The sequence below is a fragment of the Rufibacter sp. XAAS-G3-1 genome, from assembly GCF_013623775.1.
GTDB lineage: Bacteria > Bacteroidota > Bacteroidia > Cytophagales > Hymenobacteraceae > Nibribacter.
On record NZ_JABFAM010000018.1, the window covers coordinates 1 to 104,949 of the forward strand.

Below are 104,949 nucleotides of genomic sequence, written 5' to 3' on the forward strand. Positions count from 1 at the left end.
CCACTCTCCGTCTACATACTTCTGCATAAATTCCAGGGCTTCCCCATCAGGCATCGGGCCATTGCTCATAACTAGGGCAAAGCCATGATTTGCGATGTTTTCACGCTCCGCTCTCTTTGCCAGCTCTTCAAGGCTCAATCCTACTGGGGCAGGCTTGAAAAAGGTGCCCCCGGGCTTCCAATTGCTATTTTCCATGCTTTGTTTTTCACTCAATCAACTATACAATATACGCAAAAATGGCCAAAAAAGCCAGTGCAAACACGGGATAAAAGCCTGCTACTCCTCTCCAGGGGCCAGCGTGTTAGGATACATTTCTACTGTTTCCTTTACCTCGTCGCGCACTTTTTGGTAATTTGCCTGGACTATTATTCGTTGCGCTTCCTGTGAGTCGGTTTCACCTTCGTCTGCAAAGAGCGCGAATGGCTCCAGTTCATGTGGTTCCGTTTGTGCATCGCTGCGGTCTATCCGCCCTTGGAAAAAGGTAGATTCTGTTTCAACCGTCTGACCTATAAATTCGCCCTGTTCCAACCCTACGGCATCCTGGATACGGACCAAATTTCGTTCCTGAAGGCTTATGCTTTGGTTCTGGCTCCGGTTCCGGTGGCCAGAACCGCCGGTGCTGCTGCCACTGCTCGTTGATACCATTGACTTATCTTCCCGACCGACGATTTTAGAAATGAGCTCCGCCGTCTCCATGTTGTTCACTTTCCCGATAAACCAATTATTGAGGTTACTGATCATCACCTGCATTTTGTCCCGCCCATAGGAGTCAACCATCTGACTCAAATCCTGGCTCATGTAAATGGTAGCTATTTTATTACTTCTGGCCGTCGCGGGGATTACCTCCAGTCCAGGCACGTAGATAGTAGCTGCCTCATCCAAAAAAACATAGCTTGGGTGCTTCCGCTGCTGGTTCATCAGTTTGAGCGCTACGGTTATGATACAGCTGATAACCGGTGAAAAAGTGTCTTTCAGGGTGGGGTCATTGCCGATACACAACAACTTAGGATTGTTCGGGTCATTCAGGTTTAAAGAGAATCCCTCTCCCCTACTTTCATCCGGGGTAAGCACCCAGACAATTTCCGGGCTGTTGATGCGGCTCAGGATAATTTGCAAGGTGGCCACGACCCCGGCAATTTGTTTCTCGGCCTTCTGTTCTACTGCGGTGATGAGGCTTCGGACCATGTCTCCGCACTCTATGTCTGTATCCAGCATAGATAAAACGTGCCTAAAATCCTTATACAGGGCCGTGGCCACTACATGGGGGATGGTGCAGTAATCGGGGAAGTTCTTGCGGTAAAACCAAATGATGCCCGTTAAAAAAGCAATCGCGGACGTACTGAAGAACTCCCCTGAATTCTTAATCGTATTTGTATTCAGGTTATTGATGATCGCCCGGCTGTATTCTTCGGCGAAGGCAACTACGGGCATTTCCTCTGGCCTTAAGGGGTTAAGTCGCTCCGTGCGTGACAAATCCCGGAAATTGATGATATGAAGTTGTACGCTGGGCACAGATTGGCCTTTAGCTTCAGCTTGTTCGGCAGCAAGGGTTAAGGCACGCTGCGCTACTTCTGTTAGTACAGGGAATTTAAAATCGTAAATCAAACCGGCCCAGTTTTTACTGGCAAATTGCTCAATCACCGGTTCCCCAATACTGTATGACTTCCCGGCTCCTGCACCTCCTAACACCAGATTCCCCCGAAAAGCGTTTGGAACGTTTATAAAACCTCCGTCTTGGGTTGGCAAGCTGAAGCCGTTTTCTGAAGTAAGCTTTTTACGTTCAGTGGTTAATCCGAATTCTGGCCGTTTGCTGCGGGCGATAACCAAACCGGCGACGAAGGTGCTGAGAATTGCAAATAGGCTGGCCATGGGGTAGCCATACAATATAAATTCCGAGGAAAACTTTGCAATTGTTAAAAGTACATAGCCACTTATCAGGAAAAATCCACCGCAAAGCAGGAAAATAACCGTCCTGCTTTTTCCAGGTATCGGTTTAAGCTTGGGCTGCCCTATTCTCCTATCCGGGGCTTTCTGGATGAAAAGAAATGCAAGCGAAGCAGCCAATAGGGAAATTCGGAAGTAAACACCAGCCTTCTTATATATACTGTCAGCTTTCAAGAGAGATTTTTGCTTAATGCCATCTCCGGTACTCCCCAATCTACCATCTGCCCCCTCTACGGCACTAATGCTGTCCCTACCTGCCACCCCTTTGACTGATTCAGGGTTCTTACTCACCCCCGTGCTCATACGGTCTGCTTGCCGCCGCCTCAGCTCAATCTGTCGGGCAATTCTCTTTTGTTGTGGCGTAAGTTCGGGGTTTGCTTTCACCCAAGCATGTGCCTGGCGTATCTCTGCTTGATGGAGCAATACATAATAATCCCCAAACGCTATTGCTAAAACTACTAATCCAGTAACTAAGGCTAGGTTTTGATTCTTACCCGGTGTAGGTACCTGCATAATTATCTCTTCTTAAAATAAAATATGGTTCCACTCCCCTTCCCTAGGAAGCCCGGCACAGAGCTGCGTCTGCTCCGGACATGTTGCATTTTATAATAATCTCATAATTTACCTGGCATCCCTTATTTTTCACGATTTAGACTTGGGGTTACAATGTCTTAACAATTGTAAAATCAACAGACATAGCGACCCTAATCTATTTCCATTTCTCCATTCCTACGGATTTTCCGCTCACCTATTTCTTCTGTTTTATTATTATTACCTGTACCTGAGTTCACCGCATGCTGGAAAGCGTGGAGCAAATTTCTAACCGGTGCCTTACTCGGTATGGGATGCTCCCTTCCTGTCTGCAATAGATAGTAGGCATTATCAATCGGCTTTCCCTGTTGCGCCTTCGTTTCAATCCGTTTTAAGGAGCGGTAAAAAGTCTTGTCAAAATTTCTGCTAACGGCGATTTCCTTTACGCGTTCGCCATCAAGCCTTTGGCTTTTGGGCACATTTCTATTAATATCTTCTACTCGCTCCCCTATGCGTATGGACCTGGTGACATCCCGGCTAGCATCCCGTTGTTTGATCTTTATTTTTTCTTTCTCTTTAGCCGTGTACCTGAATTGCTGCTCAAACTGCTGCCCAGACTTCCGCTGCCATTCTATCAAGTCAAACCTGCTTTTGCGCCCTTTGGGATTCAAGGTTATCATTTGGTTTTTGTCCCGTGCACTGACAATTATATGCACATGCGTCTGTAAGCCTGGTCGCTTATCACCTACCTTTACTTCCCCGGACAATACCTCCTTGTCCGTTCCCCGGTAGTTCCGGTCGTGATGGATAGTAGCAGCCCATACCAGGTCTTTGGACGCTAGTCGCTCGCCCCCTTTCAGGTTAAAATTTTGGGCATACAGCTCCATGACCTGCCGAGTATAGGCTTTCAATAGTTGCTCGTCATTTTTGATGTGCGTGAGCTCATCTGCACTGGGACTTATGATAAGGGAATAGAATTTGGAAGCATTTGCAGTAAGTCCTTTTACATTAGAGTCAATATCCTGTTGTACCCGTTCAGGCTTTAAACCATCGCTGTCCTGATTAAAGAAAATTCCTAAATCTTCTTTCTCTCTCTTTGCCTCATGAACCAAATAATTAAGCGTTTGCAGACTGCTACCATTATTGTCATATGCTGCTAGACCGTGTGATTTGGGGTTTATCAGTTTTATATACATGCCCTTCTCCGCTTAGGTATCTGTATTCGGTTGTTTCAGTTTCTTCTTTTTACCAGGCGCAATCTCCTTAGCTGAATCAAAAATTAACTTAAGTTGATTCGTGATAGCACCCTCGTTCTGTTCTTTCAAGGTTCTGAGTTTACTTCTTCCGTTTCTCAACTCCTCGTCATTATACGTGCTCAACGCAATCTCTTCCATGCGTAACACACGGTCAATCGTCACCCTTGAACGTATCAACTCTTCCAACATCACGGATAATAATCCTCGTTCTTGTTCTTGCATATAACCAAATATCCGGTCGCCTAAACGTTTTATATCCTGCATGATCAAAGCACCTTCCCTTGCCTCAATTTCAACTGGATTCAATCCCCTTGTACCGAAGTAGTTCACGGCTGCATCTAGGTAATCAATCGCGGACAAGCCTAGGCGCTTAGCTTCTTTGGCTAATAAGTGATGTGTCACCGCATGAAGGCGTGCACTGGTAGTACTTGTTTTTTCGAGTTTGCTCATACCATTGAAAATCCAAATATCTTTACTATATATCTACAAAATATTACTGACTACTAAGCACTTATGTTTCATTCTCTACATTTTTAAGCTATGCTTAAAAACAAGTATTTATAAATCAGTGCCTTAGCATTGCATTTTAAATGCTCTTCTTGCTAAAAGAAGATACTAAAACGCATTGGACTTAGGTTCTTAAGATTGGTTGTTTAGTGAGGTAAACTTTCAAGTGATGATACCAATGATTATGCATTGCAAGTCTTACCACTTCTTAATGAAATCTGTTATATTGTTATAATATTATAAGTTTATATGGTTATATATAATTCAAACTTAATGATATCAGCAGCCAATAGCTGGTTATAAAAATATAAACTTATATTGTTATAACCAGCTCATCAAAGTTTGATTGCTTATTACTACTTTTATAATATTATCGTTTTATTATTTTATAAAACGATAATATTATAAAAGTATAATTGAATAAAGGTGCTATATTATTATGTTATACTATTATAACAATATAATTGCGCACTATTATACAATTATAAGAATACATTTGTGTCTTTTTATAATTGTATAAAAATATAGTAAAGGAAGAATATATTTTTATAATAATCTATGATTATTGCTTTATAATATTATAGGAAATTAAACCAATAATATTATAAAGTTATTTAAGTATAAAATTGCGCTATGATAAAGTTATAAAGCTATATTGTTATAACTTTGTAAAAAGAAGCTAAGTGATTTAGAAAAAAGTTAGTTATGAAAATTATAAGTTTTGCGACCCAAAAAGGAGGGTCAGGAAAATCCACGTTGACGCTTGTCCTGGCAGCAGCGTTGGCAGTAGACTATAAACTTAAAGTAGCGGTTCTGGATTGTGACTACCAGCAAAGCATCGTGAAAACCCGTGTCCAGATAGATGAGGAAAGTTTGCAATTGCTAAAAGAGTCGAACCCGGATGCTACCTATCCCTTCGATATTTTCTCTATTGACTTAAATGGAATTTTTGATTTTGTGGATAACCCGGAAAATGATTACGATTTAGTATTCATTGATGTACCGGGCCGGGCCGATGGCGATGATGTTTTTAATGCGCTTACTGCCTGTGATGCGGTCATAGTTCCATTAGTTGCTGATTATTTGGATAGGGCAAGCACGGCTGAATTTATGCATATTCTGCAAACGATTAAAACAGAGGCGGATAAGGCGGAAATACCCTTTGAGTATTTCGGTATTTCCACGAAGCGCTCTAACAATAAGGAGGAACAGGAAATGGATGATTATGTGGATGCCCTGGGACTAGCACGTTTTAAATCCTCCCTTAGCTACCGGGCAGCTTACAAGCGCGCATCTACTCTGTACAGCCTGACAACACCCGCATATCTGCGCTATGTAGGTGGAGATAAAAATGTCTCCGAAGAAATACATGCGGTCTGCAATGAATTAATTGAACGCATGGAATTACCCGTAAAATCTGTAACAGAATAGGAAAATGGCAGAACAAGAAAATAACGGCAATAGCCAAAGCGAGAAAAAAGAGGTTAAAAAGCAAGGTGCGCCAAAATTCGGGAAAGCACGCATCGTGGTTCCCCAAGCTTCACGCGAAGCAGCCCGTTCAAACATGGCCGGGGAAGCGATGGTAAAAAGCATGAAGACGGAAACGGCTCCAGTTGCTGAACCGGAAACACCGACACCGGAAATTACCCCGTTAGTTGACATAGACTTTAAGGGTGAGAGTAGAGGAGAAGAGCGGACTGAAAATAATTCAGCTACTGAGCCGGTGGATGCCGAGAAGTCTGCCGCTCCAGAAGGAAAGAAAGCTCGCGCCGCTGCAAGGAAAGCAGCCCCAAGTGCTGAAAATCAGCCAGAGGAAACCAAGAATGTCAGGCTGCTGAGTTCTCTATGGTTGGACGCAAAATTCAACCTGGTGCAGTTGAATGGAAGTGGTGGCCCATCCAATCTGACAGATTATGCTGAAGAGGCATTCAGATTGTATGAAAAACACCTTCTTAAAACAGGTAAGATCAACAGATCTCGAACAGATAAATAATCTGCGGTTATAAGTAGTTACCAAACCTGCACTTTTATCCAATTAATGCCCTTATTCTATAACTTAATTAAGTTAAAGCTAGGTTTCATCAGCCAAAAGCTAGGTTCTATCAGTAAAACCGGGCTTTTCCCTTCCTAATGCTAATTGTTTTAGCATCTAGTATAATAGAAGGTCTCTCTACTGATGAAACCTAGCTTTTAATGTTATTATTTATATTTTTTATGCTTAAAGTACAATCTGCGCGCCCAAACCTCCTACTTTATTAGATTTTTTTGTTGCTTTCTTTCCCACTTTTTTTACATCTGCTCCAAACCAAACCTCTAAAAGCCTATTTTTTTTAACTACAAGTTTGTAGTATTTATGTTATTTGTTTAGTATTTGCAGGAGCCATAAGAGATTGGTTCCCTGCTCATTAAGCGTACTTAAAGCTAGGTTTTATCCGTTTAAAGCAAGGTTTCATCAGTCAAAAGCTAGGTTTGATAGGTGAGAAGCAAGGTTTGATAAGCGGAAAAGCAAGGTTTCATCAGTCAAAAGCTAGTAGAGTTTTAGAAACTTGCTTTTCCTTATAAATTTTCTATATTTGACCGAAAGTTGTGCAATTACTAGTTGGTGGACAATGGCAAAAGGGGTAACAGAGGCAAAAGAACCGCATAAATTGGAAATTAGGCAACATAACGCTATTACAACGGCGCGTTATGAGATGTCAGCTATAGAGATGGATATTTCGTTTTTCCTTCTTTCCAAACTGCGTGCCGATGACAAACCTGGTACAAAATACCAAATTTCTGTGAGGGAATTGCAGGAAGTCACTGGAAGACAATGGCACCATGGCCAATTTCTGGAGGCGACATCTGCACTTAGGAGCCGGGAATATGTCTTTGAGGATAATAAAACCGTTTTACAGGTGGGGTTATTGGCTTCTGCCTTGCATAGAAAAGGGGAGGGGTTGATTGAACTTGAAATCTCTGAGAACATAAGGCCGTACCTGATAGACTTAAAGAACAACTTTACCAGCTTTCAGCTCCAGGCGGCCTTTATGCTACCCAGCAAGTGGGCTAAACGCATCTATCAGATTGCAAGTCAATGGAAGGACATCGGAGAAACCAAGATATACTCCATAGATGATTTAAAGGTAATCTTGCACCTAAAAGACCCCAAAAACAAGGAAAAGGAGCAATATTCATCCATCTCCTTGTTTAAAAAGAACGTTCTCGATATTGCTGTGGAGCAAATCAATAAATTCACCGACCTGAGAATAAGCTATGTGTTGACGAAAAGAGGCCGGGTTTTCACGCATATCCGGTTCTACGTGAACAAACAGACGATTCAGCAATTACCGTTAGCTTTCGATTTGCCAACCGAAGATGTAAGGAGACAGAATGCCCGGACTATCCTGGACGATTTAAATATTATCGAAGAGAAACTGGTTAATAGAATCTTGCAGGACGAGAATTTACTGAACAAGCTTTTCCAGTTCAACTATAAATTGAAAACTGACAAAATTAAAGCCACATCCAATCCCGGGGGATTATTCCTAAAAATTGCTGGTTTGGTCTAAAAGCTAGGTTTCATCAGTCAAAAAATATGCGCATTGGTAAATTAGCAACGGCCAGGGTACAGAATTAACAAAGTACAGGAATTATAAATTTTGACCGTCCCGCCCTCCGGGCGGTCAATGGCAGCTGCTTTTTGCAATTGCAGACTGCCAAGGCCAAAAAATGAGAAATTGTTTCTCACAAAATAAACATAGGTTTTACTGGATGTAAAAGAAGGCCAAAAAAGGGGGTATTTTTTGTTATTTTATGTATCTATTAATATACATTAACGTATAATATAATATACATAGAATAGCAATTGCAAATCATCATTCACCTTTAAACCTAGGAAACCATGTCAACTCAAAGCACAAACCTCGATAAAGCTACTTCATGGGACAACATCTGTTTTCCGGTAAAAGAAGAAAAATTGCAAAGCCTTTTGCCTGACAACTACAATCTGCTGCCGTCGGACAGGCAACGGGCTATCGTCGGTACTATGCCGGACGGTACACAGCATATATTTGCCCTGCAAAGCGATGAATATACGCTGATTCCTAATCAGCTTCTGCGCTCGGTGGTGGACAGCGTGGCAAAAGATTACACGGTTGATGCCCGATATTCAACCCGTGGGGATTTCAGCATTAATGTTATCCTTCCTGACAGCCTGAAGGTGGGCAATGAGCGGATATATAAGAACTTAATTATAAACAATTCATATACTGGCAAAAGCCCTTTCAATATCCAAGGTTCGTCCATTGAATCAACGAACGAAGAAAAAGTAAAGGTTTCCTATTATCGGCAAATATGTTCCAATGGCCTGATGGGCTGGGCAGATGAATTTATGTCCTTTGAAGAATATTTTAGCTGGCTGGCCAATGGTCAACCTAAGAAATACCTGGATGCTTTAAAGGAAAAAGTAGAACACGTGAACATTGAGAGGATTAGAAAAGAAGAAAGAATCCTAGCGGAAACATTCCATCACAAAGGGCTGAACCTGGAAATATTCAGGGAACATTTAACTAAAATTCTGCGGAACTTCATAGCGCAGAAAGATTCAGTTACCGGCACGGTATACAATAAACTGGTAGGGGTGGCCATGCCTACCGATGCCGACATTCAAAAAGTTATTACCGAAGCCGGTTTACCAAAGAAGCTGGCCGCCCTGGCCGTGGAGCGGTTAAGGTTTGAGGAAAAGGAATTGGAAACCGAAGCGAATCTATGGTTGGTTTACAATGCTGCGAACTTTGCCCTTTTTAACGGAAAATCTGCCTTAACCATAAACGAACGCTTCAAAGCTGACCAGAAGGCTTTTAATAATATTGCGGCAATGGCTTTATAACTAAAAAGAAATTCACAGAAATAGGTGGGGCCAAGAAATCCTCACCTATTTTTTTGCCTAATTGGGAAGGGCGCTTTTGCAATCGCAAGATTTTTCAAACCATTTTTTCCCTACCGCCCAACTCTTTGCAAATGGTGGGTTCGCTTTATCTGCGAACCCACCATTTGCTTTCTTCTTCCTTTCTGGAAGTGGGGGAGGGACGCTGTATGCAGCGGGATGCGGGTCCATGGAGTAAAACGGAATGGTTCCGCATCCCGCTGCATACAGCGTACCCGGCTTCTTCAATAACCCCCTTCCGGCCTTAGCCGGTGTTCCATCCGTATGGTGGGTTCGCCTTTTCTGCGAACCGGCCATACTCCATTTACAAGGCTCCTGGGTATAGGGTAGGGGAGTACGGTGTAAGTTAGGGCTGCTGGCTCCGTTAACCTTCACCAGCAGCCCTAACTTACACGGTGCTCCCCGGTTTTCCGGAAGAACCCGCGTTAGGGATACCGGCCACTTGTCCGCATAAAACTGGATTTTTCAGCCAGTTTTATAGGTGGCCGCCGTAGGGGAGTAGCCCGGCCGCCAGGCAACGCCCAAGATATTGATTAATCCTTAAAATACTCAAACTGCCACGACAGGCATTTTTTTTAAAGGGCGGTAGGGAAAAGTAATTTTGGATACTCTCTACTATCTCGATGAACCTAAATTAAAAAGCCTCTCTAGATTTAGAGAAGGCTTTTAGAATGACATGGTTTTCGTTATTTGATACGGCTTAATAAATCTAACCAGGTTTACTACCTCGTTATTTCTTGCTGGGAGAGCCTATGGTTCTCAACTTTTCCCGCTATCTCCCGTCTTTCGGCACGGTCTGAATGATGCTCAACCACATCATTCCCTTTTTGGTTACCTATTGCGTCCAAAGTCTTGGATATCCTGCCTATTTCCGGGTCATCCGTCCGGTAGGCAACTTTCATTTCTGAGTGCCTCAGGCCATTAGTGGACGTACTCTGAATATCGCCCACCTTTGCCCCACTCCGTTCCACCGTATCTTTCACAGCCTCTGCCTGGCCTTTCACACCCGTCCCCTTATCTTTTTCCTCCACTTTAATGATTAACTCCTTTTCAGAACCAGGCCCAGCCAATTGTTCCTTAGCCGGTAACAGCTGACCAGCATCCGTTTTGGCCGGAACCACACTTGATGTTTCAAGAGTTGTTTTACCCTTTTGGCCTTCTTTAGGCTGCTGCCGTCTCTCCAGGGTGTCGTTGGGCTGCTGCACTTGCAGGAGGTGCTGGGCTTGTTCCAGGCGTTGGGATTCCGCTCGAAGCTGTTCTTTCTGTAGCCGCTGCGCCTCACGCTCCCGCTCATCTTGCGCGGCCTGTGCCTGGATCTCTGAAGTGGTTAATCCCTGAGTAGCTAGTTCCAAATCACGGTTGTAATCTTTTGCGATTGGATATTCTACCCGGATGAAATTTACCGGGTGCCGTTCCTGCTCCGGGCGAAGCTGCTCGCGTTGCCGGTAGAGCTCCTGGCTGATTACTTCCAATTGGGCCGTATCGGCCTTAGCTACGCTAAGCTTTATGACCGTGTCCTTTTCGGTGGAGCGTTGCACCTTCATTTCAATACTCGGCTCTTCCTGTACCGAATTGATACGGTCCACCTGGCGGGTTAGATAGTTGACGCGTTCGGCCCCTTCCTGGCTGTTTTCATGATGGTACTCCACCCGCAAATTAGCGTGGTACCTCCCAGCGGTAGCGTGCCATTGCACCGGGCGGCTGGCCTCACGGTAAGCCTCCTGGTTGGCCAATTCCTTGAATGGTCGGGCAGGCTGCAGATCATTCAGGTAATTGATATTGAACCTTCTTCCCCCCACATCCCTATCATCGGCCAGTATTACCTCCTGGGGGTTTTGCTTATCGATGACTCGTTGGATCAAAGCCGTCTGTCTTTCGGTTACAGTTCCGGCAGTGGCAATGTACATGGTATTCTTACCGTCATTTTTCAGTTGGTGGTAACTCATGGAATCGATGGCGCTTTCATTCAAAACCAGCCTTTCAATAGGAGTTCCTTTGCCCTGGGTAGGGTGGGAAACCCAAATGCCATCCTTAGGTAGCTCCAGCAGGTTTTTATAGCCGGTGTTCTTCTGTTCCACACTGGCCAGCCCATGCTCATTGTAAAGGGGAAAAGCGGTATTCCGGAACCCGTGTTCGTTTTTCTCGGTCGTGAATACCCGTCCTTGAAAGGCTGGGCTGTCCAGGGTTTCGTCTGTGAGGGAGCGGCTATAGAGGTAAGTCCGATCAGTTAACTCTCTTTTCACGCCTAATACCTCTGAAATCAGTCTGGTTCTTTTTTCTTCCTCTATTTCCGCTTCAGTGGCTGTTTCCCCCTGCTCCTTTGGCTTTCCCTCCAGCCGGGCTGGAACAAGAGCTGTAGCATAGGCTTTTTGTGGCTCTGGGTATTCATTCAGGTATTCGCGCAGGTGTTGCCGTACTTCCCCCAGGTTTTTATGCTGCCTGGTTTTCACGAAATCGATGATGGTACCTTTATCGCGGTCATCACCTGGGTTGAAATACACCTGCTTATCGTCTTTCCTGCTAACGATAATATGCTCCCCCCCATTTTCCAGGTGCTGCCAATCGTCGCGCTTTCCCTGCGCTTTGATTTGATAACCTTGCCTCAGGGCATATTCCACTAAGTCTATCCGTTCCTTAAACCGCTCCAGTTCCTGCGGATCATTCTCCAAAACTTGTCGTTCCATGCTTGTATGAGCTTTTGATAATCCATAAAATACAAATAGCGGGTAAACCCGCTATACTCTCCAATATGAATACCCTTCCCAGGCTTTAGTGGGGCGGGGCCTTAGCCAAGCTATCAATATAGGCAAGCTGCTCTTTAAACTTACCTAGTTCCTCCTTACCCGGGAAAAGGAATAGATAACGGTCTTCTTCACCGTTGGATAAAGGGTTTCGGGAAGCAGTAGTTTCAAATGAAAGTGCTGCCAAAATCCTTTGCAAGAGAAGGTGTTCCTTTCTCTTCAGGGTACTGTTCTTAAGATTCACGACGGTGGTATAGGGAAATAAATATTGCTTACAGAAAGCCTTTACCTGCCCATGCCCTAAGAGCTTTAACCGGTATTGAATATAGCGTAGTACATCTGCATATAATACAAACAGGCTAGGGTCCGGAAACCCTAAAGGTTGAACGGATTCGGTTGTAGGAACCATTAAGAACTATTTCAATTGTTAACCTAAGAGCGCTTCTCTGCTATGGGGGGGTTAGCAATTGCATCCTTATTATAGATACCTACAATATATATTATATTTTTTTACAAACTAAATAATTCCCTCAAAATCACATCACTATAACTATTGAATCACTATGTGTCAATTAACGGATAATGTTTCCTAGAGTTTGCCGCCCTCTATATTAACAAAAAAATAACTTCTTACTAACTTTTGAATATGTTTTGTATAACTATCTATTTTTTTTCCCGTTCAAGGGAGAAATATGCCGCAGGAGACCTTCATTATTGGTTTAGTGCTAATTCCAATGTTATTGTTGGTGGCCTTGCTCTGGTGGCGGTTTTATGGAAATGGTAAAGAGACACGGAAAACGATAAGGAAATCAAGAACCGGTAATTACAGGCCACTCAGAACGTATCGATATGAAGTCCGGGATTTTGTAACAACGGTGGGCGAATATCAGGAAACTGACCCCGGAACTTCGGGCACGTTACTGGATGAATTATTAAGTGAGGAAGAATACCTAGATGATATAAGCATGGCGGAAACGCCTGTTAGTTGCGATGATAGCCGTGATACCCCATATACCGATTCCGGAATCAGTCCGAGCACTGCCACGGAACATACTGACTCTGTTGCGGCTGGCGGTAAGAAGGAAAGCTTAATGCCTGATGGGAGAAAGACCTTTACCCATGATGTATTTCCGGAGATTGGGCAAAGCGATAGCCCTGCCCAATCTCTTTATTACAACCCCCTTACGGCACCAGCCCCGACTGACAACGATAAAAAGAACAGGGAAGCCGAAATCGCCTTGAAAAGGCGGAGGAGAGCGGAATTGAAAAATAACGCTTCGGCTGCCCAATCCGGTTTCAGCGCATTGTTTTCACCGGAATCACCGGTTAAAAATGCAGCAGCCGGCTCAACTGCTGACAGTGAAAAATTTGACAACTAAAGTCTTTTAGCAATGGCCTTAGAACTCACACGTCCAATTACCTGCTCGAAAAACATCCCTTCAACCCGCTTGGGTATTTCAAGGGTTATACAAATGGCTTCCTCAGGGATTAAGCAACCCTTTTATATATCAAATTAACTAAAGCTAAATACAAAAAATGTTTACTGAGACCTACAAAAGGAGTGCTGGCCTGGTGGCGCAAATCTCTAGTTCGATTCATTCGCTTGTGCTTTCTGGCCGCCAATATGAGGCCTCTCCCTGGGAGAAAAGGATGATGGCTACTGCTATGGGCTTAACCCTGACGAACGCGGCAATGGCCCAAGGGGGCACCGCTGCTGCTTTAGAGGGGGTCCAAGAAACCATCATCACCATCGTCCAGGTTGTTTTCTCCATTATTCTGGTGATTGGATTGATCCGGGTCGTGATGAAATTCGTCAACGGGGCACCGGATGCCCTTTCCTCCTTAGGATGGCTGGTCGGCGGGGTAATCCTCTGGTTCGGTTTCCAATTCTTCAAAGACGACTTGGTAGGAACCGTAGGCGGAGAAGGAGGAGTACGTTAACCACCTCTATATGCGCTCTTACAAAAGTATTGAAAAGCCGGCTCAGGTCCTTGGGATGAACATCATGGACTTGGGCTTGGTGGTCGGTCTGTTCATCGGCTCGGTGCTGTTGCTGGGTTTTCTGAACATGATGGTGCCTATCCCGCGCCTGGTTTATTTGGCGGTTTTCCTATTGGAGGTAGGGTTGATTCTGGCAATGCGGTTTTTAACGAAAACCCATCCTCCTGGCTTCCTGATAGGCTGGCTTTCTTTCCAATTCGTGCAGCCCCGGCGCATCGCCGTAGGCCTTGTCCCCCCAGTGAAGAGAAAAGATGAAAAAGCAAAAATCGGTTCCATTCAGTAAAGTAATGCCGGTCCATTCCTTCGAGGATAACAAAGTTATCTTCAAAGATGGGCGTGTAGCGGTCGGGTTCGTAGTTGAGCCGGCGGAGATGGAGGCCTGGACCCAACAGGATTTTATCTCTTTCAACAATGCTTTGCTGGGGGCATTACGGCCATTGCCAATCAACACGATTGTCCAGAAAACGGATATTTACTATGACCGCCCTTATCGGGAAGACAGGAAAGAACAGACCTATTTCGAAGGGAGAATGAACAAGCATTTCTTTGAACGGCTGGTTCTTTTCCAAAAATCCTACCTGTTCCTGAGCTTTGCCCCGGCGGAGGTGAAACCGATTAAAACCAATGCCCTCAACGCCTTGGTTTCCCGCATGGGGGAAACCCTGATGAAAAACCCCTTTGAGAACCTGCTCCACACTTTGGAAATCGCCGAGGCCGTAGCCCAGGAGTTCTCCACGGCAATATCTGGAACGGGGGAGGTGGAGATTATGCGCATGGGCTCGGAGGAAATCAGCGACCTCTACCATCAATATTTCAACCTCAATTTTGACATGGTGCCCCGGCGGCAGGAGCGTGAAATCCTGAACGAGGCAGGTACGCTGGCAGTGGGAGAGAACAAAGTGAACGTCATCTCCATGGTAGGGCAAGGCAGTGAGCAACACCCTGCCGTCCGTAACAGCTATGGGGTAACCGCCCCGATGCTTTACCCGCTTACCAACGCCCTGCAGTTCCCGCATATCCTAACCCAGGCCTTTGCCGTGCAGGATACCAGAGCCGCACTTTCCAGCCTGGACACAGATCGGAAACTGAACAATTCGCTTTCGAGGCTGGCCACGCAGGACAACCAGCTGCGGGCTGTCGAAATAGAGGAATTTACCGCCGAGGTAAGGGCAGGGAACAAGCAGATTGTCGGCTTGCACCTGTCTGTGCTGCTGTGGGAAACAAATGACAGCGTCCGGAAGGAGAACATTGAGAAAACGATGGCCGCCTTCCGGTCTATTTTCGGAACGGAGAGCGTGGTGGAATCGCATCTGTCCCTGCCTCTATACTTCGGCCTGGTACCGGGAAATACTTGGCAGGTACCGGATAGGTGGCTGACCACTACGTCCGACCGCGGGGTATGCTATATGCAGTGGACGGCAACCTATAAAAATGACAACGTAGGGGAATATTTCTGCGACCGCAACCGTAACCTGCTGCAGGTTAACTTATTCAACACCGACCTGGACAATCAGAATGCCATTGTCATTGGCCCCTCCGGTTCCGGTAAAAGTTATACGTTCGGCTACATTGTCGTGCAGCGCCATGAGCGCAAGGCGCGGCAAATCCTGATTGATATCGGCGGTACGTACCGTAACGTGATCCAGTCGCTGAACGGGATAGACTTCGAGAATACGTACTTCGAGTATGACCCGGAGAACCCGATAGAATTCAACCCTTTCCTGGTACCCCGCTCCCCCGACGGGAGGAAATGGGTCTATAATGACGAGAAGATCAATTTCCATTTGGCCCTACTAGCGGTTCTGTGGAAAGGCGGGGCGGACAGTGCGCCGCTGAACAAGTCTGAAAGGGCGATCCTGAGCCGCTTTCTGATTCAATACTACACGTACTTGAATGAGGAGGGAAATGCTGGCCAAACCGACGAGGAAATACCCGGAATGGCCAGCTTTGTGCGCTTCGTGCGAAGATTTGACAGGGATATGCAGGCTACTCCTGCCACCGCGGACGGTAGGGAGGAAATGCGCAGCCAGTACAAAAAGGACATGAGTTACTTCGATATTCACCAATTCTTTTTAGTGTTGGCGCAATTCACTGAGGGTGGCCGTTACGAGAAAGTTCTGAATGCCCGGCAGGACGTAGAGCTATCTGAGCACCGGCTCATTTGCTTTGACCTGGCAAAGGTGAAGGCGGACCCTGACCTATACCCAGTGGTAGCCATGCTCATCACCGAGCTCTCGCTGGACCTGTTCCGCAAATTCCCGGACGATATCAAATACATTGCCCTGGACGAAGCCTGGGCCATGCTTTCCGGCGGTGTGATGGAGGACTTCATTGTTTCCATGTACCGCACCATCCGGAAAACCAACGGTTCGATTACCATTATCACGCAGGGGATTCAGGAAATCGTGGAAAGCAGAATAGGCTATGCGCTGATTAATAACAGCTCCACCAAGATTATCCTGCGGCACTCGAATCCGGACTCCCTAGTCAAGCTGCAGACCCCGCTGGGCTTTACGAACCACGAAATGGATTTAATCAAATCCGTCCGTTCTACGGCTGATTTCCGGGAGTTCTTTATCAAACAGGGTACCAAGGGGAAAGTGTACATTCTGGAGACTGCCCCGGAACTGGGTGCCATCCTGAGTTCCAAACCCATTGAGCGCAATCACCTGAACCGCTTGGTGAAGCGGTACCAGCAACAGCACAGGCGGTTTGCCATGGATAAAAACGGCAAGGTGAAAATGGAAAATGGCTACCCTGTGTTTGAGACGTTCACTGAACAGCGATTGGATTATGCGGTGGAGCAATTCACGGAAGATAAAAGAGCGGGCCTATTAGGCAAATGATATGGAGGCAGTATTACTCTTCGTAGCCCACGGAATTGATGACAGTTTCCTAAGAGCCTGCGACCGTTCCCTTGAGACTGTTCTGGCGGTGTGCCGGTTCATTACGCCTACGTTTATGAGCATTGCCCTGATCATCTCCATTGGGCGGGGGTATTTGTCAGGGCATGGCTTGCAGATTGACTTTTCGCCCATTATCAAGGCATTGGCCTTATTCCTGGTGCTCTTCTTTTATCAGGACCTGATGAATGTCCTGGGGGCTGGCATTAAAGGAGTGACGCAGCTATTCGATGGTTCGGGCAACGTAGGCGAAGCCCTGCAGAAGCTGACAACGCCACCAGGCATTGCCGCAGCGGCTCAATCCGATCATGTGGCGCAGACAGACGTGGTAGAGCAGGGTGGGGCCTGGTATTCTAAAATCTATAACAGCATCGCCAATTTTTCCCTGATGAACCTGATCACCCAGTTCTTTACCACGACTACGGTGATGCTGGTAAGGCAAATAGTGCTGTTTATCCGGCAATTCGTGCTAGGGTTCCTGTACGTAATCGGCCCCATCGCCATCTGCCTTTCCGTAATCCCCGCTTTTTCCGGGCTGGCCGGGAAATGGATGCAAAACTTTATCGCGGTACAGTTCTGGGCCCTGACCATGAATTTACTTGATTTGATCTATTCCAATTTTGCCGACCAGAATACTGCCGTAGGAGGTGTGTTTGGCGGTATGCTCACCCCAGGGCAAGGTTTCAATGACGTGCAATTCCTGCTGATGTCGGTCGCTTTCATTATTCTTTACTGCATGGTGCCTACCCTAACGGGCTATTTTATCGGCTCCACCGCGGTACAGGGCTTCCTGGGCGCAGCGGTAGGCGTTGCTGCCGGAGCGGCCAGCACGGCAGCGGGAGTGGTTGCCCCCCCTGCCGCAGGTGGCGGGGTCTCCGGCGTGCTTGGCAGGGCAATGGGATTCAGCAATTCTGGCGGCGGTGGTGCAGGCAGTGGGAGTTTGGGGGGAGAAACCGGGTCTGGTTCTGTTTTCTCAGGTGCGGCCCCGGCCATGCCCACGAGTGGTGGTGCTGGCACATCCGTTCGCTATAACGGCAGCATGGCTACTGCTGCTCCAGCCATGGCTTCCGGCGGATACGCTGGTGGGGCTAGCAGAGACACTACCTATGATTCCGGCTTTGGCACCGATAGCACAGCGCCTTATGACGCTCCTGATGATGGTGCTTCTGCCCTCCCTTCCATGGGTTCCTCGGGATTTATGCGCAACTCAGTAAGGAGAAGGAGGGAAAACCGAAAACCTCCAGCGTGGGATGAGGATGATTTAGATGACATATTCATTGATTGAAAATTGATTCAGGAATTTAAAGCTGGGATATATGAGTAACATAAAAGATTTGAACACCTCCTTTAAAACCATGAGAACCATTTCACTAGCCTGTATTATTGGGTTCGTGGTATTAGCGGTAAGCGCAGGATATGGGTTCTACAAGGTCACCCAGGATGCGGGGCGACGGGTGTACGTGGTAACTAATTCGGGTTCGGCAGCGGCTTTGGCCGTTGAGGAGGATACCCATACGCCGTTTGAAGCCCGGAACATGGTGAAAGGATTTATGAAAACGATGTTTGGCCACGACCAATACACGTTCAAGCAGAACCTGGATGCCGCATTGCCTTTAATTGAAGGTGCAGGCGGCCGCAGGATCTTCGAGAACTTCAACCGGGGGCAAGTGTTGCAGAATTACCAGAGATACTCGGCACGCTCAGTACTGGACGTGGACAGCATCTATTTGGACATGAAAACCCGGCCCTTTTCGGGCAGAGTCTACACCAAACAGCGCATTTTTATCGGCGACCAGCAACGGCAGAGCCTGCCGATGGCGGCCAAGTTCAACCTCGTGGAGACAGACCGCTCCGATGAGAATCCTTATGGGCTGTTGATCACCGACTTTGACTACATCGCCTATAACCCACCGGTTTCGCGGGAAGAAAAAGAATTCCTGCAGCAACAGGAAGCTGAACGGCAAAGAAGACTCCGGGATGCCGCCGCAGGGGCAGGTGTAGCGCCACCTCCCGGCTATTCCACACCGGCACCGGCGGATGGTTCACCGGCTGCCCCTGGAGCTGTACCGCCCAATCAGTAAACTTCCAAAATTCCATGTTATGAAAAATACATTCTTTGGGTTTGTTATTTTCCTCTTGTCTCTGGCAGCAGGTTCGGCCAGCGCGCAAAAAGTAACCCCGCTTTCGGATATAGCCGTGTCTGATTCCTCTACCACTTATATGGTCTTCAATGGCCCGGTTTCCTTGGTGGATGTGGGAATGGCCGGGAATTACCTGGTGAAGATCGAGGCAAACGCTGTCTTTGTCCGGGCCAGGAAAAAGAACACCGTGCCTACCCCTATCCTGATCCGTTACGGCTCTGAATACTGGATGGGACGGCTGGTGTACGCCCCTGGCCCTGTGATGCAGCTGTATGATTTCAAAGACGGCACACCCAGCTTGAATAACGGAACGGGTTTTACCTACTCGGGAAGCACCCCGGATAATGAACTGGCAATGGATAAATCAGCGGAAAAGAAAGAAGTGATAGAAAGCAACCTGCTCAAGCTGCGCAAAGCCAAAGAAGAGAACCAATCGGTGGCGGTGGTGGAAAATGACCTGGTGCTGTCGCTGGCCAACATTCGCAACGACAAAGACTTCACGTATCTGCGCTTTAAGGTCATCAATAAGACGAATATCGACTACAACGTGGATTTTATTGATTTCCAGCTGGTGGAGAATTCCAAGAAGAAATTCCTTGGCAGAAAAAAGAATGAAGCCAGACGGCCCCTGGCCCCGTCCGGTGGTGAATCAAACCAGAATATCACCGGGCGTTCCACTGGTTACCTTACCTATGCTATCCCGCTTTACGCGGCCACGGAAAACGGTTACCTGGAAGTGACGCTGCGGGAACTTAACGGGGCACGGGTACTGGTACTCCCTATTCCTTCCAAAGTAATAAACAGGGCTTCTACCATTTAACGATATTGTAAGAATGGATAACCTAAACGAGTATGGCCCTGAAAACGACTTCAGGGACTCCCCAACTACCAGTTATTCCCCGCCGGAGAAAGCGAAACGCACGCCTGTAGAAATACTGAAAGAGCACTGGTTCAAGTTACTGCTCGGCTTGGTGATGGTGATTTTCGCTGGGCTGTTCCTTTGGCTGAAATCGGCGCAGAACGCGGCTGAGCAAAACACGGTACCGGTGGCTGCAGCCTCCGAGAACATTGAGCAAGCTATCCCTGAGGTGGTAACGGATAACCTGGAAAACAAAACGCCTTCCGCTATTTTAGAGGAACAGCGCAAAGCCGAACATGAGGCACAGTATGCGCAGGCTGCTCCGTCGGAAGAAGAGGTAGCCAATGCGTTTGTGGTAGACACAGCCGGGCAGGCGGCACGGAGGCGATATAATTTGCAATTGCAACAGCAGGCAAAGCTGGCCTTCCAGGAGGTCGATACTGTGGAAACCACGGTCCAAGACCAATCCACCGGTCAATACCGCACGCAACAAATCATCGTACCGCGTAATACCAACCGCCGGAGCGGGTCCCGCCCAACCGCCAACAATATGGTGGCACCTGCTTACGATGCGGACGGAACCCCCTTCGAGACGAACCCGGAAGTGCTGCGGATGCTGGCCGCCTCTTCCCCGCAGACCCGCCGGATATATGAGCAGACGACTGGAAAGCGTTACCGGGAACCTGGTGCGGCCAATGCCCCCAGAGAGTCGCAGGCAGCCCTGCCCGGGGCCGACGGCTTCAATACCTATAAAGTGACAAATGCCCGTTTCAACCCAGGAGATTCGAATACCCGACAGGGAACCCTTACCCCTGATGTCTTTTATAAATGCGTGATTTCCGGGGAGCAAAAAATAAGAACCGGTTCTGTGGTAATCATGCGCCTGCTTGAGGATGCCGTGGTATCTGGAGTAACCTTCCCGAAGAACATGGTCTTTGCCGGTATCGCCAAGGTGGAATCCAACCGGGTGACGGTACAGATTGAGCGCTTAGGCCCTACCAGGGTGAAAGCTGACATTTTTGATTTCAATTATATGCCGGGTATCATGATAGACCCGGAAAAGAAAATCGCCAAGGATGCGAACCAGGGAATATACGATGCGCAGCGGCAAGCAAGCCAGGAACTGAGCACGGCCATTGACCGTTCAGCCTCGGCTGCCAACTCGGTGGTAGGGGTTGCTGGTAGGGTTGCGGCCAACGTGGTCTCCAAACCCAGGTCCCGCCAACGGCTGAGGGATGTCCTTCTGCCAGACGGGTACCCAATATTGATTACTTCCGCTGCGGCGGGGCAAATGGCACCCGCTGCCAGTGCCGGGCCAAATTGATTTATTGAGTTTCAACTAAAAAAGGTGTTGTATGAAAAGAGTGGTTATTACGGTATTGGCGGCGGGGCTGCTGGTATTCCGGCCCAGTAATACGGATGCGCAATTCGTGGTAAACGACCCCATCCACATGGGAGTACATATTAGTGATTTTGCCAAACGCCTGGCGCAATGGGCGGAAACGGTGCAAAATTACCAGGTGGTAAAAGATGCCAAAGCCATTGCCGGGGTGACCAAGGATATTACCGGGGAAGTAAAGGATTTAACTTCCGAGGGATTGGCCTTGCAACGGCAGATTCAGGAGGACTTGCGGAAAGTAAACAGCATCGTGGATTTGCGCATTTCCAACCCGGCAGAGTTGTTCGCCCGTGCCTTGGCCATGTCCGGAGGCAATTCCGGCACGCACTACATGCCGCACTTCTCGAAGGCGCAACGTCTGCGGGTAGCCCTGCAGAACAACAATCCGGAGGAAGACATCAAAACCATATTTTCGGTGTTTTCACGGACTTCGGGGGATTCTGACAACAATGAACGCATGAGTTCGGCGGAATATGCGGAGCGCAGGGAAGAATCTGCGGTATCGGCTTATGCCTATGAGGAAATGAACCAGAAAAAGAAAATTCAGACGGCCCTGAATTATTACAAGATTGCCGATGAAATGACCGAGCAAAGCATTGAGATGAACGCCACCCTGAAGAACCCCGGTCGGTATTCCATGACCGAGGGGGAGCGCATGGCCATGATTAACTCCTCTAACGAGAACATGGTTCGGGCCATGCAACTGCGGCAGGAAGCTGACAGGCTGATTGCGGAAAGTTCCCAGAAAGGGCCCGCGCATATTGCCGCTGAAATGGTCTATACCGACCTGATTGCGCAAAAGCAATTGATTGAATTGGAAAGAAGAACTAAAAATTATTAAGCAATGAAAAAGGCGCTGCTCTCCCTGCTGATATTTATCGGCATTGGCTCATTTTCCCCTGTACTGGCACAACGGCACGTCAGACACATTTCTGCCTGGGGTGCACATTATGGCCGTACCGAAAAGGGGAAATTTTACGAGGGCAGCTATATGAATTACTTAAACGATAAACTGAGCGTGCGGGTCAGCGGCTTGCGGGAGTTCGGCGACTTGGTGGTAAGTGGGGAATACTCTGCCTTCAGTGGCCGGGGGTTCTTGGCACCGCAGTTATTCCGGATTGGTGAATTCGCCTATTTCCACCTGCTTCTGGGAGGTGCCGCTTCCTACGAAAGGACGGGGGAAGATTCCGACGGGGAAGGAAGTAATTCGGGCAGACGCGAACGTTTTACCTACGGGCCTCAAGCTGGCGCCGAAGTGGACTTCTTCTTTGGCAATCGGATTTCGTTGGTTGCAACCGGGATAAAGGGGAAGACGTTTAACAAGACTCACTTGGACGAGTGGCCAGGCTTTTTCAGTCTCGGCCTTAGATACCACTTCAGGTAATTTCCTATATTAATAGTAAAAAGTACCCTCCTTTTGGCAGGGTACTTTTTTTAGCCAAACATTTATAATGTATATTATTTAAACTATAAATGTATCATATTATATACAGGCCTCGTATTATATGAATTGAACGCAGTTAAATTTATTACTTGCAAGCGAATAGAGAGCGGAGGAATAACTGCTTTCATATAAAGCATTTATATAATTGCCAGCTATGAAAATCTCGGATGAACCAGTTAAACTATTTTTAGAATTGCAAAAAAAGCTACCCGCAGTATTAGCCTCTTTTGGAATTAAACAGGTCTACGTCTATAAGGGGATTGGAATGCCACGCCCTACCTGGGAGGTGAAGAAGAGAAACCAAACCTTCACCATTTCAGAAATGCAGGACATCTGTGACTTGATTAATACTGGTAAAACCAAACCAAGGGAGCAAAATAAAAGTACAATCGTGGAAGTCAAAAATTGATTTTATAATTTCAAAAATGTACGGTTATGGGTAGTATGTTTTTGCAGGTAGATACCCCTAACATGATGTTCAGGGATTTTTTGGAGCCTATAGCTGGGCCACTGACAATAATAGTAGTGGTGGGGGCAGTTGTCTATTCGTTCATGAGGAGAAGAAGCTATAACAGAAAGCTTTATAACGCCATTACCCGCCCTACGGTGATATACCAGCAAGTTGCGACCCCTGCCCCGGCTGTTCCTGTAGATGGTTCGCCTGCTTTATCTACAGAAGAATTCTGTAGGCTACCCTGGGAGGAAAGAGAAGCCCTTTACAGAAATAGAATCATAGAGCTAAGAGATACGAACCGGAGACTGCGGGCCAGAATGAAAGAGGCAGGATTACCGACAGACTAATTTACAATTGCAAAATGAAACCTTTGGATATTGAGAGGCTGGCAAGGCAGTCTGATTTCGACTACAGTTTCAACGGGGATATACTAACTATCAGGGACCTGGATAAAGGCAATAAATCAGTAACCAATAACATTGATAACATCTTAGCCTATATCAATCAATTCATCCCCGTATCTGATTACCTGGTTATGTACTTGGATTCCTCCGGAATTTGGGATGGTGTGGCCGTTCAGGAAATTTCGGGTAGTTTCTCCTGCCGATTCTTCCCCTTGAATGAAAAGGACTATGATAAAGCAGTAGTTAAAATGAACTTTTTACAATTGTAACGCCATGAACCTGTATCAATTTAATTTTTTAGACCGAAACGGTAGGGCCAATGTAGTTTGGGACTTAGGAAATTTCATTAAAACTATAAATCAAAACGGCGTATGCAAAGCACTCTATGCCATGGGTGATTTCTTTGCAGAAATACACTTTTCACCGGAAGATGGAATTAAGGATGTGCGGGGGTTTAAAAGTAAAACCCGTTTATTACCCTATAAAAATATAGGATTGTCCCTGTTGACTGTTTTAAACTAGTTTAGCCCAAAATCAACCGGCTCTCCTAGAAAAGATAGAAAGTATGTAATCATTAGGGCGGTAGGGGAAAACAAAATCCCTGAAGTTGGTTCTACCACAACCTACCTATCTAAAATACAAAGTATAAACTTAAATCCGGAATCATTTGTATTTATTATTTCGGATTACAGTCCCAAGTCGGAGTAAGCATTCATACTTTAAATTTTAACCGATTTATATAACTTTTATCAAAAATTATATAACATCATAATACAAAATTGTTTATACTTTTGCAAGATTGGAATTAGTATGTCGGCAACTCTCTTTGATTGTTACCGTTTGATACTTAGACAAATAGATAGCATCTTAGATGAAGGCACTGCAAAAATTTATTCACCTTAGCTTAATTGCAGCCATTTTACTGGCTTCTTTTGGCTTCCGCGTGAATATCTCGCATTGCTCAATGAAAGAAGGCCAGTCTATTAGCTTTTTTTCATCCCCCACCTGTTGCTGCGGGAAAACCGCAAAAACCCCAAAGAAGTCCTGTAATGACATGTCTTGTGTCATGCAGAGGGGAGTAGCCACGCAGACAAATTTCAACTCCGCGGCCCAGCAGGTAGCAAAGATTGTGAAAGAACCGGTACTGTCCCCAAACTTTACCGAAACAATCCGTCCTGCCATTCTTGAAGCTGAACCTCACTTTACATTGCCACCTCCTGTCTCCGGCAGGTTCATCGGCATTTTACATCAAACCTTTATTATTTAATACCCCTTCCCTTATTTAGGAGTGACACCTAATTTCCCTTGCTGGTGCTACCTCCTAAACCGTAAATTCCATTCAAGATTACTTATCTGGAAGGCATGGCCACTTTTGCTTGAATATAAGCACTCTTGCTTAACCCTTCTCAGATTCCAAGTTGAGCTGGCAGCGAAACTGGCTTGAATCAATACGGATTTTACGCCCTCAACTATTCATTTAGGCTGTGCTGTTACACAGTCCATCAGCATAACCTTGCCTTGGCAGGAGTATCGGTATGCCTATTGGCTTGGGATAACTCCTCAGAGGAAATAACATTTCCATTCACTTTAAACATTTTCCTTTTATGAAAGCGATTGTATTAAGCATCGGCTTATCCATCATTGGTTTAACCCTGTTCTCTGCCTGTGATAGCGGCGAAACCAAACAGAATACCACAGAGCAGACTGAAACCAAACAGGCCGTTGCAGGAGTGACCTACACCTGCCCCATGCACCCGGAAGTAGTAAGCGATGAGCCAGGCAAATGCCCCAAATGCGGTATGTTCCTGGAAGAGGCGAAAGCCGGTGAACAGAAGGATACGACTGCTGGCCATCAGCACGAAGCAGGCGACCAGCATTAATTTTTAACTTTTCCCTCCCGGCTACCAAAATCGGGAGGGAAATCCATCACAGGCTATGATAGGTAAATTAATATCTTTTTCCCTGCGCAACCGCATGGTCGTGCTGCTGATAGCAGCCGGTTTATTCGGGTGGGGCCTCTATTCAGTCAGCACTAATAAAGTAGATGCGATTCCGGATTTATCGGAAAACCAGGTAATAGTTTTCACGGAGTGGATGGGCCGCAGCCCTCAAATCATCGAAGACCAGGTTACCTATCCCTTAGTGACGAACCTGCAGGGCATGCCTCAGGTAAAATATGTGCGCGGTGTATCCATGTTTGGCATGAGTTTCATCTATGTCATTTTTGAGGACAAAACTGACATTTACTGGGCCCGCGAACGGGTGTTGGAACGCCTAAACTACGCAAACCGCTTACTGCCCGAAGGAGCCGTCCCTACCTTAGGGCCCGATGGTACCGGGGTAGGGCATATCCTATGGTACACGCTGGATGCCCCTGGCATGGATTTAGGAGAGCAACGCGCCATTCAGGATTGGTACGTGAAGTTCGCGCTGCAAAATGTGGAAGGAGTGAGCGAAATCGCCTCCTTCGGGGGATTTCAGAAGCAGTATCAGATAACCGTGGACCCCAACAAGCTTACCTACTACAATCTATCGGTACCGCAGGTAATGGCGGCGGTGAGGGCCAACAACAACGAGAGCGGCGGACGCAAATTCGAGATGAGCGACATCGGTTACATCATCAAAACGACCGGGTATCTCAAATCAACTGAGGAGATAGAGAATATTCCTATTGTCACCCAGAATACTATCCCTATTCGGGTAAGTGACATTGCCACGGTGCAGATGACCGGGGAAAGCCGCCTTGGGATTTTTGACATCAACGGCGAAGGAGAAGCGGTGGGGGGCATTGTGGTGATGCGGTATGGGGAAAACGCCGCCGAGGTTATTTCGAATGTGAAGACCAAAATGGAAGAGGTGTCTGCCGGTCTGCCCAAAGGCGTGAAGTTTAACATTGTCTATGACCGGAGCGGACTGATTAATGAATCAGTGAATTCCGTGAAAACTACGCTGATTGAGGAAATGCTGGTGGCCTCCGCCATCGTTTTCATCTTCCTCTTCCATTGGCGCAGCGCCTTGATAATCATCATCCAATTGCCCTTGTCGATTGCCATTGGGTTCATCCTCTTAAATGCCTTCGATATTTCCTCCAACATCATGTCCCTTACAGGAATTGCCCTGTCTGTCGGGGTGATTGTAGATGATGCCATTGTGATGGTCGAAAATGCTTACAGGCACTTGGCCGAAGCCCAAAACAAAGAAAACCATGGATAAGGAAACGCGTCTTTCAATTATAGAAAAAGCTTCCAAACAAGTTGGTCCCAGCGTGTTTTGGAGTACGATTATCATTATCACCTCTTTTCTCCCGGTTTTCTTGCTTACCGGGCAGGAAGGGAAATTGTTCAGCCCTTTGGCTTGGACGAAAACATTTATACTCATTGTGGATGCCTTCGTGGCCATTACGGTTACCCCGGTGCTGCTTTCGCTTTTCCTCAAAGGCAAGTTCAAGCCAGAGAACAGCAATCCTATTAACCGAGGGCTGGAGCGGGTGTATAGCCCCATTTTGCGCTGGTGCCTCAACTGGCGGAAGACCACCATCGGAATAAACATCCTTGCCCTGATGGTCAGCATCCCCATGTTGCTGAGCCTGGGCTCCGAATTTATGCCGCCTCTGGATGAAAGCTCAATATTGTTCATGCCGGTCACCCTTCCGGATATTTCCAACTCCGAGGCCAAGCGCATTCTGCAGGTGCAGGATAAGATTATAAAATCAATGCCGGAAGTAGACCAGGTATTGGGCAAGGCCGGGAGAGCCAGTACGGCTACTGACAACTCGCCCATTAGCATGATTGAAACTATCATTCAACTGAAGCCCGAATCCGAATGGCGCGATGGTATGACCAAAGCCAAAATCATTGAGGAGCTTGACCAGAAACTCCAGATTCCGGGGGTGATTAACGGTTGGACGCAACCCATCATCAACCGCATCAACATGCTCGCTACCGGTATCCGAACCGATGTGGGGGTAAAGGTGTACGGTCAAAGCCTTGATACCATCGCCACGGTTTCCCAAAGGGTGCGAAACGCCTTGCAGGATATTCCAGGGGTAAAGGATTTATACGTTGAACCGGTAACCGGAGGTAAATACCTGGAAATCCAGACCAGGCGCGGAGAACTGGGCCGCTATGGCCTTTCTGTGGATGACGTTAATGCCATTGTGGAATCTGCTCTCGGCGGGCTACCCATAGGCAATACCGTTGAAGGCCGGCAACGCTTTTCTATTAATCTTCGCCTGGCCCAGGAGTACCGCAACAGTCTCGACCGTATCCGGCGCATTCCCTTGCAGTCCGGGACGGCAGGCACGGTTCCGCTCTCGGCGGTGGCCGATGTGCGTTTCGTGGATGGCCCTCCTATGATTGCCTCGGAAAATGCCCAGCTGCGGGGAGCCGTATTATTTAATGTGCGGGACCGGGATGTTGGCAGTACCGTGCAGGAAGCCATCAAGAAGTTAAACAGTGAATTCACCGATTTGCCCAATGGCTACCGCCTCGAATGGAGCGGCCAGTGGGAAAATCAGATTCGGGCAAACCAGACCTTGAAAATCATTATACCGCTGGTATTGATTATCATCTTCCTGATTCTCTACTTCTCCTTCCAATCCCTTAAAGAAGCGCTTCTGAACCTGGTCACCATCCCATTCGCTCTGATAGGAGGGGTATTCATCGTGTACTTCTATGGCATCAATCTATCGGTGGCAGTAGCGGTGGGTTTTATCGCCTTGTTTGGGTTGGCTGTGGAGACGGCTATGGTGATGGTGGTATACCTGAACGAAGCCATGAACCAGATGGTAGCCGATAAAGGCAACTCAAGCCAAACGATTACAAAGCACGACATCCGGGAGTATGTATTCATGGGAGCCGCCAAGCGCCTGCGCCCGAAAATAATGACGGTTTCTGTTTCGCTCTTCGGTTTGATTCCGGTGCTGTGGGCGACCGGCGTAGGCACAGACGTGATGCTGCCCATCGTCCTGCCCCTGATTGGTGGGGTATTTACCTCCTCCATCCATATTCTGCTGGTGACTCCCGTGGTGTTTGAAATGACGAAGGAGTATGAATTGAAAAAACACGGAAAAATAGAGATTTACGATGTTAAGCATTAGACTATATACCACGGCCGCCCTGCTGCTGATGGGCTTGGTAGCTCACGGGCAGTCACCGGTAATACCATTGGACTCTGTACTGCAGCGCATCTCCCGCAGCAACCCGATGCTGCGGGAGTTTGAAAGCCGGGCAAAGGCACAGAATGCCATGGCGGAGGGTGCCCGTAGCCAGATGGCCCCTATGGTGGGAGCCGGTGTTTTCATGTATCCCTATCCGGGGCAAATGGAGATGGAAGGACAGGACGACGCTATGTTCATGACGGCGGTGGAGCAGGAAATTACAAATCCTGCCAAGTTACGGGCTAGGGAAAAATACCAACTTTCCAAGTCGGCTATTGAAGAGGCTGGGCGCGACAAAGCCTTCAACCAGCTGAGAGCACAGGCAAAGACAGCCTATTACCAATGGGTCGTGCTGGAGAAAAAGAAATCTGTGCTACTCGAAAACCAGCGCATCATGCAATTCATGCTCAAATTGGGCAAAGTTCGCTATCCCTACAACCAAAGTTCATTGGGCAGTATCTACAAAGCCGAGGGCCGGTTAGGGGAAGTGGAGAATATGCTGGTAATGAATGACAGCGAAATCATCAGGATGAACATCCAACTGAACATGCTGATGAACCTGCCCCCGGAAACCCGTTTCCGAATCGATACCACCGCACAGGCACCGAAACCGACAGTTTTACCGGACACCGCCTATTTAAGCGCAGCCCGTAGCGATATCCGGCAATTGGACCGTACCATCGAATCCATGCGCCTCAACCTCCGGTTGGAGAACATGCAACGCAAGCCGGATTTTGGGATACGTTTTGAGAACATGATGCCGCGCGACAGGATGATGCCCCAGTCTTTCACTTTAATGGGTATGGTGTCAATCCCAATTGCCCCTTGGTCCTCGAAGATGTATAAATCAAACATCAAAGCCATGGACTTTGAAATCCAAGGGATGCAAAAAGGCCGGGAGAGCCTGTTGAACGAGGCCCAAGCCATGGTAGCCACCATGGCTCAGGAGTTTCAAACCAAGCAAACCCAGGTGCGGAACTACGAAACCAAAATCATCCCGGCTCTGCGCCGCAATTATGAAACCACCATGCTCAGCTATGAACAGAACACAAGCCAATTGCCGCTGGTAATTGATGCCTGGGAAGCGCTGAACATGGCCCAGATGGAATACCTCAACAACCTGGAGCAATTGTACCTGATTGGAGTAAATTATGAGAAAGAGCTGGAAAAATAAATTACTGTGGCTGCTGGTACTGCTGCTGCCCTTTTCCTTTACAGGCTGTAATGAAGCCGGGGATGGTGCAGAAGCGGCCAATGACATTCAATACACGTGCCCGATGCACCCGCAGATTGTCCGCGATGAGCCTGGTTCCTGCCCTATCTGCGGCATGGACTTGGTAGCGAAGCAAACCGCAGATGCCCCCGCCATCGCCATTTCCTCGGATTTGGAATATTTGCTGCAACCCGCGAACCAGGCGGTGGTTTCCGGCATAGAAACCGCACAACCTGTTCAAAAGCAGGTACAACAGGAAATCACTATGAGCGGCGTGGTGACCTACGATACTCGGCGGCAGTACATCATCCCGGCCCGGTTTGGGGGACGGATTGAAAAACTCTATGTACAGTTTAATTTCCAGCCTATCCGCAAAGGGCAGAAACTCTATGATATCTATAGCCCGGAACTAGTGACGGCTCAGAAAGAATTGCTTTATCTGCTTGAAAACGACCCGAGCAACTCTTCCCTGATTAATGGGGCGAAACAAAAGTTGCGGCTCCTTGGTGCAACCGCTGGCCAAGTAGAGCAATTAATCCGAAGCGGGCGGGAAACCTATACTTTTTCTGTGTATAGCCCCTATTCCGGTTACGTGCTTGACCCTGCCGTAGCAGCCAGCCCTTCTCCCGTAGCAACCGCGACACCCGCTGCCCCGGCAACGGGCGGCGGCGGCATGGGAGGAATGGGAGGCGGTGCCACGGGAACAGGCAGCAGCGCGTCACCCCCCATACCGAGCGGCGGTTTTTCCATCCGGGAGGGCATGTACGTGAGCACAGGGCAGGCCTTATTGAAAGTGATTGATGCTTCTCAGGTATGGGCACAGTTCAATATGCCTAGCAGCCAAGCCGGGCAACTTAAGAAAGGTACCCCAATCTCCATCACCTTCAACCAGCTGCCGGATAAAACGGTGCAGTCTGAGGTAAATCTGGTAGAACCTGTTTACGAAGCAGGGGAGAACTTCGCACAGGTTCGGGCCTCCCTCCCTGCCGGGAATACATCCACCTTGATTGGTCAGCTAATCACCGGGAAAGTGACATACAACACTGGTATGTCGCTATGGGTACCCAAGGAGGCCGTGCTGGACATAGGTACGCAATCAGTGGCTTTCCTCAATAACAATGGGGGTTTTAAACCTATTAGTGTTCGTATTGGCGGTTCGGCGGATGGCATGGTGGAGATATTATCCGGCCTGAGTGCCCAAGATACGATAGCGGTGAATGCGCAATTTCTGGTGGACAGCGAAAGTTTTATTCGGGTAGCAGATAATAATAGATGAAAAAGACACTAAATATAGCAATAGTCTGGCTCGTGGCTCTTTCCTTAGTCGCTTGCACAAACAAAGATGAGAATGCCAGTTCTGGAGCCGCAGGGGCAGAAACCACTTACACCTGTCCCATGCATCCGCAAATTGTGGAAAGCACCCCCGGTTCTTGCCCGATATGCGGAATGGACTTGGTGCCGGTTAAAGCGCAAACTGCCGCTGAAAAGAATGCCGGAAGCATCATGCTGAGCGAAACCCAAATGAAGCTGGGAAACATAACCACCCGGCCTGTTCAGATGGGGCAGGTAGGAGGCAACACTATCCTTACCGGCAGGCTAGCAGTGAACCAAACGCAGGCCGATTTAATCAGTAGCCGTGCCGCCGGTCGTGTGGAAAGGCTGTATGTCAAAGAAACAGGCCGACCTATCCAAAAAGGCCAACCGCTCTATGACTTGTACAGTGAATCCTTGCTGACGCTGGAGCAGGAATACTTATTGGCCTTGGACCAGGTGAAAGCGTTTCCGGAGGGGAAGCAATTTGCCTCTATCCTTGAGGCTGCCAAAAACAAGCTCCTGCTAATGGGCTTATCAAAAGCCCAGGTAAATCAGATAGCCCGCTCCAGGAAATTAGATGCCCGTATCACGTTCCTGGCCCCAACCTCCGGTATCGTCACGGAGATAGCTGCTGCCGAAGGTGCTTATGTGGCTGAAGGCAGCTTGCTTTACCGACTGAACCGCTTTTCTACCATTTGGGTGGAAGCTGAACTCTATGCGCAGGAAGCAGGGCAGTTACAGGTCGGCACCCCCGTAGTGGTCACGGTATCCGGCGCACAGGCTCCCATTCAAACCAAGATTACTTTCATAAACCCGGAATTTCGCCAAAACAGCCAAGTGGTGGTAGCACGGGCAAAACTGCCAAACCCGAATGGGCAACTGATACCTGGTACCCAGGCTACCATTACCCTTCCTGCTCCGGAAAACCGGGCACTGACCCTGCCACTCGATGCCGTCATACGGGACGCCCGCGGGGCGCACGTCTGGGTGAAAACGGGGGAGAATACCTTCAACTCTAAAATGGTTACCCTAGGGGCCGAAAGCGCGAATCAGGTAGCCATCACCAACGGGTTAAATCCGAACGATACAGTAGTGGTAACTGGGGCCTACTTACTCTACAGCGAATATGTATTAAAAAATGGCACGGACCAGATGAGCGGTCATAATCATTAAAATTCAAATTAAAACTCAGGGGACCATGCTTTACAATATGCAAAAACCACTTTTGATAGCCTTTTTACTGTTCGGTTTTTCGGCTTGCAACTTTCATACCGAAGACGACATGGACGGAATGGATGATATGGGCGGTGGGGAAGGAATGAATATTGATTATCCGGCGGCTTATGTAGTGAATGGGGAATCAAACAATATAGAGGTGCTTAATTTACTTGACCTCTCCCAGAAAATGCAGATTTCTTTGAATGGGGCCACTTTCCCGCACCACATCAATTTAAGCCCCGATAAAACGAAGCTGGCCGTAGCCATTACCAGTACCGATTTAAGCGGTGGCCATGACTCAGACGGTATGAGTGGGATGGATGGGTTCAAAGTAATCGTGTTGAATAGTTACACCGGGAAAATCGAAAAAGAGATACTACTACCTAGAATGCCGCACAATGGGATTTTCAATACGAACGGCTCTGAGTTATGGATTGCCCAGGAAGATGAGCAGCTAAGCCAAGTGTTGGTTTTCAACACCGGTAACTGGAGCCTCAAAAGCACCATCAACGTTGGAAGAGGATTATCCGAAGTCACCTTTTCGTCTGACGGCACAAGAGCCTACGCCGCAAATACCCTAGATGCCACTGTCTCCATTATTAACCCGGACACCAAAATGGTTTTAGCCACCGTGGCGGTGGGCAAGGACCCGGTTGGGGCCTGGCCGGGCGCAAATGGCTTCATGTATGTGGACAATGAAACCGACCAAACCGTTACGGAGATAGCCGTAGCCTCAGGTGCGACTACAGAAACCATTCACCTAGGCTTCAAACCGGGCTACGTGGCATACCACCCCTCCAAACAAGAACTTTGGGTTAGCGATGCAACCAATGGCCAAATCGCTTACTACGCACAACAGAACAGCCTGTGGGCTCTACAAGGCCATATCGCCACAGGAGCCGATGCGCACGCCATCGCCTTTTCCCAGGATGGCGCAACAGCTTACGTCACCAACCAAGGAGCGGGAACAGTCTCCGTCATTAGAGTATCCGACCATTCCGTTACCGCCACGGTTCCAGTGGGGAAAAAACCGAACGGACTTGCAATCCGGCAATAATATCTATCTCGAATACTAAACCCAATTTAAAATATGAAACCTTTCAACACCTTTCTTTTCCTGCTGTGCTTTTTATTTATATCCGTTGCTTTAAGCCCCCGAACCGTGATAGCCCACGGCGGGGAAAAGCATAAGGAAAAAGCTAAGGCTCCCCAAGCTGACTCCTCCAGACAAGAACCAGAAGATTCTCGCGACATGGTTGTTCTTAAGGACGTTACTCCGGCAGAACATGCGGGACACGTAGCCAATCCAGGGGAAGTACACGCGTCTTTGGCTGACTTTCCGCACATCCATCCCCTGATTGTCCATTTTCCTATTATGCTGCTGATGATTGCGGCGGTCATGCAATTCGTCAATATCCTTTTCCGGAAAAAGGAACTGAATTGGGCGGTGACTATCATGGTACTGGTGGGCTTTGTGACGGCTTATGCCTCCTCGTACTGGTCGCATCCGCACACTTCGGGGCTCTCCGCCCACGCGGAACTCGTTTTGGAGCAGCACGACAAATACGCTGATTATACAGTTTACCTGGCCGGCATTGGGTTAGTGGCCCAACTTCTAAGCGTGCTGGTATTCAAAGGGAAACGCTGGAGCATCGCCATAGCTGCCGTTATCTTAATTGGTGCCGGGTATGCAGTTAGCATGGCAGGCCATTACGGTGCCCAGCTAGTTCATATTGAGGGCGTAGGTCCGCAGGGAAAATTCCTGGAGCAACACCATTAAAGATATTTATACAAATCACCTAACAAGTTATCATGATACAGAAAGTAACCATCTATTTTGTGCTTACCGTCTTCAGCTTTTCCTTGATGTTCTGTAACCAGAATTCCAACTCCGAACAAGCACAGGGAAGAGATAACCCGACAACTTCACCCGCCGCCCCTCAGTCGAAAGCAGAGGATGCTGTCACCATAGCGGAACAACCTGAACCCGACACACTCAAAGGAAGCGTGAAAGCAGTGGCTACAGGGAAAATAGGTTCTGTAAACCTACGAATAGACTACCATTCACCTGCCGTCCGGAATCGGGTGGTGTGGGGCGGTCTGGTGGCTTACGACCAGGTTTGGGTGACCGGAGCCCATTCCGCTACTAGCTTGCAAACGGATGGCCCTATCGTCATAGGAGGCCAAAAAATACCTGCTGGTCAATATGCCTTGTTTACCATACCTGGTAAACATGAGTGGGCGGTGATATTAAATAAGAAGTGGGAGCAGCATCTGGCAGATGAGTATTCTGAAATGGAAGATGTAGTCAGACTTTCGGTGCAGCCTGAAACCAGTCAGCATCAGGAACGCCTACGCTACGAGATTAGACCCGAAGGAGAGAAAAACGGGAGTATTCTTATGAGGTGGGAGAAATTGACCATCTCGATTCCTATTTCCCTTTAGAGCCATATTAATCTGCTTTTAAAAGTTAAAGTACCTAAAGCTCCTTCTGCTCTAATCCAGAGCTTCACATATTTTTAGCAATAGTGTAATTTATTATTATGGAACTCCAAACCGATGATACCAAAACCACCATATGCATCAAGAACATGGTGTGTCCTCGCTGCATCCGGATTATAAAAGAGCAGTTAACTCTTCTGAATCTTCCGGTAATTGAGGTTCATCTGGGCTATGTAGATTTGAAGCGTCCATTGGAGCCTGCAGAGAAGGAAAAGGTAAAAGAATTCTTAAGTGATTATGGCTTTGAATTGCTGGAAGAAAGGAAAGCAAAGTTGGTAGAGCAGATAAAAACTTTGATTATTGACGCAGTTCACTATAAGGAAGAACAAATCGCGTCTAACTATTCAACTTACCTGGCCCAGACCATCGGGAAAGATTACAGCACCCTAAGCCATGCGTTTTCTTCAATGGAGGGTATCACCATCGAAAAGTACATCATTCTTCAAAAGATAGAGTATATCAAAGCACAATTAGACTATGAGGAATTATCCCTGGGAGAAATTGCCTCTAAACTACATTACAGCAGCCTAAGCCATCTTTCCAAACAATTCAAATCCGTGACCGGCTTTACCCCTTCCGAGTATAAAAAACTTCAGCCTAGAGGCCGCCAAACACTTGACCAATTGTACTAGAAATAGAAAAGAACCATGGTTATAACCTAAACACTTATGAATATTCTGTATCTGCTTTCTGGAACTTCTATTTTCATTATTACTACGGTAGATATAATCAAAACTACTCTATCCACAAAAGGGGGAGGTGTGATTACAAAAAGAATTTCAAGAGCTGTTTGGAAATTATTTTTCTCAATGTCTGGCCAGAACGGAAAATCCACTGCTTTAGAATTCGCGGGCCCTGCTGTCTTAATAATGGTACTTCTGGTCTGGATTATTGGCTTATGGGCAGGTTTTTTTCTTTTGCTTTTATCAGATGGGGACTCCATCATAAACAGCACAACTAGAGAAAACGCTATGGCCTTAGAAAAGCTGTACTATGCCGGGTTTACCCTATCAACCTTGGGGGTGGGTGATTTTGTAGCCTCCTCCAACAGTTGGCGGATACTCACTAGTTCGATGGCATTCACGGGGCTGGTTTTTATAACAACCTCCATTACATATTTTTTGCCGGTTTTATCGGCGGTAAACCTGCAAAGCAACCTAAGCTTGTATATCAGCAGCATGGGAAGGACACCCCAGGAAATGATGATAAAGAGCTGGAACGGGGGAAATTTTTCTTCCTTCTTTGATTGTGTCCCGAACATGTGCCAGATGCTTATAAAGCACACCCTTAACCATCATTCCTATCCCATCATTCACTACTTCCACAACAAAGAACCAAAACAGGCCATCATTGTACAGGTAGTGATGTTAGAAGAAGTTTATTATCTCCTTAGACAGGTGGTTTCTACGGAAGTAGCCTTAGATGAAGTAAAAATGACCATGTTGCGCACCGCCCTGGATACTTATTTTAGCTTAGTGAAGAAAAACTTTATACAAGAAGAAACCAGCCAAAAGTATCCTCCCTCTCCAGAACTCGCCCCCCTGCTGCAGTCAGGGATTCCAGTTAAACAAGAAGCTAGTATAAACCAAGGCAATGGCCAGCAGCAACAGGATAACCGGAATATTCTCACTGCCCTTTTGGGGAGCGATGGTTGGTCCTGGCAGGAAGTTTATCCGACAAAAGATATTGTTGGGTAACAATCCTTTAAACCCCATAGTGGGCAACGTTTAGCAACCTAATTAACCGCAGTTTTATACTTTAAAATAATAACGCGTTTTGAAGGCTGAAAAGGCAAAAAGCCCTTCAATGGGAAACTCTCCTGGTAGTCCTTAGTAAGAATTATATCATTAATGTAAAGTCTGAAATAGTATGGAAATCATAAAATTCAAAACCACCATGGGTAATCAAAGCGATGTAACGAAAGTTGCCCCCTATCTGGAAAAAATCAAGAGTATATCCAATTGGCAAGTAGATACAGAAACAGAAGAAAATGTGCTGAGTGTTTCCGGCAAAGATTTAAATCCTCAGGCCATAGAGAATGCCGTTCAGGAAGCAGGCTTTCAGGCAGAGATACTTAGGGTAGTGGGCCTAAGCGGGGATGAATTGTAAATCTAAATTGAAACACCCATAAATTTATAAAGGAGAACCTCACTTGAAGGTTCTCCTTTATAAAACAATGTATAGGCAATGAAGTAATTCTTGCTATTGCGGATGCTCCTGCAGCCACGCATCCAACTCCTGCTTTTCCTTTTGCTGCTCATCCATGATTTTCTGAGCCATGGCTTTTATTTCCGATGCCTTCGCCTGAGGCAGATAAGCTTTAACCATATCTATTCCACTTTGGTGGTGCATGCTCATAAGGCTTGCAAAATGATGGTCGGTGGTACCAGCCATATTATGGTTCATGCTGGCCATCATGCTTTTCATAGGCTGCATCATCTTCATGGTAGCAGCAGTATCACCCGTAGCAGATTGGTTGTTTTGAACAAAGTCTCTAAGTTTTTCCTGCTCCTCTTTTTGCTTCGGCGGACTCTTTTTAGCCATGTTGACGAGCATTGTATCACTCCCCTTGCTTTCTTCTTCCTGGGCCATCTTAATCGCTCCTTCGTGGTGGGTGGCCATTAAATTGGCAAAGTCTACGTCTGGATTACCGGTGAGTTTCACCTCCTGCATCGCCGTCATGTTCTCGTGCATCAGGTCCATCATCTCATTTGACTCCCCAGCTTCCATGTTGTGGCCGGAATGGTCTTCTGTTTTCTCCATATCGGAGGCCACTTCCGTTTCACCTGAGTTCTGGCTACAGGCGGTAAAGAACAAGGAGGCCCCGCAAAGCATTGCCACCCACTTAGAATTAAACTTGTTGTTTTTCATAGCTTTTGTTTAGAGATTAAAAATAAATCTAATGGGAAAAAGACGACATACTGCCGACAGAAACAGGGGTGATTGTAGTGTATAAGCTCACCTATCGTAGTAACAGTTTTAATTTTATAAAGAACTTATTCTAGCACAGATATTCACTTTCTCATCCTTGGTTCAAGATAACCCTGCTGGAGGTTTGTCTCAGAAAACAGCATCAGAACAAAGTTTGGAATAAATTATTCTTCATCCATTCTTTTTAAAATAGCCTTCATTTCGGCAATTTCCTTCACTTGGGACTTGATGATTTCGTCAGCTAGTTTTTTCAATTCAGGGTCTTTGATATTGGCTTTCTGGCTAACCATGATGGCGGAAGAGTGATGAGGAATCATTGCCTTCATGTATTGCTCGTCAGCGACTAGGACTTGGTTTCTTAAAAAAAGCAAGGCTCCAACAAATACTATAGCGCTTGATGCATAAATTATCATATTTAACTTTTTATCTTCATACATGTTCCGCAGCATCAATAACATTACCACGGCCATAGGCGCTACCATCAATAAGGTAGTATAGACCCTGGTAGCACTTAGATAAATATGTTCAGCTTGGTCCACATTTAAGAACATTACCGCGTACATGATTACAAACGATGCTGTTAGCATGTAAAGGAACTTCTTGTAATGGTTGTTTTTCATTTGGAGTATTTGTTTCTAGCCTAAATCATACAGGTATTTTCCCAATTCATAATTGAATTTTTGGTGTAAAGCTTTTTATAGCCTTGTATATTAGAATACACCTATACTCTATGGATAAGCGTTTTATACGAAGCTCTCGGAGACTAGTTATTTAGAGCAGATAGGCTAAAAAGGCATTAAAATATAGGAATTTTGGTTTTATAGCCTAGCAAAGCCCATAAATGGTGAGATACGAGATAACTACCATATTAATATGCAGTATTATATCAGTCTTTTCTTAAATTATACAAATACTATTTTCCATCATTTAACCCTAGAAACTCCATCAATAGTACTTGGTGTCTCTTTACTTTATATGAGATGCTCTTCCGAATTAATATAATAGGCTTAAGTATCATAAGGCTCTTATGCCCCTGTTGATGATGGTGATAAAATATTAAAAGATGAAGCATCTTTTATCGGTGGTGCCTTGACAGTAAAGGTTCTCGGAAATGACAGTAATACCCAAATTATATAAATCTAATCAAGGATAATTAAAAACATATATCCCCCTAAAGTGTAAAACTATAGAGTTCACATAATTAAACAACATAACTAATTACTACCATGCACAATTCTCAATATCAATCCGTTATACAAGCCCTTAATGCTTGTGCTGCTGCCTGTGACCATTGTTACGATGCCTGTTTACAGGAGCAGGATGTTAAAATGATGGCCCGTTGTATTCGCCTGGACCGAGATTGTTCCGACATCTGTAAGCTTACTGCCAGCGCACTGGCCCGCAATTCAGAAGTAGCTAAAACACTGTTGCAAGCCTGTGCCGACATCTGCCGGGAATGTGGAATCGAATGCGCAAACCATAAACACATGCAGCATTGCTTAGAGTGTGCAGAGGCTTGTAAAGCCTGTGAAGAAGCTTGCCGGAGCGCACTTTAATAAAATCATAGGTACGACAGAAGACGTCTCTCCTTCATTGGCAGAGGCGTTTTTTGTCGTTTATAATAAGTCCTTTATGATAAAATCCCCCCCCTTGGTTGCAGTACTGGTAATATTACTATTTCTGTATGGGAACGAAACAAATGCCCAAACCGATACCGTTACCTATCACATCTCCATTAGCCAGAAAAATGTAAATATTGCTGGTAAAGAGAGTATGGGCTTAACCATAAACGGGTCTATCCCAGGGCCTACGTTGCGGTTTCCCGAAGGAGGCTACGCTGTGATATACGTAAAAAATGAGATGAATGTGGAAACTTCAGTGCATTGGCATGGCTTGCTGCTGCCTAATTTCCAGGACGGTGTACCTTACCTGACCACACCTCCCATTGAACCAGGCAAAACCCTCAAATACGAGTTTGCCTTAAGGCATGCTGGTACCTATTGGTACCACTCCCACACCGGCTTGCAGGAACAGTCTGGCGTATATGGTTCCATTGTTATCGAACCCAAAGAAAAAACATTGGACTACGCCCGAGACTTTGTCGTGGTTCTGTCTGACTGGACATATGAGAAGCCAAAGAATGTCTTGAAGAACCTGAAACGCGGGCTAGAAATCTATGACATACAGAAAGGTACGTCAACCCCGCTGGGCATGGTCATAGCAAGGGGTGCCTTGGGGGCACAGCTTAATTTCTGGCGACAACGGATGGAAGGGGCAGATATAGCCGATATTTACTACCCTGCTTTCCTTACCAACGGTCAACCTGTGCAGGAATACCCGGAATTTACACCGGGAGAGAAAGTAAGGCTACGCATCATAAATGCCGCCGCCTCCAGCCAATTCTGGTTGACCTTCGGCGGAGAAGAACCGCTGTTAGTAGCCGCCGATGGTTTGGATGTAATGCCTGTGCAACGGAACAAAACGTTTATTGCCGTAGCTGAAACCTATGATTTCATTGTCACCATTCCGCAAAACGGTAAAATGGAGGTAAGAGCTACCGTGCAGGATGGCTCCGGCCAAACAAGCGCCTTCTTCGGGCAAGGCAATACCCTTAGCGCGCCAGATGTGCCCCGGCCAGATAAAGTGGCCATGATGCAGCAAATGGCCGGGATGAAGATGAAAATGGGGGCCCCTGCCTCCAAATTTAATCCGGGAAAGGAAGAGCCTGTTGAAATGATGAACAAGTGGGGGATGCAGATGGAAGGAGAGATGGGCATGGGGCAAATGGGCGGAATGAATCACGGCACGGCTGATGCGGGCAAGATGCAGAAAGGGAGAAAAGATGGGATGAGTGTTTCTAAAGATTCTCTGGCCACCTCTAAAACAAGCCATGACAGCATGTCCCACCAGGGAGTAAACCGGCAGGCAAACAAGATGGGAATGGAAAAAGCGGGGGAGAAAATAAAAACGGATTCGGTGTCCGCTGGAGGAATGGACCATGGGATGAATAATGCCCCCATGAGGAACTCGGCCTCAAGCTCTGGAATGCCTATGGCAGGGAAGAGTCAGGAAAACAGCGAGCAAGGCATGTCCGGCATGGGCATGTTCGATGAATATAACTATGATTACTTAAAATCGCCGGAGAAAACAGATTTCCCAACTGATAAACCGGTTAAGGAAATGGTGCTGAACCTAACTGGTAACATGGTGCGCTACATTTGGAGCCTGAACGGAGTGCCATTAAATGAAGCGGATAAAATAAAAATCAACAAAGGCGAAGTAACGCGCATTATCCTTAACAACCTGACCATGATGCACCACCCCATGCACTTGCACGGGCATTTTTTCAGGGTTATCAACGGGAACGGGGAATATTCCCCTCTGAAACATACCGTAAACGTGGCTCCCATGCAAAAGGTAGTCATTGAGTTTGATGCCAATGAGTACGGCGACTGGTTCTTCCACTGCCATGTCCTGTACCACATGGACGCGGGCATGGCACGGGTCTTTAGTTACGGTACCCCCAGGGACGAAAGGCTGGAACGCTATCCTCTATCTATCCTCACAAACAAAAGCAATCATTTTTTTACCTGGGGTGTCGTTGACGCAGCCTCCCACATGACAGAACTCAACCTCGTGTCTTCCAACATAAGGAACCAGTTTGTTTTAAACGCAGAATACGGCTGGAATAAGAACCTGGAAGCAGAGTTTACCTACGGGCGGTTCCTATATGACTACCTAAGTGTTTTCGGAGGTGTCAACGTGGAAAACGAAGAGGAAAATAGCCTTGATGAAATACAACCCACGGCCATAGTAGGCTTCAGGTACCTTACTCCGTACCTTTTTAACCTGGACGTTCGGATTGACAACAAACTCCGGCCCCAGGTAAGCTTAGCCCGAGAGGTACTTGTATTTCCCCGGACTTTCCTGTTCGGGGAGTTCGAATACCAAGCTGACTTTGGTTGGGTAAAAGATGCGCAAGAAGGCAGAGTAAGCAGCGGTGCGGGTTACACGAGGGAAATAGTCTGGAGAGTAGGCTCTGAATATCTTATCTCCAAAACCTTTTCGCTTATGGCAAACTATGATAACAGGTTTGGTGCGGGGGGAGGATTGACCGTAAGGTTCTAAAGGGACAGTCTTTAGCATCTATCAACAGATTTACGGGAGACTATATTGGCTGTACAGAAAGACCACAATAGTTAATCGGCTTTTTCAGATGAACAAAATAGTATAACGCTTTTTTAAAATTATGTCACACATTAACCTAAGTCAATGGGTATTTTTATGAAAGAAAGCTGAGTGCCTACATGAGTACTTATGCCATATGTCTTAGTTGAAAACCAAACAATAATTGAAAGATTATGGAAACTCTGAAATTTAAAACCAATATCAAATGCGGTGGATGTATAGCCACTGTTACCCCCTTCCTAAACAGTGAAAAAAGTGTGGAGAAGTGGCAAGTAGACACTAATAACCCTGATAAAATTTTAACTGTCGAAGGAAGTACCGTAAGTGAGCAGGAAGTAGTAGAGGCGGTTGAGAAAGCTGGCTTCAAAATAGAGCCACTTCAATAGAAGAGCAGAAATAAAGGGGTAATCTACAAAATTACCCCTTTATTTTTATTCCTAATCTTCCTGAATTAAACCCGTAAACTATGGACCACTCCCACCATAACCACCATCCAAACAACGAAAGGAATTCTAAAGGCACCGAGGCAGCGGACCAAATAGCCGAGAAAACGTTGCATGCCCATAACCGGGCAATACCTGACGAGGAACAGCACCCTTCCGGGCACGGAGAGCACGGCCACGACCATCATGCCATGATGATTGATGATTTCCGGAAAAGGTTTTGGGTCTCACTGTTACTATCAGTACCGGTCATCATCATTAGCCCGATGGTACAGGATATTTTGGGGTACCGGCTGGAAATACCCTTTAACATGTACATCGCCTTTGCCTTGTCTTCTGTCATTTTCTTTTACGGGGGATGGCCATTCCTGACTGGCTTCAGGGATGAGGTAAAGAAGGGGTCTCCCGGCATGATGACATTGATTGCAATTGCAATAACGGTAGCTTACCTATACAGTACCGCCATCGTCTTCGGACTGGAGGGAATGGATTTCTTCTGGGAACTGGCCACCCTCATCGTCATCATGCTCTTGGGCCACTGGATAGAAATGAAATCCGTTTTAGGAGCTTCCCGCGCCTTGGAGCTGTTGGTAAGTCTCATGCCCTCCGAAGCGCATGTCATAAGAGGGGGGGAAACGGTAGATGTTAGGATTGATACTCTGCAAAAAGATGACCTGATACTGATAAAGCCAGGCGAAAAGATTCCCGCTGATGGCCTTATAGAGGAAGGGGAAAGCTATGTGAATGAAAGCATGCTCACCGGCGAAAGCAAGCCCGCGCAGAAGGTAAAAGATGACAAGGTAATTGGGGGCTCCATCAATGGGACTGGCTCTCTGAAAGTAAAAGTGCAAGGCACAGGTGAGGAGAGTTACTTGAACAAAGTCATCAGCCTGGTGCAGGAAGCCCAGAAAACTAAATCAGACACGCAGCACCTGGCGGATAAAGCCGCCCGTTGGTTGACGTATATCGCCCTCTTCTCAGGCTTTGCCACCTTTACGGTTTGGCTCTTGGTTGGAGCCGAATTGGCCTTTGCCCTGGAGCGGATGGTGACGGTGATGGTAATCTCCTGCCCGCATGCGCTTGGTTTAGCAGTACCTTTGGTAGTAGCCATATCTACGGCTATATCTGCTAAAAACGGCCTGCTAATCCGGAACCGGACGGCCTTTGAGAATTCCCGCAAGATAACCACTATCATCTTCGATAAAACCGGTACGCTTACCGAAGGCTCCCACCAACTGGCCCGGATTATTTCCTTCCATCCGGCCTACCCGGAAAAAGAGCTGCTGCGGCTTGCGGCTGGGGTGGAGCAAAATTCAGAACATTATATCTCCCAAGGCATCTTGAAGCGGGTAAAGGCGGAAAATATTACCATTCCTACTGCCGAAAGCTTCAATTACCTGCCTGGGAAAGGTTTGGAAGGCACCGTGGAGGGCAGGTCAGTGAAGGTAGTAGGCCCTAATTATATTTCAGAATTCGATATCCAGGTTCCGGAAAGCGATGCGGAGGAAGGGGTAGAAACAGTAGTATATGTGTTGATAGATGGAACGGTAGCTGGCTTTATCAGCCTGAGGGATAAGATTCGTCCGGAATCCGCAGAGGCCATAAGGATCCTCAAAGCCAACGGCATCAAGAACCTTTTGCTGACCGGGGATAATGACCGGGTGGCCAGGAGTGTGAGCGACACCTTGCAGATGGATGGCTTTCTGGCCAACGTATTACCCCATCAGAAACAGGAGAAGATTAAGGAATTGCAAGCCAAAGGTGAATTTGTGGCTATGACTGGGGACGGAATCAATGATGCCCCAGCATTGGCGCAAGCAGATGTGGGTATTGCTGTTGGCTCCGGAACAGATGTTGCTGCTGAAACCGCCGACATTATCCTGGTGAACAGCAACCCGAAGGATATTGCTTCTTTGATTCTTTTCGGCAAAGCTACTTACCGCAAGATGATTCAGAATATCATCTGGGCTACTGCCTATAACGTCATAGCCCTGCCTTTGGCAGCAGGAGTTCTATATAAGCAGGGTATTATGGTATCACCGGCAATTGGAGCCGCTTTGATGAGCATGAGTACGGTTATCGTGGCCATCAACGCCCAGTTGTTACGGAACCAGATTAAAAACCAATAGATTTAAAAGCCTAGGGCCTGCCAGTCTGACAAGCCCTAGACTTTTACAATTGGGAAACGCATTATAAACTTATAGCTGCTGCGCTTTCAAACGCAGGCTGTTGGCAACCACTGAAACCGAACTCAGCGCCATCGCCGCCCCGGCAATCATAGGGTCCAATAAGAATCCATAGAAAGGATAGAGCAAGCCCGCTGCGATTGGAATGCCAACGAGGTTATAGATAAAAGCCCAGAATAAATTCTGCCGAATGGCATTTACGGTTAACTTAGATAACTTCAAGGCCTTCGGTAACAATTGCAAATCAGAGGTAATGAGAGTCATCTTGGCTACGTCAATGGCTATATCCGAACCTTTCCCCATGGCAATGCTTACATCTGCCTGCGCAAGTGCCTGGGAGTCATTAATCCCGTCCCCTACCATCCCTACGACTTTGCCCTGACTTTGGAGAGCCTTTACAAAATCAGCCTTCTCGCTTGGCATTACCTCGGCTTGGAAATGCTGAATCCCCACCTGCCGGGCAACTGAAGCCGCCGTTCGGGCATTATCACCAGTCAGCATATAAACCTCGATTCCCCTTTGCTGCAGTAATTCAATCGCCTTAGCCGATGTCTCTTTCACTTTGTCGGCAATGGCCAAGATAGCCACTGCCTTCCCCTCCTCTGCAAAATAAATCACGGTTTTAGCTGCCTCTGCCAAATTTTCTGCCAAACTGGATAGGTCACTTGAAACCGATATTTCCTCTGCAGCCATGTACTTAGGGCTGCCCACTAAGTAGAAGCGTCCATGCCAGCTTGCCTTCACCCCTTTTCCAGTTACGCTATCGAACCCATCTATCTCCACAGTTGGGACCGCGGCATCCCGCAGGTGGCGGGCTACGGCTTCCGCTAAAGGATGCTCAGATAATTGTTCCAGGGAGAATAGTACGGACTGCAGTTCTTTGCAACGTGGGCGGGCTTCTTCCGACCAGAAAACATCTGTTACTACTGGCTTGCCTTCGGTAATGGTGCCGGTTTTATCTAGAATAACAGCATTCAGGCGGTGTGCCTGTTCCAAGCTCTCGGCATCTTTTATCAGGATACCATGTTCGGCTCCCTTCCCTACCCCTACCATGATAGCCGTGGGGGTGGCTAGACCTAAAGCGCAGGGGCAGGCAATAACCAACACCGTTACGAAAGCCAGTAACCCTTGTGAAAGGCCGTTATCACCGCCTAAAACCAGCCAAGTAACCAAAGTGACAAGAGCAAAAACAAACACAACGGGCACGAAAATCCCGGCTATTTTATCGACTAATTTCTGCACCGGGGCTTTAGAACCCTGGGCATCCTGCACTAATTTGATGATTTGAGCTAAAAGTGTCTCACTGCCCACCTTCTCAGCCGTAAACCGAAAGCTGCCTTTTTGGTTAATTGTTCCGGCAAATACTTTATCTCCCATTCTTTTGGAAACAGGCACCGGTTCCCCGCTTATCATCGATTCGTCAACATAAGAAGAACCAGAGGAAACTTCACCGTCTACCGGTACTTTTTCGCCGGAACGCACGAGAAGAACATTTCCTTTCTGAATAGTTGAAATGGGCACTTCGCGTTCCTGGTCTCCCTCAACAAGCCAAACTGTTTTAGGCTGCAGCCCAATCAGTTTTTTTATCGCTGAAGAGGTACTGGATTTTGCCCGCTCTTCCAGCAGTTTGCCCAGCATGATAAAAACAATGACAACCGCAGCCGCCTCAAAATAAACGTGGGGATGTAAGTTTCGCGCATGCCAAAAACCGGGATTTACTGTATTAAAAACACTAAAAGCAAAGGCAGTGCCGGTACTTAGAGCTACCAGCGTATCCATGTTGGCCTTGCCATGGCGGGCTTGCTTGAAGGCATTAACAAAGAAATTGCGTCCAAATACAAATAGAACCGGGGCACTTAAAGCCATCATTATCCAATTGCCATAAGGCATCTCCATAAAGAACATCCCGATGACCACCACAGGCAGCGTAAGCAGGCCTGCCAAAACAGTCTTACTTTTGAGCCCCCGGTAATGGCTCTGCTGGGTTTGCTCTTGAATCTCCTGGGCATTCTCAGTATCTATTATCAAGTCATACCCGACCGACTGAAGCGCCTTTTGCATATCCGTTACCTGTACCTTTTCCGGATTATAGGTAACCTGTAAAGTCTGGGTCGCAAAGTTGACGTTGGCCTGGGTAACGCCCGGCGTACTGGCAACCATGGATTCCACACTAACCGCACAAGCTGCACAGGTCATGCCGGTAACTGGCATGGAAACCTGTGAAGCCACTCCCTTTGTTGCCAATGTTGGGGCTTGCGGAATTTGTATATCTTTTCCCATTTAGTTGTAACATTATTTCTTTAAAACAAATTTACGGCTGACTTAAGTTGAAGTCCTTATAGAATTTAGGAAAAGAGTAATATGATTTTGCGGCACCAGACAAACAACTTAGTCCGCTAGCCTACCTACCACAACCTACACCTATATATAAAGAGTGGACGATAAATTAGAATAGAAATATTTTAAAGAGAAAAGCACGCTTCATAAATCTTTTTTACATAATTATTAAAATGCGATACTTTTTTCCCTATTTTACAAATCAGGAACGTTCGTTGCTGATTTGTAAAATGGAGGGTAACTTAGCAAAAAAGTAAAAGAAATGGGGCGGCAGGGGAGAAAAGCCATAAGTTTTGCAATTGCAAAACAGTACCTGAAATTTCTGCCGCCACTCCTATATATATATGGAGCATCAAAAGTACATCGCCTACTACCGGGTATCGACCGCCAAGCAGGGCAGGAGCGGCCTGGGTCTGGAGGCACAGCGCGCCGCCGTTATCTCCTTCACCAAAAACCCGGACGGCATCATCCGGGAGTTCACCGAGCACGAGTCGGGCAAGAACGACGACCGACCGCTCCTGGAGCAGGCGATATTGGCGGCCAAGAAACAAAGCGCCACTTTGATCATCGCCAAACTGGACCGATTGAGCAGAGAAGTGGCCTTTCTGTTCCAGCTTAAGAAAAGGGTGGAGAAGAACAACATCAACTGGTTGTGCCTGGACATCCCGGAAATGAACACGCTCAACATCGGTATCTGGGGAACCATGGCCCAGCACGAGCGGGAGCAGATCAGCAAACGTACCAAGGTGGCGCTCCAGGCCCTGAAAGCCCGCGGCCGGGAATTAGGCAACTTGGATAACCTGACCGACACCGGCCGAGAGCTTGGCGTGGCGGCAATTAAAAAAAAAGCTGCCTCCAATGACAACAACAGAAGGGCAGCTGAGCTGATACGCCTCTATCGGAGGCAAAGAATGACTTGGTTAGCCATCGCCGAAAAACTGAACCAGTCCGGTTTCAAGGCAAGCAGAGGAGGGGAATTTCAGGCAGTCCAGGTCCAACGGATTTATTTCCGGTACTGTGCCGAGGATAAAAATGAAGGATCTAATCAGAGCTTATATTAAAGTGTTCACATCTATTACAATTTTTAGATGGGACGGCGGCAGGATTGCTTTGACTGGTCAGAAAAACGACATGCTTCTCGAAGAAAAGGGAGAACCACTTGGCAAGCCTAAAAATTATGTTCAACCATAGAAACAAACACAAAGGCCGACATCATACATTGTGAACCACAACCAAAATTTCATTGAGCGGAGAGTGGTTCCTAAACGGTATTAGAAAGATTTGCCGATGAGCGTTGGGCTCCTCTATACAACCTAAATTTAGGATTCATTCCCAAAATGAATAGTTACTAAAAAAGAGGGAGGATACCCGGCCTCCCTCTTTTTCATTTAAAGCTTTTAGCTTCTACCTAAACACATAGTCCACATTTGGCAACTGAGATAGCACCGGCGACGCAAGGTCAAGGACCTTGGCTCTTCCGTCAACTTTAGGTGAAACAGTGCCATTTTTCTTCAGATATTCTTCCATTACATCATGAACGGTATAATCCAGCAGCTTGGGATTTTTGGCATTTGGCATGCGGCATAATAGATGGTCTGGCTCACCGGTTCTGCGACAGGCAGCCATGGTGTACTCACGCTTCAGGTCAAGCGGTTTCCCGCCCACTGTGATAGACTGTACACGCTCTCCTTTTGGTGCGTTTGCTTTGAAGGTCAGCTCCATGCCAGAGAATCTAATAACCCAACCCCCGAACTGCTCCAGCGGCTTTAGTATACCTGGCATCGGCCATGATCCTGCTACATTAATTGTCAAAGCGCCCTATGCCTGGTCCTTGTCTAGCTCATTGATTCTGTCCTCAACCAGCCCTTTGTATCCCTACCCGTAATGGGCATTTTTTCCAAGAGCTGTTTGTTTGCCCGTCCCGTACCCGGTCCCACCTGTTGTTTGATGTACTCTTACCCTTAGATTTTTAAATGGAATCTATTTTGTAAAGTGGTACTACAATGACTTTGCTGTGCGTTCAAACCTGCAAGTTCGAAAGCCTAGGGCATTGGTTCTGCTGGTGATAGCACCAATAAAAGCGGCTGGTTTTGGTCCTCTTCTGCTTTACTAAACAGGTTCACTGTTTGTAGATGGGCCTTTAAGAAAAGCCAAAGGCAACTTTGATAAATCCGTAATAATACTTAATTTGGGTGCTAAAGTAATAGCAATTTGCTTTGCAAAAACCAATAGATTTTAAAAATGCTAGAATTGCCTTGCTTCAAAGACTAGATGATAGGGAATAGGATGGTAGTTTTAAAGCAATGGATTTACATAGGACTTGTGCCCTTGGTGGTTATTCTAACTTCTTGCCACCGGGAAGTGGAGAGCAGGAGCTATACCATTGGTTTTTCTCAGTGTACAGAAGGTGATGCTTGGCGTAAAGCCATGCACAAAGAAATAGTACGGGAAGTTTCTTTCCACCCTGAACTCAGCCTGCAAATTAAAGATGGCAAGAACAGCAGTGCCAATCAGGTTAAACACATCAGAGAATTCATAGAGCAGAAAGTAGATTTGCTCATTATCTCTCCCAATGAAACCGAACCCATAACCCCAATAGTGGAGGAAGCATTTGAGAAAGGCATTCCTGTAATTTTGGTAGATAGGAAAATCAGTTCCTCCTCCTACAGCGCCTACGTGGGGGCCGATAATTTCCAGATCGGGAAATTGGCAGGGGAGTATGTGGCTAACCTGCTGAATGGAAAGGGCAAGATTATAGAAGTGTGGGGTTTACAGGGCTCCTCGCCGGCAATTGAGCGTCACAAGGGGTTTCTGGAAGCCATAGGCCCATACCAAGAGATACAAGTGGTGGCAGAGGTCAAAGGTGAATGGGAAAAAGTAATAGCCAAAAAACGTTTCCCCGCCGTTTACCAGCAACATTCAGACCCAGATCTGGTTTTTGCCCACAATGATGTGATGGCTTTGGGTGCCTATGAGAGCCTTAAAGGACTGAAAAAGCAGAACAGCCTGAAATTTATTGGGTTTGATGGGCTAGCCGGTCCTAATGGAGGACTGCAATTAGTGGAAGACGGTGTTTTAGACGCCACCTTCCTTTACCCTACTGGCGGAGAGGAAATCATAAAGTTAGCTTACAACATCCTGCACAACCAGCCTTACAAAAAGGAGAATATATTAAACTCTACTGTCATTGATGGGCGCAATGTCCACATCATGAAACAGCAGTCAGACAAAATTCTGAGCCAAGAAGTAAATATCAACCGACAGCAGCAAAGAATCAGCGAACAGGTAAAGATCTACAACAACCAGCGTGCCCTGCTTTATGTCCTGGTCATAAGTCTTTTTATTATTATCATACTGGGAGCCTATGCGGTTTATTCCCTTTGGTTAAGACATGAGTCTAACAGGGCCTTAATGGCCAAAAACCGGGAGATCCTGGAGCAGCGCAATGAAATTGCCGAGATGGCCAAAAAAGCCGAAAAGGCAAATGAAGCCAAGCTCAAGTTCTTCACCAATGTGTCCCATGAATTCCGTACCCCTCTTACCCTCATTTTAGGTCCGGTGGAAGACGCTTTGCAAAGCAACATCTCGGTCGGGCTGAAAAAGGACATGCTTTTAGTGCGCCAGAATGCCCTACGGTTATTAAAACTGGTGAACCAACTAATGGATTTCAGGAAAGTGGAACGCAAGAAGATGCGTCTGCAGGCCACTGAAAGCGATCTGGTGAAGTTTGTGGAAGAGGTGGTTCAGTCTTTTAAGCGGCTGGCTCGCAAAAAGCAAATACACCTTAAGGTAATCTCTCGGGTGAAAGAAATCAACGTCTATTTTGATAAGGACAAGGTAGATAAGATTCTTTTTAACCTGCTGTCTAACTCTTTCAAATTCACCAAGGAAAATGGACACATCACTGTCCTGATCGAGTTGTCTGATGACCGGAACCATGTGCTGGTGACCGTGGAAGACACCGGTAAGGGAATGACACCCAGTCAAGTGGCCAGTGCCTTTGACAGGTTTTACACCGCAGATGATAACGCCAGTTTGGGTACGGGGTTAGGGTTGGCTCTCTCCAAGGAATTTATCAAACTGCACCACGGAGAAATATCTGTGGTAAGCAAAGAGAGGGAGGGAACACGCTTTATCTTCACCCTACCTTTGGGAAAAGAGCATCTGAAACCAGAAGAGATAATTCAGGAAACCACCCAAGAAGAGCAAAGTGCTCCTTTGACGGCAGGTGTTTTGGATGCAGATATGGAACTGTTCACCGGCACTCATGCCCAGGAAACTTCTGATATGGTGAAAGAGCATACCATTCTGGTTATAGAAGACAACAAGGAACTGCGTGAGTTCCTTGTTTCCCGGTTGTCCACAGATTTCAACGTGGTAGACGCCCCGCATGATGCCTTTGGTTTGCAGCAGGCCTTTGATACCATTCCAGACCTCATCATCTGTGATGTTAACCTACCCCAAAAAGACGGTCTGGAGGTTACTTTTCTGCTTAAGAAGGACATGAGGACTTCTCACATTCCGGTGATTCTGCTTACAGCTAAAGACACCCTTGAACAAAAGATAGACGGCATTCAGGCCGGGGCTGATTTGTATGTGACCAAGCCTTTCAGTTTTCTGTATTTACGGGAGCGGGTGAAAGGCCTCTTGAAAAACAGAGATCTTCTCAAAGTCTACTATAACAGTGCCATTTCGGTTGATACAAAGGTGCAAACTGCCCAGCCTAAACAACTTGATAAGAAGTTTATCAATGAAGTGGCGGCTTTAGTAGAGAGTAATTTGCAGAACCCAGACCTGAGTGTCAATGACATTTCTGAAAGCTTAGGGATGTCCAGGGTGCACGTGTATAGAAAAATGAAAGCCCTGCTGGGGTATTCGCTAAATGACTACATCGTAAATACCCGGCTTAAGAAAGCCCGGCACCTGTTACTCAACAGCCAAATGAATATCTCTGAAATTGCTTACGAAGTAGGCTTTTCATCGCCAGCCTATTTCTCAACTGCCTTCAAAAACCATTTCAACATGAGCCCCTCTGATTTTAAATCAACCCGTCCGGGTAAAGAGAAGATCCTCGTTTAAGCCAATCCCTTTTATTGAGTTTCCTTTGCTAGACCTGTTTACGGGAAGAATTGTTAAAATCTGCCATTAAACAGGCCTGCTGCTAGTAGGGTACGGAGGTGGTATCCAAAGTTAACCTCTAGTAGGAGTTTAGTAGAAGCTATCTCCAAAAGGTTTAAGTGGAATCATCATACAAGCCGGGAGTATGAAAGCTTTGAAGTTTTCAGCCTTGTTCTCATGCCTTGTGTCGCGTCTTCTGTAGAACCTGTTTAGGGTTTAGTTTTAACGCTGGCGCAGGCGTGAGATGGGGCGTTACGGCTTCTGTTTTGGAGCTATTTTTGAAAAAGTGGCTCCAAAACGGAGGTACCAGCGCACGCCTGCGCCAGCTGAAACAGGAAACCCCTAAACAGCCTCGTAGTTAAAGCACCTGGCAAAGAACCGTTCTATTTTCCACCTTCTTTTGTAGTGCCTGAGCTTTCTGCCGTGCTGTTTATTTTGCTCTGTTTCCCCTAGGAGGGGCAACCTTTTGGACTGGCTGCGGCTTTAGGGCCTCGTCCAGCGGGCAGTATCATAGGTTTCCTCTGGGCGTTTCAGGCAGGGGGCTCCATAAAGCTCTCCTCTAGGACCTTCACCACCAGTTGTACCTCGTGGGGAGATGCTGGATTCGGCTGAGGGAGACAGTACAAAGCCACCGTGCATCTGAGACTGGCATGGTCTTGTGCCTTCCCTTCACCTAGTCTTGCTAACCGCAGAGCCCCTTTTTTAGCCAAGCAGAAGGAACCGCCAATTAATCATTCGATCAAATCCACATCGGCTCTCGCGTAGGGTCCCTTTCCAATGACTCTACCACCCGCCGCATCACGCCCTCTTGCCGCCATTGTTAAAAAAGGGAGCTAGAGAGTCGGCAGTTGGCTCCAGTGCGTTCCCGCCTGGAGAATCCACAAAATGCCCTCCGGCACTTTCCGTTTTTTTCGCCAGGGCCTTCCTTTTCCGTCTGCTCTTCTGGCTCCACCCAGAATCATAATCTTTAGCTTCTCACTGCTTTTCTGTCAACTTCATAACTTTTGAACAAACCAAAACTTTTTAAGCTCCCTATTTTTGAGATAGCTTGTGGCCATAACACCTAAAAAACTCGCACGTGCCAGGATGATAGGTGTGCCATTTTGCTCAGGTTAAGTTTAAGACAACTGTTATATGAATAAGGCATGTAAAATCAAACGCTGTTTAATCGCTAGTTTTGCCAATAATGAAAAAACAGTTCTGAGATAGATTTGATTTCTGCCTGTTTTTTCAAAAACCAGCCTTTAAATGATGAAATTTAGTTTTGGGGGTTCACTAGGCCTTTAATAAATGTATCAATATTATAACCTAGGTTATAATATTGAAAGGTAAATGAAGTGTTTTGTAATTTAAATTTCTGATTTTCAATTAGTTATTTTAAGTATCAAAATAAATACTTTTTGATCAACCAGTGAATTTGAATGGGAGAGAAGGCAGATACCTTTGAAAAAAACATTCACATTCATGGTAAGCAAAAAAGTATACTTCTGGTCCATTGTGGTAGCGTTGGGCGGATTCTTGTTCGGGTTTGATACCGCAGTCATATCAGGGGCTGAAAAGGCCATCCAGAAACTGTGGAACCTGAACGTATTTGAGCATGGGCTAACCGTAGCCATTGCCTTAATAGGGACAGTACTGGGATCTCTCACCGGCGGGATTCCCTCTGATAAATTTGGGCGCAAGAACACCTTGTTTGGCATTGCGGTACTTTATTTACTGGCCTCTGTGGGTACGGCACTTGCCCCTGACTGGTACACCTTCCTCTTCTTCCGCTTCCTGGGAGGGATTGGAGTAGGGGTTTCCTCTGTTACGGCTCCCCTGTATATCTCAGAAATTGCTCCGGCCAAATCAAGGGGGAAACTGGTGGCCATGTTCCAGTTCAACATCGTGTTCGGGATTCTCATGGCTTATGTCTCCAATTATGCGTTTGCCGGTATCAGTGAGCATGACTGGCGCTGGATGCTTGGGATACAGGCCGTTCCTTCCATTGTCTTCTTAGCCACTATCCTGATGGTGCCGGAAAGCCCGAGGTGGCTGCTACTCAACAGGGCCAATAAGGTGGAAGACGCAAAAAGAACCTTGGAGATCGCTAACCCAGATGCGAACATCAACCAAATGGTAACAGATATTCTGATGTCTGCGCAAGAGCGCGATGATTTCGGAAACAAACCGGTTCTATTTTCCAAAAAGTACTCTCTTCCTATAACCTTGGCGGTACTATTTGCCTTCTTCAACCAAGTGTCGGGCATTAATGCTATTATATATTATGCGCCTCGCATTTTTGAAATGGTAGGCCTTGGTCAAGAGTCTGCTTTGCTTTCCTCCGCTGGAATAGGGTTCGTGAACTTTCTTTTCACGTTGCTGGCGATGAACGTAATTGACCGCTTCGGGCGGCGCACACTTATGTTTATCGGATCTTTGGGGCTAATTGTCACGTTGGGGCTGGTGGCCAAAGCTTTCTATTTGGAGGAGTTCAACAGCATGTCGGTTCCTGTTTACCTGTTTGTGTATATCGCCTTCTTTGCCTTTTCACAGGGAGCTGTAATTTGGGTATTCATCTCAGAGATTTTCCCTAATCAAGTGCGTGCCTCTGGCCAAGCCTTGGGCAGTTTCACTCACTGGATCATGGCCGCTGTTATTGCCTTCAGTTTCCCATACATTGCAGAGACGCTTGGGGGCGGTAATACCTTCATGATCTTCACTGGCATGATGGTGCTCCAGTTGATCTTTGTGTGGCGCATGATGCCAGAAACCAAGGGAACCTCACTGGAGAAAATAGAAAAAAGTGTGGTCTTCCATTAAATCCTACTCTTTATGCAGCAAAAAATAGTTTGTTTCGGCGAAACCCTCTGGGATATTTTGCCTAGTGGAAAACAGCCCGGCGGCGCTCCAATGAACGTTGCCATTCACTTGCGGCGAAACGGGTTTTACCCTGTGGTGGTGAGCCGCGTGGGAAACGATGATTTAGGCAAAGAGTTGGTCTCCTTCTTGGAAGAGCAGCAGGTCAACACTTCCTGTCTACAGACAGGCCAGACCCACTTAACTGGAGTAGTGAAAGCCAACATCTCTGACCGCAATGAGGTTACCTACAAGATTGTGGAACCAGTAGCCTGGGACTATATTCAGTACGAGGAAAGAATAGCTGAACTGATCTCCCAAAGTGATGTCTTCATTTATGGCAGCTTAGTGGCGCGCAGTAGTACCTCGCAGGAAACCCTGCTCCAGTATTTACCCTTGGCAAAGCTCAAAATATTTGATGTTAATCTCCGGCCACCACATTACACGAATGAACGGGTGTTAACTCTGCTTGAATTTGCCAATATAGTAAAGATGAACCACCAAGAGCTGGCTGAAATCTGCGAATGGCTGGGAGTAGAGGGAGACTTAGCGCAGCAAATGCACTCCATCAAGGACCACTTCAGTTTAGAACTGGTTATTGTGACCCGGGGCGAGAATGGAGCTGCCGCCTTGAATGAAACTGCCTTCTTTGAGCATGGAGGCTTTCATGTAGAGGTAGAAGATACAATTGGCAGCGGTGATGCTTTTCTAGCAACGTTCCTGACTAATTATCTCCAGCAAGAGCCTCTGGAACTAGCTCTGGAGAGAGCCTGCCTTGTTGGTGCCTTCCTGGCAACTCAGAGAGGTGCTACTCCCGCCTATAGACCTCATGAGATTACCAGAGAATCGCTTAATTCTTCAAAGGAGAATTCCATTCTTCACTCATAAACATACAAACCAATAAAATATGAAAAGAGTCTTACATCTAATCTTTCTTTTGCTTTGTATGGCCCAAGCCGTGCAAGGTCAAAGTACTGGGGAAATTACCGGAAGAGTGATTTCAGCAGGCAATAACGAGCCATTAATAGGAGTATCAGTGGTGGTGAAAGGCACAACTACCGGCGCTACAACTGATATGAATGGTAGATTCTCCCTCCAAGCTGCTGACAATGCCACCTTGGTGATTACCTACATTGGATTTATTTCTCAAGAGGTGGCCGTAGATGGGAGAAATAATATCCAGGTCACTCTACAGTCTGATACCAAAATACTGGATGAAATAGTGGTGACAGGGTACCAGACAGAGCGCAAAAAAGATTTAACAGGGGCCGTTTCAGTGGTAGATGTGGACGAGATGAAGAAGCAGTCGGTGGCAAACCCCATAAAGGCACTGCAAGGTCAGGTAGCCGGTATGGTGGTAACGGGTAACGGATCACCAAGCGCACCGGCTACGGTAAGAATAAGGGGGATTGGAACTCTCAATAACAATGATCCGCTTTACATTATTGACGGTGTGCCAACCAAGGCCGGCATGCATGAGTTGAACCCCGCCGACATTGAATCCCTACAGGTGCTGAAAGACGCCTCAGCGGCCAGTATCTATGGCTCTCGGGCAGCCAACGGCGTAATTATTATTACTACAAAGCGGGGCAAGGTAGGCCAATCGCAGATAAGCGCAAATGCCTACACTTCCATCTCCCGCTACATTAACCGCACTGAAATGCTGGATACGGAAGGGTACGGAAGAGCCTTGTGGCAAGCCAACATCAACAACGGTTCAGATCCAAATAATAATAGTGTGCAATACCGCTTTGATTGGGGAGTAGACCCCCAAACTGGTAAACCAGCACTTAACAAAGTGATGGTGCCAGAGTTTCTTGATGCCGCCCAAACCATGAGGTCCTCAAACACAGACTGGTTTGATGAAATATCCCGCACTGGCGTCATCCAGAATTATGACTTGTCGCTCTCTAACGGTACAGAGAACGGGAGCTACCTTTTGTCACTGGGCTACTTTGACAATCAGGGCGTCATCAATACTTCTGAATTTAACAGGATTTCAGCCCGTCTTAATTCAGACTATAAATTCTTCAATGGCAGGGTAACCGTTGGGCAGAACCTGAGTTTAACAAAAACCGAGGAAGTAGGGGCTGGCCCCATCAATGAAGCCATGCAGGCGTTGCCGTTGATACCAGTTAGAACCATAGATGGAATTGGCTGGGGGGGGCCAGTAGGAGGGATGAATGACCGCCAGAACCCTGTTCGCTTAATTGAAGACAACAAGCAGAACGGTTATGACTATACCCGCATCTTTGGTAATTTCTTTGCAGATGTCAAGTTAATAGAAGGGCTGACGTTCCGCACCAATGTTGGGGTTGATTATGGTAATTACACGCAAAGAAGATATCGGAAAAGGTACATGTCAGGCTATCTAAACAACCCAGAAAACAGACTGGAGTCAAATCAAAGCCATAGTGTCAAAACCACGTGGAGTAATACCTTGAACTATAATTATGTACAGGGTGACCATAGAGTAGATGCCTTATTAGGGACAGAGTACTATGAAGAGAATTTCAATACCTTTTGGGCTTCCAGAGAAGGATTCTTAGTGGAGGATGATGACTTTATGTACCTGGATGCCGGGGTAGGGGACAAAGACAACGGAGGAAGTGGTGCCAAGAACGTGTTGCTGTCCTATTTCAGTAAAGTCAACTACTCCTATTTAGATAAATATCTGTTCTCTGCAACCCTCCGTCGGGACGGATCTTCCCGCTTCGGTAAAAACAACCGCTTTGGAACCTTCCCAGCTTTCTCTTTGGGATGGCGCTTGAGCGAAGAGGGCTTCGTGAAAAACAATACTACCTTTTTCAATGACCTGAAACTGCGCTTCGGCTGGGGAAAGACTGGTAACCAAGAAATAGCAAACAATGCTATTTATGGTCTCTACTATACTGATTATGCCAATACATCTTATGACATAGGAGGTAACAAGAGCGGCGTGTTGCCATCTGGTTTCAAATTGACCCAAAACGCCAACCCAGACCTTAAATGGGAGGCCAGCACCATGACCAATTTTGGTTTGGACTTTGAAGTGTTGAACCAGAAATTTTACGGTAGCGCCGAGTATTATATTAGGGAAACCTCTGACATCCTTTTACTTCCCCCCTACATAGGTACCTTGGGAGAAGGCGGTAACCAATGGGTGAACGGTGCCTCCATGGAGAACAAAGGTTTTGAATTGACCCTAGGGAATAGAACTAAAATAGGAAATGATCTTTCAATAGATATCAATGCCAACTTTAGCACTTACCGCAATAAGATAACAGAGTTGCCCGCCGAAGTGGTGAATGCTTACGGTGGAGATGGAAGAGGCCAAAATATCTTAGGCCGGCCCATTGGGTCTTTTTTCGGCTATGTGGCAGACGGCTTGTTCCGAACACAGGAGGAAGTTGACGCCCACGCTACCCAAAATGGAAAATCCTTAGGGAGAATCCGGTACAAAGACCTGAATGATGATGGAGTGATTGATGATTATGACCGTACTTGGATCGGTACCCCGCACCCAGATTATACCTATGGGTTGAACTTGTCAGGGACTTATAAGAGATTCGATTTCTCTTTCCTGCTTCAAGGAGTGGCGGGTATTGATGTAGTAAATGACTTCAAGTTCTCCACAGATTTTTGGAGTGTATCTGAAACGGGCTCTAATAAAGGGGCCCGGCTCTTGGGGGCCTGGTCCCCTTCCAACCCTGACTCAGACATTCCAGCCATCGCTTTGACAGATGCAAACTTTGAATCACGCTTCTCTACCTATTTCATAGAGAATGGCTCTTATTTAAAGCTTAGAAATGCTCAGATTGGGTACACCTTTGGTGGGGCATTGCTGAACCGGATAAAAGTAAGCTCTCTGCGGATTTATATAGGTGGCGATAATTTAGGGATACTTCTTAAAAGCGACTCATTTACTGGGGTAGATCCTGAAAACCCTGGCTACGGCTACCCCAATCCGTTGGTATTGACTACAGGTGTTAATGTTAGATTCTAGTTTATCCTGAAAATCTTATGAAAAAGTACATAATTATATTGGTAGGGACTTTGATGATAAGTTCTGCCTGTGAAGATAATCTTGATGTCAATCCGCGGGGAGCATTGCAGGAAGAACAAGTTAATACTCCAGAAGCGGCTGAAGGCTTTGTGATTGCGGCTTATTCCCATCTGGGAAATGATGAGATAAACCGGGCCAATAGTCTCTGGCAGTATGGCAACGTAAGAGCCGATGACGCTTACAAAGGTGGCCGTGACCCGGGAGATGGACAGGGATTCCACTTTATGGAAACGTTTGTCAATACCCGGCCAGACATGTGGGAGCTGGACGGTATGTGGTTTCAGCTGTACATAGGGGTGCGGCGGGCAAACGAAGGCCTGCGGCTCCTGAACAACTTTACAGAACAGCAATTCCCTTTGCTGAACACCAGAAAAGCAGAATTGCGTTTCTTACGGGGGCACTACTATTTCCAGTTGAAAATCTTATTCAACAGAATTCCATATATGGATGAGAATGTGCCGGCAGATGAGTACAAGTTTATCACCAACGTAGAGTTAACCAGTGATGAGCTTTGGGAGAAAATTGCTCAGGATTTTGAGTTCGCCGCTGCTAACCTGCCTGTCACTCAGCCACAAATTGGCAGGGCCAACCAAACGGCAGCGTATGCCTATCTGGCCAAGGTTCGCCTCTACCAGGCATATGAGCAGAATGAGCAACACACGGTCATCAACGTGAACCCGCAACGCCTACAGCAGGTGATTGAGGCAGCAGACAAAGTCATAGCCTCAAAGTATAGTTTGCAACCTGACTTTGCGAACAACTTCTTGACTGGGCCTTATGAAAATGGGGTGGAGTCCATCTTCGCAGTGCAGTTCTCTAAGAGTGACGAAACAGCTAACGGGCGCCTTAACTGGGGAGACATGCTTACTGTACCGCAAGGGTTAGGCTGCTGTGATTTTCAGAAGCCGTCACAGAATTTAGTGAATGCCTTCAGAACCAACGCAGAGGGGGTGCCTTTACTGGATACATACAATACGGTAAATGTTGATTTTTCCCAAAACACAGTGGACCCAAGATTAGACCATACTGTGGCACGTCCCGGCAATCCATGGAAGTATGAGCCCAACCGGGTATTTACAGAAGGGTGGAGCCGCTCTCCGCAGATTTACGGTTTTTACAATTCTATGAAAGAGAATGTGTCGCCTGATGATCCAGGTTTTACCAACGTAGATCCCTTCTATGGCAACACAAAGCCAAGAATTGTGCTTCGCTACGCAGATGTGCTTCTGTTTAAAGCGGAGGCCTTGATAGAATTGGGCCGTCAAGATGAGGCCTTGCCTATCATCAACCAGATCAGAGCCCGGGCTGCGGCAAGTACCACTCGTCTCAAGAATGCTGCCGGGGCCTTTACTGCCAACTATTTTGTTAGGCCCTATGTGCCTGGCACCAACATAAATTGGACGCAGGAAAATGCCCGACAGGCGCTTCGATTTGAACGCAGGCTGGAGATGGCCATGGAAGGAAGTCGCTTCTTTGACCTTGTGCGCTGGGGCATCGCCGATGAGGTCATGAACAGCTATCTGGCGGTAGAGCAAAACCGCAAAGAGTTCTACAAAGGGGCCTTCTTCATTGAGGGCAAGCACGAGTACCTGCCTATTCCCCAGAACCAGATTTTCTGGAGCGAGAACCGCTATGTACAGAACCCAAATTATTAAACCAGTTACCGCTCATTTCTGTTTTTAGCCTATTTTATTCAAAAACAGGCTAAAAACAGAAATGAGCCAAAACTGTCAAACCACAGAAGAGACAGGGTAGATTTCTAGGGAAACACAGCATTTGTAACATCTATTGTAGACACGGCCATTTATGATCCAACAGAAGCATAAAGTACAGGTAGGGTTTGTGTTGTCTCTGCTGCTCTGCAATTTTTTGGCACTGGCACAATACAAGGAGAAATACCGTCCTCAGTTTCATTTCAGCCCCCTTAAAGGGTGGATTGGTGACCCAGACGGCTTGGTTTTCACTGATGGCAAATACCACTTGTTCTGGTGGGGGCATGCCGTTTCTGAAGATCTGGTGCACTGGAAGGAGTTGCCGTATCCCATGAAGGGCGGAGACGGTTCCTTCTCCTATTTTTCAGGCTCGGTGGTTGTCGATAGAGAAAACACCTCTGGGTTTGGGCCTAAAAGCATGGTTGCAATTTATACCAGGCATATGCCCGGCGATTCTTTGCCAGAAACACAAGCCTTGTCTGTAAGCAATGACGGTATCTACTTCCATTATTATCAGGATAATCCGGTCTTGGACATCAATAAGGTGTTTTTCAGAGATCCGCAGGTGTTCTGGTATGAGCCCCAGCAAAAATGGATTATGGTGGTGGTTTTACCGGATGTGCAGAAAATCCAGGTCTATGATTCAAAAGACCTCAAGAACTGGAACTTCCTCAGTGATTTTGGAGGACTAGGTGCCCAGAGTGCTTTTTGGGAATGCCCAGATCTTTTTGAGCTCCCGGTGGAAGGAGATGGTACTGAAAAACGATGGGTTATGCTCATTGGCCGTGGCCCTAACAAGGTACAGTATTTTGTTGGCTCTTTTGACGGCGAAACCTTCAAGGCAGATGAAGAGACGGCCGCGTATCTGAGCTTAGGCAAAGGCCTGCCAGGTGAGATTTTCGCTGACTTTGAGGAGCGGGCTCTCCATGATTGGAACGCCTCTGGAGATGGCTTTAGCCAAACGCCTGCTAACCTTGATTCTGTGGTACATCTAGGAACGGGGTTCGTGTCTTCTTATTCCAGAGACAGCAACACTGGAACACTCACCTCTTCCCCATTTACTATCAGCCAGAATGCCATAAATTTCTTGGTGGCAGGAGGGAATGATGTGAAGGGAACTGCTATTAACTTGGTAGTAGACGGTAAAGTTGTGCGAAGTACCACGGGAGATAACAGTTCAGTCTTTAAGTGGAAAGGATGGGACGTACATGAGCTAAAAGGGAAGAAGGCAACTATCCAGATAATAGACAACATTGCGGGCGGTAAGTGGGGGTATATTGCCATAGACCATATTCTTTTTTCTGACTTGTTGATGAACCAAGGGTTAGAACATGCCATCTGGATAGACTATGGAACTGATTTCTACGCCGCAAGAACTTGGCGAGACATAGAAAAGGTAAGCAACCGCACTGTGATGTTGGGCTGGTTGGGCAATTGGGATTATGCCAGAGTAGTGCCAGGTTCCTGGGGCAAAGGTTTTGAATCTGTCCCCAGAGAAATCAAGTTGGTCAAGCAGCCCGCCGGGATCCGTTTGATGCAGAGACCAATCCCAGAACTACAGAAGCTAAGGGCAGGTAGCTACCAGTTCAAAAACCGCAATATCAAAAGCACGGGCCCAATTAAAGGTTTTCAGCCCAGCCAAAATACCTATGAGTTGGAAGTGACCTTTGATACGAATACAAAAGCAGTCTTTGGGTTAAACTTACTTGTGGGGAATGGCCGAAAGCTGGTAGTGCAATATGATCCCGCCACAGCAAATTTAAGCCTTGACAGAACCCTTTGTACAGATTTTACAGCAAACACAAAATTTAACCAAAAATTCCCGGCAAAAATGAATGTGGCGGTGGCACCCCAAAAGGGTAAACTGCGACTGCACATTCTGGTAGATCAATCCTCAGTGGAGGTTTTTACCAACAAGGGCGAAGTAGTGTTAAGCGCCTTGACATTTCCGGCAGAATCACAGACGGGAATAGAGTTGTTTTCCAGTAATGGGACCACCAATGTGCTTGAATTTAAAGCTTGGGAATTGTCTTCTATATGGACAAATATTCCAAAGGATTAGGCTTCAAACAACAAAAAAATAAGTAAACCTAACAGAAATAAAAAGGAGACTTGAATATGTTAAAAACCTCTATACCTCGCACCAATGGTTTATTAGCCATTTTATTTTTTTCCATGCTTTCCATGCTGTTCTCCTGTGAGGATGACAATGATAATCCAGATTTCATGCTGGACGCGCCTGTTCAGATCAACTCCTTCAAGATAAACGGGGTGAACGGCGAGATAAATCAGAATACCGGCCAGATACTCTTCACGCTGCCCTATAACAGCAACATCACCTCTGTTACCCCAGAGATAGCGCTTCCGGAGGGTGCTTCCATCAGTCCAGATATTTCACTCCCCGCTGATTACTCCCAAGAAGTAACCTACACGGTAGTGAACGGCAACCGGTACAAAGACTACAAGGTGAGGGTGCAGGTAATGCAGCCCATAATAAAGTTTGCCATTAACGGAGTAGACGCAACCATTAACAATGCCGCCAAATCCATCACGATAGTGCTGCCCACAGGCACAGACATAACGGCCTTGGCGCCTGAGATAGAAACCTCCGCAGGTGTCTCCATCAGCCCCGCCTCAGGGGTTGCCAGAGACTTCTCCACCCCCCAAACGTACACCATTACTATAGGAAGTCTATCTGAAGATTACACCGTTACGGTAAGCCAGCAGACTATGGGGCTGAAAGTTGCTTTCTTAGGTGTGGCAGCCAACCGGGGCGCCATCACTAACCCAGATGAAAAGGCTGCTGCTGATTGGCTCTTTGCTAAATTCTCAGGTGTGTCTTACGTCTCTTTTAATGAGGTGAAAGATGGGATAGATTTGAGTGCGTTTGATGTAATCTGGTGGCATTATGATGCCGCCATGGATTTGCCTGGTATAGCCTTTGATGCCAATGTTGTCAATGCCCTTAAAGCTTATCGTGCTGCCGGCGGAAATTTGCTCCTGACCACCTTTGCTGCTCGGTATTTAGAACCTTTGAATATAGTGCCTGCTGGCAAAGGGCCCAACAACGTATTTGGTGATTTTCTGCCAGCAGGATTCGTTGATGCTAATAACTCATGGGGTATTTCCTTCAGAGGCCGTGAAGATCATCCCATCTTTGCAGGATTACAGACCTATGAGCCAGGCAAAGCCTATTTGCTGGAGAAAGGAACTTTTAGGTTAAACCACGTGGCTTGGTGGTTCCTGCCTGAGTGGGGCGGTTATGGAAATGGACAAGGCTGGAGACAGCAAACCGGAGGAAATAACCTTGCAAGCGAACAATGGGATGATCAACTGAACGGCCGTGTGAGCATCGGTGAGTTCTCAGGTAACGGAACCACTGATGGAAATGTGATAGTGATAGGTGCAGGAGCGTATGATTGGTATAATGAGCCCAGCAATGGCACCCCAAGTCAAACAAACGGTTACATCTCCAATATTGAACGTTTGACAGAAAATATAATTACTTATCTGGCAGAATAAATAGTTAAGTCTTTTTTAAAGTACCTTGTTTTGGGGCTGTTTTCCTGTAAAAAGCCCCAAAACAAGAGTATCTTAAGTAACCTGATAAGTAGCACGCAGATACAAGATGTCTGCTCAAAGAACAGTTTATGAAAGTCAACAATTGGATAATAGCATTAGTGGCAGCAGGTTTAACCGCTTGCAATAGTAGTGATGATCCTACTCCTAAACCTGTTAATCCAGGTGCCGGCGGGGAGGGTAAGGACATAAACATTTACCCGGTGCCCCCTACAGGCTGGATGGGTACCACCAGTCCCTATAACACCGCAGGCTGGGTGGGCGATATTATGCCTTTCTATGACAATGGCAAGTTCCATCTCTTTTTTTTGCATGATGCCCAGACCAAACCCGCTGGCCAAGGTTTCCATGACATCCATAAGTTTGAAAGTGCCAACTTGGTAGATTTCGACTATGCCGGACGCATGATTCCATACAGTACCCCCAACCAGCCCGACTTTGCCATTGGCACGGGCTCTGCCGTAAAAGTGGGCAACACCTATTATATGTATTACACCGGGCATAACGGCATTGCTGAATTTGTACAGAACAACCCCAGGGAAAGCGTGCTCTACGCCACCAGCACAGACCTTAAAAACTGGACCAAGAAGCCTTCCTTTAAACTCACGGCGCCGGCAGGGTACTATAACTATGACTTCAGAGACCCGCACGTGTTCTTTAATGTAGAGAAGAATGAGTATTGGATGTTGGTGAGCACGCAGACCAACAGCAGGAGAGCCGTGTTGCTGCTGTTCACCACCACCAACCCCGCCGCCGACAATTGGGTGCCCCGTGGCCCGCTCTACACCACCACAGACGCAGAGAACTACGTGATGCTGGAGTGCGCTGATATTTTCAAGATGGGAAACTACTGGTACCTGTTCTTCTCTGAAGACTGGAGTGCAATGAAAGGAACCCACTACCGCATGGCCACTTCTTCTGAAGGCCCGTGGACCAAGCCCGCACAAGACATGCTGGACGGCCAGCACTTCTACGCCGCCAAAACGGCCTCAGACGGAGACAAACGCTACCTCTTCGGGTGGACTGCAAGACGAAACCCCGAGAATGACTCTGGAAACAAGGAGTGGGGCGGGAACATGGTCACGCATGAACTGACCCAGGCGGCAGACGGGACATTGGGCGTCAAGCCCCCTGATGCCGTAAACCGCCTCTTTACCAAAGAGGTGACCCTTCAGCCCAAACAGACCGTTGGGTCTGCCACCGCCACCGGCAGCACCTTCCAGCTTGATGGAAGTGCCACGGCCGCCTATTCCCTGTTCGGCTCTTTCGCAGGCTCTACTAAAATTTCGGCCAAGGTGAAAATTGACGCAAGTGCCGGGACCGCCGGTTTTGTTTTCAATGCAGATAACCTCACGCAACAGTCCTTTAAGGTAGTGCTGGAGCCAGGCAATGGCAGAATTGCAGCCTACCGGGTTTCAGGGGGTAATGCACAGTTGGTTACACAGGTGGCCGTGGCCCTACAGGCGGGCACTACCTATGACATGAGCGTCATCATAGATGGGTCAGTCTGCGTGCTGTATCTGAACGGAAAGGCAGCATTGAGTAATCGCCTTTATAGCCTGTCAGGAAAATCATGGGGTATCACCGCCACTGGTTCCCAGGCTACTATCTCTGAGTTGAAACTCTACGGGCCAGAATAAGAACCGCCACACGCCACTAATTCCAAAGCACCAGATGTTTTCAGTTTTCGGGCCATTTTCAGAAAAGAGCCCGAAAACTGGAGCAGATAATCATTTTCAGATACCATGAAAAAACATTTGCTTTCCTGCCTCGCGGCGGCCTTGTTTATTGCTGGTTGTGCCACCACCAAAACCACTACCTCCAGTGCTAATCAGGAACAGCACCGTCCGCAACTGCATTTTACGCCACCTGCCAATTGGATGAACGACCCCAACGGCATGGTATTTTATAAAGGAGAGTACCATTTGTTTTACCAGCATAACCCTGGCGGAACAACATGGGGGCCTATGCACTGGGGGCATGCCATCAGTAAGGACATGCTCCATTGGGAGCACCTGCCTATTGCCTTGTACCCAGATGAGCTAGGCACTATCTTTTCTGGAAGTGCCGTGGTAGATGTGAACAACACCTCAGGTCTGGGTACTACTGAGAACCCACCCATGGTGGCTATCTTCACTTATCATAATGAGAAGCTGGAGAAGGCGGGTAGAAATGACTACCAAACCCAAGGCTTGGCATATAGCCTGGACAACGGGCGCACCTGGAAGAAATATGAGCAAAACCCTGTTTTGAAGAACCCCGGTATCAGGGACTATCGCGACCCCAAAGTCTCCTGGAATGATAAGACACAGCAATGGGTCATGACGCTGGCGGTGCTGGATCATATTGAGTTCTACAGTTCCCCAAACTTGAAGGAGTGGAAAAAGCTGAGTGAGTTTGGGAAAAGCTACGGGGGCCACGGTGGTGTGTGGGAGTGCCCAGACTTGTTTCCTTTAACCGTTAATGGTCAGCAAAAATGGGTGCTGCTGGTGAGCATCAACCCAGGCGGCCCCAACGGTGGCTCTGCTACTCAGTATTTCGTCGGTGATTTTAATGGGCAGAGCTTTACAAGTGATAATCCTCCTCAAACCACTTTATGGGTAGACCATGGCAAAGACAACTACGCTGGTGTAACCTGGTCCAATATTCCCGCTTCTGACGGCCGCCGTCTATTCTTAGGTTGGATGAGCAACTGGCAATATGCCAATGAAGTACCAACTGTTGCGTGGCGCAGTGCCATGACCTTGCCAAGGGAGCTCACACTTAGGCAAACAAAAGAAGGGCTAAGGCTGCTGAGCCAGCCGGTAAAAGAATTACAGAAGCTGCGCACCAAGGCCATCTCTCTCAAGGCGCAGGAGGTTCAGGGCACGCTAGACCTGAGCAGCCGCTATAAGCTGAATTTGCCTTTGCTTGAGCTGGACCTGAACCTTGATGTGTCACAGGCGCAGGAAATAACGCTCAAATTCTCTAACACCAAGGGCGAGCAACTGAATCTAGGCTATTCAGTGAAGCAAGAAGAACTGTTTATAGACCGCACCCAAGCCGGAAAAATCGCTTTCAAAGATAATTTCCCCGGCAGGCACGTCGCGCCCATAAAACTGGAGAACGGAAAACTAAGACTGCATCTGATCTTAGATTTTACCTCGGTGGAGGTGTTCGCCAACGGCGGGCAAAAGGTTATGACAGAGATTTTCTTCCCTAATGAAAATTTCACCCAAGTAGAGCTGGTGACAGATGGGGTAACCAAGCTGCAGGACAGCAAGGCCTACATCCTCCAACCGGCCTTCTAAATCCGAGGGGGCGCTGCTTACCGCCTGTTTCGCCGTTTAACGGCAAGTTGCGCCGTTTTAGGGCCGATTCCCAGAAATGAGGCCTAAAACGGGAGCCCTGCCGCTTTTTCTGGGGCATGCCAAGTCGGTACCTCTATTAATAAACCCTTTAAAACCATTGTTTATGAGCCAAAGTTTAAAACCAATTTTCTTATTAAGTCTTCTCACCTGTGTACTTTCCTTGGGCAGTTGTAAAAAACAGGAGGTGACGCCCTCAAAGGAGGTGGATACATCCGCATATGATGTGTTTTTGGTCATTGGGCAGTCAAACACCCACTGGGGCTATGGCGGGGTAGATCCCGTGCTGGACGCCCCCCAAGACAATATTGTTCAATTGGGCTTGCATGGCGAGAACAACCTTAAAGTAATTCCCGCGAAGGAGCCCTTGGATCACCATACAAAGGATGCGAACAAGATAGGATTTGCCCTAACGTTCGCCAAAGCTTATGCGAAGCAGTTCCTGGCTTCTGACCGGAAGGTATTGATAATACCCGGCGGCTTCGGCGGCACCGGCTTTGTAGACAACCGCTGGAACAAAGGAGACGACCTGTATAACTTTGCCGTCTACCGCACCAATTACATTTTGGAGAAATACCCCAATAGTAAAATCAAGGCCATTCTGTGGCACCAAGGTGAAGCAGATGTGCAGTCTCAGGTCTACCAGTCGCGCCTGGACGCTATGATTGTGAACCTGCGCAATGATCTGGGCTCTTCCCCTAATGCCCCCATTCCATTTATTCTAGGGGGCATGGTGCCCTACTGGGTAGACAAATACGCAGTAGGGCACCAGGAGAATATCATCAAGCAGACCGTAAACCGCCTTCCCAAGATTGGGTACGCAGACCCCCGGGTGCCGTTTGTGATCACCAAGCTAGACAACGCCTATGACGAGATCCATTTTAACGCGGAAGGGCAGCGGGAGATGGGAAGGCGCTACTTCGCCGAATACACCCGCGTGGCCAATTAAGGCATTCCGTCTGTAGCGTCCGCCAGAAACGGCTAGGCAGTCTACCGCCAGAATGCTGTGGAACCTTAGCGGTAGGCTTTTTTTGAGACACTCTTATTCTGGCCTGCTTTTAAGAAAACAGGCCAGAATAAGAGCATCTTTCACCATGACTCACCATTTCTACCCATCATGAAAAACCTTACTATCATCTTCGCTTTGCTCCTGCTGCCTCTGGCGCTGTTTTCCCAGAAGAAAAACCCTAAAGCTAAGACGTACACCTATCCTGAGCTGGTAAAACGAGTGTATGACCTGGAATATCTGGCCACTCCCCCACTGGAGGGCGAAAAATCAGGAACCTTCACCAGTTATGACCGAAGCTCCAGGTATGACGCCGCCACCGGCCAGTATGTGAATTGGGAGGCGAACAGTGACGGTGAAGGCTTTATTAGGGAAGAGAACGGTGGCCAGGTAGTGTTTGAGAGCAACGGGCCGGGCGTGATCTGGCGCATCTGGAGCGCACTGGCCAAAGAGGGGAAGATCAAAATTTACCTTGACCACTCAGACACCCCGGTCATAGACCGGCCGTTCAGGGCCCTTTTTGAGAACTTTGATGACGGTGTGCCCCCCATGAACCTGCCCAGTTTCGTGATGACTCTTTCCAGGGGCAGAAACCGATTTTTACCCATTCCTTACAACAAGCACTGTAAAATAGTGCTGGAGAAGAACTGGGGCGCCTACTACCACATCACCTATTCTACCATGCCAGTAGGTACCAAACTGCCCCAGTTCACGGGCGTTTACTCCAAAGAAGATGGTTTTGCGCTAGCAGAGGCAGACCGTTTCCTGTACAACCGTGGGTTTGCCCGAAAAAGGTATGACGGCGAGAAGGAAGAGAAGGTGACCAAGACGGCAAAAGCAAACGCCGCGACGCTGGTTAAGACAATTTCGGGCAACCGGGCCATCAACCATTTCAACATCTCCTTAGACGAGTCATATTCTTCTGACAGCGCCAAGCGGCAAGACCTGCTGAAAAACCTGTGGATGAGGATCACGTGGGATAAAGACGCGCAGCCCTCGGTAATGGTGCCCATTGGGCTGTTCTTTGGGGCGGTGCCAGAGGTGCAGCCTTACCGGTCTTACCCCATAGGAACCCCAGACGGGAAATTGTTTTACTCCAACTGGTACATGCCTTTTTCAGAGAAAGCCACCATTGAGCTGGTGAACCGGGGCGGCAAGACGCACACCGTACAGTGGTCCATTGTGCATTCACCTGTACAGAAGCCGGCCAAGGAGTTGCTCAGGTTCCATGCTAAATGGAACAACGGGAGGGGATTTGAGGCCATTCAGGCGCAGGGAAGAAAGATAGACTGGCCCCTGCTCATCACCAAAGGGGAGGGCCGTTACTGCGGCATGACGCTGCACGTGCTCAACACCTGGCAAGACCCCAAAGAAGAGGCCTCCACCTGGTGGTACGGACAGTGGGACAAGAAAACCATTGACTGGTGGTGGGGCGAGGGCGATGAAAAATTCTTTGTGGACGGCGAGAAGTTCCCGTCATCTTTTGGCACCGGGAGCGAGGACTACATTGGCTACGCCTGGTCGGCAGAGCCCCCTTTCGCCCTGTTTGACAGCCCCTTCTCGGCGCAGCCGCAAACCCCCATCAACGGCAATGGCCACACCATTGTGAGCAGGTTCCAGATTGCGGACAATGTTCCGTTCTTCAACTCCTTTGAAGGAGTGCTGGAGAAGTATAAAGAGAACAGATGGGGTGAGCAAAAGCAGAACATTTGCGAGTATGAATCTGTGAGTTACTGGTATTTGGAACCAGGGCAGGCAGACAGCTACTAAGATTATGTAGTGGTGTAGAGAGTTTGATGGGATAAAAGTTTGCAGCGGAGTGTTTAGGATGATGGAATGTTCGAAGTCCTCATCAATATAAACTGTCCATACTTCCAGAGCAGAAAGATAATGGAATTGCAATGTTTTACTGGAGGCATTTTATCAGGCAGCCATGGTTACGCTAATGTTTGCTCATACTGGCAGGGGGTCAGGTAACCCTGTGCCGAATGCCTCCTTTCCCTGTTGTAGAATATCTTTATATACTCGAATGTTGCCAGCCTAGCCCCTTGCCTAGTGGTGAACTTTCGGTGGTAGATCAGCTCTGTCTTCATTGCCAGAAAAGAAGCTTTCGCCACCGCGTTGTCCCAGCAGTTGCCCTTGGGGCTCATGCTCTGCACTACCGGTATCCCCTCCATTTGCCTGCGGTAGGCACTGCAGGCGTGCTGTACACCCCGGTCAGAGTTGAAGCCTGATTCAGTACCGCCGTCAGGTAAAGCCAGCCCTCCCAGGTTCTGAGGTAGGTTAGGTCTGATACCCACTTCTGAGCCAGTCTTTCCTCAGAGAAATTGCTTGACAGATAGTTCACGGCCACTGTGCATGCATGGTTGGAGTCGGTGGTCTGCACTCGGCATCTTTTCAGTATAATGCTGCTGATTAAGTGCAAGCGCATCAGCCTGGTACGGGGACGCGAGGCCAGAATACCTTGCATCTTGAGTTCGGCAGCTATCCTGTTGGAACCGTAGCAGCACTTGCTCTGCCGGTGAACCAGTTTGATCCGCTCCTCGAACTTCCTTGCTCCAATTGGGTGCTTGCACCAATAGCAAGCCACTGGTGCTCACCTTCAGCACCTGACACATCCTCTCGACGGGGAATAGATACCGGTGCTCTGCTATGAATCGGTATACCGCTCACCTCCCTGGGAGAAGATGCCGGTGGCCTTTTTTAGAATGTCGCGCTCCAGTTGCGCCTCCCTCAGTTCCTTTTGCAGCCGCTTGATCTCCCTCTGGTCCTCTGTCAGCCCCTGGCCGGCTGCGCAGGCAAATCCATGCCGTTGCGCCACTTGCTCAGCCTGCTGGAGTCAATACCCCTACTCTCGGCCACCTCCTTTACCGAGACCCTCGCATAGGACAGCTCCACGGCCATCTGCTTGAAGGATTCATCCAATACACGTTTATTCATATGGTCTAAGTTAACAGTTTATCTAAAACTGCCCTTCTTAAAACCTCCAGTCAAAGGTAGCAACTCCAGTTAACAAGCTTCGCGCCCGGCAGTCGGTTGACTCGGTACTATTGATCACAGCGCAGAAATACTGGAACCTGGTAAACCTGCAGGAACAGCATAGGGTATTGGAGGCGAATGAGCGCCTGCTGGATACGCTCTTGAAGCAGCAGACCGACCTGCTGGCATCGGGCCTGATAGCCCGCAATGACATGCTGAAAGTAAGGGTGCAGCGAAGCCGCCTGCTGCTGAATAAAAGCCAGCTGGAGAGCGGCAAGAAGATAGCACTGCTCGACTTCAGCCTCTATGTTGGTATACCATATGATTCTGCTCTGGTGATGCAGGATACCTTGGCGACAGGCGTATTACCCCCTTTAGAAAGCTTTGGGCCAGACAGCTCACTGGTGCAGAACAGGAGCTACCAGCTTTTACAGAAGATGCTGGAGGGTGAGCAGCTGCAAACCCGGCTCACCAAAGCAGATTATATGCCCACTGTTTCCATAGGTGTGAATGCGGCGCAGACCGGCGTGGTAAACAGGGGGATCGGCAGCACGTTTATGCCGCTCTCGTTTGGAATGGTCAGCTGTAAACTCTTTGCACTTCCGGCAGGGGAGTCATGATGGTGGGGCGCAAAGCTATGCACCAATAGGAAAATATTGGCGAAAGCGAGGAATACCGCAGAAAAGGACTTTTTGAAAATAGGTTGACTCACCCTTATCCGGTTTGATTTTGGTAAAGCATATAAAATATGCTCCTTATAACAGCAAAATATGGCACTTTTAGCCGCTGAACACCTGATATTCTTATATTAAACGGTAAGTACTTATATAAAGGTATTGAACTAGGCACTTAACTAATAATCAATTTATAAGGGTGCGGGGTTTTTGTGATCATCCGTTCCATGAGGTTCTCGAAGATTCCCTCCTTCATTTTGTGTCGGTTGAAGCGGTAGGTGTACTCGTCGATGTATGCCTGGAGGTGGCGGACCGAATGGTGGATTCCCCTGAGCCAGGCCTTGAAGAGCATGATGCTGCGGTGAAGCTGGGGGAAGTTCCTGCCCTTCTTCTGGGACTTCTCCCCCACCAGCTTGGGAAACTCCTCCTCCAGGCCCCTGGCCGGCCCAGCCGTCGGTGCGCACCTCTGCATCGGGGCTGATATGGCTCTGCATGAACGATTTCAGGTTCTTCTTGGAGGCCGTCTCTATCACGCGCCCGTACATGCGGCTCACGCCCTTGCCTTTCCGCTCGATTGCCACCGCCACTATTTTCTTCTTCCCCTCGTTGCGGCCTATGGCCTCCTCGTCCTGCCCGCCCACGTACGTCTCGTCCACGTCCACCTTGCCCGCCATGGGAAAGGCCCCGCTGCTCCCCATGGCCTTCATCACCTTCCGCTTGAAGAGCCAGCACGTCTTCTGGCGCAGCTCTAGCTTTCGGCTCAGCTCCGTGCTGCTGATGCCGTTCTTGCAGGTGGAGACGTAAAAGATGATGTGGAAGGCCTTGAGGATGGGGAACTTGAGGCGGTGGAACAGCGTGCCCGCCGTGGGCGACTCGATGTAGCCGCAGCTGGTGCACTGCCGGTCAAGGGCATTCGCCCCGCGGCAGTACTTGCCGTGGCCGCAGTGGCTGCAGGAATAGCCATCCGCCCACTTCAAGCCGGACAGGTACGTGCGGCAGGCCTCATCGTCGGGGAAACGTGACTGAAACTCGAACAGGGACAGGCTTTTGAATCTCTTCTCCATGTAACTTGCTTAATATCAGTTAATTTAAGGATTTTAACGGCATTAAACAAGTGCCTAGTTCAATAAAGGTATATTGCCTTTCAGTTCTTTACTTTCTACAGTACAGGCCTTAAAGTCTGTTTCCATTGACGGGCAAAGGAGCCATTATAATCTAGGCTTACTAAAATGAACCTTCCTAAAAGGCAAAGAAGTGTCCGCTCAGCATACCTTAATTTTATGTTCAGCATGGATATTTCCAGTTATGCTAAGTAAATCACTTTTCATTCTTAAGGATTTTGGTTGTAAATACTCGCTTCCTAGTTTGGAAAATGAAAATAGCGATTTGTATTTAACATAATGTAATTTATAAGACCCTGTATATGCTTTAATTTTAAAGCATATACGCTTGCTACCATTAAAACCGTTGTATGTCTTAATAGATAAGAAACAGAGTTCTTCAGTCCGATGGCTAGCGACAAAGAAGAGCAGTAGGCAGTTGATAGTAGATTATCGTTCTATGTACAGAACGTCGGGTGTAGCCGTTAGAACTATCAAAGCATCGCTAAGTATTATAGTGAGAGCGATTGTGCCTGTTACACGCTTGACTGCCGCTGGCGAGAAACGCTACTTAGTGATGCCATAGACACAACGTTGGCCGTCTGTGATGATACGCCTAACTCTGTTAACCTCATATTCTTTGCCGATCAGCGATTTAAAGTTCTTGAACTCCGCTCTGCAAAAACCCTGTCGTTCGGTAGCCGATGCACAGATCGGATAATAGTTTTATGCATCGTCCTCTTTCTTCAATTCAGCTATATAGCCTTCCTCGGAGCGGATTTTGGCCAGTGTCTCCAACCGTTCTTCCAAGGTCGCAGCATTACTTAATTGCTATTCGTATCGTTGGCAGGTCTGATTTCCCCGGTTACCAATCAATAGTTGCAGAGCATTATCCCCTAGAAGGTTTCTCACGGACTGCAGTAATTCAGCGATCACCTGGGCAGGGGATCAGGAAGCCAGAACTGGCCCTTTTCGCTTAAAGCGTAAAATGTTGTCGATCGCCCCACACGCTCGCTCCTGGCAAAATTATGTACCAGGGCAAGGGCTCAATGTTCTGAAACATCGCGTCTATTGGCCAAAGAATTATAATTAACTAAATAACAGAACACTAGTATACTATTTCGTTTCAGTCGCTCCTGGGTAATGATCCTTGGCTAAAGCCATTTACTGACGATGTGCTAAAAGAGCTACCTGCCCAGGGAAAAAGAATGTACTGGTTTTTAGTCCCGCGTTTGTTGCAGATTACATAGAACCTACAATAGAAGTAGGCTTATAATCCAAAGAGAAGTTTGAATAAGCAGGTGGATAGCGCTGGCAATTGATAGAAAGCCTGAATACACATCCACTTTGGGTGGAGGCTGTTAAGCAAATTGTTTTAAATACAACGGTGCTTTAGATGAACTGGATAGTGGGCTACTACCATGCAATAAGGGTTGGTGGGCTGGTTACTGTGTTTTTGGTATTTACAAAAATACCTCTTCTGTCCCGGCCAATTACCGAAAATTACAATCAGGTCACGCCTTCAGGCCATGCATCAGAATACTGTGGATCGTCCCCATCCTGCCTTCAAAGTCCGTAAGCTTGTTCTCGATCAGCAGACCGATTTCGATTCCTTTGAAAGCACATACCAAGGCAAACGCGACAGCATCCACATCATCGGCCGTGTAGTGCGAAAGCTCTCCCCGCTCCAGCCCAAACTTGAGAATGTTGCGCACCATGCTGATTTCCCGGGCCTCGTACCTCCTCTTCAGCTCCATGATGTGGTGAATGTTCGCTTCAACTTCCCCGCGGATGACGTTGAAGAGGTTGGCATTTTTCTGTATGGCCCGGAACTTGGTGATACCAATGGCCATCAGCTTTTCCTCGGCTGTCTGCGCTTTGGCTACTTCTCCGCTCGTAACACGGAACACCTCTTCCATCTCACGCGTCACCACACTGTCAAAGATCTGCTCCTTGCTTTTATAGTAATAGTAAAGCGTGCTTTTCCCTTTCCCTGCGGCCTTCGCTATGTCCTCCATGGTAGTTTTACTCCAGCCAAAGCGGATGAATAGCTTTTGAGCCTCGTTCAGAATCTCCGTTTTAATACACTCGTCTTTATTATCGCTCATACCTAATAGACCAAAATCGTATTATGGTCCAAAGGTACAACATTTAATAATTAATTAACATAAGCTTGGTAGTAATTAGAGACTGCTTTATTTATTCATTGGGCTACAAAGGGAATTCATCAGAACCTGGCTTCGTCATTTTCTCGCCATAGTGCTGCTATGCCACTTAAAAGGAGCCTTGCCAGAGCCCGAAAGTCCTCCTATTCGCTGCCAACAATAATATTAAAAACAGCCTCTGAGAAATGTAATGATAAGTTACAGTTGCAGATAAACCATTTACTAACTTATGTGTTAGAGGGAAGTTCTTTAGAAACAGACATGAACTCCCTCACCAAGCTGCTAAACTTTGTCTAAGCGTGTTGTTAACCCACTTCAAGTGATTCGCGTCCTCATTGCTTCAAGGTAAGCATCTTTTATCTGTCTGAGTTTCTTCTGCCATAATGCCTGTGCAGATCCTTCCTATTAATAGCTTTTAAATGCACGTCGTCTCTATGAAGAGTTCTTCAATTTAATTGTTAGTAAACCCACTGTCATATATTTGCATGAGATACGGGCTTATGCTACCTCTGCCCCGAGGATATTCCACTCGCATAGGCGTAGCTCTCCTTCTTTAGCTGGAAGTTAGCGTAAGCTCTGGCCAGGGCGCTGGCAGCTTCCTGGTACAAAGCCTGCGCATCCATTACCTCTGTTACACTTGCCAAGCCACTGGCATAGTTGTCCTGGCTTACTTGCAGGTTGCTGCTGGCCTGCTCCAGGTTTTCTTGCGCAAAGGCAATTTCCTTGCGGCTATCCACCAGATCATACCAGGCTTTGGTAATTCCCACCTTCAGCTGATCGCTTACGCTTTCAAAGTTATTTTTCGCTTTCTGCTCACTGATAGCACGCTGCTTCATTTTATGTTTGCCCTCACTCCACCAATCGCTGATAGGGATGCTGACCATGCCAAACGAGAGAGGAACAAACGTGCTGCCGATCCCCCTGTCCAGCACGCCGGCCTGCGCCGCATTCACTCCTATGGAAACAGTGGGCATATAATCTGCTTTGGTGAGCCTTGTTTGCAGCCGCTCACCCTCCAGCATCTTCTGCAAAAGCTGGTAGTTACTGTTCTCCACCAGCGATGTGTCCGGCCCAAGGCTGTACAAAGGTGGTAACACGTCTGTCGCCAATGTATCCTGCATCACAAGAGATGAATCGTATGGTATACCAACATACAGGCTGAAGTCGAGCAGCGCTATCTTCTTACCACTCTCCAACTGGCTTTTATTCAGCAACAGGCGGCTTCGTTGCACCTTTACTTTCAGCAGGTCATTGCGGGCTATCAGGCCGGAAGCCAACAGGTCGTTCTGCTGCTTTAAGAGCGTATCCAACAGGCGCTCATTCGCTTCCAGCACCTTGTGCTGTTCCTGCAGGTTTACCAGGTTCCAGTATTTCTGGGCAGTAATCAATAGTACAGAGTCAACCGACTGCTGGGCGCGTAGCTTATTTACCTGCAGCTGCAGCTCCGCCAGCTCGTTATAGCTTTTGATTTTGCCGCCTGTATACAAAGGCTGTACAGCTGCCACACCAGCCATGTAAAAGTTATTGATACCTTCTGGCAGCATTTCTGGCATAGCAGGCACCAAGTCCTTGAAGCCATACACACCAACGCCAGTAACGTCTACCGAGGGCAAATGAGCTGCTTTTGCAATTTTTATACCTGCTTCAGCCGACTCGATGTCCAGCTCACTGTTCTGGATGGCTTTGCTGTATTTAAGCGCAGCCTCTTTACTTTGCTGCAGACTAATGGTGTGGGGCTGCTGGGCATAGCTGCTGTACCCGATGAGCAGCAGTATAGTATATATGAAAAACCTCATAGCTGAAAATAGTATACTTAAACTGTAGGTGTTAAACCCTTCTCTTGATGTGCTGCCTCATTGTCTTCTTTTCTGAAGAACAACCAGTAAAGGGTGGGCAGCACGAATAGCGTCAGCAGCATTGAAACAAGCAAACCAAAGCAAATAACGGTTCCCAGCGGCCCCCAAAGCGTTGAGCGACTCAAAATCATGGGGATAACTCCAACTGCGGCCGCCGATGAGGTGAGGAAGATGGGACGCATACGGCGCTCCGACGCTACACGAGCCGCCTCTTTCACCGACAAACCCTCCTTTTCACGAAGCTCATCGGCAAAGTCTATCAATATGATGCCGTTCCGTACCACTATACCGCACAAAGCCAGTAAACCCAGAAAAGACGTGAAGCCGAAGGGGTACTGCATCAGCATGAGCCCGAAAGCAGCGCCCAGTATGCTAAGTGGCATGGTGATGAGGCTGAGCAGCGCATGTTTGATGCGCTTGAAATGCCAGACCAGGATAAGGAAAATGACCACGACGCTCATCAGTAGCGACAGCCCCATCGGGGTGAGGTTCTCTTCCTGCATCTCCAGTTCTCCGCCATAGCTGATGCGCACTCCTTCAGGCAGCTTCAGACTTTCTATTTCAGGGCGCATCTCTCCCAGCAGGTTGTTGGCAACCGCGTCCTGCACCATGTCCATTCTGACGGTGAGCGTGCGGACGCCATTGCGGTGTGCGATCTGGCCCTGGTGCCACACCGGTGAAATATCTGCCACCTGCCGCAGCGGCACTACCGTTTGCGACTGCTGAACCGGGACACGCGTTTCCAGCAGGGCGCCCGTGTTATTTCTGGCCGTTTCATATGTCTTGACTAAAACATCCAGCGGATAGCTGCCTTCCCACACCTGCGTGGCTGGCAGGCCCTGCATATTCATGGCGACTACATTGGCGATGTCCTCCTTGCTTAGGCCCAGTCTGGCTGCTTCGGTATTCTTGACATTCAGCTGGATGCCTTCCTTCATTTCCTCGTAATCTGTCCTGACCCAGGTAATGCCCGGCTGGTGCTGCCCTATCTGCATCACCTGGTCGCCTACCTGTTTCAATGCTGTCAGATCTTGGCCTGAAATGCGTACTTCGATGGGTGCCGGTGCACTTACCATGTTCAGCTGTTTCATGCGCACATAGGCATCCGGGAAAAAGTTGCTGTATTTTGTTGCGTACTCGGCCAACACCTCTTCGGTGGTTTCTGCTGTAGTGGTGTTGATGAGCACCTGCGCATAGTTCTCCGCTGGCAAGTTAGGGGCGTAAAGCGTATGGAAACGTGGCGATGACGTACCTATAAAGCTGGTGTAGGAGACAATGCGCTCGTCCTGTGCCATTATTCCTTCCATCTTTTTCACAACACTGTCCGTCTGCTGCAGGTTATAGCCATTGGGCAGGTAAATCTCCATGGCAAACTGGTTCCGCTCTACTTTAGGGAATAGCTGCTGCGGCAGGAGCGCCATCAGTACAACCCCGATCACAAAGGCAAGGATCCCGAAAATGGTGGTGAGCACAGGATGGTTGATGGCATTGCTGATATGGCGGTTGAACACACGCTGCAGCCTATCCAGCATAGACTCTTTTTCCTTTGTTTCGCCGGGCAGGTGCAGTCCTTTTTTAATGAAAAGGGTATTGAAGTACGGCACCAGCAGCATCGAAATAATGAGCGAAAGCGAGAGTGCAATAATGATAGTATAAGGAAACATGCCGACAAAATCGGCGGCTACACCTGACATGAAGAACATGAGCGGCGCAAAGGTGGCGGCAATGGCCAGCGTTGCCGTGAACACAGAGGGAAACAGTTCCACCGCACTGCTTCTGGCAGCCTCCCAGACAGACATGCCCTGGTCCAGTTTCTCCACGTGGTTGTCGATAACCACAATAGGGTCGTCTACCACAATACCCAGTACAATGATCAGGGCTGCCAGTGTCACCGTGTTCAGCTCATACCCCAGCAGGTACATAATGGCCAGGGTAGCGGCAATGGTGATGGGAATAGTAGCAGCCGCCACAGAGGCTACCCTAAAAGGCAGCAGCAGGAGGGCCACTATAATCACCCCAATCAGGGCATAACCGAATTCTTTCATAAAATGGGCTATAGACTCATCCACCACCTCTGGCTGGTTGGCAAGCTTGGTGATGTGAATGTCGGGGGGCAAGTTGCGCTCAATTAGCTGCAGGCGCTCCTCTACTTCTTCCCCAAAATGCACGATGTTCCTGCCTGCTGCCATTTCCATGGAAATGATGATGGCCTTGGTTCCATTGGCCGTCACGTATGATTCCGGTTCGCCATACTCCCTTTTGATGGTTGCAATATCCCGCAGACGTATGACATTTCCGTTCGGGTCACTTCGGATGATCTGGTCAGCCAGGTCTGCCTCTGTTTTGAAGAAGGATGTCAAGTGAATGGGACGGTCTATCACCTTTCCCTCCAGAGTTCCTGCCGGGTTAATGGCCCCCTCTCGCTGCAGGGCCTGCATCAGTGACCCGGAGGTTATGCCATAGTTGATGAGCTTGCTGTTGTCTACATAAATGCTGATCTGCTCATTCAAAGTACCGACCCGGGTAATCTTCGCCAGGCTTTCAATCCCCCGCAGCTCATCTTCTATTTCCTCTACATGCTGCTGTAAATCTTTGTAGGGCCGGGTTTCAGACTCAACAGCCAACAGAACGGCGGAGGTGCTGCCGAAGTCGCTGTTTACAAACAGGCCCCGCACCTCCTTCGGCAGTTGGGCCTGCAGCAAGGGCATGCCGTTCTTTAGCTTATTCCAGAAGTCTCTGGTGTTGGTGTCATTTACCCGCGCCGCCACTTCCACGTAAACGTACATCATGCCATCGCGGGAGTAGGAATAGGTCTTGGTCTTATCCACTTCGTTGAAGCTAAACAGGTACTCTTCCACCTTTTTGGTGAGCTGCTGCTCTACCTGCTCTGAGGAAGCCCCCGGGTAAATTCCTACCACAACGCCCTGGCGAATGGTGAATTCGGGAAACTCATTCCGGGGCATGTTAAAGAGCGCGTATATGCCGAGCATCACCAGTACGGCTGCCAAAGTGAGCGGAAGGGCTTTGTTCTGCATCGCCCATTCCACAATGTTGCTTTTTCCTTTCATGTGCTGTTTATCGGATGATTTGAATGGGACTGTTGTCGGCAAGCTTATGGTAGCCGGATACAATCAAGGTTTCGGAGCCTTGCAAGCCTTCTGTCACCTCAATGCCGCTGTTATACAAATTTCCGGTGCGCACGTTTTTGCGGATGGCTTTCTGCCCATCCGGGCTGGCGACATATACAAAATTCTGCCCGTTCAACTCAGCCTGAACTGCCTGAACCGGCACAATGATCTGTCTGCTGCCTGTTGCGTCGGCCGCTTCGCCCTTTTTGTTTTCAAAAACTACCGTGCCTACCATTCCTGGCTTTAGCTGCTCCTCCGGGTTGGGCAGGCTGATTTTAACAGTATAGTTGGGAGTGCCCGCTGCTGCAAGCACAGCCACTTCATCCACTGTTCCTGTCCTCTTTTCACCTCCCGATGCCTGCACCTGCACGGTGGCTGTATCGCCTTGCGCATAGGAGTTGACTTCAGCTTCAGGCACCGGCACTTCCACAACTACCGGCGAAATATCCACAATCTCAACTACCGGCACACCCGGACTTGCCAGCGAACCGACCTCCACATATTTGGACCCGATATACCCGCTCTGGGGCGCATACAACTTTGTGTGAGCAATATTCTGGTAAGTGGCTCTGGCCGCCGCCTGTGCCTGCTCAAACTGAGACCTGGCCTGCAGCATATTGATTTCCGCGATACTGCCTTTGCTGTACACTTCTGCCACACGCTTATAGTTCTCTTCCGCCAGCCGCAGCTGCGCCAGCTGGGCCTCATACTGGCGGCGGTAGGTAGTTTCATCGAGGGTTGCAAGCAGCTGTCCTTTCTTCACATACTGCCCTTGCTCCACCGGTATTGATACCACGTTTCCAGACACCATGAAACTCAGCCGAACCGCCTTGGATGGCCTGACAGTGCCGGTGTACTGTATGGAACCGCCTTGTGCCTGCGCAGTGGCTAACGCCAGAGTTTCTACTCTTACAGGCTGCAACACCTTCTCTGTCTGCGCTTCATCACTGCAGGACGAACTCAGTATTGTTAGCAACAGACCAGCTGCAAAAGGTAGTTTTGAACAATGCATAGGGTTATCAGATTTAAACGTTTGCACACTTTTAGTATTTTTGTCGAACTTTAAGAAAAAAAAATCATTGCAGGCCTTTGATGAGGATGTCAATAAGCCATTTTAGCCGGTTTCCCAAACCAGTCATTCTGTTATTGATAAAGATTTCCTGTTCAAAGCTTCTCAACGCTATTACTATCATTTCTGTCAAAAGATTCAGATCTTCTTTACTCAACTTTGCTATTTCCCCTCTTTCCATGCCGGTAAGCAGCAGGCTCCGCACCACTTCAGACTCTTCCCGAAGCAGTACTCTGCCAAGTTGCCTAATCAAGCCCTCCTGCTCTCTAAGATCTCTTAAAATTCCCTCGTATTCAGCAGCTAAGGCCTTCAAGCCATCTAACTTACTGGCATTGTACACCAGGAGGTTATCTGCCAAGGATGCATTTGGGTGGATTTGCTCCTTGGCCTGCTGGATAATTTCAGTGAATTCACCGATTGCGAATGCTTCAAAAACCTCTTTTTTGTTCTTGAAGTAATGATATATCGTGCTACGGCCTTTCGCGGCAGCCTTTGAAATATCATCCATGGAAACCTTGGTATACCCGTACCGCCTGAAAACCTGTTTGCTGGCTTTCACGATGCCGGCTTTTACCACATCATAATTTGCATTAGTTTTCATTCGACAAAATTATCCTTTATGTCTAATAAAAACAATTTTGAAATAGATGGTATTACGGAAAATTTCAAATAACGCTCTAAAAATTAAACCGGTGTCAGAAGCTGTAATTCTCCACTTTAGGCCAGTCATAAAAATGGGAGGATGTCAAACAGAAGGAAGTCGACATAAGGAACGGGGCGAGCGTTACGGGTCTTTTTCGAAAAAGAAAGTATAGCTTCGGTAGCTGCAAGGATAATAGACTACCTGCTACTTTCAGTACCGCCAAAGAAAATGTTCTATAAAGCTGTAGACTTTGTGCAGGCAAGTAAGCATTAAGTGGGATAAAACAAAAGGTTTGGTGACAACGTTAAACCCCAGGTGTTTCTCCGGCTTACCTACCTCCTCCACCGATTCTGCTTCTACCCGGTCAGGTTAAATACCAACATGACGTTTTGCTTTGTGTCCGGAGCAGGCACGGATAGCGCAGAAAAGGGAAGGGTAAAAGGGAAATCCGAAAACGACCTTATGAGGCCTTCTTTTAAAAGTTTAAGATCCGGCCCAGACTTCTGGAACACCTACGCTTGAAAAGAAGAACATTAAATATTACAGATACACAATGTGGATGATCCCAATATTACGGAAACTGGCGCAAAAAAGCATTTACACTTTACTGGAGTTAGGGCAGGCAATGCTCAATGCTATTAACCGGGCGTATAAAGGGGATGTCCTGGAGATCGCTGGTATGAAAAAGCCTGTCCGACATTTAAAAAAAGTTGATTATTTAGATAAAGATGCGCAAGCTTATGAGTGTGTTGGTTGTTATTTTAGCTGTTATTCTGGTGCTTGTGCTGGCAGTGTACCTCTTTATGCAGCAGCCGCAGTTTGGCAGTATTCCTACAGGACCCAGGCTGGAAAGGGTAAAAAATTCTCCAAATTACAAAAATGGGCAGTTTCAGAATTTAAATCCTACGCCCATGCTCACGGAATGAGCCAGTTATTTTACCATGATGAAAGAATTTCTGCTTGGAGACAAGGCCAGCAGAACACCTTCTGATAGCTTGCCCGGTAAAAAGATTGATCTCCTGAACCTGAATCCTGAGGAAGATATAATTGTCTGGTTTGGACATTCTTCTTATTTCATGCAGCTGGCCGGAAAGAAATTTCTTGTAGACCCTGTGTTGAGCGGTAGTGCATCTCCGGTAAAATTCACCACGAGGAGCTTTAAAGGGAGTGACAGGTATATGCCTGCGGACTTACCTGATATTGATTACCTTTTCATTACCCACGACCATTGGGACCACCTTGATTATGAAACCGTAGAGGCTCTTGAACCTAAGGTAAAAAAAGTAATAACAGGCTTGGGAGTGGGGGCTCACCTGGAACGCTGGGGTTATAATGCCGACAAAATAATAGAAAAAGACTGGAACGAAGAGATCTTGTTAGAAAAGGACTTTAGGGTAAATACCGCTCCTGCACGGCATTTCTCAGGCAGGGGTTTTAAAAGAAATGTTTCCCTGTGGATGTCTTATGTATTAACCACTCCCACGAAAAGGATATACATGGGTGGTGATTCCGGCTACGACTCCCACTTTAAAACTATAGGTGAGCGGTTTGGTCCTTTTGACCTGGTAATCCTGGAAAACGGGCAGTATGATAAAAGCTGGAAATACATCCACATGATGCCCGAGGAAGTACGGTAACATAAAGCAGCAGGACGCGGTGCTGAGCTACTCCGAGCGCAAACCCCGCCTCGACGCCAACGGACAGCCCGTTACCCGCTGGGACGGCCACAGCACCAAACCGCACCCTGTTACCGGCCAGGAAGTACCCGACGAAACCGCCCGCACCATCACCTACGACTACCTCGACCCCAAACCCGCCACCTGGCCCGAAGCCGATTTTATTGTCGGCAATCCGCCGTTTATTGGTGACAAAACAATGCGTAGTACTTTGGGTGATGGGTATGTAGATGCACTTAGAAAAGTATATAAAGGTACAGTGCCAGAGAGTGCAGACTTCGTTATGTTCTGGTGGCAAAAAGCAGCAGAAATCGTTCAAGCAGAAAAAGCAGAAAGATTTGGTTTTATAACTACCAACAGCATAAAACAACCATTTAATAGACGAGTGATTCAGGCTTTTTTTGATTCTAAAAAGCCGTTAAATCTAGATTATGCTATACCTGACCATCCATGGATAGATAGTGCAGATGGAGCACAAGTAAGGATAGCAGTAACTGTTGCTAGCCTTGATTCTGCAGTTGGAAGAGTAGACAAAGTATTTAAGGAAATTCCAGCAGAAGGAGAATGGAAAGTCTCTTTTACAGAAAAGATAGGAACGGTAAACCCCGATTTAACAGTTGGTGCAGATTTAACAAGTACAGTTTCTTTAAATGCCAATTCTAATTTGTCAAGTGTTGGAATGGGCCTTTATGGAACAGGTTTCTTAATTACACTTGATGAAGCAAAGAAACTGGGTCGAGGTGAAATTGAAGGTATGGAATCTGTCATAAAACCTTATCTAAATGGAAGAGATTTTACTCAAACATCAAGAGGCTTATTTGTGATTGATTTGTTTGGATACACTGAGGAACAAGCTAGAACAAAATTCCCTCAGGTATACCAACATGTACTTAATAATGTTAAACCAGAAAGAGACCAAAATAACAGAGCTTCATACAGAAAAAACTGGTGGTATTTTGGTGAGGCAAGAGCTACATTCAGGCCTTCTCTAAAGTCATTAGACAGGTATATTATTACAACAGTCATTAGACAGGTATATTATTACAACCCAAACTGCAAGACACAGAGTCTTTTCATTTTTCGATAAACAAATCTCTCCAGACAACACTCTTGTTGCAATAAGCCTTGATGACAGTTTGTTTTTAGGGGTATTATCAAGTGAAATTCATACAGCTTGGTCATCAGTAGCAGGAGGAAGACTTGGTGTTGGGAATGACTCTCGTTACAATAGCACACGTTGCTTTCAGCCCTTCCCCTTCCCTACCCCAACCGAAGCGCAGCAGGAGCAGATTCGAGGTATAGCCGAGCAGCTGGACGCGCACCGCAAGCAGCGGCAGGCGCAGCACCCCACGCTCACCATCACCGACATGTATAACGTGCTCGAAAAACTGCGGTCGGGTGAGGCGCTGAACGCCAAAGAGCAGAAAACCCACGAACAAGGGCTGGTAAGTATACTCTTGCAGCTGCACCAGGAGCTGGATGCCGCCGTTGCCGCCGCCTATGGCTGGCCTAACAATTTGCCTGAAGAGGCCATACTCGAGCGCCTCGTGGCCCTGAACAAGGAACGCGCCGCCGAAGAAGCACGCGGCCACATCCGCTGGCTCCGCCCCGCCTACCAGAACCCGCAAGGCGCCCAGCAAGCCGACATGGGCATAGAAGCAAAAGCTAAAACTATAAAAGCCACCGCCAAAGAGGTGCCGGCCTGGCCAAAAACGCTCTCGGAACAGGCACAAGCCGTACAACGCGCTCTGCAACTGCACGAGCGCCCGGCCACAGCTGAAGACTTGCTGCACCAGTTCAAACCCATAGCCAAGTTGCAGCAGCCGCAGCGTCTGCAGCAAATCGACAGCCTGCTGCAAACGCTTCATGGTCTGGGCTTGCTGCGCAAAACAGAGCAGGATCAATATGTAAAGTAGAAAGAAGGTATTATCAATGAGGCTTCATTGCTAGCAGTTATAAACTATACTATTCTGCTATGTAAATATGCAATAGCAACAGCTAGGATGTGCTGCCCTAATGCCTCCAGTAGCTATGAGCAGAACAATCAATTTTAAAACATTTATAGCGAAAAAATAAACATGGCATTAAATCTTTCCGAAATACTAGTAGTCGGAGTATCGAGCAGAGCTCTGTTTAACCTAGAAAAGGAAAATGAAATCTTTAATTCACAAGGAATTTCAGGTTATAGAAAATACCAGCAGGAACATGAAGACCAGTCATTAGAACCAGGAACAGCTTTCCATTTGGTTCAGAGTTTACTGTATCTTAATCAGGATGCAAGAAAGCGAATCGTTGAAGTTGTTGTAATGTCAAGAAATAGTCCGGAAACCGGTGTTCGTATTATGAATTCTGTCCGCAAATACGAACTGGACATCACAAGAATGGCTTTTAGCGGAGGCGAACCCTTAGCACCTTACATTGACGCCTTTGACATTGATTTGTTCCTGAGTAAGGACACAAAAGATGTTCAAGCAGTTATAGATTCTAAAAAGTCCGCTGCCGCATTCATTTATGAGCCACCAACTGAATTCAAGCCGACAGACAATCGCGTGAAAATTGCTTTTGATGCTGATGCAGTTCTTTTTTCAGACGAGTCTGAACATCGGTATAAGACAGAAGGTATGGAGGCATTTCATAAGTATGAGAGTGATCATGAAAATGAACCCTTAGGAGAAGGACCATTTGCGAAGTTATTGATCAAACTTTCTAAAATTCAGGATGAGTTGCCCACCACAGTTGAACTATCGCCCTTGAGAATAGCAATTGTGACAGCAAGGAATGCGCCTTCGCACATGCGTGTAATAAAAACTTTAAGGAAGTGGGGCGTTTATGTGGATGAGGCTTATTTCTTGGGTGGCCTTTCAAAAGACAATGTTCTCAAAGCCTTCGACGCGCACATATTTTTTGATGACCAAGAAGTTCACTTAGCCGAGTCATCCAAAGTAGTTCCATCAGGAAAAGTGCCCTACGCCTCTGACTCACCGTTGTTAAAAATGATGAATAAAGCTATTGTGATTGAATCTGTTGAAGACAAGAAGAAAGAATAAAATCACAAGCTCTGCCTGTAACCACTACGGGAGATTCACCGCCAAAAGGCCAATGGCCTAATATAGGCCTGCCTTAGCGATTATATAAAAGAAAAGGCTCCTCGGGATGAGGAGCCTTTTCTTTTATAATTAACCCTTCAATTTTGACTGTGCTTTTAAAGCGCAATTTTAGGAATTCTATAACATCTTTTATGTAAAACAAAGTCACCGAGGAATTAGAGGAAGCAGGCCACTTGGCTATAATTCACTGCCTTCTTGGTTTGCCTCAAACAGCATATGCAGTTTTTGCTGGAGCAGCTCCTTATTTGGCAGCTGGGTCCTGTACTCGGCCACCAAGGCCGGGGATAGGTTCCTGCTCAGGGCGTACTCGACCACTTCTGTGTCCCTGTCTTTACAGAGTAGGATGCCGATGCTGGGGTTCTCGTTCGACTTCTTCACGTCCCGGTCCAGCGCCTCCAGGTAAAAGTTAAGCTGCCCCAGATGCTCCGGCTTGAACTTGTCGGCCTTCAGCTCAAAGGCGACCAGGCACTGCAAACCCCGGTGATAGAAAAGCAGGTCTATATAGAAATCGCTATTCCCGACCTGAAGCCTGTACTCTTCCCCCACAAACAAAAAGTCCCTGCCCAGCTCCAGAATGAAGCTCCTCATCTGGGCGATCAACGCTTTTTGAAGCACCCCCTCACTGTGCGGCTCCGGCAGGTTCAGAAACTCAAAGACATAGCTGTCCTTAAAGATATTCACCACCTCCTGGTCCAGTCCCTTGATCGCCGGCGGCTGGCTATGGTTCCCCAGCATCACCCTTTCGAACACGCCGCTGTTGATCTGCCTTTCCAGCTGCTTGACACTGTACTTCTCCTGAATGCAGAGGCGCAGGTAAAACTCCCGTTCCTCCTCCGTTCTGGCCCGTGACAGCAGCACCAGGTGATGAGTCCAGCTTACTTTGGCCAGCTCACTGCCGCTCAGGCTGCTTGACCCTAATTGTGTCATTGGCGATGACACAATTTGAGGCTCCTGCTCCCCGGCTGTCGGTGCCTGCGGTCCTGGCGATGGCGCTAAAGCGCTTGTGGAGTAGGTGTCATAGAATTGCTTCATACGGTACAGCCCCCTCCGGTTGAAGCCTTTCAGCTCCGGGTGGTTTCGTTTTAAGTAGGCGGCCAACTCATCGACTGTTTTCTCGCCCCAACTGGCGGTGGCGATCCGCCTGCTGATGTACTCCCCCACCTGCCAGTACAGATTGATCAGCTCTGTGTTGACGGCTCTCAGGGCACTGCTTCTGGCTTGTTGGATGAACGTAGTGATTTCAGAGAATTGGTCCTGTGACATGAAGAATCCGGTAAGGTGAACGGTCACAAAGGTAACACTTTGGCTCTCCTTGTCAACTACGGCTGTAGGGACATTGCATCACTCGCGGCTGGAGACGAAACGATGTGTGAAGCAAAACAGACCGTTTGCTGTTTAACATATCGCAAATTATAAGACTATGATTATCAGTTTTTTACATTAAATTAGTGGCAAATAAACAAGCTCGTATTGCAAAGTTTATGACAATAACCTTGACTTTAAATAAGAAGGTATTTAACTTTTCGTAAAGTATATATACTTTACGCATGTGGAACTAAATTGTTTCATACTCCTTTAACTGCCCATTCGTTTTGGTCTATATCTTATATTTTTCACTTGCTTATTTCAAACAAAACGTTTAACTTTGCGTATATAAAGTATATATACTTTATATACTCATTGCTATTTTCAACTCTCTCTTATTTCCTTTCAACGTTAAAAGATTGCTGTTGCATTTATCCTTCTAAAGGATTAACTTTACGGAAAGTATATATACTTTCCGTCTGACATACCTTCAACGCAGCCATGCCAAGTAAGTCCCGCTTTGTTATTGCTGAAAGTAGTATCAAGTCTTTCTTCAAACAGAATCCCCGCAAAGTCTTCTCCCGCCAGCAACTTAGTGGGATTTTCGAGGAAAGGAAAGCTGCTTGGAACCTGCCGGTTACCACCACAGACCTCAGGTTTATTGAGCAGCTGCAGAAAAGGGGAATCCTCACCAAGATTGAAATCCTGTTTGACGGCTACATCAACAAGAAGGAGCGGTATATCACCCAGGATGCCAATGAGCTGGAGATAGCGGTGTCTTTGATTAACAAATCTTATCTGTCCCATTACAGCGCCATGTTTCTGAATAGCCTGACTACGCAGGTACCCAAAACCATTTATATCACCTTTGAGCAAAGCAAGAAACCGGACGGTAACCGCCAACTGAAACAAGAGGGCATTGATGCGGCTTTCTCCAAGCCACAACGGAAAGCAGTCACCGAAGCCATGTATGGTGATTACTCCTTTCTTATTCTTAATGGCATGTACACGGGCAGAACCGGGGTTCATTTGATAGAAAACATACCAGTAACCAGCCTGGAGCGAACCCTGATTGATATTACGGTGCGACCAAGCTATGCTGGTGGGGTGTATTCGGTATTAGAAGCTTACCAGAACGCCCTAGCCAGTATTTCCCTGAACAAACTGGTGGCAACGTTAGACAACCTCGATTTTATCTACCCTTATCACCAAGCTGTTGGGTTCTACCTGGAACGGGCAGGCTATACCGGCAGAAAACTGGACGAGCTGCGCAGCCGGAAGAAAGAGTTCCGATTCTATCTCACCTATGATATGGAGGAAAAGGATTTCTCGGAAGACTGGCAGCTATATTTCCCTAAGGGAATGTAATCCCTTGGAACGTGCTGACCACGTAGTCAAAGTAGAAATCGAAGCTCTCCAACTCTTCCGAACGGGCCACCGTATCTTTCACGCTTTCCCAGTTATCTTTATGGATGGCTTTGTGATTGGCTATCTCCTGTATAAAAGAAAGAGGCACACGCTTGGCCTCGAAAATATTCGCAATCAGTTCTTTATTTTCCTCGGTGGTCGCATCAATGCCATGCGATTCCATAATCAGGTGAATATCATAGAAGTCACGTGCCCTGGCGCGGGCGGTACGCGATTTAATAATTTCCGAGTACTGCGGTAATTGCTGGCAAATGGCCCGTAACTTCTCAAAGACAATCATTTCCGGTGTGTAGACATAAATTGTATAACCGTCCACCTTCGTCTGGGCCTTTTTTGCGACATACTCGAACTTGCTGAACTCCAACTCAAAAGTAGTGGAGCGCCCTGCGCTTAACGGAACAGCGATTCGACGCTGGTGCTCTAAATTCCCCTGATGGGTATCGTAGGTTTTCTGGTCCAGCACCTTGAACGTAACTTGGTAACCTCCCCAAAAATCCGCCACTGCTTCCTTCACGACTTTGGGCCTGGGGAGAAAAGTATAATCAAAAACAACCATTCCATTTTCCGCGAAGGTCTTCACCAAGGTGCTTGCTATCCGCTTGCTGATGATTCCCTCTTCCTCTTTAAAATCACCATGATCTATGGAGAAGTCCAGGTCATAGGAAGTTCTGGAGATTGAACTGCTATCATGGTAAACAATATCAATGGCATTGCCACCTTTCAGAACAATGTTCTCGATGAGTTCATCGTCAGAAGCAAGGGCGATGATGGCCAACCGCTTAATTTGGTTGATTAAATCAATATTCATCAGCGAAATGTTTTTAAACCGAAAGTACGATAAAACAACCGCTTTTCTTTTGATTACTAGATTTGAAGGCTATGAATTCAAATCTAGTAATCAAAAGAAATATTCGAAATGACTACCTTCACCCACTATGGAAATAATCAAATCACTATGTATTTTTTTCCTGGCCGGGCTTTGTGAAATCGGTGGGGGTTATCTGGTTTGGCTTTGGCTGAAGGAAGATAAACCCTTGTGGTATGGCATACTGGGCAGTATTATTCTGGCTATGTACGGGGTAGTGGCTACCTGGCAGACAGCCAGCTTCGGGAGGGTGTATGCTGCCTATGGCGGCGTTTTCATAGTGATGGCCTTGGTATGGGCTTGGAAAGTGGACGGCTTTAAGCCAGACCGCTATGATATTATTGGCGCATTAATAGCCTTACTGGGGGTGTGCCTGATACTTTACATGCCCAGGAAATAATGGGAAGTATATAAATCTAAAAATTTCATCCGTTGATTTCTGATCGCGTTTAAAATAACTAAGGAAGCCATCCCGACATCAGCGAAAGTAGATTAACCAAATATTCCTTAGATTGCATAAACCGATTTCAAATCATGCGCCTTTTCACATTTTAATTTTTTTATGTCATGAACATAATTGAAGCGATCAAACCAGGGCCAAAGCCAAAAAAACAAGATGGAACGCCAGATGAGAGAAGGCGTGTTACTCCAGAAACGAAACCTAAACATCCAGATTTGAAACCCCATAAACATAGGCCTGGGGAGTCAAAATAATTTTAGATAGAAGCACACATAGACGGTTGCTTCCATCTAAAAAGCCTAGGAGTCTATAACATTAAAACTATGGCTTGCTGTTTTTTTTAATCATGTACATGCCCAAAGAATAATAGGCATGTACATGATTATTTTTGTCAAAACTTCATCCGCTGAATCCTAATTGCATTCAAGATAGCCAGAAAAGCTACCCCCACATCTGCAAATACGGCTTCCCACATAGAGGCCACGCCAAAGGCACCGAAAGCCAGTACTAACGCCTTCACCCCGAAAGCCAAGCCAATGTTCTGCCAGACTACCCGGTTCGTACTCTTCCCAATATTAATAGCCGTGGCGATTTTGGAAGGCTGGTCGTTCTGAATCACCACGTCAGCGGTTTCGATGGCCGCATCAGATCCAAGGCCACCCATGGCTATGCCCACATCTGCCAGCGCGATGACTGGCGCATCATTGATGCCATCGCCCACGAAGGCTACATTTTTTCCTTCTTTTTTCAAGGCCTCCACCTTGGTCACTTTGTCCTGAGGCAGCAACCCCCCGAATGCCTGGTCAATCTGTAGGGTTTCGGCTACTTTCTGCACAATACTGTCTTTATCACCGGACAGCATCACAATGTTTTTGACACCCAATGCGTGTAGCTGCTCAATAGCTGACTTGGAATCTTCCTTTATCTTGTCTGCTATAGTGATATGCCCTGCGTACTGCCCATTGATGGCCACCAGCACGATACTCTCCACAATGGCATCAACCTGGGCCGGGTAGGCCACGTTGAATTTCTTCAGCAGCTTTCCATTTCCCACTAAGAGAGCTTTTCCGTCAACTAATCCTTTCAGGCCGTGGCCGGAAATCTCTTCCATATCTGCTATGCTTTTCTGCTGAAAGCTGTTTCCGACATGGGCCACCACCGCCAGGGCGATGGGGTGCGTGGACTTGCTTTCCAAAGCCGCCGTAAGGTTGAGAAACTCAGTTTCGTCCCAACCGTTGACCACCACCTCCTGCACCTTGAACACGCCCTCGGTCATAGTCCCGGTCTTGTCCATCACCACCGTATCCACCTTGGTCATCAAATCGAGGTAATTGGAGCCTTTGAACAGGATACCGTTTTTGGAGGCAGCCCCTATGCCCCCGAAATAACCCAGGGGAATAGAGATAACGAGCGCACAGGGGCAGGAAATCACCAGAAAAATCAAAGCCCGGTAAAGCCAGTCGTTGAACTCATAGTCCGCCACAAAAAAGTACGGAACAACAGCAAGCGCAACAGCCATGAACACCACCACCGGTGTATAGACTTTGGCAAAGCGGGTAATGAATTGCTGGGTTTTGGCCTTGCGGCTGCTGGCCTGCTCCACCAATTGCAGAATCTTGGAAAGGGCACTGTCCTCGTACTTTGAGGTTACCTGTAGTTGGATGACCTGGTCCAGGTTAATCATGCCGGCCAGTACCTTCTCCCCTTTGGATTTGGTATCTGGCTTTGATTCACCGGTAAGCGCCGCCGTGTTGAAAGAAGAGCGGTCGGTGAGCAGGGTGCCATCCAAGGCTACCTTTTCGCCGGGCTTCACTTCAATGACATCGCCAACTTTAACCTGCTGCGGGTTAATGGGGGTTACCTGGCCCTGCTGCACCAAGCCTACTATCTCTGGCCGGTTATCTATTAGAGCCTTTATGGATTTGCGTGACCTGGCCACGGCTGCTTCCTGAAAATGCTCCCCGATGACATAGAACAGCATCACCGCCACGCCTTCGGCATACTCACCGATGTAAAATGCCCCCAGCGTGGCGATTCCCATCAGAAAGAACTCATTGAAGACTTCGCCCCTCGCTATGTTCTTGGCGGCATGCACAAGGACTTTGCCCCCTACCAATAAATAGGCAATACCAAATACAGCTAACCGCAAGGAGCCTGCAAACCATTCTACATCAAAAAAATCAAGACCAATACCGGTAAGTAATAAAATCAAGCTGATAATGGTAGGCACATAAGAGGCACCGTCATGGTCATGGTCTTCCTCCTTTGTGCCATCAGTCACTTCAGTTTTGGTTGGCCCTGGTTGTTCAGCGGTCCGGGGAGAGGTGATCTCCATTGGTTTCAATGGGGCGCTAGGGTTATTTTCAACATTTTCCTTCATAGTTCTACGCTTACAAGTTAGAATTTGCCTGCCGTATGATAGTCTGCAAATCAGATGGGATGGGCATCGATTTAAAAGGGGGCACATTGGCCCCGCCGGTATTGCCCACCGGTATTTTTCCTGCCCAGGATTTTATGCCACCTACCAATAGCCGGGGAATCTGCCCTATTATCTCCTTCCCATTCCGCGTTCGTACCCCAAACAGGAGCATCTTAAAGTGTACGGCGGTATGCTCAAAGGGATAGGGTTGCCCCAGAATATGGGCCCGTTCCAGATGAACCCAAGCATGTTGCAGGTCCCCCTTCAGCATACTTTCATGATAGGTGTTTATTTCTTGCCGGTAAAAAGGCCGTAGCTTTTTTGGCATGTTCCAGTTGAGTTTCATGATAACTTTTTCCTTTAAAACAAAGATAGAGCTGCGCACCCTGCAATTGCATTGCAAATCAGCCGCCGCATGTACTACAGATGCCTTTCACCACCAAGTTGACTTCCTCCGTTTTAAAACCGGTCGGCAGGGTAACCTCAGGGATACGGGTGGACGGGAGGCATAGAGTCTCCTGGCACTGGTTACAAAAAAAATGCACGTGCAGGTCGTGATGTTCCTGTGGGTTGCAACTATCTGGGCAAAGGGCGTATTTCACCGCCCCGCTGCCATCGTCTATGCTATGCACCAGGCCTTTCTCCTCAAACGTTTTCAAGGAGCGGTACAGGGTTATCCGGTCGGCCCGGAGAAAATAAGTCTCCAGGTCACTGAGGCTGACCGCGGCCGATTGCTTTAATAGGTAGTCCAGCACCAGTAAGCGCATGGCAGTTGGCCTTACTCCTTTTTGATGCAAAGTTTTATCCAGGTCCTGTAGCATTTCGGTAGAAATTAATGGCCGCCTTCATGTTCTGAGTTCCGCATCTTCGCCAGCAGGGAATAGGCTCCTTTGGTTACAAAGTTTGCGCTAGTGGTATCAATACCTGCGGGAAGTGCCACCTGTACGAAGTTCTCGGCCTCCGCGCCTTTTTCAACCGGAACCATGCGAAACTTCTTCATGACCGCCTCGCCTTCCTTCTCCTGGCCGGTGTACAGGAAAACAAAGTTCTGCCCGTTATCCTGAACCACGGCTTCCTCAGGAAGTGCCAATACCTCACGGCCATCCAACGCTACCTGGGCCTGCACGTACAGTCCCGGTACCAGGTTTTTGTCTTCCTCTTCCATGTGGGCATGCACCCGCACGGTGCGCTCTTCACTGATTTCCTTTCCTATCAGGTAGATAGTGGCCTCGTGCTGCGCTACCGTCTCGTTGGGAAGGGAATAACGCACCTTCTGCCCTTTCTTAAGGGCGGCCACGTCTTTCTCGAACACCGTCAGCTCCACGTGCAAATGGTCAGTATCGGCTATCCGGAACAGCACATCCGTGGGGTTCACGAATTGCCCAACATTGGCGTTGATATAGGTGACGTACCCGTCTATGGGAGCATAGAGGGGAAGGATGCGCCTGATTTTACCCTCCCGCAGGGAAGACGGAACAATGCCAATTATCCTGAGCCGCTCGCCCAACGCCTCTACCTGGGACTTGGCAGCCCTGTACTCAGCGGTGGCCTTTTGGTATGCCTTGGCGGAGGTAACCTGCTCCTGGGAAAGTTCCTTCTGCCTCTGGAAGTCCTGCTCTAAAAAGGCAAGGCTGCTTTTAGCCTCCAGGTATTCCTGCTGCAACATCACGAACTCGGGGTTTTCGATACTCGCGATTTGCTGTCCTTTCCGGACGCGCATCCCCTCCAGCAGCTCCGTGCTTTTCACATACCCGCCCAAAGGGGCGCTCACGGAGGCCATGTTCTGCGGCGGCAGGTCCAGTTTTCCGGTTAAGGTCAGAATGTTGCCCAGGTTGCGCATCTGTGGCTTTCCCAAGGTGATGCCCGCGACACGGTATTGTTCCTGGGTCAGCTCCGCTGCCTGCGGGTCTTCCTCGTGCTGTTCTTCCGCCTTTGCCTCCCCGGTTTCATGTGCCGGCTCGGATTCTTTCCCGCAGGAGGAGAAAAGCAGAAGGCTTAGGAGGGAAAGCAGGTATATAGGGTTTATTATTTTCATGGTATTTAGATAAAGCCTGAGAAGGCTACTGTTTGTTATCTGTGATGAATTGTAGTTCAATGACTGCCTGGTCATAATTATAGAGTGCCTCCAGGTAATTTGCCCGTATGGCCAACGCCCTTTGCAGGTTCAGGAGATACTCCTGGTAGTTTATCTCACCGGCCCGGTAGGCCTTGGTGGCTTGGGCAATGATGAGTTGCGCCTGGGGCAAGGCGGTTTGCTCAAAGTACCTGACGCTCGCCTGAAATTTAAGGGCCTTCTGATGGGCCTCCGCCACTTGGGCCTCCAATTCGTTCTGGAGGTGTTGCAGATTCTGCTGGGCTATTTGCGTCTGCAAGTTTGCCGCCTCAATACGTTTTTTCTGTGGCCTCGTCCAAAGCGGGATGCCTACGCCCACCATCACTTCGTGGGGTGCCTCCATATCTACGCCTCCGCCTATTTCGCTACTGCCCCCTCCCAATGTCCGGTTGGTGTAGCCCATTTTAAGGTCAGGAAGCAGTTTTGCCCGCTCCAGACCGGCTTCTGCCTCGCGTACCGCTACTTGCTGCCTTGCCAATAGCACTCCCGGATTCTGTTCCAGCAATTGCCCGGAATTCAACGGCATGGACAATCGGTTCAGAGTGGTGTCAGCCGGAGCCACTAAACTGTCGGTTACCAGTAAGGCTTGCAGACGGGCCTGGAATACCGCCCAGTCGGCTTTAGCCTGAAACACATTGTTCTCTGTCTCCGCCAGTTGGGTTTCTGCCGTCACTTTTTCCAGCAGGTTGGTTTCCCCGGTTCTGAGGCGTACCTGGGCTGCCCTGAGAAACTGGGAATACAGACTATCCTGATAGGAGAGCAATTGCAATTGGGAGAGCGTATATACCAACCCGTAGTAATTCAACCTTACATCCCGTACAATTTCCCGCTGGCGTTGGGTCAGGTTTATTTTGCTTACCTCCACCTGTGCTTCCGCCAGTTTTGCCTGCCTGGCATAGACCGTCGGAAAGGGCAGGGACTGCGTGACGGATACCTCATTGTCATACTTACCTGATTCCAGTTTGCCGGTGGAGAATTGTACCTGGGTTTTCTCAACATCATAGGCAGAGCCTTGGAGGCTCTGGCTCCGCCTGATACTGAGTCTCACCGCCTCTACGGAAGGGTTCATCTCAAGGGCCCGGTTCACCGCCTCTTCCAGGGAATAAACTTTAGCTGGCTGCTGCTGGGCTTGTAATGGAGTGGAACTCACTGCCAAGGCAGCTATGATAAGGATAAATATTGACAAGGCAGCCGGTATTCCACCCCCCTCCCGCTGATTAGTCCTCTTTTTCATAAAGTAGTTTTCAATCAAAATATAAAGGACGGGCAATACCACTAAAGTGAGCAAAGTGGAGGTCACCAGCCCGCCAATCACAACCGTGGCCAATGGCTTCTGAACCTCAGCCCCTGCTGAGTTAGAAAGGGCCATGGGCAGAAACCCCAACGAGGCCACGGCAGCCGTCATCAAAACCGGACGTAATCGCACGGCGGTGCCGTTCAGCACTACCTGTTTTAAGTCCTGAATTCCCTCTTCCTTCCGTTGCCGGTTAAACTCAGCAATCAATACAATGCCATTTAAAACAGCTACCCCGAACAGGGCAATGAATCCGACCCCAGCTGAGATGCTGAAGGGCATTCCCCTAAGCCACAGTGCCAGCACCCCCCCAATGGCAGACAGCGGGATGGCGGTGAAGATGAGCAAAGAGTGCCGGATGGAGCCGAAGGTAAAGAACAGCAAAAGGAAGATTAGCGCCAGGGCGGCCGGTACGGCCACCGAAAGACGCTTGTTGGCTTCCTGCAAATTCTCAAACTGGCCCCCGTAAGTCATGAAATAGCCTGTAGGTAGCTGTACCTGCTGGCCTATTTTCTGCTGAACTTCCTCCACCACACTGGCAATGTCGCGGCCCCGCACGTTAAAGCCCACGATGATACGCCGTTGTGCATCTTCCCGCTGAATCTGGTTGGGCCCCTGCCGGTACTCTATGTCGGCGAGCTGCTCCAGGGGGACCTGCACGCCATTTGGGGCCGTGACATACAATTGCCGGACGCTGGCAATATCTTTTCTTTGTTCTTGCGCCAAACGTACCACCAACTCAAACCGGCGGTCTCCCTCATACACCATCCCGGCGCCTTGCCCGGCAAAAGCGGCGTTGAGGGCTTGGTTCACCGTTTCCACATCCAGCCCGAACTTGGCGATCTGACTGCGGTTGATATCTACCACAATCTGCGGCAGGCCGGAAACCTGCTCCAAGTACAGGTCTTCGGCTCCCTCCACCTCTGCCACGACCATGCCCACTTCCTTTGATAGCCGGGTAAGTTCCTTTAGGTCCTCCCCGAAAATCTTGATGCCCACATCCTGGCGTACCCCCGAAATTAGTTCATTGGACCTAAGCTGGATGGGCTGAGATACCCCGAAGGTAACTCCTGGGATAGTTTCCAGGGCTTCCGTCATTTTTTCGGCCAGCTCCTCCCGCGTGTCGGCACTGGTCCATTCATCCTTATCCTTCAAGAGAATGGTGACATCGGCAGATTCCATGGGCATCGGGTCAGTGGGAATCTCGGCTGCCCCAATTTTGCTGATGACCTCCTTTACCTCCGGAAATTTCTCCTTAAGTATCTTTGAGGCTAGTGACACTTTCTCTATGGTTTCCGAAAGGGAGCTACCAGTGAGCAAACGAGTCTCCAGGGCAAAATCTCCCTCTTCCAGCATGGGAATAAACTCGCTGCCCATGCGGGAGAAAATCACCAGGCTGAGGCTGAAAAGGACCACGGCAGCAATGATGACCACGGCTTTCATACTCAAAGCACCCTTTATGAGCGGGTTGTACATGCGCTGAAAGAAGTCCATCATTCGGTCTGAGATATTCCGCTTGTGGGTGGTGTTCTTGCTCAGAATCAGCGCCGACATCATAGGGACGTAGGTGAGCGAGAGCAGGAAAGCACCCAGAATGGCGAAGGAGACGGTCAATGCCATAGGGCGGAACATCTTACCTTCAATACCCACCAGCACAAGAATAGGCAGGTATACAATCAGGATAATGATTTCTCCGAAAGCGGCGGATGTCCTGATTTTGCGGGCGGAATCGTACACTTCTTCGTTCATCTGGTCTTGGGTTAATCGACCCCCGCCCCGGAAAACCAGGTGATGCATGGTCGCTTCCACAATGATCACCGCTCCGTCCACGATAAGGCCGAAGTCAATGGCCCCTAGGCTCATAAGATTGCCGGTTACCCCGAAAAGGTTCATCATGATAATGGCAAAAAGCATGGCCAGCGGAATAACGGAGGCCACCACCAGCCCCGCCCGGAGATTACCCAGAAAAAGCACTAGCACAAAAATGACAATCAGGGCTCCCTCTATCAGGTTGGTCGTCACGGTGTCCATGGCCCTGCCAATCAAGTCACTCCGGTCCAGGAAAGCTTCTATTTCCACACCCTCGGGTAGCGATTGCCGTATTTGGTCCATTCGCACTTTTACCCGCTCCACTACCTGGTTGGTGTTCTCGCCTTTTAGCAGCATCACAATGCCGCCTACCGCTTCTCCTTTTATGTTGGTGAGCGCACCGTAACGGTTGGCACTCCCGAATTGGACCTCGGCAATATCACCGATGAGAACAGGCGTGCCGTTGGAGGTGCTGCTGACCACTATTTTCTTTATTTCATCCAGGCTCTCTATCAGGCCCTCGCTCCGGACAAAGTAAGCATTGGGCTTTTTGTCGATGTAGGCTCCTCCGGTGTTCCCGTTATTCCGCTCCAGGGCCTCCAGCACATCGGTAATGCTCAGGTTGTGGGCTTTTAGCCTGTCTGGGTCAAGGGCTACTTCGTACTGCTTCAGAAACCCACCGAAACTGTTTACCTCCGCCACGCCTGGCGTACCGAGCAGTTGCCGCCGCACTATCCAGTCTTGGATGGTGCGCAGTTCCATGGCAGAATACTTTTTCTCGTAGCCTGGCTTTGGGTGTACCACGTACTGATATATCTCCCCCAGTCCGGTGGAGATAGGGGACATTTCAGGACTTCCCACTCCCGGCGGGATTTTCCCGCTGGCTTCAGAAAGCCGCTCATTCACCTGCTGCCGCGCCCAATAGATATCAACATCCTCTTTGAAAACAATGGTCACCACCGAAAGGCCGAAACGGGAGATAGAACGTACCTCGTCTACCTCAGAAATGGTGGCCATGGTCTGCTCCACCGGGTAACTGATTAGCCGCTCCACCTCCTGGGCGGCCAGCGACGGGCTGGTGGTGATAACCTGTACCTGGTTGTTGGTGATGTCAGGCACGGCATCAATAGGCAGTTGCGTGAGGGAATAGACACCCCAGACAATAAGCCCCAAGGTGAATATTCCTATAATGAGCTTATTGTAGATTGAAAAATGGATAATGCGGTCAAGCATATTGAATGGCGTTAAATCAAAGATCTGGAATTCTCCTGCCAACCGTAACTAATACCCATAAACAGCCTCAAGCTGAAGATAGGCATAGAAGAAAGGGTAAAGCTTCCTTAGCGGAACTTCACAGAGCAGGTAATAACAAATTTGACTTAAAGCCTTGGCGGTTGCCAAATGGAAAAAGAAAGGGTGGGAACACCGGCTACCCGGTAAACCGGTACCGGGGTGGTTACCTTAACAATGAAAGGGCTTGGTTTCTGGGTGATGGCCTGCAACGCGAAACCGGCGCAGCAATTGCAAATACACAAGGGGGAACATAAATCGGCAACCGGGGAATGGTCTTCTGAATCCGTGTTTATGTTGATGCTGGTTTGTGCAACCGTATCTACCCTTCTTGGTGCTGCATCAGCACAAGGAATACATGATATCACTATCATGAAAACACTTAGAAGAAGAGAAAACCATTTCATCTGCTGCAAAACTAGTAAAAATAAAATGCAATTGGATTGCAAGTTTTAATCATAAACGGATTAAATCCTATTCTGAGATATATTAGGAGAAGATGGAAGATGTTCTAAAAGTTAAATGAGGGCAGTTGGGAAAGAAAGTACTTATTCATTTCACTCCTTACAGCATTTTTTACAAAGGAATATTTTTAAAGACGATAAAAAATTATTGGAATATTTTTCTTTTATTTTACAAATTCATCTTTATCTTTGTTTTAAAGATGGAAGACTATGAAGAAACTTTTACCTCAGGAAGAAGCAACCGGATATCTGCTCCCTTATTTTGAAAAATTTGTTTCTATTGTTGAGAAGGCGATGGCTGATGTGAAACGGCTGGAGGCAACTCACTCAGAGATCCGGGAGAAATACACAAGCTGGTCACCATTAGCGAAATCCGTGATGGTCAACAACTTTATGTGCATCTATGCCGAGGAAGCTTTTTCAGGTGACCCGGAAGTTATCATAAATCCTTTGCGCAATGACCCTTTCGGCATCTTACTAAGGGGTAAACTCTTCATCCGGTTCAACAAGCTTAACGCTGATCTGTCACCCAGCACCAATAATGCGACGAAGCGGACGGAGGATTTGAACTACCAGAACAGTTTTGAGGGCTTTGAGAACATCCCCTGCATTTATGCGGGGTACTCCTCTAACCGCGAAGCCATTGACAGCATTGGCTCCATCAATCTGGTTTACCGGCCCTTCAATTCCGTTATATGGAATATAGATTTACGGACCCGATTAGGTCAGGAACAACCGGAAATACCATTCTACACCGAGACCGGCGCAACAGTAGTTCCTATTGCAGAAAGAAGGGTGACTATAAAGAAGAAACCACAAGCAGACAAGACAATAGAAGGATAGGTTAAATGATGGAAACGAATATGCTTTTCCTAGGTAAGGTGAACCCTAACATGGTCATTTTAGCTCGTGAATCGCGTGGGGTAACCCAAAAAGAGCTGGCTGAGAAAATGTGCATCAAACAGGGCACCCTGTCTAAGATTGAAAATGGGCTTCAGAACGTATCAGAAGAACTGCTGAATATATTAAGTGCTGAATTGGCGTATCCGGCAAGTTTCTTCTTCCAGCAGAATCAGCTGTATAACCCGAGTCTGGTGCATTATCGGAAACGAACTGTGTTTACCAAGAAGGACTTGGCCAAGGCTGATGCCACTATGAATATCAGCAAAATCAACCTGGAGAAACTGCTGAACTCAGTTGATATACCTGATTTACAATTGCCAAAATGGGAAGTAGAGGAACATGGCTCTCCGGAAAAGTGCGCTACATACTTGCGGGAATACTGGCGTCTACCGAAAGGGAGAGTAGAGAATATAACGAAGCTGGTGGAAGACAAGGGAATTCTGGTGGTACCTATTGATTTTGACTCACCTAAGATGGATGGTCTGAACATCTTTACCGATACTAACCATCCTATCATATTCTACAACCGCAACATACCAACTGACCGGCAGCGCTTGACAATTGCCCATGAATTAGGCCACATTCTGCTGCACCTGGGGCAACCCATTGCAGAAAACCGGGACGTGGAAGCGGAAGCATATGCTTTTGCGGCTGAGTTCCTGATGCCCGCTGCGGAAATTAAATCCCACTTGGGAAAGGTGGATATTGCCAGGTTGGCAGATTTGAAAAGATACTGGAAAGTGTCCATGGCAGCCCTTATTATCCGGGCTAAAACACTGCGCCTGATTACCGAAAACCAGTACCGGTACCTATGGCAGCAAATGAGCGCTTTGGGATACCGGACAAAGGAACCCAAAGAACTGGATCCCGCACCGGAGCCCCCTATTCTGTTGCAAGAACTGGTGGATGCCCATTTAAATGATTTAGGGTATTCAGAAGAAGAGTTGGCGCAGCTGCTGTCTTTACAATTGGAAGATTTTAAAACCCGATACCAGGAAAACGAGGTAGCACGGCCAAAGCTTAAGATTATCCGCTAGAAGCATATAAAGGCACTAAAGGACTTTTACTTTTTCACTTATTCTAATAAAATTAGAAAGCAATACCCACTCTTAGCCTTCCTGTTTCAGCCATTCCAATGCAGCTTTTTTGGTAGCGAATGTCTGGCTTTGAATCTTTAACTCAACCTTGCTGGTAACCTCCTCCGAAATCTGCTCGGACTCTTGCTGTCTAATTGTATCAGTATGGAGAATACTCGCTGATTTCTGGAGCCTAGTGTTCTGTAGGTTCTTTGCGAACCGCGTCACGGTACGTGAATGAGAAAAACGATGTGGGGTTAGAAGAGTATATTCAGCAACAGATGGATGCCGAGGATTTAGCAGAATATCAAAGTCTTTTAACCATTGAAAAAGAACAGTAGCTACCAATATGCAGGAACCTCAAGAAATTCTAAATTCAAGCCTACTAGAAGCACTTCAACAGGTAATATCTGGCCTAGCAGACCCCACCAAGCATTATATGGTCAATGCCAATTATTACGAGCACTTTCCTTTAGGAGAAGAGACTTCTGAACGCTGGTATATGGCCTGTATCTATTTCCATCAGGAAGCAGCATGGAATGTGGAGTTAGTAGAGGATGGGGTAATTTGTGATGTACTCCTGAACCGAAACCAGCCCGAAGAGAAATTCCGCATTAAAATCCCCTATGAAGAAATTTGGGAGGTTCTGGAAAGGAAAGACAATACAAATGCCTTCACTATTGAGGGTCGCCTTTTCTACAATGCCCAGGTAATGCAAAAGCTGTCTGGGCTCTCTTTGAACAACTGATCTATACTTTCTTTAAAATTTGGATTACTACCCGCCCATTTCCCTTTCTTGGGTTAGTTCTTTGGACACGTAGCCCCTACCCCGCTCTGGCTTTTCTAAAACACTTACGGCCTTTAAAATATCACTCGCTGGTCCTTCTCCCCTTAAGCCTGGAATTGCAGTTGAGGCCATTAAGGCATTTTTGACATGCGCTTTGTTCACCCCTCCCACATAAGGCACTTTGGAAACGAATGCCGCCACTTCTTTCAACCTTTCCCCTTCCGTCTCTTTCCCATAGGCTTTCAACTCTAAGCTTAGGATGGCCGAAGCTTTCAGAAAAAGGTCTTTTGCTTCCGAGTGGTTCTTCGGCAAATCACTTGGGAGTGGTTGCGCTGGTGAAGGCACCTTTGAAGCAGGAATCTCCTTTCCGGCGGCAATATATTTCACCTGATCTATCGCTTTTGTAAGTCGCTCGGCATCCTGATAGAGGTAATGCTCAGGTTTCGCCCCACCTTCTAAGATAGAGGTACCAATCGTGCGTAAACCCTTTTCGTAGTTCTTCAGGCTCCTGGGTTCTTCCACGATGCTTTTCACTTGCTGCTTCACCGCAATGTCCCACCGGTCCGCTATTCGGTTACCGGTTACCTCCAACTCCCGTAACGCTTCAATACGCTTCATGGCGGCCGAGGGCTCCGGAGTTCTGGGAATTCTTTCTGTCCTAGCTTTCTCGGCTTCAATACCAGGCAACGGAGTGGTGATTTCTTGCAGGAACTCCTTTAGTGGGACTAAGTTTTTATGTGCCTCCTGAAGAGCGTGTGGTTTTACAATTGCAAAATTTCTGGCTTCATTATATTTGGCAGGATCTGCCCGGTTAAAGTCAATGTCATACCCGGCTTCTTTTCCTAATTGAGTAAGAGCGGCTTGAAGGGTTCTACCGTTACCTTCCCGAAAGGGGTGAACATGATTGTACTGATCCAGATAATAGGCGGCGCGCTCAATGAATTTTTCTGTACTCAATCCTTTCAGGTTGTTTTCCTGCTGGAGTTGCTGACTGATAGTCCCCAGCCGCGTTTCAATCTCTTTGAAAGGGGCGTACCTCATTTCCTGGGGCACTAGATTGACTACAGTATCTTTTACACCTTGGAAGCCTCCCCTGTTTGCTCTGGTCTCCCCAGCCCATGGATAGACCTTTTGGAAGAGCTCCTTATGGATCTTCTGAAAATGCTCCTGGTCAAACTTCCCGGGTATGCCTCCCTCCTCCTTCAGGATGGCCGCACCGAAACCGGCAAACTTATTCTCCAGACGCGCCAAGGCTTCTCTGTTCCTGATACCCTTATGGTTAAGTAGAACCCCGTTCTCATCGCTGAAGCCGTCATACTTTGCCATGGCTGCAATTGTAAAAGTTAATGATTCTTCTCCCCCTCTGCCCTATCTTTAAAAAGGTCGGGTAAGCTTGCCTCAGAATTTCCTTTAGATGATACCTTCCTATTGAAATCCTGGTCAACAGACATTTTTGTGTTCCAATACTCTTCCTCAGGATCAGGCACTTCTGAAACAGAATTGGCCGTTTCCTCGGGAACGGCCAATGTCATGCTTGCTGGTTCAGGTTCCGGACTTGGAGAATCCAGACCGTGGTACTTCGCCAGCTCATCCAATGCTTGCCGCAGGGTCCACTCTCCGTCTACATACTTCTGCATAAATTCCAGGGCTTCCCCATCAGGCATCGGGCCATTGCTCATAACTAGGGCAAAGC

86 protein-coding genes and 2 pseudogenes are annotated in these 104,949 nt (G+C 47.6%); 59 read left to right on the plus strand and 29 right to left on the minus strand.

What is annotated here, in order from left to right:
• From HHO50_RS17540 to HHO50_RS17555, 4 genes are all read right to left on the minus strand, one after another.
• Window positions 1-213, minus strand: a 213-nt coding sequence (locus HHO50_RS17540; RefSeq protein ID WP_181307926.1) for a hypothetical protein, incomplete at its 3' end; no start/stop codon positions are given.
• Window positions 214-276: 63 nt separating this feature from the next.
• Window positions 277-2,457 (minus strand): TraM recognition domain-containing protein, encoded by a 2,181-nt coding sequence (locus HHO50_RS17545; protein ID WP_181307928.1) that lies wholly within the window; start codon window positions 2,455-2,457, stop codon window positions 277-279.
• Between the two features lie 191 nt (window positions 2,458-2,648).
• Window positions 2,649-3,671 carry a DUF5712 family protein gene (locus tag HHO50_RS17550; protein WP_181307930.1) on the minus strand — a complete coding sequence of 341 codons (1,023 nt, stop codon included), beginning with the start codon at window positions 3,669-3,671 and terminating at the stop codon, window positions 2,649-2,651.
• Between the two features lie 12 nt (window positions 3,672-3,683).
• Complete coding sequence (locus tag HHO50_RS17555) at window positions 3,684-4,181, minus strand: BfmA/BtgA family mobilization protein (protein ID WP_181307932.1); 498 nt, start codon at window positions 4,179-4,181, stop codon at window positions 3,684-3,686.
• Window positions 4,182-4,943: 762 nt separating this feature from the next.
• Here HHO50_RS17555 and HHO50_RS17560 point away from each other — a divergent pair.
• The 4 genes from HHO50_RS17560 to HHO50_RS17575 all read left to right on the plus strand — a co-directional run bounded on the left by HHO50_RS17560 (window position 4,944) and on the right by HHO50_RS17575 (window position 9,108).
• Window positions 4,944-5,669 carry a ParA family protein gene (locus HHO50_RS17560; RefSeq protein WP_181307934.1) on the plus strand — a complete coding sequence of 242 codons (726 nt, stop codon included), beginning with the start codon at window positions 4,944-4,946 and terminating at the stop codon, window positions 5,667-5,669.
• Window positions 5,670-5,673: 4 nt separating this feature from the next.
• A complete protein-coding gene (locus HHO50_RS17565; protein ID WP_181307936.1) occupies window positions 5,674-6,231 on the plus strand; it encodes a hypothetical protein in 558 nt (185 codons plus the stop codon).
• A 616-nt stretch (window positions 6,232-6,847) separates the two neighbouring features.
• The gene (locus HHO50_RS17570; RefSeq protein WP_066834033.1) at window positions 6,848-7,789 is read left to right on the plus strand and encodes a replication initiation protein; all 942 of its coding nucleotides are present in this window, start codon (window positions 6,848-6,850) and stop codon (window positions 7,787-7,789) included.
• A gap of 332 nt (window positions 7,790-8,121) precedes the next feature.
• Window positions 8,122-9,108, plus strand: a complete 987-nt coding sequence (locus HHO50_RS17575; RefSeq protein ID WP_066833936.1) for a hypothetical protein — start codon at window positions 8,122-8,124, stop codon at window positions 9,106-9,108.
• A 779-nt stretch (window positions 9,109-9,887) separates the two neighbouring features.
• Here HHO50_RS17575 and HHO50_RS17580 read toward each other — a convergent pair.
• Entirely contained in the window at window positions 9,888-11,849 is a 1,962-nt protein-coding gene (locus HHO50_RS17580; protein ID WP_066833938.1) for a toprim domain-containing protein, read from the minus strand.
• Window positions 11,850-11,934: 85 nt separating this feature from the next.
• Window positions 11,935-12,315 (minus strand): hypothetical protein, encoded by a 381-nt coding sequence (locus HHO50_RS17585; RefSeq protein ID WP_066833940.1) that lies wholly within the window; start codon window positions 12,313-12,315, stop codon window positions 11,935-11,937.
• Between the two features lie 283 nt (window positions 12,316-12,598).
• On the opposite strand from HHO50_RS17585, the gene HHO50_RS17590 reads away from it, so the two are divergent.
• The 27 genes from HHO50_RS17590 (at window position 12,599) to HHO50_RS17720 (ending at window position 37,025) form a co-directional block, all read left to right on the plus strand.
• A complete protein-coding gene (locus HHO50_RS17590; RefSeq protein WP_181307938.1) occupies window positions 12,599-13,285 on the plus strand; it encodes a hypothetical protein in 687 nt (228 codons plus the stop codon).
• 157 nt (window positions 13,286-13,442) lie between these two features.
• Entirely contained in the window at window positions 13,443-13,847 is a 405-nt protein-coding gene (locus tag HHO50_RS17595) for a hypothetical protein (RefSeq protein ID WP_181307940.1), read from the plus strand.
• A gap of 10 nt (window positions 13,848-13,857) precedes the next feature.
• On the plus strand, window positions 13,858-14,190 hold the full coding sequence (locus HHO50_RS17600) for a hypothetical protein (protein ID WP_181307942.1): 333 nt from the start codon (window positions 13,858-13,860) through the stop codon (window positions 14,188-14,190).
• A gap of 88 nt (window positions 14,191-14,278) precedes the next feature.
• Window positions 14,279-16,753 carry a VirB4 family type IV secretion system protein gene (locus HHO50_RS17605; RefSeq protein WP_181307944.1) on the plus strand — a complete coding sequence of 825 codons (2,475 nt, stop codon included), beginning with the start codon at window positions 14,279-14,281 and terminating at the stop codon, window positions 16,751-16,753.
• A gap of 1 nt (window position 16,754) precedes the next feature.
• Entirely contained in the window at window positions 16,755-18,095 is a 1,341-nt protein-coding gene (locus HHO50_RS17610) for a hypothetical protein (protein ID WP_181307946.1), read from the plus strand.
• 31 nt (window positions 18,096-18,126) lie between these two features.
• A complete protein-coding gene (locus tag HHO50_RS17615) occupies window positions 18,127-18,891 on the plus strand; it encodes a conjugal transfer protein TraK (RefSeq protein WP_181307948.1) in 765 nt (254 codons plus the stop codon).
• Between the two features lie 19 nt (window positions 18,892-18,910).
• The gene (locus HHO50_RS17620; protein ID WP_066833967.1) at window positions 18,911-19,771 is read left to right on the plus strand and encodes a DUF4138 domain-containing protein; all 861 of its coding nucleotides are present in this window, start codon (window positions 18,911-18,913) and stop codon (window positions 19,769-19,771) included.
• A 13-nt stretch (window positions 19,772-19,784) separates the two neighbouring features.
• Window positions 19,785-21,134 (plus strand): conjugative transposon protein TraM, encoded by a 1,350-nt coding sequence (traM, locus tag HHO50_RS17625; protein WP_181307950.1) that lies wholly within the window; start codon window positions 19,785-19,787, stop codon window positions 21,132-21,134.
• Between the two features lie 31 nt (window positions 21,135-21,165).
• A complete protein-coding gene (locus HHO50_RS17630) occupies window positions 21,166-22,050 on the plus strand; it encodes a hypothetical protein (RefSeq protein ID WP_181307952.1) in 885 nt (294 codons plus the stop codon).
• 3 nt (window positions 22,051-22,053) lie between these two features.
• Window positions 22,054-22,593 carry a hypothetical protein gene (locus HHO50_RS17635; protein WP_181307954.1) on the plus strand — a complete coding sequence of 180 codons (540 nt, stop codon included), beginning with the start codon at window positions 22,054-22,056 and terminating at the stop codon, window positions 22,591-22,593.
• Between the two features lie 214 nt (window positions 22,594-22,807).
• On the plus strand, window positions 22,808-23,062 hold the full coding sequence (locus HHO50_RS17640; RefSeq protein ID WP_181307956.1) for a hypothetical protein: 255 nt from the start codon (window positions 22,808-22,810) through the stop codon (window positions 23,060-23,062).
• Window positions 23,063-23,088: 26 nt separating this feature from the next.
• On the plus strand, window positions 23,089-23,454 hold the full coding sequence (locus HHO50_RS17645; RefSeq protein ID WP_181307958.1) for a transmembrane domain-containing protein: 366 nt from the start codon (window positions 23,089-23,091) through the stop codon (window positions 23,452-23,454).
• Between the two features lie 14 nt (window positions 23,455-23,468).
• Window positions 23,469-23,780 (plus strand): hypothetical protein, encoded by a 312-nt coding sequence (locus HHO50_RS17650; protein WP_181307960.1) that lies wholly within the window; start codon window positions 23,469-23,471, stop codon window positions 23,778-23,780.
• Window positions 23,781-23,784: 4 nt separating this feature from the next.
• A complete protein-coding gene (locus tag HHO50_RS17655) occupies window positions 23,785-24,033 on the plus strand; it encodes a hypothetical protein (protein WP_181307962.1) in 249 nt (82 codons plus the stop codon).
• 349 nt (window positions 24,034-24,382) lie between these two features.
• Complete coding sequence (locus HHO50_RS17660) at window positions 24,383-24,778, plus strand: hypothetical protein (RefSeq protein WP_181307964.1); 396 nt, start codon at window positions 24,383-24,385, stop codon at window positions 24,776-24,778.
• 337 nt (window positions 24,779-25,115) lie between these two features.
• The gene (locus tag HHO50_RS17665; RefSeq protein ID WP_181308073.1) at window positions 25,116-25,391 is read left to right on the plus strand and encodes a heavy metal-binding domain-containing protein; all 276 of its coding nucleotides are present in this window, start codon (window positions 25,116-25,118) and stop codon (window positions 25,389-25,391) included.
• A 55-nt stretch (window positions 25,392-25,446) separates the two neighbouring features.
• Entirely contained in the window at window positions 25,447-26,724 is a 1,278-nt protein-coding gene (locus tag HHO50_RS17670) for an efflux RND transporter permease subunit (RefSeq protein WP_181307966.1), read from the plus strand.
• Complete coding sequence (locus tag HHO50_RS17675) at window positions 26,717-28,609, plus strand: efflux RND transporter permease subunit (RefSeq protein WP_181307968.1); 1,893 nt, start codon at window positions 26,717-26,719, stop codon at window positions 28,607-28,609. Before HHO50_RS17670 ends, HHO50_RS17675 begins: the two co-directional genes overlap by 8 nt.
• Window positions 28,596-29,843, plus strand: a complete 1,248-nt coding sequence (locus tag HHO50_RS17680) for a TolC family protein (protein WP_181307970.1) — start codon at window positions 28,596-28,598, stop codon at window positions 29,841-29,843. Before HHO50_RS17675 ends, HHO50_RS17680 begins: the two co-directional genes overlap by 14 nt.
• Window positions 29,821-31,158, plus strand: coding sequence for an efflux RND transporter periplasmic adaptor subunit (locus tag HHO50_RS17685; RefSeq protein WP_181307971.1), 1,338 nt, complete (start codon window positions 29,821-29,823; stop codon window positions 31,156-31,158). The genes HHO50_RS17680 and HHO50_RS17685 overlap by 23 nt, the downstream gene beginning before the upstream one ends.
• 119 nt (window positions 31,159-31,277) lie before the next feature.
• The gene (locus HHO50_RS17690; protein ID WP_181307972.1) at window positions 31,278-32,369 is read left to right on the plus strand and encodes an efflux RND transporter periplasmic adaptor subunit; all 1,092 of its coding nucleotides are present in this window, start codon (window positions 31,278-31,280) and stop codon (window positions 32,367-32,369) included.
• Between the two features lie 37 nt (window positions 32,370-32,406).
• Complete coding sequence (locus tag HHO50_RS17695; protein ID WP_181307974.1) at window positions 32,407-33,471, plus strand: YncE family protein; 1,065 nt, start codon at window positions 32,407-32,409, stop codon at window positions 33,469-33,471.
• A 195-nt stretch (window positions 33,472-33,666) separates the two neighbouring features.
• The gene (locus tag HHO50_RS17700; protein ID WP_255478799.1) at window positions 33,667-34,194 is read left to right on the plus strand and encodes a hypothetical protein; all 528 of its coding nucleotides are present in this window, start codon (window positions 33,667-33,669) and stop codon (window positions 34,192-34,194) included.
• Window positions 34,195-34,226: 32 nt separating this feature from the next.
• The gene (locus HHO50_RS17705) at window positions 34,227-34,859 is read left to right on the plus strand and encodes a DUF2911 domain-containing protein (protein WP_181307976.1); all 633 of its coding nucleotides are present in this window, start codon (window positions 34,227-34,229) and stop codon (window positions 34,857-34,859) included.
• A gap of 98 nt (window positions 34,860-34,957) precedes the next feature.
• A complete protein-coding gene (locus HHO50_RS17710) occupies window positions 34,958-35,548 on the plus strand; it encodes an AraC family transcriptional regulator (protein ID WP_219921578.1) in 591 nt (196 codons plus the stop codon).
• A gap of 36 nt (window positions 35,549-35,584) precedes the next feature.
• A complete protein-coding gene (locus HHO50_RS17715) occupies window positions 35,585-36,613 on the plus strand; it encodes a potassium channel family protein (protein ID WP_181307978.1) in 1,029 nt (342 codons plus the stop codon).
• A gap of 172 nt (window positions 36,614-36,785) precedes the next feature.
• Window positions 36,786-37,025: a heavy-metal-associated domain-containing protein gene (locus HHO50_RS17720; RefSeq protein WP_066834024.1), complete on the plus strand. Its 240-nt coding sequence runs from the start codon at window positions 36,786-36,788 to the stop codon at window positions 37,023-37,025.
• 93 nt (window positions 37,026-37,118) lie between these two features.
• Here HHO50_RS17720 and HHO50_RS17725 read toward each other — a convergent pair whose 3' ends face one another.
• Entirely contained in the window at window positions 37,119-37,787 is a 669-nt protein-coding gene (locus tag HHO50_RS17725; RefSeq protein WP_181307980.1) for a DUF305 domain-containing protein, read from the minus strand.
• A 224-nt stretch (window positions 37,788-38,011) separates the two neighbouring features.
• Complete coding sequence (locus HHO50_RS17730) at window positions 38,012-38,467, minus strand: DUF305 domain-containing protein (RefSeq protein ID WP_181307982.1); 456 nt, start codon at window positions 38,465-38,467, stop codon at window positions 38,012-38,014.
• Window positions 38,468-39,073: 606 nt separating this feature from the next.
• Here HHO50_RS17730 and HHO50_RS17735 point away from each other — a divergent pair.
• The 4 genes from HHO50_RS17735 to HHO50_RS17750 all read left to right on the plus strand — a co-directional run bounded on the left by HHO50_RS17735 (window position 39,074) and on the right by HHO50_RS17750 (window position 44,607).
• Window positions 39,074-39,403, plus strand: coding sequence for a four-helix bundle copper-binding protein (locus HHO50_RS17735; RefSeq protein WP_123132267.1), 330 nt, complete (start codon window positions 39,074-39,076; stop codon window positions 39,401-39,403).
• Window positions 39,404-39,479: 76 nt separating this feature from the next.
• The gene (locus HHO50_RS17740; protein ID WP_181307989.1) at window positions 39,480-41,975 is read left to right on the plus strand and encodes a multicopper oxidase domain-containing protein; all 2,496 of its coding nucleotides are present in this window, start codon (window positions 39,480-39,482) and stop codon (window positions 41,973-41,975) included.
• 233 nt (window positions 41,976-42,208) lie between these two features.
• Window positions 42,209-42,421 (plus strand): heavy-metal-associated domain-containing protein, encoded by a 213-nt coding sequence (locus HHO50_RS17745; protein ID WP_181307991.1) that lies wholly within the window; start codon window positions 42,209-42,211, stop codon window positions 42,419-42,421.
• An 80-nt stretch (window positions 42,422-42,501) separates the two neighbouring features.
• Window positions 42,502-44,607, plus strand: coding sequence for a copper-translocating P-type ATPase (locus HHO50_RS17750; RefSeq protein WP_181307993.1), 2,106 nt, complete (start codon window positions 42,502-42,504; stop codon window positions 44,605-44,607).
• A 69-nt stretch (window positions 44,608-44,676) separates the two neighbouring features.
• On the opposite strand, the gene HHO50_RS17755 is transcribed toward HHO50_RS17750, so the two are convergent.
• Window positions 44,677-46,944 (minus strand): heavy metal translocating P-type ATPase, encoded by a 2,268-nt coding sequence (locus HHO50_RS17755; RefSeq protein ID WP_370457630.1) that lies wholly within the window; start codon window positions 46,942-46,944, stop codon window positions 44,677-44,679.
• Window positions 46,945-47,345: 401 nt separating this feature from the next.
• Here HHO50_RS17755 and HHO50_RS17760 point away from each other — a divergent pair, with 401 nt between their 5' ends.
• Window positions 47,346-48,062, plus strand: a complete 717-nt coding sequence (locus HHO50_RS17760; protein WP_181307995.1) for a recombinase family protein — start codon at window positions 47,346-47,348, stop codon at window positions 48,060-48,062.
• Window positions 48,063-48,405: 343 nt separating this feature from the next.
• Here HHO50_RS17760 and HHO50_RS17765 read toward each other — a convergent pair whose 3' ends face one another.
• Window positions 48,406-48,783, minus strand: a complete 378-nt coding sequence (locus tag HHO50_RS17765) for a 5'-nucleotidase C-terminal domain-containing protein (RefSeq protein ID WP_255478802.1) — start codon at window positions 48,781-48,783, stop codon at window positions 48,406-48,408.
• A 504-nt stretch (window positions 48,784-49,287) separates the two neighbouring features.
• On the opposite strand from HHO50_RS17765, the gene HHO50_RS17770 reads away from it, so the two are divergent.
• The 11 genes from HHO50_RS17770 to HHO50_RS17820 all read left to right on the plus strand — a co-directional run bounded on the left by HHO50_RS17770 (window position 49,288) and on the right by HHO50_RS17820 (window position 70,416).
• Window positions 49,288-52,080, plus strand: coding sequence for a substrate-binding domain-containing protein (locus HHO50_RS17770; RefSeq protein WP_181308071.1), 2,793 nt, complete (start codon window positions 49,288-49,290; stop codon window positions 52,078-52,080).
• Between the two features lie 1,503 nt (window positions 52,081-53,583).
• Window positions 53,584-54,921: a sugar porter family MFS transporter gene (locus HHO50_RS17775; protein ID WP_181307997.1), complete on the plus strand. Its 1,338-nt coding sequence runs from the start codon at window positions 53,584-53,586 to the stop codon at window positions 54,919-54,921.
• A 12-nt stretch (window positions 54,922-54,933) separates the two neighbouring features.
• Entirely contained in the window at window positions 54,934-55,845 is a 912-nt protein-coding gene (locus tag HHO50_RS17780; protein ID WP_181307999.1) for a carbohydrate kinase, read from the plus strand.
• A gap of 19 nt (window positions 55,846-55,864) precedes the next feature.
• Window positions 55,865-58,942: a TonB-dependent receptor gene (locus HHO50_RS17785; RefSeq protein ID WP_181308001.1), complete on the plus strand. Its 3,078-nt coding sequence runs from the start codon at window positions 55,865-55,867 to the stop codon at window positions 58,940-58,942.
• Window positions 58,943-58,959: 17 nt separating this feature from the next.
• Complete coding sequence (locus tag HHO50_RS17790) at window positions 58,960-60,657, plus strand: RagB/SusD family nutrient uptake outer membrane protein (protein WP_181308003.1); 1,698 nt, start codon at window positions 58,960-58,962, stop codon at window positions 60,655-60,657.
• Between the two features lie 151 nt (window positions 60,658-60,808).
• A complete protein-coding gene (locus tag HHO50_RS17795) occupies window positions 60,809-62,776 on the plus strand; it encodes a glycoside hydrolase family 32 protein (protein ID WP_181308005.1) in 1,968 nt (655 codons plus the stop codon).
• Between the two features lie 56 nt (window positions 62,777-62,832).
• Window positions 62,833-64,236 (plus strand): DUF4960 domain-containing protein, encoded by a 1,404-nt coding sequence (locus tag HHO50_RS17800; RefSeq protein WP_181308007.1) that lies wholly within the window; start codon window positions 62,833-62,835, stop codon window positions 64,234-64,236.
• 128 nt (window positions 64,237-64,364) lie between these two features.
• Window positions 64,365-65,933, plus strand: coding sequence for a glycoside hydrolase family 32 protein (locus HHO50_RS17805; protein WP_181308009.1), 1,569 nt, complete (start codon window positions 64,365-64,367; stop codon window positions 65,931-65,933).
• Between the two features lie 105 nt (window positions 65,934-66,038).
• Window positions 66,039-67,583 carry a glycoside hydrolase family 32 protein gene (locus HHO50_RS17810; RefSeq protein WP_181308011.1) on the plus strand — a complete coding sequence of 515 codons (1,545 nt, stop codon included), beginning with the start codon at window positions 66,039-66,041 and terminating at the stop codon, window positions 67,581-67,583.
• A gap of 262 nt (window positions 67,584-67,845) precedes the next feature.
• Complete coding sequence (locus HHO50_RS17815) at window positions 67,846-68,589, plus strand: sialate O-acetylesterase (RefSeq protein WP_181308013.1); 744 nt, start codon at window positions 67,846-67,848, stop codon at window positions 68,587-68,589.
• Window positions 68,590-68,757: 168 nt separating this feature from the next.
• Window positions 68,758-70,416 (plus strand): glycoside hydrolase family 172 protein, encoded by a 1,659-nt coding sequence (locus tag HHO50_RS17820; protein WP_181308015.1) that lies wholly within the window; start codon window positions 68,758-68,760, stop codon window positions 70,414-70,416.
• A 167-nt stretch (window positions 70,417-70,583) separates the two neighbouring features.
• On the opposite strand, the gene HHO50_RS17825 is transcribed toward HHO50_RS17820, so the two are convergent.
• From HHO50_RS17825 to HHO50_RS17830, 3 genes are all read right to left on the minus strand, one after another.
• Window positions 70,584-70,823: an IS3 family transposase gene (locus HHO50_RS17825; RefSeq protein WP_181308017.1), complete on the minus strand. Its 240-nt coding sequence runs from the start codon at window positions 70,821-70,823 to the stop codon at window positions 70,584-70,586.
• Entirely contained in the window at window positions 70,805-71,236 is a 432-nt protein-coding gene (locus HHO50_RS21595; RefSeq protein ID WP_370457632.1) for an IS3 family transposase, read from the minus strand. The genes HHO50_RS17825 and HHO50_RS21595 overlap by 19 nt, the downstream gene beginning before the upstream one ends.
• A gap of 185 nt (window positions 71,237-71,421) precedes the next feature.
• Window positions 71,422-71,586, minus strand: a complete 165-nt coding sequence (locus HHO50_RS17830; protein WP_181308019.1) for a transposase — start codon at window positions 71,584-71,586, stop codon at window positions 71,422-71,424.
• Window positions 71,587-71,660: 74 nt separating this feature from the next.
• Between HHO50_RS17830 and HHO50_RS17835 the strand changes: the two are divergent.
• Window positions 71,661-72,245: pseudogene (locus HHO50_RS17835) on the plus strand (TolC family protein); the annotation flags it as partial.
• 229 nt (window positions 72,246-72,474) lie between these two features.
• On the opposite strand, the pseudogene HHO50_RS17840 reads toward HHO50_RS17835, so the two are convergent.
• Window positions 72,475-73,363, minus strand: a pseudogene (locus HHO50_RS17840) (IS1595 family transposase).
• 1,172 nt (window positions 73,364-74,535) lie between these two features.
• Here HHO50_RS17840 and HHO50_RS21380 point away from each other — a divergent pair.
• Entirely contained in the window at window positions 74,536-74,649 is a 114-nt protein-coding gene (locus HHO50_RS21380) for a ferrochelatase (RefSeq protein WP_241642377.1), read from the plus strand.
• A gap of 264 nt (window positions 74,650-74,913) precedes the next feature.
• Here HHO50_RS21380 and HHO50_RS17850 read toward each other — a convergent pair whose 3' ends face one another.
• The 5 genes from HHO50_RS17850 to HHO50_RS17870 all read right to left on the minus strand — a co-directional run bounded on the left by HHO50_RS17850 (window position 74,914) and on the right by HHO50_RS17870 (window position 82,176).
• On the minus strand, window positions 74,914-75,507 hold the full coding sequence (locus HHO50_RS17850) for a TetR/AcrR family transcriptional regulator (RefSeq protein ID WP_089320856.1): 594 nt from the start codon (window positions 75,505-75,507) through the stop codon (window positions 74,914-74,916).
• 560 nt (window positions 75,508-76,067) lie between these two features.
• Complete coding sequence (locus tag HHO50_RS17855; RefSeq protein WP_089320855.1) at window positions 76,068-77,360, minus strand: TolC family protein; 1,293 nt, start codon at window positions 77,358-77,360, stop codon at window positions 76,068-76,070.
• A 17-nt stretch (window positions 77,361-77,377) separates the two neighbouring features.
• A complete protein-coding gene (locus HHO50_RS17860) occupies window positions 77,378-80,488 on the minus strand; it encodes an efflux RND transporter permease subunit (protein ID WP_089320854.1) in 3,111 nt (1,036 codons plus the stop codon).
• 7 nt (window positions 80,489-80,495) lie between these two features.
• On the minus strand, window positions 80,496-81,560 hold the full coding sequence (locus HHO50_RS17865; protein WP_089320853.1) for an efflux RND transporter periplasmic adaptor subunit: 1,065 nt from the start codon (window positions 81,558-81,560) through the stop codon (window positions 80,496-80,498).
• 64 nt (window positions 81,561-81,624) lie between these two features.
• Complete coding sequence (locus tag HHO50_RS17870) at window positions 81,625-82,176, minus strand: TetR/AcrR family transcriptional regulator (RefSeq protein ID WP_181308023.1); 552 nt, start codon at window positions 82,174-82,176, stop codon at window positions 81,625-81,627.
• A gap of 637 nt (window positions 82,177-82,813) precedes the next feature.
• On the opposite strand from HHO50_RS17870, the gene HHO50_RS21385 reads away from it, so the two are divergent.
• The 5 genes from HHO50_RS21385 (at window position 82,814) to HHO50_RS17890 (ending at window position 86,983) form a co-directional block, all read left to right on the plus strand.
• Window positions 82,814-83,251: a hypothetical protein gene (locus HHO50_RS21385; protein WP_255478801.1), complete on the plus strand. Its 438-nt coding sequence runs from the start codon at window positions 82,814-82,816 to the stop codon at window positions 83,249-83,251.
• Window positions 83,202-83,897: an MBL fold metallo-hydrolase gene (locus HHO50_RS17875; protein ID WP_243409695.1), complete on the plus strand. Its 696-nt coding sequence runs from the start codon at window positions 83,202-83,204 to the stop codon at window positions 83,895-83,897. Before HHO50_RS21385 ends, HHO50_RS17875 begins: the two co-directional genes overlap by 50 nt.
• A gap of 19 nt (window positions 83,898-83,916) precedes the next feature.
• Entirely contained in the window at window positions 83,917-85,023 is a 1,107-nt protein-coding gene (locus tag HHO50_RS17880) for a DNA methyltransferase (RefSeq protein WP_181308025.1), read from the plus strand.
• Between the two features lie 31 nt (window positions 85,024-85,054).
• Entirely contained in the window at window positions 85,055-85,852 is a 798-nt protein-coding gene (locus HHO50_RS17885; RefSeq protein ID WP_370457635.1) for a hypothetical protein, read from the plus strand.
• Window positions 85,853-86,014: 162 nt separating this feature from the next.
• Window positions 86,015-86,983 (plus strand): 5'-nucleotidase, encoded by a 969-nt coding sequence (locus tag HHO50_RS17890; RefSeq protein WP_181308028.1) that lies wholly within the window; start codon window positions 86,015-86,017, stop codon window positions 86,981-86,983.
• Window positions 86,984-87,220: 237 nt separating this feature from the next.
• On the opposite strand, the gene HHO50_RS17895 is transcribed toward HHO50_RS17890, so the two are convergent.
• On the minus strand, window positions 87,221-88,306 hold the full coding sequence (locus HHO50_RS17895) for a YhcG family protein (protein WP_116544965.1): 1,086 nt from the start codon (window positions 88,304-88,306) through the stop codon (window positions 87,221-87,223).
• Window positions 88,307-88,849: 543 nt separating this feature from the next.
• On the opposite strand from HHO50_RS17895, the gene HHO50_RS17900 reads away from it, so the two are divergent.
• Window positions 88,850-89,716, plus strand: a complete 867-nt coding sequence (locus HHO50_RS17900; protein WP_181308030.1) for a hypothetical protein — start codon at window positions 88,850-88,852, stop codon at window positions 89,714-89,716.
• Here the strand turns inward: HHO50_RS17900 and HHO50_RS17905 are convergent.
• The gene (locus tag HHO50_RS17905) at window positions 89,703-90,584 is read right to left on the minus strand and encodes a nucleotidyl transferase AbiEii/AbiGii toxin family protein (RefSeq protein ID WP_181308032.1); all 882 of its coding nucleotides are present in this window, start codon (window positions 90,582-90,584) and stop codon (window positions 89,703-89,705) included. The two genes, HHO50_RS17900 and HHO50_RS17905, sit on opposite strands and share 14 nt — an antisense overlap.
• Window positions 90,585-90,711: 127 nt before the next feature.
• On the opposite strand from HHO50_RS17905, the gene HHO50_RS17910 reads away from it, so the two are divergent.
• Window positions 90,712-91,041 carry a YnfA family protein gene (locus tag HHO50_RS17910; protein ID WP_181308034.1) on the plus strand — a complete coding sequence of 110 codons (330 nt, stop codon included), beginning with the start codon at window positions 90,712-90,714 and terminating at the stop codon, window positions 91,039-91,041.
• A gap of 451 nt (window positions 91,042-91,492) precedes the next feature.
• Here the strand turns inward: HHO50_RS17910 and HHO50_RS17915 are convergent, their stop codons facing one another.
• The 6 genes from HHO50_RS17915 to HHO50_RS21600 form a co-directional block, all read right to left on the minus strand.
• A complete protein-coding gene (locus tag HHO50_RS17915) occupies window positions 91,493-93,436 on the minus strand; it encodes a heavy metal translocating P-type ATPase (RefSeq protein ID WP_370457634.1) in 1,944 nt (647 codons plus the stop codon).
• 55 nt (window positions 93,437-93,491) lie between these two features.
• The gene (locus tag HHO50_RS17920; protein WP_181308038.1) at window positions 93,492-93,866 is read right to left on the minus strand and encodes a DUF3703 domain-containing protein; all 375 of its coding nucleotides are present in this window, start codon (window positions 93,864-93,866) and stop codon (window positions 93,492-93,494) included.
• A 58-nt stretch (window positions 93,867-93,924) separates the two neighbouring features.
• Window positions 93,925-94,341, minus strand: coding sequence for a Fur family transcriptional regulator (locus tag HHO50_RS17925; protein WP_181308039.1), 417 nt, complete (start codon window positions 94,339-94,341; stop codon window positions 93,925-93,927).
• Between the two features lie 11 nt (window positions 94,342-94,352).
• Window positions 94,353-95,555 (minus strand): efflux RND transporter periplasmic adaptor subunit, encoded by a 1,203-nt coding sequence (locus tag HHO50_RS17930; RefSeq protein ID WP_181308041.1) that lies wholly within the window; start codon window positions 95,553-95,555, stop codon window positions 94,353-94,355.
• A gap of 25 nt (window positions 95,556-95,580) precedes the next feature.
• Window positions 95,581-99,969, minus strand: a complete 4,389-nt coding sequence (locus tag HHO50_RS17935; RefSeq protein WP_181308043.1) for a CusA/CzcA family heavy metal efflux RND transporter — start codon at window positions 99,967-99,969, stop codon at window positions 95,581-95,583.
• Window positions 99,970-100,115: 146 nt separating this feature from the next.
• On the minus strand, window positions 100,116-100,433 hold the full coding sequence (locus HHO50_RS21600) for a DUF6660 family protein (protein WP_370457636.1): 318 nt from the start codon (window positions 100,431-100,433) through the stop codon (window positions 100,116-100,118).
• A 267-nt stretch (window positions 100,434-100,700) separates the two neighbouring features.
• On the opposite strand from HHO50_RS21600, the gene HHO50_RS17945 reads away from it, so the two are divergent.
• The 3 genes from HHO50_RS17945 (at window position 100,701) to HHO50_RS17955 (ending at window position 103,217) form a co-directional block, all read left to right on the plus strand.
• Complete coding sequence (locus HHO50_RS17945) at window positions 100,701-101,333, plus strand: hypothetical protein (protein WP_181308047.1); 633 nt, start codon at window positions 100,701-100,703, stop codon at window positions 101,331-101,333.
• A 50-nt stretch (window positions 101,334-101,383) separates the two neighbouring features.
• Window positions 101,384-102,430 (plus strand): ImmA/IrrE family metallo-endopeptidase, encoded by a 1,047-nt coding sequence (locus tag HHO50_RS17950; protein WP_181308056.1) that lies wholly within the window; start codon window positions 101,384-101,386, stop codon window positions 102,428-102,430.
• Between the two features lie 388 nt (window positions 102,431-102,818).
• The gene (locus HHO50_RS17955; protein ID WP_181308059.1) at window positions 102,819-103,217 is read left to right on the plus strand and encodes a hypothetical protein; all 399 of its coding nucleotides are present in this window, start codon (window positions 102,819-102,821) and stop codon (window positions 103,215-103,217) included.
• A 27-nt stretch (window positions 103,218-103,244) separates the two neighbouring features.
• Here HHO50_RS17955 and HHO50_RS17960 read toward each other — a convergent pair whose 3' ends face one another.
• Together HHO50_RS17960 and HHO50_RS17965 are read right to left on the minus strand one after the other, a co-directional pair.
• Window positions 103,245-104,582, minus strand: coding sequence for a Fic family protein (locus HHO50_RS17960; protein ID WP_181308061.1), 1,338 nt, complete (start codon window positions 104,580-104,582; stop codon window positions 103,245-103,247).
• A 17-nt stretch (window positions 104,583-104,599) separates the two neighbouring features.
• Window positions 104,600-104,949 (minus strand): hypothetical protein (locus HHO50_RS17965; RefSeq protein ID WP_219921579.1); only part of this gene is annotated, 350 nt, incomplete at its 5' end.

What these genes read in the sequence shown, in the direction of transcription:
- HHO50_RS17545 (WP_181307928.1), bottom strand. Translation starts at nt 2,457, where the DNA reads ATGCAGGTACCTACACCGGGTAAGAATCAAAACCTAGCCTTAGTTACT.
- HHO50_RS17550 (WP_181307930.1), bottom strand. Translation starts at nt 3,671, where the DNA reads ATGTATATAAAACTGATAAACCCCAAATCACACGGTCTAGCAGCATAT.
- HHO50_RS17555 (WP_181307932.1), bottom strand. Translation starts at nt 4,181, where the DNA reads ATGAGCAAACTCGAAAAAACAAGTACTACCAGTGCACGCCTTCATGCG.
- HHO50_RS17560 (WP_181307934.1), top strand. Translation starts at nt 4,944, where the DNA reads ATGAAAATTATAAGTTTTGCGACCCAAAAAGGAGGGTCAGGAAAATCC.
- HHO50_RS17565 (WP_181307936.1), top strand. Translation starts at nt 5,674, where the DNA reads ATGGCAGAACAAGAAAATAACGGCAATAGCCAAAGCGAGAAAAAAGAG.
- HHO50_RS17570 (WP_066834033.1), top strand. Translation starts at nt 6,848, where the DNA reads ATGGCAAAAGGGGTAACAGAGGCAAAAGAACCGCATAAATTGGAAATT.
- HHO50_RS17575 (WP_066833936.1), top strand. Translation starts at nt 8,122, where the DNA reads ATGTCAACTCAAAGCACAAACCTCGATAAAGCTACTTCATGGGACAAC.
- HHO50_RS17580 (WP_066833938.1), bottom strand. Translation starts at nt 11,849, where the DNA reads ATGGAACGACAAGTTTTGGAGAATGATCCGCAGGAACTGGAGCGGTTT.
- HHO50_RS17585 (WP_066833940.1), bottom strand. Translation starts at nt 12,315, where the DNA reads ATGGTTCCTACAACCGAATCCGTTCAACCTTTAGGGTTTCCGGACCCT.
- HHO50_RS17590 (WP_181307938.1), top strand. Translation starts at nt 12,599, where the DNA reads ATGCCGCAGGAGACCTTCATTATTGGTTTAGTGCTAATTCCAATGTTA.
- HHO50_RS17595 (WP_181307940.1), top strand. Translation starts at nt 13,443, where the DNA reads ATGTTTACTGAGACCTACAAAAGGAGTGCTGGCCTGGTGGCGCAAATC.
- HHO50_RS17600 (WP_181307942.1), top strand. Translation starts at nt 13,858, where the DNA reads ATGCGCTCTTACAAAAGTATTGAAAAGCCGGCTCAGGTCCTTGGGATG.
- HHO50_RS17605 (WP_181307944.1), top strand. Translation starts at nt 14,279, where the DNA reads ATGGAGGCCTGGACCCAACAGGATTTTATCTCTTTCAACAATGCTTTG.
- HHO50_RS17610 (WP_181307946.1), top strand. Translation starts at nt 16,755, where the DNA reads ATGGAGGCAGTATTACTCTTCGTAGCCCACGGAATTGATGACAGTTTC.
- HHO50_RS17615 (WP_181307948.1), top strand. Translation starts at nt 18,127, where the DNA reads ATGAGTAACATAAAAGATTTGAACACCTCCTTTAAAACCATGAGAACC.
- HHO50_RS17620 (WP_066833967.1), top strand. Translation starts at nt 18,911, where the DNA reads ATGAAAAATACATTCTTTGGGTTTGTTATTTTCCTCTTGTCTCTGGCA.
- traM (WP_181307950.1), top strand. Translation starts at nt 19,785, where the DNA reads ATGGATAACCTAAACGAGTATGGCCCTGAAAACGACTTCAGGGACTCC.
- HHO50_RS17630 (WP_181307952.1), top strand. Translation starts at nt 21,166, where the DNA reads ATGAAAAGAGTGGTTATTACGGTATTGGCGGCGGGGCTGCTGGTATTC.
- HHO50_RS17635 (WP_181307954.1), top strand. Translation starts at nt 22,054, where the DNA reads ATGAAAAAGGCGCTGCTCTCCCTGCTGATATTTATCGGCATTGGCTCA.
- HHO50_RS17640 (WP_181307956.1), top strand. Translation starts at nt 22,808, where the DNA reads ATGAAAATCTCGGATGAACCAGTTAAACTATTTTTAGAATTGCAAAAA.
- HHO50_RS17645 (WP_181307958.1), top strand. Translation starts at nt 23,089, where the DNA reads ATGGGTAGTATGTTTTTGCAGGTAGATACCCCTAACATGATGTTCAGG.
- HHO50_RS17650 (WP_181307960.1), top strand. Translation starts at nt 23,469, where the DNA reads ATGAAACCTTTGGATATTGAGAGGCTGGCAAGGCAGTCTGATTTCGAC.
- HHO50_RS17655 (WP_181307962.1), top strand. Translation starts at nt 23,785, where the DNA reads ATGAACCTGTATCAATTTAATTTTTTAGACCGAAACGGTAGGGCCAAT.
- HHO50_RS17660 (WP_181307964.1), top strand. Translation starts at nt 24,383, where the DNA reads ATGAAGGCACTGCAAAAATTTATTCACCTTAGCTTAATTGCAGCCATT.
- HHO50_RS17665 (WP_181308073.1), top strand. Translation starts at nt 25,116, where the DNA reads ATGAAAGCGATTGTATTAAGCATCGGCTTATCCATCATTGGTTTAACC.
- HHO50_RS17670 (WP_181307966.1), top strand. Translation starts at nt 25,447, where the DNA reads ATGATAGGTAAATTAATATCTTTTTCCCTGCGCAACCGCATGGTCGTG.
- HHO50_RS17675 (WP_181307968.1), top strand. Translation starts at nt 26,717, where the DNA reads ATGGATAAGGAAACGCGTCTTTCAATTATAGAAAAAGCTTCCAAACAA.
- HHO50_RS17680 (WP_181307970.1), top strand. Translation starts at nt 28,596, where the DNA reads ATGTTAAGCATTAGACTATATACCACGGCCGCCCTGCTGCTGATGGGC.
- HHO50_RS17685 (WP_181307971.1), top strand. Translation starts at nt 29,821, where the DNA reads ATGAGAAAGAGCTGGAAAAATAAATTACTGTGGCTGCTGGTACTGCTG.
- HHO50_RS17690 (WP_181307972.1), top strand. Translation starts at nt 31,278, where the DNA reads ATGCATCCGCAAATTGTGGAAAGCACCCCCGGTTCTTGCCCGATATGC.
- HHO50_RS17695 (WP_181307974.1), top strand. Translation starts at nt 32,407, where the DNA reads ATGCAAAAACCACTTTTGATAGCCTTTTTACTGTTCGGTTTTTCGGCT.
- HHO50_RS17700 (WP_255478799.1), top strand. Translation starts at nt 33,667, where the DNA reads ATGGTTGTTCTTAAGGACGTTACTCCGGCAGAACATGCGGGACACGTA.
- HHO50_RS17705 (WP_181307976.1), top strand. Translation starts at nt 34,227, where the DNA reads ATGATACAGAAAGTAACCATCTATTTTGTGCTTACCGTCTTCAGCTTT.
- HHO50_RS17710 (WP_219921578.1), top strand. Translation starts at nt 34,958, where the DNA reads ATGGAACTCCAAACCGATGATACCAAAACCACCATATGCATCAAGAAC.
- HHO50_RS17715 (WP_181307978.1), top strand. Translation starts at nt 35,585, where the DNA reads ATGAATATTCTGTATCTGCTTTCTGGAACTTCTATTTTCATTATTACT.
- HHO50_RS17720 (WP_066834024.1), top strand. Translation starts at nt 36,786, where the DNA reads ATGGAAATCATAAAATTCAAAACCACCATGGGTAATCAAAGCGATGTA.
- HHO50_RS17725 (WP_181307980.1), bottom strand. Translation starts at nt 37,787, where the DNA reads ATGAAAAACAACAAGTTTAATTCTAAGTGGGTGGCAATGCTTTGCGGG.
- HHO50_RS17730 (WP_181307982.1), bottom strand. Translation starts at nt 38,467, where the DNA reads ATGAAAAACAACCATTACAAGAAGTTCCTTTACATGCTAACAGCATCG.
- HHO50_RS17735 (WP_123132267.1), top strand. Translation starts at nt 39,074, where the DNA reads ATGCACAATTCTCAATATCAATCCGTTATACAAGCCCTTAATGCTTGT.
- HHO50_RS17740 (WP_181307989.1), top strand. Translation starts at nt 39,480, where the DNA reads ATGATAAAATCCCCCCCCTTGGTTGCAGTACTGGTAATATTACTATTT.
- HHO50_RS17745 (WP_181307991.1), top strand. Translation starts at nt 42,209, where the DNA reads ATGGAAACTCTGAAATTTAAAACCAATATCAAATGCGGTGGATGTATA.
- HHO50_RS17750 (WP_181307993.1), top strand. Translation starts at nt 42,502, where the DNA reads ATGGACCACTCCCACCATAACCACCATCCAAACAACGAAAGGAATTCT.
- HHO50_RS17755 (WP_370457630.1), bottom strand. Translation starts at nt 46,944, where the DNA reads ATGGGAAAAGATATACAAATTCCGCAAGCCCCAACATTGGCAACAAAG.
- HHO50_RS17760 (WP_181307995.1), top strand. Translation starts at nt 47,346, where the DNA reads ATGGAGCATCAAAAGTACATCGCCTACTACCGGGTATCGACCGCCAAG.
- HHO50_RS17765 (WP_255478802.1), bottom strand. Translation starts at nt 48,783, where the DNA reads ATGCCAGGTATACTAAAGCCGCTGGAGCAGTTCGGGGGTTGGGTTATT.
- HHO50_RS17770 (WP_181308071.1), top strand. Translation starts at nt 49,288, where the DNA reads ATGGTAGTTTTAAAGCAATGGATTTACATAGGACTTGTGCCCTTGGTG.
- HHO50_RS17775 (WP_181307997.1), top strand. Translation starts at nt 53,584, where the DNA reads ATGGTAAGCAAAAAAGTATACTTCTGGTCCATTGTGGTAGCGTTGGGC.
- HHO50_RS17780 (WP_181307999.1), top strand. Translation starts at nt 54,934, where the DNA reads ATGCAGCAAAAAATAGTTTGTTTCGGCGAAACCCTCTGGGATATTTTG.
- HHO50_RS17785 (WP_181308001.1), top strand. Translation starts at nt 55,865, where the DNA reads ATGAAAAGAGTCTTACATCTAATCTTTCTTTTGCTTTGTATGGCCCAA.
- HHO50_RS17790 (WP_181308003.1), top strand. Translation starts at nt 58,960, where the DNA reads ATGAAAAAGTACATAATTATATTGGTAGGGACTTTGATGATAAGTTCT.
- HHO50_RS17795 (WP_181308005.1), top strand. Translation starts at nt 60,809, where the DNA reads ATGATCCAACAGAAGCATAAAGTACAGGTAGGGTTTGTGTTGTCTCTG.
- HHO50_RS17800 (WP_181308007.1), top strand. Translation starts at nt 62,833, where the DNA reads ATGTTAAAAACCTCTATACCTCGCACCAATGGTTTATTAGCCATTTTA.
- HHO50_RS17805 (WP_181308009.1), top strand. Translation starts at nt 64,365, where the DNA reads ATGAAAGTCAACAATTGGATAATAGCATTAGTGGCAGCAGGTTTAACC.
- HHO50_RS17810 (WP_181308011.1), top strand. Translation starts at nt 66,039, where the DNA reads ATGAAAAAACATTTGCTTTCCTGCCTCGCGGCGGCCTTGTTTATTGCT.
- HHO50_RS17820 (WP_181308015.1), top strand. Translation starts at nt 68,758, where the DNA reads ATGAAAAACCTTACTATCATCTTCGCTTTGCTCCTGCTGCCTCTGGCG.
- HHO50_RS17825 (WP_181308017.1), bottom strand. Translation starts at nt 70,823, where the DNA reads ATGGAGGGGATACCGGTAGTGCAGAGCATGAGCCCCAAGGGCAACTGC.
- HHO50_RS17830 (WP_181308019.1), bottom strand. Translation starts at nt 71,586, where the DNA reads ATGAATAAACGTGTATTGGATGAATCCTTCAAGCAGATGGCCGTGGAG.
- HHO50_RS17850 (WP_089320856.1), bottom strand. Translation starts at nt 75,507, where the DNA reads ATGAGCGATAATAAAGACGAGTGTATTAAAACGGAGATTCTGAACGAG.
- HHO50_RS17855 (WP_089320855.1), bottom strand. Translation starts at nt 77,360, where the DNA reads ATGAGGTTTTTCATATATACTATACTGCTGCTCATCGGGTACAGCAGC.
- HHO50_RS17860 (WP_089320854.1), bottom strand. Translation starts at nt 80,488, where the DNA reads ATGAAAGGAAAAAGCAACATTGTGGAATGGGCGATGCAGAACAAAGCC.
- HHO50_RS17865 (WP_089320853.1), bottom strand. Translation starts at nt 81,560, where the DNA reads ATGCATTGTTCAAAACTACCTTTTGCAGCTGGTCTGTTGCTAACAATA.
- HHO50_RS21385 (WP_255478801.1), top strand. Translation starts at nt 82,814, where the DNA reads ATGTGGATGATCCCAATATTACGGAAACTGGCGCAAAAAAGCATTTAC.
- HHO50_RS17875 (WP_243409695.1), top strand. Translation starts at nt 83,202, where the DNA reads ATGATGAAAGAATTTCTGCTTGGAGACAAGGCCAGCAGAACACCTTCT.
- HHO50_RS17890 (WP_181308028.1), top strand. Translation starts at nt 86,015, where the DNA reads ATGGCATTAAATCTTTCCGAAATACTAGTAGTCGGAGTATCGAGCAGA.
- HHO50_RS17895 (WP_116544965.1), bottom strand. Translation starts at nt 88,306, where the DNA reads ATGTCACAGGACCAATTCTCTGAAATCACTACGTTCATCCAACAAGCC.
- HHO50_RS17900 (WP_181308030.1), top strand. Translation starts at nt 88,850, where the DNA reads ATGCCAAGTAAGTCCCGCTTTGTTATTGCTGAAAGTAGTATCAAGTCT.
- HHO50_RS17905 (WP_181308032.1), bottom strand. Translation starts at nt 90,584, where the DNA reads ATGAATATTGATTTAATCAACCAAATTAAGCGGTTGGCCATCATCGCC.
- HHO50_RS17910 (WP_181308034.1), top strand. Translation starts at nt 90,712, where the DNA reads ATGGAAATAATCAAATCACTATGTATTTTTTTCCTGGCCGGGCTTTGT.
- HHO50_RS17915 (WP_370457634.1), bottom strand. Translation starts at nt 93,436, where the DNA reads ATGGAGATCACCTCTCCCCGGACCGCTGAACAACCAGGGCCAACCAAA.
- HHO50_RS17920 (WP_181308038.1), bottom strand. Translation starts at nt 93,866, where the DNA reads ATGAAACTCAACTGGAACATGCCAAAAAAGCTACGGCCTTTTTACCGG.
- HHO50_RS17925 (WP_181308039.1), bottom strand. Translation starts at nt 94,341, where the DNA reads ATGCTACAGGACCTGGATAAAACTTTGCATCAAAAAGGAGTAAGGCCA.
- HHO50_RS17930 (WP_181308041.1), bottom strand. Translation starts at nt 95,555, where the DNA reads ATGAAAATAATAAACCCTATATACCTGCTTTCCCTCCTAAGCCTTCTG.
- HHO50_RS17935 (WP_181308043.1), bottom strand. Translation starts at nt 99,969, where the DNA reads ATGCTTGACCGCATTATCCATTTTTCAATCTACAATAAGCTCATTATA.
- HHO50_RS21600 (WP_370457636.1), bottom strand. Translation starts at nt 100,433, where the DNA reads ATGAAATGGTTTTCTCTTCTTCTAAGTGTTTTCATGATAGTGATATCA.
- HHO50_RS17945 (WP_181308047.1), top strand. Translation starts at nt 100,701, where the DNA reads ATGAAGAAACTTTTACCTCAGGAAGAAGCAACCGGATATCTGCTCCCT.
- HHO50_RS17950 (WP_181308056.1), top strand. Translation starts at nt 101,384, where the DNA reads ATGGTCATTTTAGCTCGTGAATCGCGTGGGGTAACCCAAAAAGAGCTG.
- HHO50_RS17955 (WP_181308059.1), top strand. Translation starts at nt 102,819, where the DNA reads ATGCAGGAACCTCAAGAAATTCTAAATTCAAGCCTACTAGAAGCACTT.
- HHO50_RS17960 (WP_181308061.1), bottom strand. Translation starts at nt 104,582, where the DNA reads ATGGCAAAGTATGACGGCTTCAGCGATGAGAACGGGGTTCTACTTAAC.